Annotated in this window: 99 protein-coding genes and 4 pseudogenes; 19 read left to right on the forward strand and 84 right to left on the reverse strand. The window is 40.4% G+C overall.

Going from position 1 to position 110923, the window contains the following annotated elements:
* Nucleotides 1–131: 131 nt before the first annotated feature.
* Nucleotides 132–533, reverse strand: a complete 402-nt coding sequence (locus tag ACL9RM_RS22375) for an O-methyltransferase (protein ID WP_250266633.1) — start codon at nt 531–533, stop codon at nt 132–134.
* 261 nt (nt 534–794) lie between these two features.
* The gene (locus ACL9RM_RS22380; RefSeq protein WP_250266634.1) at nt 795–2582 is read right to left on the reverse strand and encodes a M3 family oligoendopeptidase; all 1788 of its coding nucleotides are present in this window, start codon (nt 2580–2582) and stop codon (nt 795–797) included.
* Nucleotides 2583–2679: 97 nt separating this feature from the next.
* Between ACL9RM_RS22380 and ACL9RM_RS22385 the strand changes: the two genes are divergently transcribed.
* Together ACL9RM_RS22385 and ACL9RM_RS22390 are read left to right on the forward strand one after the other, a co-directional pair.
* A complete protein-coding gene (locus ACL9RM_RS22385) occupies nt 2680–2850 on the forward strand; it encodes a YycC family protein (RefSeq protein WP_013311864.1) in 171 nt (56 codons plus the stop codon).
* A complete protein-coding gene (locus ACL9RM_RS22390) occupies nt 2847–3083 on the forward strand; it encodes a hypothetical protein (protein WP_023990206.1) in 237 nt (78 codons plus the stop codon). Before ACL9RM_RS22385 ends, ACL9RM_RS22390 begins: the two co-directional genes overlap by 4 nt.
* Before the next feature lie 92 nt (nt 3084–3175).
* On the opposite strand, the gene ACL9RM_RS22395 is transcribed toward ACL9RM_RS22390, so the two are convergent.
* Both ACL9RM_RS22395 and ACL9RM_RS22400 read right to left on the reverse strand, forming a co-directional pair.
* Nucleotides 3176–3886, reverse strand: a complete 711-nt coding sequence (locus tag ACL9RM_RS22395) for a DUF2225 domain-containing protein (RefSeq protein ID WP_172828271.1) — start codon at nt 3884–3886, stop codon at nt 3176–3178.
* A 42-nt stretch (nt 3887–3928) separates the two neighbouring features.
* Nucleotides 3929–4306 carry a globin gene (locus tag ACL9RM_RS22400; protein WP_023990208.1) on the reverse strand — a complete coding sequence of 126 codons (378 nt, stop codon included), beginning with the start codon at nt 4304–4306 and terminating at the stop codon, nt 3929–3931.
* A 412-nt stretch (nt 4307–4718) separates the two neighbouring features.
* On the opposite strand from ACL9RM_RS22400, the gene ylbJ reads away from it, so the two are divergent.
* Nucleotides 4719–6017 (forward strand): sporulation integral membrane protein YlbJ, encoded by a 1299-nt coding sequence (gene ylbJ / locus ACL9RM_RS22405; RefSeq protein ID WP_069290343.1) that lies wholly within the window; start codon nt 4719–4721, stop codon nt 6015–6017.
* A 66-nt stretch (nt 6018–6083) separates the two neighbouring features.
* The gene (locus tag ACL9RM_RS22410) at nt 6084–6887 is read left to right on the forward strand and encodes an NAD kinase (RefSeq protein ID WP_013372943.1); all 804 of its coding nucleotides are present in this window, start codon (nt 6084–6086) and stop codon (nt 6885–6887) included.
* 58 nt (nt 6888–6945) lie between these two features.
* Here the strand turns inward: ACL9RM_RS22410 and ACL9RM_RS22415 are convergent, their stop codons facing one another.
* Both ACL9RM_RS22415 and lipA read right to left on the reverse strand, forming a co-directional pair.
* The gene (locus ACL9RM_RS22415; protein WP_250266635.1) at nt 6946–7797 is read right to left on the reverse strand and encodes a YutD-like domain-containing protein; all 852 of its coding nucleotides are present in this window, start codon (nt 7795–7797) and stop codon (nt 6946–6948) included.
* Between the two features lie 24 nt (nt 7798–7821).
* Nucleotides 7822–8724, reverse strand: coding sequence for a lipoyl synthase (gene lipA, locus ACL9RM_RS22420; protein WP_069290345.1), 903 nt, complete (start codon nt 8722–8724; stop codon nt 7822–7824).
* Between the two features lie 248 nt (nt 8725–8972).
* Between lipA and ACL9RM_RS22425 the strand changes: the two genes are divergently transcribed.
* Complete coding sequence (locus tag ACL9RM_RS22425) at nt 8973–10079, forward strand: M23 family metallopeptidase (protein ID WP_250268961.1); 1107 nt, start codon at nt 8973–8975, stop codon at nt 10077–10079.
* A 46-nt stretch (nt 10080–10125) separates the two neighbouring features.
* Here the strand turns inward: ACL9RM_RS22425 and yunB are convergent, their stop codons facing one another.
* From yunB to ACL9RM_RS22530, 21 genes and pseudogenes are all read right to left on the reverse strand, one after another.
* Nucleotides 10126–10932, reverse strand: coding sequence for a sporulation protein YunB (gene yunB / locus ACL9RM_RS22430; RefSeq protein WP_414126568.1), 807 nt, complete (start codon nt 10930–10932; stop codon nt 10126–10128).
* A gap of 129 nt (nt 10933–11061) precedes the next feature.
* Nucleotides 11062–11994, reverse strand: coding sequence for an aldo/keto reductase (locus ACL9RM_RS22435; RefSeq protein ID WP_250266637.1), 933 nt, complete (start codon nt 11992–11994; stop codon nt 11062–11064).
* Between the two features lie 83 nt (nt 11995–12077).
* Nucleotides 12078–12914, reverse strand: coding sequence for a carbohydrate ABC transporter permease (locus ACL9RM_RS22440; RefSeq protein WP_061829870.1), 837 nt, complete (start codon nt 12912–12914; stop codon nt 12078–12080).
* A gap of 2 nt (nt 12915–12916) precedes the next feature.
* A complete protein-coding gene (locus ACL9RM_RS22445; protein WP_069290350.1) occupies nt 12917–13819 on the reverse strand; it encodes a carbohydrate ABC transporter permease in 903 nt (300 codons plus the stop codon).
* A 32-nt stretch (nt 13820–13851) separates the two neighbouring features.
* Entirely contained in the window at nt 13852–15216 is a 1365-nt protein-coding gene (locus ACL9RM_RS22450; protein ID WP_250266638.1) for an ABC transporter substrate-binding protein, read from the reverse strand.
* 99 nt (nt 15217–15315) lie between these two features.
* Nucleotides 15316–17172, reverse strand: coding sequence for a histidine kinase (locus ACL9RM_RS22455; protein WP_250266639.1), 1857 nt, complete (start codon nt 17170–17172; stop codon nt 15316–15318).
* A gap of 23 nt (nt 17173–17195) precedes the next feature.
* The gene (locus ACL9RM_RS22460) at nt 17196–18791 is read right to left on the reverse strand and encodes a response regulator transcription factor (protein WP_250266640.1); all 1596 of its coding nucleotides are present in this window, start codon (nt 18789–18791) and stop codon (nt 17196–17198) included.
* Between the two features lie 69 nt (nt 18792–18860).
* Nucleotides 18861–19550: a DNA alkylation repair protein gene (locus ACL9RM_RS22465; protein ID WP_250268962.1), complete on the reverse strand. Its 690-nt coding sequence runs from the start codon at nt 19548–19550 to the stop codon at nt 18861–18863.
* Nucleotides 19551–19569: 19 nt separating this feature from the next.
* Nucleotides 19570–20187 (reverse strand): DNA-3-methyladenine glycosylase family protein, encoded by a 618-nt coding sequence (locus ACL9RM_RS22470; RefSeq protein ID WP_250266641.1) that lies wholly within the window; start codon nt 20185–20187, stop codon nt 19570–19572.
* Nucleotides 20188–20250: 63 nt separating this feature from the next.
* Nucleotides 20251–21066, reverse strand: a complete 816-nt coding sequence (locus ACL9RM_RS22475; protein WP_250260453.1) for an SPL family radical SAM protein — start codon at nt 21064–21066, stop codon at nt 20251–20253.
* Nucleotides 21056–21598 carry a methylated-DNA--[protein]-cysteine S-methyltransferase gene (locus tag ACL9RM_RS22480; RefSeq protein ID WP_250266642.1) on the reverse strand — a complete coding sequence of 181 codons (543 nt, stop codon included), beginning with the start codon at nt 21596–21598 and terminating at the stop codon, nt 21056–21058. The genes ACL9RM_RS22475 and ACL9RM_RS22480 overlap by 11 nt, the downstream gene beginning before the upstream one ends.
* Nucleotides 21579–22184 (reverse strand): bifunctional transcriptional activator/DNA repair enzyme AdaA, encoded by a 606-nt coding sequence (locus ACL9RM_RS22485; protein ID WP_414126561.1) that lies wholly within the window; start codon nt 22182–22184, stop codon nt 21579–21581. The genes ACL9RM_RS22480 and ACL9RM_RS22485 overlap by 20 nt, the downstream gene beginning before the upstream one ends.
* A 186-nt stretch (nt 22185–22370) precedes the next feature.
* Nucleotides 22371–23861: an alanine/glycine:cation symporter family protein gene (locus ACL9RM_RS22490; protein WP_250260450.1), complete on the reverse strand. Its 1491-nt coding sequence runs from the start codon at nt 23859–23861 to the stop codon at nt 22371–22373.
* A 220-nt stretch (nt 23862–24081) separates the two neighbouring features.
* Nucleotides 24082–25971 carry a beta-glucoside-specific PTS transporter subunit IIABC gene (locus tag ACL9RM_RS22495; protein ID WP_250266644.1) on the reverse strand — a complete coding sequence of 630 codons (1890 nt, stop codon included), beginning with the start codon at nt 25969–25971 and terminating at the stop codon, nt 24082–24084.
* A gap of 250 nt (nt 25972–26221) precedes the next feature.
* Nucleotides 26222–27052: a BglG family transcription antiterminator LicT gene (licT, locus tag ACL9RM_RS22500; RefSeq protein WP_235308397.1), complete on the reverse strand. Its 831-nt coding sequence runs from the start codon at nt 27050–27052 to the stop codon at nt 26222–26224.
* A 276-nt stretch (nt 27053–27328) separates the two neighbouring features.
* On the reverse strand, nt 27329–28768 hold the full coding sequence (locus ACL9RM_RS22505; RefSeq protein ID WP_061829882.1) for a 6-phospho-beta-glucosidase: 1440 nt from the start codon (nt 28766–28768) through the stop codon (nt 27329–27331).
* 1017 nt (nt 28769–29785) lie between these two features.
* The gene (locus ACL9RM_RS22510; protein WP_250266645.1) at nt 29786–29980 is read right to left on the reverse strand and encodes a hypothetical protein; all 195 of its coding nucleotides are present in this window, start codon (nt 29978–29980) and stop codon (nt 29786–29788) included.
* A 143-nt stretch (nt 29981–30123) separates the two neighbouring features.
* Nucleotides 30124–30402 carry a rhodanese-like domain-containing protein gene (locus tag ACL9RM_RS22515; protein ID WP_414126569.1) on the reverse strand — a complete coding sequence of 93 codons (279 nt, stop codon included), beginning with the start codon at nt 30400–30402 and terminating at the stop codon, nt 30124–30126.
* A gap of 229 nt (nt 30403–30631) precedes the next feature.
* Nucleotides 30632–30760 carry a hypothetical protein gene (locus ACL9RM_RS22520; RefSeq protein ID WP_323873124.1) on the reverse strand — a complete coding sequence of 43 codons (129 nt, stop codon included), beginning with the start codon at nt 30758–30760 and terminating at the stop codon, nt 30632–30634.
* A 254-nt stretch (nt 30761–31014) separates the two neighbouring features.
* Nucleotides 31015–31370: pseudogene (locus ACL9RM_RS22525) on the reverse strand (cytochrome c biogenesis CcdA family protein).
* Between the two features lie 86 nt (nt 31371–31456).
* A complete protein-coding gene (locus tag ACL9RM_RS22530; RefSeq protein ID WP_323873125.1) occupies nt 31457–31591 on the reverse strand; it encodes a cytochrome c biogenesis protein CcdA in 135 nt (44 codons plus the stop codon).
* A 277-nt stretch (nt 31592–31868) separates the two neighbouring features.
* Here ACL9RM_RS22530 and ACL9RM_RS22535 point away from each other — a divergent pair, with 277 nt between their 5' ends.
* On the forward strand, nt 31869–32537 hold the full coding sequence (locus tag ACL9RM_RS22535) for an ArsR/SmtB family transcription factor (protein ID WP_250266647.1): 669 nt from the start codon (nt 31869–31871) through the stop codon (nt 32535–32537).
* Nucleotides 32538–32671: 134 nt separating this feature from the next.
* On the opposite strand, the gene ACL9RM_RS22540 is transcribed toward ACL9RM_RS22535, so the two are convergent.
* The 4 genes from ACL9RM_RS22540 to ACL9RM_RS22555 all read right to left on the reverse strand — a co-directional run bounded on the left by ACL9RM_RS22540 (nt 32672) and on the right by ACL9RM_RS22555 (nt 36664).
* Nucleotides 32672–33157: an OsmC family protein gene (locus tag ACL9RM_RS22540; protein WP_250266648.1), complete on the reverse strand. Its 486-nt coding sequence runs from the start codon at nt 33155–33157 to the stop codon at nt 32672–32674.
* 702 nt (nt 33158–33859) lie between these two features.
* Nucleotides 33860–34372 (reverse strand): GNAT family N-acetyltransferase, encoded by a 513-nt coding sequence (locus ACL9RM_RS22545; protein WP_250266649.1) that lies wholly within the window; start codon nt 34370–34372, stop codon nt 33860–33862.
* 156 nt (nt 34373–34528) lie between these two features.
* Nucleotides 34529–35713: an MFS transporter gene (locus tag ACL9RM_RS22550; protein ID WP_058830615.1), complete on the reverse strand. Its 1185-nt coding sequence runs from the start codon at nt 35711–35713 to the stop codon at nt 34529–34531.
* Between the two features lie 186 nt (nt 35714–35899).
* Nucleotides 35900–36664, reverse strand: coding sequence for an MBL fold metallo-hydrolase (locus tag ACL9RM_RS22555; RefSeq protein ID WP_061829888.1), 765 nt, complete (start codon nt 36662–36664; stop codon nt 35900–35902).
* A gap of 142 nt (nt 36665–36806) precedes the next feature.
* Between ACL9RM_RS22555 and ACL9RM_RS22560 the strand changes: the two genes are divergently transcribed.
* The 3 genes from ACL9RM_RS22560 to ACL9RM_RS22570 all read left to right on the forward strand — a co-directional run bounded on the left by ACL9RM_RS22560 (nt 36807) and on the right by ACL9RM_RS22570 (nt 38067).
* Nucleotides 36807–37220, forward strand: a complete 414-nt coding sequence (locus ACL9RM_RS22560; RefSeq protein WP_323873126.1) for an Lrp/AsnC family transcriptional regulator — start codon at nt 36807–36809, stop codon at nt 37218–37220.
* A 272-nt stretch (nt 37221–37492) separates the two neighbouring features.
* Nucleotides 37493–37870 carry a DUF4158 domain-containing protein gene (locus ACL9RM_RS22565; protein WP_250266650.1) on the forward strand — a complete coding sequence of 126 codons (378 nt, stop codon included), beginning with the start codon at nt 37493–37495 and terminating at the stop codon, nt 37868–37870.
* Between the two features lie 26 nt (nt 37871–37896).
* Nucleotides 37897–38067, forward strand: a complete 171-nt coding sequence (locus tag ACL9RM_RS22570; protein ID WP_196765450.1) for a hypothetical protein — start codon at nt 37897–37899, stop codon at nt 38065–38067.
* 163 nt (nt 38068–38230) lie between these two features.
* Here the strand turns inward: ACL9RM_RS22570 and ACL9RM_RS22575 are convergent, their stop codons facing one another.
* The 10 genes from ACL9RM_RS22575 to ACL9RM_RS22620 all read right to left on the reverse strand — a co-directional run bounded on the left by ACL9RM_RS22575 (nt 38231) and on the right by ACL9RM_RS22620 (nt 50803).
* Nucleotides 38231–38557, reverse strand: coding sequence for a thioredoxin family protein (locus ACL9RM_RS22575; RefSeq protein ID WP_250266651.1), 327 nt, complete (start codon nt 38555–38557; stop codon nt 38231–38233).
* A gap of 1176 nt (nt 38558–39733) precedes the next feature.
* On the reverse strand, nt 39734–40051 hold the full coding sequence (trxA, locus tag ACL9RM_RS22580; protein WP_250266652.1) for a thioredoxin: 318 nt from the start codon (nt 40049–40051) through the stop codon (nt 39734–39736).
* A gap of 83 nt (nt 40052–40134) precedes the next feature.
* Nucleotides 40135–40410, reverse strand: coding sequence for a glycosyltransferase (locus ACL9RM_RS22585; protein ID WP_250266653.1), 276 nt, complete (start codon nt 40408–40410; stop codon nt 40135–40137).
* A 150-nt stretch (nt 40411–40560) separates the two neighbouring features.
* On the reverse strand, nt 40561–40707 hold the full coding sequence (locus ACL9RM_RS22590) for a hypothetical protein (RefSeq protein ID WP_250266654.1): 147 nt from the start codon (nt 40705–40707) through the stop codon (nt 40561–40563).
* Nucleotides 40708–41608: 901 nt separating this feature from the next.
* Nucleotides 41609–42538, reverse strand: a complete 930-nt coding sequence (locus tag ACL9RM_RS22595) for a hypothetical protein (RefSeq protein WP_414126562.1) — start codon at nt 42536–42538, stop codon at nt 41609–41611.
* A 468-nt stretch (nt 42539–43006) separates the two neighbouring features.
* Nucleotides 43007–45106, reverse strand: a complete 2100-nt coding sequence (locus ACL9RM_RS22600) for a TniQ family protein (protein WP_209940397.1) — start codon at nt 45104–45106, stop codon at nt 43007–43009.
* Nucleotides 45107–45130: 24 nt separating this feature from the next.
* Nucleotides 45131–46969: a TniQ family protein gene (locus ACL9RM_RS22605; protein ID WP_209940398.1), complete on the reverse strand. Its 1839-nt coding sequence runs from the start codon at nt 46967–46969 to the stop codon at nt 45131–45133.
* Between the two features lie 56 nt (nt 46970–47025).
* Complete coding sequence (locus ACL9RM_RS22610; protein WP_209940399.1) at nt 47026–47967, reverse strand: TniB family NTP-binding protein; 942 nt, start codon at nt 47965–47967, stop codon at nt 47026–47028.
* Complete coding sequence (locus ACL9RM_RS22615) at nt 47964–50042, reverse strand: Mu transposase C-terminal domain-containing protein (protein WP_209940400.1); 2079 nt, start codon at nt 50040–50042, stop codon at nt 47964–47966. Before ACL9RM_RS22615 ends, ACL9RM_RS22610 begins: the two co-directional genes overlap by 4 nt.
* The gene (locus tag ACL9RM_RS22620; RefSeq protein WP_209940401.1) at nt 50039–50803 is read right to left on the reverse strand and encodes a hypothetical protein; all 765 of its coding nucleotides are present in this window, start codon (nt 50801–50803) and stop codon (nt 50039–50041) included. The genes ACL9RM_RS22615 and ACL9RM_RS22620 overlap by 4 nt, the downstream gene beginning before the upstream one ends.
* A 1548-nt stretch (nt 50804–52351) precedes the next feature.
* Between ACL9RM_RS22620 and ACL9RM_RS22625 the strand changes: the two genes are divergently transcribed.
* Nucleotides 52352–52684 (forward strand): hypothetical protein, encoded by a 333-nt coding sequence (locus tag ACL9RM_RS22625; protein WP_209940402.1) that lies wholly within the window; start codon nt 52352–52354, stop codon nt 52682–52684.
* 413 nt (nt 52685–53097) lie between these two features.
* Entirely contained in the window at nt 53098–53631 is a 534-nt protein-coding gene (locus ACL9RM_RS22630; protein WP_336077826.1) for a DUF4238 domain-containing protein, read from the forward strand.
* Nucleotides 53632–54489: 858 nt separating this feature from the next.
* Here ACL9RM_RS22630 and ACL9RM_RS22635 read toward each other — a convergent pair.
* From ACL9RM_RS22635 to ACL9RM_RS22715, 17 genes and pseudogenes are all read right to left on the reverse strand, one after another.
* The gene (locus ACL9RM_RS22635; protein ID WP_280922045.1) at nt 54490–54678 is read right to left on the reverse strand and encodes a stalk domain-containing protein; all 189 of its coding nucleotides are present in this window, start codon (nt 54676–54678) and stop codon (nt 54490–54492) included.
* 57 nt (nt 54679–54735) lie between these two features.
* Nucleotides 54736–54915 (reverse strand): stalk domain-containing protein, encoded by a 180-nt coding sequence (locus tag ACL9RM_RS22640; RefSeq protein WP_336077687.1) that lies wholly within the window; start codon nt 54913–54915, stop codon nt 54736–54738.
* A 467-nt stretch (nt 54916–55382) separates the two neighbouring features.
* Nucleotides 55383–56645, reverse strand: coding sequence for a DNA cytosine methyltransferase (locus tag ACL9RM_RS22645; RefSeq protein WP_414126563.1), 1263 nt, complete (start codon nt 56643–56645; stop codon nt 55383–55385).
* Nucleotides 56646–56731: 86 nt separating this feature from the next.
* A complete protein-coding gene (locus tag ACL9RM_RS22650) occupies nt 56732–57445 on the reverse strand; it encodes a phospholipase D-like domain-containing protein (RefSeq protein ID WP_209940405.1) in 714 nt (237 codons plus the stop codon).
* On the reverse strand, nt 57424–59220 hold the full coding sequence (drmB, locus tag ACL9RM_RS22655; RefSeq protein ID WP_209940406.1) for a DrmB family protein: 1797 nt from the start codon (nt 59218–59220) through the stop codon (nt 57424–57426). Before drmB ends, ACL9RM_RS22650 begins: the two co-directional genes overlap by 22 nt.
* A gap of 2 nt (nt 59221–59222) precedes the next feature.
* Nucleotides 59223–62501 carry a DISARM system helicase DrmA gene (gene drmA / locus ACL9RM_RS22660; protein WP_209940407.1) on the reverse strand — a complete coding sequence of 1093 codons (3279 nt, stop codon included), beginning with the start codon at nt 62499–62501 and terminating at the stop codon, nt 59223–59225.
* 224 nt (nt 62502–62725) lie between these two features.
* The gene (locus tag ACL9RM_RS22665) at nt 62726–63274 is read right to left on the reverse strand and encodes a DUF1643 domain-containing protein (protein WP_209940408.1); all 549 of its coding nucleotides are present in this window, start codon (nt 63272–63274) and stop codon (nt 62726–62728) included.
* A gap of 595 nt (nt 63275–63869) precedes the next feature.
* Nucleotides 63870–64391 (reverse strand): hypothetical protein, encoded by a 522-nt coding sequence (locus ACL9RM_RS22670; protein ID WP_209940409.1) that lies wholly within the window; start codon nt 64389–64391, stop codon nt 63870–63872.
* A gap of 20 nt (nt 64392–64411) precedes the next feature.
* Nucleotides 64412–67381: a contractile injection system protein, VgrG/Pvc8 family gene (locus tag ACL9RM_RS22675; protein ID WP_336077682.1), complete on the reverse strand. Its 2970-nt coding sequence runs from the start codon at nt 67379–67381 to the stop codon at nt 64412–64414.
* 76 nt (nt 67382–67457) lie between these two features.
* Nucleotides 67458–67873 (reverse strand): annotated as a pseudogene (locus tag ACL9RM_RS22680) (DUF4280 domain-containing protein).
* Between the two features lie 15 nt (nt 67874–67888).
* The gene (locus tag ACL9RM_RS22685) at nt 67889–68395 is read right to left on the reverse strand and encodes a hypothetical protein (protein WP_209943530.1); all 507 of its coding nucleotides are present in this window, start codon (nt 68393–68395) and stop codon (nt 67889–67891) included.
* 14 nt (nt 68396–68409) lie between these two features.
* Nucleotides 68410–69702 (reverse strand): pentapeptide repeat-containing protein, encoded by a 1293-nt coding sequence (locus ACL9RM_RS22690; RefSeq protein WP_209940410.1) that lies wholly within the window; start codon nt 69700–69702, stop codon nt 68410–68412.
* 62 nt (nt 69703–69764) lie between these two features.
* Nucleotides 69765–71110, reverse strand: a pseudogene (locus ACL9RM_RS22695) (phage baseplate assembly protein V).
* Nucleotides 71107–71781: a hypothetical protein gene (locus ACL9RM_RS22700; protein WP_209949696.1), complete on the reverse strand. Its 675-nt coding sequence runs from the start codon at nt 71779–71781 to the stop codon at nt 71107–71109. The pseudogene ACL9RM_RS22695 and the gene ACL9RM_RS22700 overlap by 4 nt, the downstream one beginning before the upstream one ends.
* 2001 nt (nt 71782–73782) lie before the next feature.
* On the reverse strand, nt 73783–75036 hold the full coding sequence (locus tag ACL9RM_RS22705) for an ATP-grasp domain-containing protein (RefSeq protein ID WP_209940412.1): 1254 nt from the start codon (nt 75034–75036) through the stop codon (nt 73783–73785).
* Nucleotides 75037–75058: 22 nt separating this feature from the next.
* A complete protein-coding gene (locus tag ACL9RM_RS22710; protein ID WP_209940413.1) occupies nt 75059–76270 on the reverse strand; it encodes an ATP-grasp domain-containing protein in 1212 nt (403 codons plus the stop codon).
* The gene (locus tag ACL9RM_RS22715) at nt 76263–77501 is read right to left on the reverse strand and encodes an MDR family MFS transporter (RefSeq protein WP_414126564.1); all 1239 of its coding nucleotides are present in this window, start codon (nt 77499–77501) and stop codon (nt 76263–76265) included. The genes ACL9RM_RS22710 and ACL9RM_RS22715 overlap by 8 nt, the downstream gene beginning before the upstream one ends.
* Before the next feature lie 210 nt (nt 77502–77711).
* On the opposite strand from ACL9RM_RS22715, the gene ACL9RM_RS22720 reads away from it, so the two are divergent.
* A complete protein-coding gene (locus tag ACL9RM_RS22720) occupies nt 77712–77978 on the forward strand; it encodes a hypothetical protein (protein ID WP_209940415.1) in 267 nt (88 codons plus the stop codon).
* Between the two features lie 101 nt (nt 77979–78079).
* Here the strand turns inward: ACL9RM_RS22720 and ACL9RM_RS22725 are convergent, their stop codons facing one another.
* From ACL9RM_RS22725 to ACL9RM_RS22740, 4 genes are read right to left on the reverse strand one after another with little or no spacing between them, the layout of a single operon-like run.
* The gene (locus ACL9RM_RS22725) at nt 78080–79210 is read right to left on the reverse strand and encodes a threonine aldolase family protein (RefSeq protein WP_422759395.1); all 1131 of its coding nucleotides are present in this window, start codon (nt 79208–79210) and stop codon (nt 78080–78082) included.
* A 16-nt stretch (nt 79211–79226) separates the two neighbouring features.
* Nucleotides 79227–79502, reverse strand: a complete 276-nt coding sequence (locus tag ACL9RM_RS22730; protein ID WP_209940417.1) for a MoaD/ThiS family protein — start codon at nt 79500–79502, stop codon at nt 79227–79229.
* A 25-nt stretch (nt 79503–79527) separates the two neighbouring features.
* On the reverse strand, nt 79528–80082 hold the full coding sequence (locus ACL9RM_RS22735) for a hypothetical protein (protein ID WP_414126565.1): 555 nt from the start codon (nt 80080–80082) through the stop codon (nt 79528–79530).
* A gap of 37 nt (nt 80083–80119) precedes the next feature.
* Nucleotides 80120–81277: an aminotransferase class V-fold PLP-dependent enzyme gene (locus tag ACL9RM_RS22740; protein ID WP_209940419.1), complete on the reverse strand. Its 1158-nt coding sequence runs from the start codon at nt 81275–81277 to the stop codon at nt 80120–80122.
* A 199-nt stretch (nt 81278–81476) separates the two neighbouring features.
* On the opposite strand from ACL9RM_RS22740, the gene ACL9RM_RS22745 reads away from it, so the two are divergent.
* Genes ACL9RM_RS22745 through ACL9RM_RS22765 form a run of 5 tightly spaced genes read left to right on the forward strand, consistent with a single transcriptional unit; the run spans nt 81477 to nt 86154 of the window.
* Nucleotides 81477–82496 (forward strand): ThiF family adenylyltransferase, encoded by a 1020-nt coding sequence (locus tag ACL9RM_RS22745; protein ID WP_209940420.1) that lies wholly within the window; start codon nt 81477–81479, stop codon nt 82494–82496.
* Between the two features lie 52 nt (nt 82497–82548).
* The gene (locus ACL9RM_RS22750; RefSeq protein ID WP_209940421.1) at nt 82549–83448 is read left to right on the forward strand and encodes an acetaldehyde dehydrogenase (acetylating); all 900 of its coding nucleotides are present in this window, start codon (nt 82549–82551) and stop codon (nt 83446–83448) included.
* Nucleotides 83445–84473, forward strand: a complete 1029-nt coding sequence (dmpG, locus tag ACL9RM_RS22755) for a 4-hydroxy-2-oxovalerate aldolase (RefSeq protein ID WP_209940422.1) — start codon at nt 83445–83447, stop codon at nt 84471–84473. The genes ACL9RM_RS22750 and dmpG overlap by 4 nt, the downstream gene beginning before the upstream one ends.
* Nucleotides 84473–85660 (forward strand): aminotransferase class I/II-fold pyridoxal phosphate-dependent enzyme, encoded by a 1188-nt coding sequence (locus tag ACL9RM_RS22760; RefSeq protein ID WP_209943531.1) that lies wholly within the window; start codon nt 84473–84475, stop codon nt 85658–85660. Before dmpG ends, ACL9RM_RS22760 begins: the two co-directional genes overlap by 1 nt.
* A 44-nt stretch (nt 85661–85704) precedes the next feature.
* Entirely contained in the window at nt 85705–86154 is a 450-nt protein-coding gene (locus ACL9RM_RS22765) for a GNAT family N-acetyltransferase (RefSeq protein WP_336077679.1), read from the forward strand.
* A gap of 753 nt (nt 86155–86907) precedes the next feature.
* Here the strand turns inward: ACL9RM_RS22765 and ACL9RM_RS22770 are convergent.
* The 10 genes and pseudogenes from ACL9RM_RS22770 to ACL9RM_RS22815 all read right to left on the reverse strand — a co-directional run.
* Nucleotides 86908–87561 (reverse strand): hypothetical protein, encoded by a 654-nt coding sequence (locus ACL9RM_RS22770; protein WP_209940424.1) that lies wholly within the window; start codon nt 87559–87561, stop codon nt 86908–86910.
* An 11-nt stretch (nt 87562–87572) separates the two neighbouring features.
* Nucleotides 87573–87710 (reverse strand): hypothetical protein, encoded by a 138-nt coding sequence (locus ACL9RM_RS22775; protein WP_209940425.1) that lies wholly within the window; start codon nt 87708–87710, stop codon nt 87573–87575.
* A 186-nt stretch (nt 87711–87896) separates the two neighbouring features.
* A complete protein-coding gene (locus tag ACL9RM_RS22780) occupies nt 87897–89315 on the reverse strand; it encodes a restriction endonuclease (protein WP_209940426.1) in 1419 nt (472 codons plus the stop codon).
* 366 nt (nt 89316–89681) lie between these two features.
* Nucleotides 89682–92480: a TrlF family AAA-like ATPase gene (locus ACL9RM_RS22785; RefSeq protein WP_209940427.1), complete on the reverse strand. Its 2799-nt coding sequence runs from the start codon at nt 92478–92480 to the stop codon at nt 89682–89684.
* Nucleotides 92481–93449: 969 nt separating this feature from the next.
* A complete protein-coding gene (locus ACL9RM_RS22790; RefSeq protein WP_414126566.1) occupies nt 93450–94301 on the reverse strand; it encodes an SEC-C domain-containing protein in 852 nt (283 codons plus the stop codon).
* Nucleotides 94298–94633, reverse strand: a complete 336-nt coding sequence (locus tag ACL9RM_RS22795; protein WP_209940429.1) for a hypothetical protein — start codon at nt 94631–94633, stop codon at nt 94298–94300. The genes ACL9RM_RS22790 and ACL9RM_RS22795 overlap by 4 nt, the downstream gene beginning before the upstream one ends.
* Before the next feature lie 405 nt (nt 94634–95038).
* The gene (locus ACL9RM_RS22800; protein ID WP_422759396.1) at nt 95039–95317 is read right to left on the reverse strand and encodes a hypothetical protein; all 279 of its coding nucleotides are present in this window, start codon (nt 95315–95317) and stop codon (nt 95039–95041) included.
* Between the two features lie 333 nt (nt 95318–95650).
* The gene (locus ACL9RM_RS22805) at nt 95651–95944 is read right to left on the reverse strand and encodes a hypothetical protein (protein WP_209940431.1); all 294 of its coding nucleotides are present in this window, start codon (nt 95942–95944) and stop codon (nt 95651–95653) included.
* 631 nt (nt 95945–96575) lie between these two features.
* A complete protein-coding gene (locus tag ACL9RM_RS22810) occupies nt 96576–97364 on the reverse strand; it encodes a TrmH family RNA methyltransferase (RefSeq protein ID WP_250260448.1) in 789 nt (262 codons plus the stop codon).
* A 76-nt stretch (nt 97365–97440) separates the two neighbouring features.
* Nucleotides 97441–98106 (reverse strand): annotated as a pseudogene (locus ACL9RM_RS22815) (potassium channel family protein); the annotation flags it as partial.
* A 160-nt stretch (nt 98107–98266) separates the two neighbouring features.
* Between ACL9RM_RS22815 and ACL9RM_RS22820 the strand changes: the two are divergent.
* On the forward strand, nt 98267–98500 hold the full coding sequence (locus ACL9RM_RS22820) for a small acid-soluble spore protein SspI (RefSeq protein WP_016819939.1): 234 nt from the start codon (nt 98267–98269) through the stop codon (nt 98498–98500).
* A 151-nt stretch (nt 98501–98651) separates the two neighbouring features.
* On the opposite strand, the gene ACL9RM_RS22825 is transcribed toward ACL9RM_RS22820, so the two are convergent.
* The 3 genes from ACL9RM_RS22825 to ACL9RM_RS22835 form a co-directional block, all read right to left on the reverse strand.
* A complete protein-coding gene (locus tag ACL9RM_RS22825; protein WP_013311888.1) occupies nt 98652–100232 on the reverse strand; it encodes a peptide chain release factor 3 in 1581 nt (526 codons plus the stop codon).
* Nucleotides 100233–100540: 308 nt separating this feature from the next.
* On the reverse strand, nt 100541–102097 hold the full coding sequence (gene zwf, locus ACL9RM_RS22830) for a glucose-6-phosphate dehydrogenase (RefSeq protein ID WP_235308389.1): 1557 nt from the start codon (nt 102095–102097) through the stop codon (nt 100541–100543).
* 187 nt (nt 102098–102284) lie between these two features.
* Entirely contained in the window at nt 102285–103049 is a 765-nt protein-coding gene (locus ACL9RM_RS22835; protein ID WP_250260447.1) for a YwmB family TATA-box binding protein, read from the reverse strand.
* Between the two features lie 246 nt (nt 103050–103295).
* Here ACL9RM_RS22835 and ACL9RM_RS22840 point away from each other — a divergent pair, with 246 nt between their 5' ends.
* Complete coding sequence (locus ACL9RM_RS22840; protein ID WP_250260446.1) at nt 103296–103760, forward strand: hypothetical protein; 465 nt, start codon at nt 103296–103298, stop codon at nt 103758–103760.
* Nucleotides 103761–103835: 75 nt separating this feature from the next.
* On the opposite strand, the gene ACL9RM_RS22845 is transcribed toward ACL9RM_RS22840, so the two are convergent.
* The 9 genes from ACL9RM_RS22845 to ACL9RM_RS22885 form a co-directional block, all read right to left on the reverse strand.
* Nucleotides 103836–104486, reverse strand: a complete 651-nt coding sequence (locus ACL9RM_RS22845) for a response regulator (RefSeq protein ID WP_013372995.1) — start codon at nt 104484–104486, stop codon at nt 103836–103838.
* Nucleotides 104464–105543: a sensor histidine kinase gene (locus ACL9RM_RS22850; RefSeq protein WP_250266655.1), complete on the reverse strand. Its 1080-nt coding sequence runs from the start codon at nt 105541–105543 to the stop codon at nt 104464–104466. Before ACL9RM_RS22850 ends, ACL9RM_RS22845 begins: the two co-directional genes overlap by 23 nt.
* Nucleotides 105544–105559: 16 nt before the next feature.
* Nucleotides 105560–106207 carry a cell wall-active antibiotics response protein LiaF gene (liaF, locus tag ACL9RM_RS22855; protein WP_061829897.1) on the reverse strand — a complete coding sequence of 216 codons (648 nt, stop codon included), beginning with the start codon at nt 106205–106207 and terminating at the stop codon, nt 105560–105562.
* 149 nt (nt 106208–106356) lie between these two features.
* A complete protein-coding gene (locus ACL9RM_RS22860; protein WP_250266656.1) occupies nt 106357–107061 on the reverse strand; it encodes a PspA/IM30 family protein in 705 nt (234 codons plus the stop codon).
* A complete protein-coding gene (locus tag ACL9RM_RS22865) occupies nt 107061–107549 on the reverse strand; it encodes a PspC domain-containing protein (RefSeq protein WP_013311896.1) in 489 nt (162 codons plus the stop codon). The genes ACL9RM_RS22860 and ACL9RM_RS22865 overlap by 1 nt, the downstream gene beginning before the upstream one ends.
* Nucleotides 107550–107556: 7 nt before the next feature.
* Nucleotides 107557–108228, reverse strand: coding sequence for a PspA/IM30 family protein (locus ACL9RM_RS22870; RefSeq protein ID WP_013311897.1), 672 nt, complete (start codon nt 108226–108228; stop codon nt 107557–107559).
* Nucleotides 108229–108312: 84 nt separating this feature from the next.
* A complete protein-coding gene (locus ACL9RM_RS22875) occupies nt 108313–108624 on the reverse strand; it encodes a LiaF transmembrane domain-containing protein (RefSeq protein ID WP_013311898.1) in 312 nt (103 codons plus the stop codon).
* Nucleotides 108625–108751: 127 nt separating this feature from the next.
* On the reverse strand, nt 108752–110017 hold the full coding sequence (locus tag ACL9RM_RS22880; protein WP_323873127.1) for an MFS transporter: 1266 nt from the start codon (nt 110015–110017) through the stop codon (nt 108752–108754).
* 113 nt (nt 110018–110130) lie between these two features.
* Complete coding sequence (locus ACL9RM_RS22885; RefSeq protein ID WP_039272741.1) at nt 110131–110682, reverse strand: TetR/AcrR family transcriptional regulator; 552 nt, start codon at nt 110680–110682, stop codon at nt 110131–110133.
* Nucleotides 110683–110923: the final 241 nt, after the last annotated feature.

Consider the following 110923-nt stretch of genomic DNA (forward strand, 5'->3'; position numbering starts at 1 on the left):
TTCTCCAGAGACCAGAGCCTTATGATGTAAAGAAAAAGAAACCCACGTCTCAAAAGACGGGGTTTCTCGACACTCTGCAAAGGCGGTCTTCCTTAGGAAGGCCGCCTTTTCTTTACTTTTTTTTAATTGAATTATTCGGAATTAGCCGCTCGGTATGTAGGCTTGTTGTAGCGGATCATGAGATTCGCCATGTTGTAGTTGGACTCCAGTGTTGCATCTACCAAAATCGTTCCTTGTCTAATGGCAAAATCGAAAGCAATCTCACCATGAGTCCAGCTACGCTTATGATTTAGCGTTTCTAGAGCCATACGCCGAAAATCCTCCCGATGCTTTGCTGATAACCCCGGTTCTACTGCTGCAAATGTGCCCCCTTTACCTGCAAGCGGGTTATGGCGAATCCCAAATTTCCCAACTACATTGTTACGTATTTGTACAAATACGATACCTGAGGACAAACCCGCCAGTTCATTATCCAGTTCTTTTAAAACGATATCCATCTGCCTTGCTAACGACAATTGACCTGCTTCATCCATTACAAAAACCCTCCTATATACCTTATCAAGAAATAATTAATAGGTCTTACGGCTCAATTATATGCGAAGATTTTTAACCTTACAATCAAAACCAACATAATTGGGTATTTATAACTATTTTCTAAGTATATCCATCATTTTAAATTTCGCCAACAGGTAATGTTAATTACACTTCGACATTTTGCGACTTTGTTCATCATCTTCTGCAAAAATCACAAAAAAGGCCTCCCTTATGGGAGACCTTTCAAAAGTGTAAATCTGTTATTTTGTCATTTGTAAAAATTGCTCAATATCCTGAACAGTAACTTGCGCAGCATTACGCCAGAAGTCAGCCTGTGTTAAATCGGTACCTAAGTGCTTGGAAGCCAATTCTTCGACTGTCATGCGACCCGTATCACGCAGCAAGGCATCATATTGGTCGGCGAAGCCGTCAGGATTTTCCTTCGCAATAGCGTAAATTCCTGCACTGAACATATACCCGAATGTGTACGGGAAGTTGTAGAAAGGAGTGTTCGTAATATAGAAATGTAGCTTGGATGCCCAAAAATGAGGATGAGCCTCATCCAGGATACCACTAAACGCTTCACGCTGCGCTTGTTCCATCAACTCGCTTAATTGTTGCGCTCCTACAACTCCTTTTTTCCGCAGCTCGTAAAAACGGGTTTCAAACAGGAAACGAGCATGAATGTTCATAAAGAAGGCTACACCACGCTGAATTTTATCCTCCAGCAAAGCGACTTTCTCCTGACCCTCGGCAGCTTCCAGCAAAGCATCTGATACAATTAGTTCTGCCAGCGTTGATGCCGTCTCAGCTACGTTCATGGCATAGTTTTGATTCAATGGGTGCAATTCATTCATCACATGCTGATGATAACCGTGTCCGAGCTCATGGGCCAGTGTCGAAACGTTGGATGGTGATCCGGCATAGGTCATAAAAATACGGGTCTCTTTGCTCAGACGCAGAGATGTACAGAAACCGCCCGGACGTTTGCCTGGACGATCCTCTGCTTCGATCCAGCTTTTCTCAAAAGCCATTTGGGCAAAGTCAGCCATTCTCGAGCTAAATTTACCAAATTGCTCAACAATCGTTACAGCAGCATCGTCGTAAGGGATTTTAGTAGTTGATGTCCCCAGCGGAGCTTCAACGTCATGCCAGGAAAGCTTCTCTAAGCCCAGCAGTTTTGCTTTCCGCTCCAAGTATTTGACTACAATAGGCTTTGTTTCATTAATAACCTGCCACATCGTATCCAGCGTTTGTGCAGACATACGGCTGATTTCCAACGGTTCCTTAAGCACATCTGTCCAGCCTCGTTTTTCATATAGCTTCAGACGAAAGCCTGCCAAATGATTCAATGTATCCGCGCAATAGTCCTCTACCTGAGTCCATGCCTCTTCCCAACGTGCAAACACGTCTTTACGTACGCTGCGATCTGCTTCATCCAGCTTATTAGCAGCCTGACCTACAGACAAGTTTACGATCTCGCCATTTTCCGGCACGGGGATCGTCATATTTTTGACAATAGTATCATAAAAGTCGCCCCAGCCATGGTAGCCATCCACTGCGAGATCCAATGCAAGACTTTCCAGCTCAGGAGCCATTTTTTCACGTGCTTCGTTCCGATATTCGGTCAGGACAAAAGAAATCGGCTGGATAGCTTCGCGCTCCATCCATTTCTGCCAAATGTCTTCACTGGTTTGTGCCAGCAAGTTCTGGAAAGATACTAAAGCACTTTTCCCTTGGGCATACAGCGTGTTGACACGCGCCCCCAGTTGAACAGCCAGCTTGTCGTGCTGGTTTTGAGCAGTTAGACAAGAGACAAAGGAACCCGCCTGCGACGCACCATTAAACAGCTCCTGTAAGCTATTCAGTACACTATCCAGACGCTCGGTATCCAATACCGTTTGTGGTACTTTGGCTGCTTTAAGCTGGGATTGCAGCTGTTGGACCTTGCTCTCCATTTCTTCCAAAAATGCATGAAATGAGGCAGAGGAAGATCCTCCGCTAAAAATAGATTCCAGATCCCATGTTTGCTTTAACGGTGTTTTCATAATAGTTCCACCTTTCTTTTTTGGCGAATTCATGTGGTTTCATATACAATAAAGTTACATCGTGATAGTAAATCACTACAATTGGGAGGAAAACAGGATGAGACCCTTACAAATTTCGCCGGAAACGGCTGTGAAATTATCCGAAAAGCTCGGCATTCCGCTGGAACACCTTATGCATACACCCCAGCACATTTTGATGCAAAAGCTGGCCGAACTGGCTAAAGAAGAAACCGCTGACCCGAACGGCGGAGAATCGAACAAATCATGATCCCTTTTCATAAAACCTGGCCTTATGACATCGTCATGGGAGACGTTTATGTACAGTCTTGTCCGTTTTGCGACCATGATAATGTTTTGCTGCCCCTGAAGCCAAAAGAACTTAAGCTCATACACGAAGGTATGAAAAAGTTACTTGTGTTTCCATGCTGCCATAACAAGGTTACTTTGGTGGATTGTGATGACGATTATTTGCTGTCAGATACCACATTGCGTCATCATTAATTCATGAGGCAGTTGTAAGATAAGATAACCCGTTTTACAAACAAGGTGTGAACCATGAGCCTAAATCGGCCATAGTGCACACCTTTATTTCTTCAAGAGGAGCTTGCGTCCTGCATTTCCTCCGGCAGTTGGAAATTTTTAGCCAACATTTGTTCTCGCAGTACAGACCACTGTTCACGGGAAGCCCGGATCATGGCTGCATCCATAATCTTTTTGTCATTAATGACACGCGAAAACCAGCGTACCGCTTCGTGAAAGTTGCCTGTACGTCGATGCAGTTCACCAATCAGATAAAGCAGTTTGGCATTATTCGCCCCGACACCCTCCAGCTCATAGACCCGAACATACGAATCCAGACTAAATTTGAGAAAGCGAAGCTCCTGCTCCTCATTTCCCTGGTATCTGTACATCCATGCGATATGCTGTAATAGACTGGCTACTACGCGTTCCTTTTCTCCGATGACCTGGGCACAGAGTAAACCCAGTTTATACGTTTCTAATGCCTCTTCCCAGCTACGATGCCCGCCATATTCGCGAGACTGCCAGCGGTTACCGATTTTATCCTTAAATATCTTGGTTTGCTGATCGCTTAACTGAACGGTAGAGTGCTCTGTCGAGGTAAATCCACAATGAGGACAGACCCTTACGACATAAAAATCCGGATTTTCATTCTTATAATAAGCACAAAAATCTGAATCCGTACGAATGGCCTTCTTTAGGCTTGGTCTGACACGGGATGTCTGAAATTCTTCTTCGCAATGTGGGCAAGCGATTTTGATCTGATATAACGGTTCAAGTTCCAATGTTTTTACAACCCTCTCCAAAATTCGGCAATCCCCGAAAGCTTACGGGGTATTTACAAAATGATGCGCAGGACCAGACAAACGGTTAAGTATGATTGAACGAAGCGGCTCCTCAATGCCCGTATCCGTTAACGCACCTGCCATACAAGACAACCATGCCTCTGCTCGCTCCTCCGTTACGGGAAACTTCATATGTCTGGCACGTAACATCGGATGACCATATGCATCAGAAAAAAGAGACGGTCCTCCAAAAAACTGGCTCAGGAACATATACTGCTTTTCCTTAACCGGTTCCATGTCTTTAGGAAACAGGGGACTTAACAACGGATCTTTATAAACTCTCGGGTAGAAGGCCTCAATAATAGCACGAACACCTTCCGCACCCCCAAGGTTGTCATAAATGCTTAGGCTAGGATTCACTTTTCTCCAACTTTCTGTGCTATGGTAATAAATATACACCCGTATTATAACAAAAAACAAAAAATGACGCTAAAAATAAGCGTCATTTTATCAATTTAACATATGAAGAGGGTGTGCTTCGTTGCACACAGCTTCGTCATTCTATAAACACAACTAATAACTCCGCCAATCCTCTTCACCGGGATGGACGAGAGAGACACGAATAACATACACAAAAGCACATACGAACAGACCGGCAACGATACTCATCCTGATCACTCCATCCTTAAGGTTATGGGATCGTTGTTTTCCTATTTTAACATACTATTTACAAAAATACAGCATTAGATGTAATCGTTTTCTTTGATTTTTTTGTACTCTTTGTCCATCCCCGACATAGGTATATTAGTACAACTCCAAAGGAGGGGCCTCTATGTCGCTATACCGTCGTTACTCGCTTCCTCTGCTCATCCTTACACTGCTATTCCTATTTATGCTTATGGCTGTATACCCGCAATCTTCTCTGAATGCCGGACTTCGGGGGCTTGCCATCTGGTGGGACGTGCTGTTTCCGTCTTTATTCCCGTTTTTCGTTATTTCCGAGCTTCTCCTCGGTTTCGGAATTGTTCATTTCATAGGTGCGCTGTTGGATCCGCTGATGCAGCCTCTATTCCGTGTACCTGGCTGTGGGGGTTTTGTCGCTGCGGTCAGCTGCGCATCCGGTTACCCGATTGGAGCTAAACTAACAGCCAAGCTGTGGGAGCAAAAATGGATCACACGCATTGAAGGAGAGCGTTTGGTCGCGTTTACCACTTCCTCTGATCCGATATTTTTGATCGGTGCGGTTTCCGTTGGCTTCTTCCATCAACCAGAAATTGCACTCGTACTGGGCGCGGCCCATTATGGTGGCGTGCTCATCATCGGGCTGCTTATGCGCTTCCACGGTTCCCGTTCAGGGGAAACAGATACTCGCAGCGACCGGCCTCAACCTACTCAAAAAGCCTGGTCGAAGTCCACGAATACAAAAGCAGCAGGTCGCAATAGGCAGCCTGGCCCCCTACGCCAAGCATTATATGCCATGCATACAGCTCGTTTGGAAGATGGTCGCCCATTGGGTGAGTTACTTCGTCAGGCGATTACTTCCTCCCTACGCCTTATTATTGTCGTAGGAGGGCTAGTTGTATTCTTCTGCGTCATTTTAGAAGCTTTGACGAACTCCGGTTTAATGAGCGGGCTTCATCTGCTTACGGCAAGCCTATTGACTGCATGTGGTCTTCCTCCTACGTTAACGGAGTCCATCGTGGGTGGTATTTTCGAAGTCACTTTAGGAGCGCAAGCCGCTGGTGAAGCCACGGCAGCAGCGTTACCATTCAAGGTAGCCGCAGCCGCTTTTGTTCTCTCCTGGGGCGGGCTGTCGGTTCATGCGCAGGTTGCAAGTATTTTAAATATGACAAATCTCCGCTATATGCCATTTTTGTTGGCCCGGGCTGCACATGGCATCATCTCAGCACTGCTAGCTCTCGTGTTATGGCGGCCTCTGATGGGACAGGGAAGCTCTCCCGTCTTTTCTCCAATATACGACATCGCGTGGTCTCCTGGCTTCTCGTCCGCCATGCTGTTGCAAAGTCTGCTAGTTCTTGCCTTTATACTGGCTGGAATGCTTAGTCTCTCATGGTTGAGTGTGGGTACAAGTCGCTTATACGTACGTTTGAGAAGAACACACAGGCAATGAACGATTGTGTTCTTGCTCATAATTGATTATGATCGATATATACCCATGACAAAGGAGCTTTTCATCTTGAGATATTATGTTCTGGATCGCGGGGATCAGCACTCCATGGACTTGAGTCAGCAATTTCACCGTCTTGCCCAAGAAAAGAATTTCAAGCTGGATGCCGAATCGCCGGAAATCGTCGTGTCTATTGGAGGCGATGGTACGATGCTTCATGCGTTTCATACCTTCATCGACCGCATTCCGGATATTGCCTTTGTTGGTGTACATACCGGTCATCTGGGCTTTTATGCTGATTGGCGTGCGGACGAGCTGGAGGAGCTAATCCACCTGATGAGCCAAAGCGGATCTGAGGGACCGCTTAACCCGAGAATCGTTAAGTATCCACTGATTGAGTTGGAAATTCACAAGAAGTCAGGCAATGCTTCTTTTATTGCCTTGAATGAGTTTACGTTAAAAGGGGTGGATGGCACTGTCGTTGCCCAAGTAGATATTAACGATATCACCTTTGAAATGTTTCGCGGTGACGGTATATGTGTTTCTACCCCCTCAGGAACGACCGCCTATAATAAAGCACTTGGCGGAGCTATGGTTCACCCCACCATTGAAGCATTGCAATTGACTGAGATCGCTTCCATTAATAACCGCGTGTATCGGACACTGGGATCGCCATTGCTACTGCCCAAACACCATCATTGTGATATTTTTTCACGGAAAGATCAGCGTCTTTTATTGACAGTAGATCACCTGAACTTTCCTGTCGATGACTTAATCTCTGTTCGATGTCAGGTCGCAAGTCAGAAGATCAGCTTCGCTCGTTACCGTCCTTTCCCATTTTGGGATCGAGTACGCAACGCTTTTCTTAATTAGAACCTATAAAAGAGCCGACTCTGGCTCTTTTTTTACAAACAAAACGGTTCCTGAAAATTCAGGAACCGTTTTGTTGTGGAGCTGTAAATGGTTTATTCTTTTTACTACCCTCAGCTCTTTCGGCTTTAGCAGCTGGCTGGGTCTGACGCTGGCCCTCAGGTTCACGAGAGACACGAACTTGCCGTCCCTCCCGATTTTCCTTTGATTGGCGCTCATAGCGTGATCCACGGGATTCTTTTTTATCGAAACTTCCCTGCTGATTGCGCTGTCTACGTGGTTCACGGGTTTGCTGCCCTTCACCCGGATTCCGTCCATCCTTTGCTTCACGTCTTTCTCTGGATGGACGACTTTCGCGAGCTTCACGCGGCTGTCGTTCACGTACTTCTTGGGCATCCTTCGGTTCCCGACGTTGCAACTCACGTGGTTCTCGGGATTCTCGAGGCTGCTCCACTCGCGATTCCTCTGTAGCTGTGGAATCCTGCTGTGGTTGCGGCCACTCCTGTTCTCCAGCTGTATGTTGCAATACTTCTTGCTGCTCTTCGGGTTCTAACGTTCCCGCTTGTTCCCTTTGAGCATCTACCAACTGCTGAATATCTGGAGCAATGATTTCATCATTGACGCCGTTTTTATTAACCACTTCACGGCTTTTTTGCAACACAAAATAGGCACAGCCAAAATTGCAGTATTCATTAATGTAATCGTCCAGTACCACTATAGATGTATCCTTATTTGCTTTGGGATGACCGTCTCGATAAAAGCCCTTCAAACGTAGCTGATTGTAACCCCAATCACCAATAATGTAATCATAGCGATCCAGCACTTCACTATACCGATCACGAAACGCTTCGGGATTCCACCCGTTCTTGTGATCCTGCAACAATTCATAGTTTTTACCACCGATTTGAAACAAGCTATTCTGACCGCCTTTCCCGGATCAAGCCTGCGAAAGGGCGCCTTCTTCCTTATGCTGAGCGGCTGACTTCACCTGCTCATGCGCTTGGTAGGAGCTGCGGACCAACGGTCCAGATTCAACGTGGCTGAATCCCCGCTGTAATCCCTCTTCCTTTAACTTCGCAAAATCTTCCGGTGGATAATATTTTTGCACATATAAATGTTTCTCGGACGGCTGCAAATATTGACCAATTGTCAGAATGTCACAATCGACTTTACGCAGATCATCCATGGCTTGTAAGATCTCGTCCCACTCTTCTCCGACACCTAGCATGATGCTTGATTTCGTTGGAATAGCCGGATTTAATTGCTTCGCATGTTGAAGCAGCTCCAGAGAGCGACGGTATTTCGCTTTAGCCCGAACCTTGTCGGACATACGCTCCACCGTTTCAATATTATGATTCAGAATATCTGGTTTGGCATCCATGACGATTCGCAGCGATTCAATATCGCCCATAAAATCGGGAATCAATACTTCTACACTGCAAAGAGGTAATCGGCGGCGAATCGCACGAACCGTTTCTGCAAATATAGTAGCGCCCCCATCTTTCAAATCGTCGCGAGCCACACTGGTAACGACACAGTGCTTCAAATTCATGTTTTCAGCCGCTTCCGCGACGCGTTCAGGCTCCTGCAAGTCCAGTTCCGTAGGCATTCCCGTATTTACTGCGCAAAAACGACACGCACGCGTACAAATATCACCCAAAATCATAAATGTAGCTGTCCTATTGGCCCAGCATTCATATATATTAGGGCATCGTGCCTCCTCACATACGGTATGTAATGTCTTGGAACGCATCATGCTCTTGATTTCCTGATAGTTATCGCCTGTCGTAAGTTTAATACGAATCCAGTCGGGCTTAGCTTCCTTTACTTTTCTAGACAATGGCATAGACCTTCTTTCTGATAAGCTTAAGCTGTCATTGCCATACATTATAACATGAAAGCCATGGAAAAACCTCCATTCATTGTTCCCTTTTTGATATGACATTGATGCCGGAAAAAAGTAAACTCTTTACATGGATAAAAGCGGCGGATATGGCTCAATCTAAACAAAAGCGCCCTATTCACGCTATTGTATACGGGCCTAGAATTTATCGGGCGATCAAGCCCTTCTATAGGAGGTCGGTTCACGTGCCTTACCCTACGCGGACAGCCCGAGCTGTTCGTTTGTTATCGCTGCTGTTATGTGCTACTACACTGACAACGGCCTGTCCGCTTCCTGCCCATGCCTTTGCCAATCACTTACAGTCCTCGTCCGCCGAAAGCAGCCTGACCGCAAATGTAGATGCTTCACATGCTCAGTCTTCGTTGTATACGTCCAGGCTGGCTTTATATCATTCCATCGAAGCCCTGACTGGAGTTCCTTGGTACAGGCTGGCCGCCATCGACCAGTATGAACGCACACTTACAGTGGCCCATCCCAGGGATCGGAAGCATGCGGAACGAATCATAGGTATTTTCATCACGGGACCAGTCTGGTCCGGCATGTTGAACCCTGATTCGGAGGATCAAAATCCGCGTTCCATTGAACTATTTTCCGGGCTGGGACAAGACGGTTCGGGTGATGGAATCGCTGACCGTAATAATGACAAGGATCTGCTGTTCAGCATCGCATCTTATCTCGGAAAGTATGGAAACAACGAGGATGAATTTGGTATTGCCGTTTGGGAATATTACCATAACAGCCGCGCAGTTCAAAGAGTTCAGCAGTTTGCTAAGCTGTATCGAACGTATGGCAAGCTGGATCTGGTCAGTCAAGCTTTCCCCCTTCCTTTAGGCAGCATTTATAGCTACCGCAGCACATGGGGAAGCCGTCGCAGCTGGGGCGGCTACCGGATACATGAAGGAACTGATCTGTTTGCTGGCTATGGAGTTCCAGTTCGCAGTACCTGCTACGGTGTAGTTGAAATGAAGGGCTGGAATCCCTTCGGCGGATGGCGAATCGGAATCCGAGATCTCAACAACCGCTATCACTACTATGCGCATCTTTCCGGCTTTGACAAAACCGTCCACAACGGAGACATCGTTACACCCGGCCAGACGGTTGGCTGGGTCGGAAGCTCGGGCTATGGAAAACCCGGTACGCAAGGCAAGTTTCCACCGCATCTACACTATGGTATATATCGGGACAATGGTTGGGCAGATTGGTCCTTTGACCCGTATCCGTTATTAAGACAGTGGGAGCAGTCCGAACGCAAAGCGCTCAAAACAGGAAAAACAAAAGGGACCTCCTCATAGGGGCCCTTTTGTTTTTTCTAGGCAGCTCACGTCAGTCCCCTCCGCTCTATGGCGTTGGGGATTGGCTAGAGGTGTTTTGGTTTTCCTGTGCCTCTGGAACACTTTCTATGGTGGGATCTATAGCGCCGCTACTCTCTATGGAATGGGGAGGCAACGCCAACTGTGGAGCGGCTGCACCATTTTTGCCTACTGGTTTACCCTGATTGTCATAGTAGTACATCGGAACGTTGCCTACCACTAATAAATAAGAAACCGGAATTTCCGTCTCCACAATCTGGGGTTGCATCTCAAACGGTATAACCACGGACACTTCCGTCGTAATCCGAATGTACACTTCCACCAAGATCATGTTTATGCCCGCATCCTGTTGACGGGTATTTAAATCCACTTTGATTGCTCCATGCGGCTCCACCTTTAGGGGGACCGTTGGTCCATAAGCTGCCAACAGTGGACTGCCCAATGCCTGACCAATCGGAACACTCTCATCAAAATGGCTCATGCTGTCCATCGTTGCTTTGACTGCTTTGAGCGTGTCTGACGTAATTCTCATATGCTCCGCATAATTCAGGACAAAACCGGAGGTTCTTCCTTGTGCATCCGTTCTCCATTCGATCAGATTATCAGCCGTCTTCCCCTGCTCTACCTGTGCTGTAATTGCTGAATTAATAGCCTCCGTCGCCATTTGTTTAACCCGCACTTTTGCCAGGTGCATCATGGGCGGCTTCAAATGCTGCTCCACATAAGCAGCCATCTGTATGATCCCTACCAGCAGCGCCAGTGCCACAATAAAAAAAAACCTACGTCTGCCGCGTCGCCTTCTGTTGGGTGCGCTGTGCCATTGCGGTCTTCTCATCATCCGATCCCCCCGCAGCGTTGAACTTACCCTACAAGGATATGCGAGTTGTACACGAAAAAGAAGCCGCCCGTCCGGCAGCTTCTCTAGATGGAACAAATATATAATTGCAAATATAAGGTGCACTCATTATTTGAAAATATGGTCAATTTTTTCGATATCAGCCTGACTCAATTGGACATTTAGCGTTTTCAGATTCGCCAGTACCTGCTCCGGCCCCTTCGCCCCTGGAATGAGAGCATCAATCGAATCACGGGTCAAATACCATGCGAGCACAACATGAGCAACCTCTGCATTCAACGCATTGGCAATCTCCCGTACCTGCTCCACTTTGTCCAAATTACGAGCAAATGCATCACCCTGAAACAATGGATTTTTCGCTCTGATGTCCGAGAAGGTCATGTCTTTCGTATACTTACCCCCCAGCAATCCCGAAGCTAGCGGGAAATAAGGCACAAACGAAATACCATTTTCCTTGGTATAAGGCAGCAGATCCTTCTCAGCTTCCCGTTGAAACAAATTATATTGGGATTGAAGCACATCTACATAACCGTCACTATTCGCATCCTTAAGTTGTTCAATGGAAAAGTTAGATACACCAATGGCCTTGATTTTGCCTTCGTCCTTGAGCTTCTTCAGTTCTCCGACTGCTTCTGCCTTCGGTGTAGCTTCGTCCGGGAAATGGATATAAAACAGATCGATATAATCGGTCTGCAATCTTTTCAGACTGGATTCGACGGATTCACGCAAAAAAGCAGGCGAGTTGTCAAAAACGACCTCTCCGTTTACGAATTTGTGTGCACCCTTCGTGGCAATAACAGCTTTATCACGCTGACCACGCTCTTTCAATACCTCACCAATCAACCGTTCCGAGTGCTCAGGTCCATAAATAAAAGCCGTATCCAGAAAATTGATGCCGTTATCCAAAGCTGTGCGAACGACTTCTTTGCCCGTTTCATCATTCAAATCGGAAAAGAGATTATGTCCTCCCACTTTATTTGCACCCAAACCGATTGGTTTTACATATAAATCTGTTTTACCAAGACGCACTTGCTCTGCCAATTCACGTCATCTCCTTTTCGAAAGTTACTTCCATTTTATTATTAGATTCCAAAAAAAGCAAAGTGCATACCTGGCAGTTGTCCTCATCCTTTAATCCCCGTCAAGGCAATCCCTTCCATAAAATACTTCTGTCCTATGGCAAACAGAATAATAGCAGGCAAGACTACAATTAAAGATGCGGCCATCAAAACGCCCCATTGAGCCGAATATATTCCCTGAAACTGCTGTAGCCCAATCGCCAACGTAAATTTGCTCTCATCATTAAGGTAAACCAGCGGTCCCATAAAATCATTCCATGTGTTCAAAAATGTAAACAATCCAATGACCAAAATCGCTGACCTCGACAAAGGCAAAATAATACGGGTAAAAATCGTAAAATGATTGCCTCCATCCACAAATACAGCTTCATCCAGTTCTCGCGGTAGAGTCATGTAAAATTGTCTTAGCAAAAAAATATTAAAAACGCCGCCACCAAAAAACGAAGGTAATACCAATGGAACGTACGAATTAACCATGCCTAATGCCTGCCAACCAATAAATGACGGAATCAGTGTGACTGCAAACGGCAGCATCATGCTGCTTAATAATAGAGCAAATACCTTATCTCTTCCCTTCCATCTCATTCGCGCAAAGCTATAGGCAGAAATGGTACTCGACAGAAGTACACCCGCCAAAGTACCCGCAACGACGATAAATGTATTCACAAAATAGCGTCCAAACGATAACTCTTCAAACGGCTGTAAAAAATTCTCGAGTACAAAAGGCTCTGGAATCCATTTCGGCGGGATCAAAAAAATCTGACTTAAATCCATCATGGAGCTTCGCACCAGCCAGTAAAAAGGAAACATACAAAACAGGGAGCCCACTATGAGAACTGTGTAGAGTAACACCCTGCTCCCACTCCAACCGCGTTTTTTCATCTTCATGCCCCCCCGCCTTCGTAATACACCCATTTTCGGGCTGTCTTGAACAGAAAGGCAGTGAATACCAAAACGACAATAAAGAGCACCCAAGCAATAGCACAGGCATAACCCATATTCGAAAAGGTAAATGCCTCGCGGAACAAATAAAAGGTATAAAACAAGCTGGAGTTATTGGGTCCGCCCTGAGTCATGACGTAAGGCTGAACAAACACTTGAAACCCACCGATGAAGCCCATAATCGTATTAAAAAAAATAGTGGGCGATGTCAATGGAATTGTAATATACATAAGCTTATGAAGAGCATTTCCACCGTCAATTTCAATGGCTTCATAATAATGTCTAGGTATATCTTGCAAGCCTGCCAGAAAAATAATCATGGTTCCTCCAACGGTCCACAAACTCATTAAAACCAGCGTAGGAACTACCGACCCTTCGCTATAGATCCACTGACTTTCGGGCAAATGCAGCGCACGCAGCACCACATTTAGCAAACCAAGATCCGGATCAAACAGCCACATCCAGATCATAGACGATGCTATGAGTGGCACAATGGTAGGGAGATAGAAAACAGTCCTGAAAAAAGCCAGACCTTTTACCTTTTGATTAAGTAATATCGCTAAAAAGAAAGCTACAATAATTTGCAGGGGCACACTTAGAAACACATAATAAAACGTAACCCCGAGTGATTTATAAAAAAATTGATCCGTACCGTCAAATAAGTGGACGTAATTATCCAGACCGATAAAATGGGCTTGTGAAGCAACCTTGTAATCGGTAAGACTGAACCAGAGACTAGCGATCATCGGTCCCAGAACAAAAATGACAAAGCCGAGAATAGCAGGGGCGGCAAAAAGCCACCCCAACCCATTTTCCTTCTTACGAATAGAAGATAATGATTGCATTCTATCCCTCTCTTTCTGTCAAAACACTCACCCTATTCTTTTGGATACGTCCCCTTAAATTCCGCGTTGGCCTTTGCGGAAACCTCCCTAAATGCTTGCCCCACCGTTTTCTTTCCTAGCCATACCTGATCCAGCGCCGGGTTAATGATGGCATTGATTTTTTCCGAGTTTTTCAGATAATAGTCGTAAGAATTAACACCGTTATACAACGTTTGGTTCATGACTGCATCACGGTAACCATCGGCATGACCTGGTTTGACATCGGCCCATTTGCTAATCAAGTCTGGTTCGGTGTACCACTTTTTCATGACAGGCATCCACAATCCGCTGGAATGCATGTCAAGTCCGCTTTCAGCATCCAGCAAGAATTTATAAAACATCCATGCTTCTTTAGGATGTTTGGTTTTGGCAGAAATCACTTCCGGTTCGCCAAACAGGATCGTTTTGCTGCTCTTCAGTTTAGGTAACACGCCTACACCAAAATTCACTTTCGATTCTCCAAGATCCAATTGAACCCACTGTCCATCCAGATCCATCGCTACACGTTTACTTTGCAGTGCTACGGCCGGGGAAGGTATATTTTTGGACTGCGTCGGCGACGGTGCCACATGATAAACGTTGATCAGATCAGCCATTTTCTGAACAGCTTCAATCACATCAGGGCTCTCAAGATTAAGCGAGTCCCCTTTGTCTGAAATGACACTTGCGTTATTGGAAGGCACAAGCAAATGCCACATCCATGTATCAAACCGAACTCCATACTGTTTAATGTTACTTGCATCGAAATTGGGACTGAGCGCATTATTTCCCGATTTATCAATGGTGAGCTTTTGTGCTGTCTCTAAAAACTGCTCCCATGTCCAAGCCTCTTCAGCCTTTACTGGTGGCAAAGCAACACCAGCCTCATCAAACAAATCTTTATTGTAATAGAGGGCGAAAGCTTCCTCAGTTACCTTGACCCCTGCCACTTTGTCCTTATCCCAATAGATGACTGAATTAGGAATAAGACTTTCCTTCGTTAGCTCCTTATCCTCCTTCAAAAATTCATTTAAATTATATAGTTTGCCTTGTTCAGCCCATTGCAGAGCCTGTGCTTTATAAATGGGAAATACATCGGGTGCCTGATTGGCAGCAAACATCGTCGTTAATTTGGTTACGTAATCTCCGGGGATATGCATATAGTTGATTTTGATCCACGGATATTTCTCTGTAAATTTTTTAGCGATTTCCTGCTGAACCTTCTTTTCATTGGTGCTACCCCAACTGGCATAGGTCAGTGTCACTTGCTCGTGACCCTGCAAATCAACTGGTTTGCTGCTGCTCTCATTTGAACTACAGGCTGACATAAGCCCAACGATCAAGCACATGCAGACGATCCATAATTTTCGTTTTAACATGAGTAACGCCCCCAAACCGGTTATTTTTTTATCTTTTCGTTTGTTGCTTCGTCACTAAACTTATTTTAGCAAACGCTTACATTTTTAAAAGTAGTACTCTCATTGGATTGGTGTCATTTGATTAGATCTATGAATTTCTCCGATGCGAATCTGGACGAATGTCCCTTTACCTGCTGGAGAGTGGAGCGTAACTCCATATTCCATTCCATATAATAGCCGTACTCTTCTGTCTACATTTTTAATGCCCGTTGATCTGATTTCTCCAGCTTGAATTCGGCGTATATGATCTTCTTGAATTCCTAATCCGTTATCCTCCACTTTAAAACACACCAATTGCTTCTCAATCCAGGCTGTGATTCTAATCAGACCTCCTGATTCCATTTCTGCGAAGCCGTGAATAATTGAATTTTCCACAAAAGGCTGCAAGAAAAGTTTGGGAACTTCCATTTGAAGCAAAATGGGATCAATATCATATTCCACCTTGAACTTGTCCTCAAAGCGATTCTGCATAATATAAATGTATTTTTCCAGCCAATTCAGATCGGTTTCCAAGCTCCATGTATCGTTTTTGTTTCGAGTAGTAATTTGCAGCATTTCCGCCAGACTAATGATCAATTGGCCCAGCTCCTGCTGTTGATGTTCTAACGCGATCCAATACATGGTCGTTAAGGTGTTATACAAAAAATGGGGGTTGAGCTGTAAATTAAGTGCCATTAACTCCGACTCTTTGGCTCGTAGACGTGACTTGTAATTTTCCTCGATTAAATCTTTAATTTTTTCATTCATTTGATTAAATCGAATCACCAGATCTCCCAATTCATCATAGCCACGTACAGGAATTCGAATATCAAAATGTCCCTTCTCCATTACTTTCATCGCCTGTTTCATATCCGTGATAGGCTTACTGATATAAACAGACAGTAAATAAGCAAGAATAACAGCAACGAGCATCATAAAGCCTAAAAAAAACACCGTGTAGGTGCGAATCGTTGACAGATGTCCCAATACATCTTCCATAGGTATGGCTATATAAGATACCCAGCCCGTCGTCTTCATGGCTTCGTAAACCAGTAATATGCTTTGACCTTTAACGTTTACCATTTTCATCCCTTGTTCCGAAGTAATGGCATCCTTAAGCCAATCCGCCACGGGTTCCCCTACTTGTTGCTGTCTATCTGAACTCATGACCATCCCGTTTTTATCATGAATCATGCCATAGGATAAATGTGCAAATCCGCTACGGGCTGCGTAATCTTCAAAACCCCCTTTTAACAAGTCAGGACGAAAATTCAATATAAGTATAGGTTTTTCCTTTCCCTCCGGAAGCGTATGGAAGGTTCCTGCATCATCTAATGCAGTCAAATGGAGCTGCTTTACTACAGCAAATAAAGAACTAAACTCATAAGAGCCTCGTTTTAAATCCTGCTGATGGAATGTTTCGGCATACGAATAAGCGGGAATCCATTGGGTAGCCCCCTCTGCTTCCACCGCCGTTGTTGCCAACGGAGAAGAATAGAACGGCTGAACAGGAATATACATCCGATCAGTGCTTCCATATGCATAATTTTGCGTCATAATTTGGGAAGCGTATACTTCCTCCATATTGCCAAAATATCTGTACAAAATTTTTGTAATGCTGCGATCAGCTCGTAACAGTGATGAAGAATCCGAAGTATCCACGTTCGTAATAGTTTGAAGAAGGTCATGATCGATTGGAATCATATCTACGGTTTTTTGAATAGCTGTCAGCTTGTTATCCAGCAACTGGTTATTACTACGCAGAACGCTTGTAACGCTATCTGTTACATTTGTAGTGATATTCCGTGCGCTCGTTTCAAAGTAAACGAAACCTAGGAGCAAAACGATAAAACCAGACAACAAAAAATAGGACAGCATCAATTTCGTACGAAAGCTACTGTCCAAAAATTTTTGATACATATATTTAACTTGGCGCATCGTATCTTCCTTTCACCTAACAATCAGTTGAATTTCCTACGGAATTCTTCCGGTGTGTGCAATACGTTTTTTTTGAACACTTTAAAAAAGTACTTGATATCTTTATAACCAACCTGTCTACTAATTTCTGCGACCTTGTCGTCTGTATGCAGCAGTAAGTGCTGAGCCTTTTGCATTCTGAGCTTCACCATATATTCCGTGAACGAGAGCCCAAAATAATTTTTGAACAGAATGCTAAAATAGGACGCATTATAGTGGAAGCGCCGGGCCACGATCTCCAGACTAAGGTCTTCATGTAGATGTGCATCTAGAAATTCCTTGCACTTTTTCATAATGGGATCGCCTTTGGAGCCGCTATGAAGCTCAAGAATCAGCTCTTTTAACCATGTTGCAACACCATCCTCAAGATTCCGAAGACAGGTGGCCTCTTCGACAGCTTTGTTCAAACGTTCCGAGAAACGTGAGTAGACTTCCTCACTCCACCCTATATTTAACCGTTGTAAACTAACCAACAGAAGGTATACCAATTTTGCTTTAAGCGCTTCAGGTGCAGGATACCCTTGCGTCATTTGTCCAATGAAATTCTGCACCCGATCCAATAGCTGATCTGACTCTCCATTAGAGATAGCGCTTTCAATAAATTTAAAAAAGGCCATTTGTTCGTATGCGCTCATTTCTTGTACTGGCTGCTCATCATCTGAAACGACAAGGTTCAGACATCTGATGTGAGGTGTATAAAAACGCATGGAGATCAGACCGACAGCCTTTTCGTGAGATTGGCTTATTTGCATTTCATTAAAATTAAAAGGCTGACCCCAAGCAAACCAGATTGAAATCGCTTGTTGTTGCTCCAACTTTTTCAGCCCAGCTTGAAGTGCGCCTTTGGCCTCCTTGCCGTCTGCCCTATCCTTCCAATTCACCACTGCAACCACATGGTCTTTATGGGTTTCAAGTGGAAACACGACAGAAGACGCCCAAGGCCGCAATATTTCAACAACCGAATTACGGAGCTGAGAATACAACATATGTATATCCTCCGGGTGCGCTGCCGATGCTCCCAACGCGAGAACTTCTCCTACCCCATGCCATCCAAAGTGACTCTTTAATAGGCTTTTCTCGTTAGGCTGTAATTTGTCTGTCACACATCTGCTAAACAAATGCTCCACAAATGCAGGCATACTCTGCTCAAACTGATTCAACGCTGTTTGATTCCCACTCAGTGTTTCCTGTTCCTCTACAATGATCTTCTCCATATGTTGAATCACTTCAATAAGTTGCTGTGATTGCACCGGTTTCACCAAATAATCATTCGCCCCATACCTTACCGCCTGCTGTGCATAGCTAAATTCCTGGTAGACTGTCACTAAAATAACTTTGGTCTCATGCTGACCGAATGTTCTCAATTGTTGAAGATATTCAAGTCCATTCATGATCGGCATTTGAATATCTGTAAAAACGATTTGGATCGGTTTGGATAACGAAATGGTCAGAGCATCTTTCCCGTTCTTGGCTTCCCATACCTCGTATTCGGGACGTAGATCCCTGACCATGGCAGCCAGACCTCGACGCTGTCTAGTTTCATCATCCACAACAAGTACTCCCAGCGGGATCGAATTCACTGACTCCCCTCCTGTCGTTTTCATACACGCATTTTTTTTCAGTATAACACTTACAGGTGGGAGCCGATCCTATTTTCTTTTTCGCTTCATACTGCGGATGGTGGTTTTTGTGGCCTGATCCACCCGATATGATTCCGTGATTTTTTGCAGTGCTTTGTTGAAGGTAAAATCATCTAATGTATTATGACTTAAATACGCCATGGTTACCTCAGGTAGCTTGATATAACAGATCGATATCGCCCATGCTACCGCCATTTGTACATAATAATCCTCGCGATGGGTCTGATCCAGTAAAGTAAACACCCGCTTCATATACTGTTCCTCAATATAAAAATTAAGAAGCATAACTACACCAAACCGAATTTCATATTCTTTCTTGGAGAATAGATAGGGCTGAATAAACTCCCACACCCGTTCTTGATGATGTTTCGTGATTTTTAATCCGGCACAGAAACTGTCACATACGGACCAATTATCAATTTTAGGAACAAACTTGGCGGTATAACTCAAAACTTCCTCTACATCCGTTTTTACAGAACCAATCACCATACCTTGCAGCATTACTTCTTCGAAGTGTTCACTTTCGGCGGTCTCTAGGTAGAGGCGCCAATCCCCTTTGGCAATATCTTGAGCAAGCTTACGCAGCACTGGCAGACGTACACCCAGCACATTATTAATCGTCGGAAGCAATGCAGCCGTAAATTTCTGAAAATCTGCATCCACATATGACAGTATCTGTTCTCTAATTGTTTTCTCCATCATTTCCACTCCCTGATTCTTAACGAAATGAAATACTCCATAAATAAATGGAGGCCACCGAACCATAAGGCGAATAGACTCGGCGGTACTCCTCAAATTGCTGCTTGGTCAAGGTATCTAAATGGTACAACTTCATCATTCCCCGTCGAATAGCCATATCACCCCAACTGACGACATCTGGACGCTCCATACAATTAATCAGCATCATTTCAGCCGTCCAAGGTCCTATTCCTTGCAGCGAGGACAATTTCTGAATCACCTGTGCATCGGAAAGCTCATATAATTCCTGTAAATCCAACAGGCCCTGCCCGATCGTTTGGGCTATATTAAGAATACATGTGGCCTTTTTCATGGTGATGCCACAGCTTTGAATATCTAAAGCCGACTGAACAGCTATATTTTGTGGAGTGATCACGCCTAACTTCTCCTGCATCCTTGCCCATATGGTCTGAACCGCCTTGGCCGATATAAGCTGTCCCACAATCGCATGAACGAGCGCCGCAAACAGGTCGGGAATGATCACACGTTCTACCTTGCCCATTTGCGTCATCGCTGCACCAAGTACGGTGTCTACGTTTTTTAGATAATTGATTTCCTTTTCCCCATAGTCAAAGTTTTTGGTCATTACGGTTTGCATTCGTTCTCCCGCTGCCCCCTTATATGGTTCACTCTTGATTCAATGGCATGGACTGCTTTTACATCAAGGTTCGAAACCTTCTTTGCTCACGTAGAGCTGTTCCTTCGGAAAAACATGAAGAAAACGCTCATAAACCGCCTTATAGGCAGCAGGATGATACCATTCTTCCAGCCCCAATGACTCGTACAGCACACCCATTTTCAAGCTACGCGTTCGTCTCCCCCCACTGCCATCTCCCATAAAATAATCATCAATACAGACACGGTTGACCAGAGGCAAAAGCTTGTCTGCAAAATGTTCACTGCTTGGAAGCATCGGAGCAATCGTAGCTTGCGTAGGTACACCTGCCTCCTTTAAGAGATGTAGCGTTTGGAGACGAGCCTGGATGGGAGGAGCCTCCGGGGTAAAATGTTTGCGTATATCTTCTCGGTCTGTTTCTACAGTCATACTCACACGAACACGATCCCCCAATCGGAGCAGTAAATCAGTATCCCGCCGTACCAGTGGACTGCGCGTCTGTAAAAAGAGAAAATCCGGGGGATCCTCCACCATCACCTCCAGCAAAGAACGGGTCACCTCTTCCTTGTACTCGGCAGGCTGATAAGGATCTGTGCTTGACGACATGAAAATCGTGACTTTACCTTTGGATTTGGCTCTACGAAGCTCCTTGCGAAGAATATCTGCCGCCTGATTTTTAATATCAACCCATGTCCCCCACGCTTCCTTCCGAAATGTGGAGACTGGCAATTGGCGTACATAGCAATACGAGCAACCAAAGGTACAACCTGTATACGGGTTCAACGAATGTGTATATCCTGACAAGAAGCCGGTCCCTTTATTCAAAAGAGTCTTGGGGGATTTGTAATACTCATTTTTCATACTGAACCGATGCCACACTTTCCTTTTCGAGCTGCAAAAGCTTCACCTTCATGTCCAAACCACCACGATATCCGGTCATAGCTCCATTTTTACCGATGACCCGATGACAAGGGACTGTGACCAAAATCGGATTAGCACCGATGGCAGTCCCCACCGCACGAACAGAGGCTGGCTTTTGAATAGCGTTGGCAATGTCTGAATAGGATAGTGTTTCCCCATACGGAATATCACACAATGCATTCCAAACCGCCATCTGGAACGCAGTCCCATGAAAATCAAAGGGCAATGTAAATTGGGCGCGCTTCCCTTGGAGATATTCAATCAACTCCTTGGCATAGGGCTGTAAAGCAGAATCCTCTTCAACTAAAGGACTGCCGGGAAATCGTCTTCCCGCCCATGAAAACAATTCCTCTACAGGTTGATTGGGCGAACCTACATAACATAGTCCTTCCGATGTAGCTGCAATATATAAATTCCAATCCTCATGTGTCAACAATGACCAATAGATCGTTTTATTTATTTGCTGTGCCATGCTGTGCACCTCCATTTTGTGTTGCTTTCAATTTGAGTTGGCGATATTGCAATGGGGTGTAGCCTGTATTCTTTTTAAATAACGTAATAAAGTAAGGTGCATTGCACAGACCTACGTTCTCCCCCACTTCCGCAACAGATATATCTGAGCAAATGAGCAGCTTCTTCGCTTGTTCCAACCTGGTCTGCTGTATATATTCCATTGGAGTTATATGCATGATCCGCTTGAAGGTACGATGTAAATGATACGGACTTCCATGGCTTATTTCAGCTAGGATGTGCAATGTTAAATCCTTCATATAGTTAGAATTCACGTATTCTGTAACCAGTGCGATCCATTCATGATCAGGCAATCGTTGTCCTGTCGGTTTACATCTTTTGCATGGACGGAAATGCTCGACCAATGCCTGCTCTACTGTTTTAAATATACGGATGTTCTCTCTTTTGGGAGGTCGGGATTTGCAGGAGGGGCGACAAAATATTCCCGTTGTCTTCACAGCGTACAAAAATACCCCATCATATGACTTGTCGTTTTCTACAATAGCGCTCCACTCGTCGTCAGTTATGGATAAATCGGATGTACTCATTCAAATCACCTCTCTAATGCAAATGTGGCCTCCCCACATATCCATGGCAGAATTTATTCAAAATCTTCTGTCTAAATTATAGCCTAAATAGTGAACATATGTACCCTTCTTGGAATGTAAAGGCAAGATAACGAAAAAAAGATGACTCCCCGCGGAGCCACCTTTGATCTTACTTATCTATCTTATTTAGGCTTGAAGCTTGCTCGGTTTGGCGGTGATTGTCAACTCATCTGAAGGAGGCTGATATTCCTTTGACCAATACTCGGCATTTGAAATACCTGCCTTCTTCGGGTCAAACACCGGGTCCAGCCCTTGCCTCCGCTGCTGTTCGTAATCCTTAAGCACAAGAAGAGCAGGCTTGGCCAACAGAATCATAGCAATCAGATTCACCCAAAGCATAATGCCGACACCCATATCCCCCAGTGTCCACGCCAGAGCCGATTCCTTGACGACCGTTCCATAGAACGTCGAACCCAGAATAACCAGCTTTAGGACGAACATAGGCCATTTGGCTTTACGGTCGGCAACCAGGTAGGCCATATTCGTTTCTGCGATGTAATAATACGCGATAATGGTCGTAAATGCGAAAAAGAACAAGGTAATGGACAGCAGACTCGATCCAAAACCGGGAAATACCGATTCAATAGCAGCCTGTGTATATTGGGTTCCCTCTTCAACACCCGGGAGATGTTGCACAATAAAATCGCCACCAGGTCCCTTCACATTATACATACCAGTAAACAGGACCATAAAAGCCGTAGACGTACAGACCAAAAAGGTATCCACATACACGGAAAACGCCTGAACTAGCCCCTGTTTTGCTGGATGGGACACTTCTGCGGCGGCTGCCGGGTGCGCACCAGAGCCTTGTCCGGCTTCGTTGGAATAAATCCCCCGCTTTACACCCCAAGCAATCGCCGTCCCTGCTATACCGCCGAACACAGAATCCACGCCAAAGGCACTACGAAAGATTAGCGAAAATACATCGGGAAGTGCAGTAATGTTCGTCATCATAATGTAGAAAGAGACGAGGATGTAACCGAGTGCCATAAACGGAATGACAACCTGAGCCACATTGGCAATCCTTTTTACACCACCAAAAATGATAAGCGCCAGCAACACGACTACTAAAATCCCCGAAACCCTCATATCCATGCCAAACGAACTGTGAAAAGCTACAGCAATGGAGTTCGATTGAGTTCCCGGCATCAGTAAACACATCGCGACCAACGCAGCAACCGCAAAAATGACGGCAAACCATTTTAAGCCTGTCCCTTTTTCAATATAGAAGGCTGGACCGCCCCGGTACTGACCATCGCGCTTTACCTTATACACCTGAGCCAGTGTGGATTCTACAAAAGCTGTAGCCGACCCGATAAAAGCCATGACCCACATCCAAAATATCGCCCCAGGTCCACCCATACCAACCGCCAAAGCAATCCCAGCAATATTCCCCGTCCCTACACGCCCCGATAGTGCCATCGTAAAGGCCTGAAAGGAGGATACACCTGCCTCGGAACTTTTCCCTTTAAATACTAGGCGGATCATCTCTTTGAAATGCCTGATTTGCAGGAATCGAGTCATGATCGAAAATAATAGTCCCACACCCAAACAGACATATACCACAGGATTGCTCCAAATGACGCCGTTTACTGCCTCTGCCCACTGCTCTAACATTCCTTGTATTTCCCCCTGATCAATCAATTGATTTTCTAGTCTATGTTTTCAGAAAATTTGCATAATTACAAAAAATTATAGATTAGTTTTTACCCCCATACAAGTTAATTTAATTGACATATTGTCAATTACAAGTGGGCTTACCAGCTACATAAAATAACGACAAAAAAGCTCTGATGATCCGAGAATATGGATCATCAGAGCCTTGTCCTTAAGACATTTAGGCAATGCTTTCTTTCTCATTCAGAGCACTAGACAGTTTCAACAGTGGAGCCTGCTCCGTTACCTCTCCTTGAGCAATTGGAAGGACTTCAGTATATTCGGAAGAATTCGTAATGATAACTGGCGTAATCGTAGGATAACCCTCTGCCCTGATTTGCTCAACATCAAACTCAAGCAGTAGGTCCCCAGCTTTCACCTGATCGCCTTCTTTGATATGGGACGTAAAATGTTTACCGTCCAGCTTGACCGTATCTACTCCGACGTGAATCAGAACTTCTGCGCCATGATGCGAAACAACTGCAAGCGCATGTTTTTTCTTGAACGCCACGGTGATGGTTCCATCGAACGGGGCCACGACTCTGCCCGTTGTCGGTTGGATGGCGATCCCTTTGCCCATAGCTTCCGAAGCAAATGCAGGATCGGGAACCTCCGACAAAGCGACCACAGTTCCTTCAATTGGGCTGAGTACCTCTTCATTAGAAACAACAACTGTAGAGATCGATTCTTTAGCCGAATTGTTAGTAGTTTCCTCTTCTTCAACTGGATCTTCAAAACCTAAAATATAAGTCAAGATGGCTGACACCAGGAATGAAACGGTAATCCCTAAAATCAATCCCGGGAATCCTTGTCCACCAGGGCCGTAAAAGATCGGCAAGGTCAGCAATCCAGGTGCGCCGGAGGCAAATGCTTGCGTTCCCGCTTGACCGATAATGGCACCACCAACGGCGCCGCCGATAATACCTGCAATAAACGGACGTTTCAGTGGCAGCGTAACCCCATAGACGGCTGGCTCCGTGATGCCGAATAAAGCGGTAAGTGTAGCGGAACCCGCCAGCGTTTTCAGCTTCTTATTTTTGGTTTTCAGCATAACACCGAACGCAGCGCCGGTTTGAGCAAAGATGGAGGCCGCAGCGGAAGGCTTGATTCCGTCTCTGCCATTAACAGCAATATTATTAATGAATACAGGTACAAGACCCCAGTGAACACCGAAAATAACGAGCAACTGCCAGCAAGCACCAAGGATTGCTCCAGCTAGCAATGGACTAAAGCTAAATGCAGCAACGAGTGCAGTAGCGATCGCGTTGCCCACATACACCCCGACTGGACCAAACACGATCAGGGTTAGAGGAAGCATAATTACAAGTAGAATCAAAGGTGTAATAAAGTTTTTGACGCTCTCGTGGATCACTCGATTGCACCATTTTTCCAGCTTACTCATGACGATGACGGCTAAAATGATCGGAATAACGGTAGAGGAATAACTCATCATAACAATAGGAATACCGAAAAAGTCCGTAGGTGTACCTTCCGTTTTTAGCGTGACAATGGTCGGGTAAAGCAACCCTCCGGCAATGGTCAGGGCAACGAAGATATTACCTCCAAATTTCCGTGCCGTTGTAACCGCTAACAAGAGAGGGAGGAAATAAAACAAGCTGTCGGCCGCAGCATACAAAATCATATAGGTAGTGTCTTTCGGTAGCAACCAGCCAAGGTTACTCGCAATCAGCAGCAGACCTTTCAAAATACCGGACCCCGCCATAACTCCGAGCAAAGGTGCAAAAATGCTGGAAATTACGTCGATTACGGCACCAAATCCTTTGTTGCCTTTTGCTGAATGATCTTCTTTTCCAGTTTCATTCAAGATATTGGATACATGGCCGATTGCATTATATACCTCTGGTACTTTGTTGCCGACTACAACCTGGAACTGACCACCGCTCTGCTTCACAGTGATAATTCCGTCGGTTTTTTCCAACTTTCCTTTGTCTGCTTTTGCCTCATCTTTTAGCACAAAACGCAGGCGTGTGGCGCAGTGAACGAGCGATACTACATTTTTTTCGCCACCTACCAGGTGTACAATTTCCTTAGCCAGTTTTTCATAACTCATGATGGACACCTCCATGTTCTAAGGGGCTTTTTACATATTTAGGCACACAAAAAACCTAAGCCTTGAAAAATGGTGGGCACTTTAGTCCCGCGATTTTTCATGACTTAGGTTTTGCCTGCATAACCAGTAACAATCCCAGTTAAAACTTATTAAATTCCTGTTACTCTCATAATATAATCATTCTACCATATTTGTCAACAAAAACTTTTAATGGTCTATTCTTGGTCCTTTTTCGTTAAAAACGTTCGACTTATCTGTTCACCACCCGTTCAATATGCACGGTCAGATACAATTTTTCTTCGTTCGTTAATTCGTGGTTGTATTCTTTTTGCACAAAAGTTCCGATTTTCTCTGTACAAGCAGCCGCTTCCTTATGCTTTTCCTTAATCATGTCATACAAATGATCATAGTTATTTTCGTAGTGATTTCCCTTAAATACGCGCTGGGCGAAAAATTTCAGATGCGTAATAAAACGGAAATAGCTCAGAGAGTCCTCGTCGAACTCCACCTTAAAATGATATTTTGCGATATTGATAATTTGCTGGATAAACTTCGTGATACTCATGGTCGTAATGACTTCCTCGTTCATTTCAGCATTCACGATGTGAATCGCAATATAAGCCGCTTCGTCCACAGGCAGTTCAATACCGAGCCTTTGTTTGATTTGTTCCAACGTTTTCAGACCCATCGCGAATTCTTCTTTGTACAGTTGCTTGACTTCCCACAATAACGCGTTTTTGATTTCCAATCCTTCCCGGTATCTTTCAACAGCGAAATTGATATGATCAGTCAGCGAAACATAAATATTTTCGTTCAGCTTTCTATTCAGATTATGCTTGGCGTCATTAATGACTTCCTCCACAATCACAATCAAATCAAGCGGTACCTCACGCAACAGCATTTTAAAGTTATCGGACGTCTGCTTGTTTTTCAGAGCAAATACCTTCTGAATTCTGGTTTCGTCTACTTTGTCTCCAGGCTTTTTCTTAAAAGCAATCCCCCGACCCATCACCACGAGTTCGGTGCCGTCCGTCTGGTAGACGCTGATTACATTGTTGTTAATGACCTTTGCTATGTTCATCTCGATCCCCCGTTCCATATGCCAGCAAGAGCCACACATGCTCCATCCTCTTTATTGTAAACAGAAAAAAACCGAAGCACGCCAAATAAACAAGACTGTAACATCCGCTTATTCGTGGCTTAGGTTTTGCCTGCTACGCAGTAACAATCCTAAAAATGATGGAATTGCGTCAAGTATAGCCCGAAGAGGAACGATTGTCAACGCTTTCAATGTAGAAACGGAGATCGGAAATCCCCGTGGGCCCGGGACGTCCGATCCTATTTACTGGTGGTACGATTATTCGCCCAGATTTTCGCCGTCGGAATGAATTACATTTTTGTACCAGTGGAAGCTTTTCTTTTTAATACGTTTCAACGAACCGTTGCCTTCGTTGTCACGGTCCACATAAATATAACCATAGCGCTTTTTCATCTCTCCTGAGGAAGCGCTGACAATGTCAATAGGTCCCCAACTTGTGTAACCGATAATTTCGACTCCGTCTTGAAGAGCCTCACCCATTTCGGCAATATGCCGCTTGAGATAGTCGATCCGGTAATCGTCGTTAACTTCTCCTTCAGGCGAAACCACATCATTGGCACCAAAACCGTTTTCCACTACGAACAGTGGCTTTTGGTAACGGTCATGCAATTGGTTGGCTGTGATGCGGAATCCTTTGGGATCGATCGTCCAGCCCCATTCGGACTTGTCCAGATATGGATTGGCTACGGAGCCAAATACATTACCACTGGTCATGTTCTTGACGATTTCCGGGTCTGTGCTGGTCGTCCGGCTCGAATAATAGCTGAATCCGATATAGTCAACGGTATGATCTTTCAGGATGGCTGCGTCGCCTGATTCCATCTCAATGTTTAATCCATGATCCTTGAAGAAGCGCTTCGCATAACCAGGATATTCGCCGCGTGACTGTACATCAATAAAGAAGTAGGACTCGCGGTCTTTTTCCATGCCCTGATATACATCTTCGGGATTACATGTATACGGATAGAAGCTGCCGGCAGCAAGCATACAGCCAATCTGGGCATCCGGGATAATCTCGTGACACGCTTTAACAGCCAGCGCACTTGCGACAAGCTGATGATGTGCAGCCTGATACTGAATTTGTTTAACGTTCTCACCTTCTTGAAAAACAAGCCCGGCACCGAGAAACGGCAAATGGAGAAGCATGTTAATCTCGTTGAATGTCATCCAGTATTTCACTTTATCCTTATAGCGGGTGAATACTGTTTTGGCATAGGTTTCAAACAGGCCTACCAGCTTCCGGCTCCGCCAGCTTCCATATTTCTCGACCAGATCTACCGGCACGTCAAAATGAGCGAGGGTAACGACTGGCTGAATGCCATGTTTATGCAACTCGTCGAACAAATCATCGTAGAATTGCAAACCTGCTTCATTGGGAGTAGCGTCTTCTCCCGTTGGAAAAATACGAGCCCAGGCAATGGAAACACGCAGCGCCTTGAAGCCCATTTCTGCAAATAGCGCAATATCCTCGCGATAGTGATGATAGAAATCAATGGCTTCGTGGGAAGGATAGAATTCGCTTTCAAGTGGAGTCAGCGAGGGAACATTTCCTTTCATTATGCTTCTTCTCTTCTCTCCGGTAGGCAGCAGATCCACCAGACTCAATCCTTTACCGTCTTCCAAATAAGCACCCTCAGCCTGATTGGCAGCAAGAGCACCTCCCCATAAAAAGTCTTTAGGAAAAATATAACTGGACATAAACATTCTCCTTCCAAATGTGTGATAAAAGGGGTAGCGAAGGGTGATAGACAATAAAAAAACCCAAACCAGCCTGTATACACTTACAGTGTAAACAAGCCAATTCAGGTTATGCCCTATCGGTAACATCCCATGAAAAGGTTATACGTATTTGATTGAAACTCTAACAAAGATTTGGGAACCTGTCAAATTCATTTGATATAATAACACGCAATTAACAAACCAACAACATTATTTCAATCGCCTATTGGGTAATGAAAAGAACCATGAAAGAGACCTCAGATAAACGACTTTACGAAAGATACCTGGCTGTTCGCCTTCGTCTGGAAGGGCACATGTTTTCGGAGATCGGTGATCTACTCAGTCGCTAATTTAAAATATTTTGTTGCAAGAAATTTAGAAAATCCCTTTGCATAGAGCCAAGAGGTATAATTTTTTTGATTATCTTGAACCTCCAATGCTGTCCTTTACTGTTAAATGACCATATTGCAGAAGACAGATATATGGAATGATATTTTTGTTCTTGTAAATCAGCTACTTCAAATTCAACTTTTTGTACTACTTTAGTGGAAAATAGATTCAGGAAAAGGATAATAATTTTATCATTATTTAGGAGTAATATAGCTCGACTTGTCCAAGCCGAAAGGCTTTGAGGAGTTGAATAGCAGATAAGCATGTTAGGTTCTCTATGCGATTCAGTTAGCTTATTAATAGTTTTTTTATTAATGAATATCATAATCAAATACCTTTCTATTTGGATGTTCAAATAAAATAGCATTTTAAAGAATATCTTTCAAAATTCCAATTGTTTATGATAAGAGCAAATATATTATATACTCCCATAAGTAAACTATTTATATTATATAATACCACAAGTAAACTATTACAAGAAAGGCTACATACCCTATTAAGATGGTTACTATATAAACCGCAATTTAAGATCATAACCTAAACCAGTAGACGACCAATTTCTCCCAGTAGTTGTTTATGGGATGCAAGAGCAGGTATTAAATTTTTTTATATGCTTTTAGCCTCAGCTACGAATTCATGAGTAATGAAACCGACTAGAAAGGTTAACAACGCATAAAAGACCGCTATTCTTGAGTATCGTTGTCCTTTCCCTTTGCCTACGATTTGCAGAACGTATGGGATCGGCACGTTGATCGCCGAAGTCCGCAAACTGACAGGCACCTGGCATTTTCGCCACCTCACATAATGGACGCCTCATTGCCGTCCGTAAGTCGGATCGGCATGGAGCGTGCGTGCTCCGGTCAGCCGCCTTGACAATCCTCACCCTATATAAGTTTCTCCAACTACCAGTTTCGTTCTTTCGTTAACTTGACTCCCATCACCCTTTATTTACAATAACCTTCTTTATGGTGATAATTCCAGCTCACCCTACTAGTCATTGAAAGATAATCCCCTTTAACGGCATACGGTGACGAAACCCGCCACACGCTAAAATTTGAGCAGCTTTTCCTTTGAACCAAGCTGCTGGAAAATATGATCACTTTATCATTCGGTGCAAGATTCTTGCTCCATACTAACGGGAGTCTACCAAAGGAAATATTTAATGAACTCGGAATATGTCCAGTCGAATATTTACTGACATCCCTGACATCTAGAATCTTCACATTTGCAAGCGGTGATGAGAAGGTCCCAATCTTCAAAACTCACATTAGTAAGGGATCGTAGAGGCCACGATTGTATTATTAACCATAAACTAAACAGTCCAATTGAAATGACGAATCACTGTCATCATACTATACTTCCTCCATCCTAAGCTCAGCAGATATTAAGATATATGCGCAAGCTCATTTATTGGAATTATTCGAGATCCTATTATTTCGAGACGTACTACATTCAATTTAGCTTACCCATAGATTGCTTCATCTGATCGTAAGTTATCGCCCCCATAAATTTTTCCTGATCTATCCCGTTTGAACCAATCATATACGTCGTCGGATACGCTTGAACAGCAAATTGATCCATCACTAGAGCCTTCAGTACGAAAACGGAGAACACCAGGTTGCCCAGAAGTTTAACAAAACCCTATTTCCCTTCAAATCCGTTAAGCATTTTTTTCACCATACACAGCCTCCTGCTTGTTAAAAACTTAGAAAATGAATATTAGGCGAGCATTACACTCAGTTTTTTGAAAGTTTCTAGTGTATAGCAATACACCTAAAATGACCATAATAACTCCATTCGCCATGCTCAGGACGGGAAAAAACCTATTGACTTGTTTAACCATCGATAGAGAGAAAGTAACAAGCAGCGAAATGAGCAAGAATGGAAATTCCAAGACCCAACGTATATACCGCTAACTGCCCTATCCCTTGGTACAATGATTCGGACGACCCTGCCAAAACAAGTATCGAGGAAAGTGCGAGCCCCACACATGGCGTCCAGCCCGCCCCAATTTCAATCCAAGGATAAATGAACCAAGCCAGCCACCGTATTTTTTTCCGTTTCCCAACTGCTTAGAACTCATTAAAAACTTGAGTTTGAGTATCCCCATCATTTGTAGGCCCAACACCACAATCAATAGTCCGCCAACCTTCTCAATCAGATCCCTGCGTAAGGAGACAAAATTACCTATAGCGGAGCCAGTAGCCCCATGATCACAAAGATAACACTAAATCACAAGGATGAAGCCCAATGAACGTACGACCAGAATTTTACGATTCACGACAAAGCGACCCCTGTAATCATCGTATCGGATATATGTGAAACATACGCCGGCCGGAGAGGGAATACGTAAGGCGACAAAAACGAGAGTACGCCTGCTGCAAATACTACTAATAACGTTATCTCCTCCAACTTCTCCCCTCCTCATTAAATCAGAGTATCGCTCGCAAACAGTATTGCAATTTTATCTTATTATTTTTATCAGAATAATGGACTAAACTTGACTTCGTCTCTACACATGTTAAAATTCTATTCATCAATTGATATAGTACTTATTATGAAGAGATTGTTGGTTTCATAGTTTTTTTTCAGTGTATGGAGAAGATATTTTTGATTTGCCATATTGGTCAAAACATATAGTGTAGGATCCTTAACATATATCACCAAGTTGAAGTGAGGTTATAAATGAATGGAAGAGATGCTAAAGTGTGCAAAGCTTTTCAAGGAAGATCTATATAAGCAACTGGCTAGAATAGGTAAATGTCTATCAAGTGATAAACGTCTTGAAATCTTGAATGTACTATCACAAAGTCCCAGAACAGTGGAGAAATTAGCCGCATGTACAGAAATGAATATAGCTAATGTTTCTCGTCATCTACAGGTCTTACTGGACGCTAAGCTTGTTAAGTTCACAAAGAAAGGAACTTACGCCATATACTCACTAGCAGATCCTGAGATCACTGACTTTCTCTCTTCACTATGGAAGATTAGTGAGAAGCAAATTCCTGATATCAAGAGAATGAAAGATGACTTTTTAAACAACTTGAATGACATCCATACCCTATCCATGGATGAAGTAAAGAAAAAACTAGATGAAAACTCCATTATCTTAGTTGACTTACGCCCCAAAGAAGAGTTTGAAACAGGACATATTCAAGGAGCAATTTCAATGCCGATGGAAGATCTAGACGTATTAATGGGAGAGTTACCGGAGGAAGCTGAAGTGGTCGCTTATTGTAGAGGGCCATTATGCGTTTATTCGGCACTTGCTACGCAAAAATTGCAAGTTGAGGGATTCAAGGCGTATCGTATGGAAGACGGAGTGAATGAGTGGCAGGAACATTTTCATATACATTAACCAATCTAAGCCTCATCTAAAAAAGACTTCGAAGCCCACATATTTGTGACTTTGAAGTCTTTTTGTGAATAATGCAAACCTGGACATTATACGACTTGATTAGAGCGAATAATACTCATTGACATTTAGCTTTACTATTCCAATCCGTGTGCTGCAATATAGCTACTTGTAAGATCCTCTCCAGAATCGATAGTTACTTTTCCTTGAGTTCCTACGGGAATGCCGGCCTTTATCAGTAATTGACCAATATGGCAATTTTCTTCTGCTTTTTGCATCAAAGCTTCTGTCATGCTTATGTCTTCATTGGTCGCTCCTGGATTCAGAACAACATGCGGGCGATGGGTAATACTTAATTGATCACCATGAGTTATATTACCTTCTGTATCCATAAAGAATCCTGTCACAGGAAGTTTATTTTTATCTAACATATATGCTAAGGTCATCGTGTAACAAGCTACTGCAGAAGAGATAAGAAGTTGTTGTGGGTCAGCCCCTTTACCACTTCCCCCTTTGGGGACTGGAATTGCAATTTGAGTTTGTAGATTGTCACTTTTAATGCGTCCATCACCCTTTGCATCTTTGTACCAAACCGTATTCATGTTAATTGTTTTTTCTGCCATATTAACATCCCCTTTTAGGTATTGTAAGTCCAAAACTTCGTTAAGGTTAAGATTCATTACTCTATGAGATTTGACAAATTTCTCACTAAGGAACAGCTCTTTTATAAGTTGTATAAAACCTTTACAGCCGCCATGCGTTCTGGTGCATTAATTTTCAATGTAATTTGAAGCTATGCTTTTGCCATAGAAATCAAACCTCCAATTAAATTATGTATCGCTCGTTTAATACATCAATTAATCAATTGATCAGTTGAATTTTATTATATAATTTTACTAACGTCAAGTATACAACTAACGTACAAAGTGAAAAATTATAAATATTCATGTATTTGTAATTGAACTCCCACCAATAGTTACCGCTTTCATACCTTATTTCATATTGAAGCCCTCATTGATATAACACTGTAATTTATGTAATGCTTCACATGTCAAACGGGGTAGTACCAGCGTCGCTGTCACTATGGGCAAAGACAGAGCTAGGCTGCCGATATTGATCGGCAGCCTAGTCTTAGTTGGAGATTGAACTATCGTTTCCCGTTAGTTTAATGATCTGACTTATTTCTTCATCATTACATCAAGAAAATGTAAAGTGTGCATATTAGCTTTTACCCCAATATGCACACGCCAACGCCATCAACATATTTACAGTTAGATACCGTTCTTTTGATAATTTTCTTGCTACCCGTCCGTGTTATTCTCAGTCTATCTTAGCTTTTTAAAATAATCGAATAACGCATGAATTTCTTTATAGGATACATCCCCATTTATTGACATCGTTTCGAAAGTTACGCCTTCATAATTTGAAAACAAGTAATCCTGAGACTCAAAACCTAAGAGTTGATAAAAACTTTTCCTTTTAATTCTTTGATTATTATTAAGAAATTTAGGGTTAACTTCTTCAATATTCAGGCAAATCCGATAGTTAGAGTATTTATTTATTATCTCATTAACAACTGCTTTCCCGTACCCTTTATTTTGATATGCTTTACTAATTACCAAATACAATATGTAAAGCATATCGTTTTTTACGATTAGATAATTCATTCCTACCAGCGTGTAATCATCATATATTCCATAAAACAAATGGTCGGTATCATTGCTTATCTCTACCAATTTATTATATGGGATCATCTCTTCTTTAGGAAACGAATCATCATAGATTTTTTTTATCTCATCAATATTCTCGTTATTAACTCTTTTTAATACTACAGTCATAAATTTCTCCTCGCTCTATTTTTTAAGAAGATTTCGTACTTATGCCAATCGCTTTTATATGAAAAAAATTATATATATATATATATATATATATATATATATCTATCTCTTACAGGTCACAGTTCAAATTCTCAGGATCCTCTCTTTAAGTGCTCTTTAGTTTACCACTTGATTTTGAATTTTACCTTCTTTCTTTCCATACAACATGTAATATAGAAAAAGTGTAGCTAATACAATTAATCCGAGTATTACATACAAACCACTATATCCTGTAGCTGGAATTATCAAACCGATAATCGATGGGCCAAATCCGTTCCCTAGATCATAGAATATAAAGAACGTCGCAGTTGCTAAGCCAACTCGGTGAGGTTCGGCTAAATTGATGGCTATGGCTTGAGTTATGGAAGAAATATTACCAAATCCCAGAGCAACTAATGCTCCTACCAATAACAATGTAAAGCTACTGTTAACTGAGCTTAAAAGAAGCATCCCTACTCCATATATAATAAGAGCCGGATATATGATAATGTTAGCACCTTTTTTGTCCATTATTCGTCCTGTAAAAGGTCGTGATATTAAGACAAAAACAGTATATACCATAAAGAAGAAACTTGCTGTGTCTATTAACCCTAACTCCAAAGCATAAATATTTAAATATGAAACTATGCCGGAAAAACAAAAAGTCATGAAAAAAATAATAATTGCTATCGGCATTACTTTTGGCTCAACAAAGTCAGAGATTTTTATTCCCTTTTTATTGTTCTTCTCAGTCTTGTACGTTGCGGGAAACTTCAGAAAAAATGCGATTACTAAGCTAAAAATTCCAAGCAATAGACTTAAAGAAAAAATCATTTCAAAGTTTGAGTTTTGACTCAAAACTAAACCAATAAATGGACCGATTCCTGTGGCCAAGGCCGTACTAATTGCAAAATAACTTATCCCTTCACCTTTTCGTGGTGCAGGAAGGCTAAATACAACAACCGTACTCACAATTGTAGATATAATACCCACTGTGATACCGTTTAAAAGCCGATTTAATATGAGAAAGTTAACATTAAGATGAACGAAATAAAGTAATGTTGTTAAAATTAATAAAAACAAGCTGGTCATCAAGATTTTTTTGGAATGTATAAGACGTCCTGTAAACAAACGCCCTAATAATGAACCGATAATAAAAATACCTGCGACGATACCAGCTTGGCCGGTTGATGCATCAAATTCATTAATTGCATAAAGAGTGATTGTCGCGTTTAATAAAAAGAAAATTAATGTCATAATGAAATTGACAGACGAAAGAATAATAAAGTTTTTCGTCCACAATTTAGGATTCGTTTGGTTCACAGCATATTCTCCTGTCTGTAGATTTTGGTAAATACTTGATATGCAAGTGAGCTAATATTCTGCATTAAAGGAATAAATAACTTGTTATAAAAATTCATAATAAAATGAGACCCATATGAAGGTCTCATATTATTTGAACAACACAATCTCCAATGCGACTCATATTCCAACCTTTCGCAGTGCACATTAAAAAGTGTACGATTCGCCGTCTTCGGGAACTAATAAATTAGAGGTGAATCCCTTTTCTTCTCCAAAGCTTTTTAGTTCTTTTCTAGATAATGTCCAATGATTAACTGCTTCCATATGGACTGAGATAATTTTGGCGTTAGGAGCCGCCTTATGCACCTCGTAAACATCTTCTTTGCCCATTATAAGTGAGCCCAAATCATGCCAACTATTATTTCCAGCGTTCAACACGATAATCTCAGGAGTGTGGGAAATGATTTCTTTTTCGACACCTTCATACCATACTGTATCTCCGGCTAGGTATAACGTCTTCTCGTTGGCATGTTTGAAGACAACACCACATACCTGACCCATCATTTTTAATAAATCTTTCCCTCTGCCGTGCTCGCCTTTTGTTTTAATTAACTGAATACCTTCAAAAAGCGTATCTTCAGCAAGTACTTCTACTTGTTGAAAACCGTCACTTTCAACTTGTTTAGCATCTTCTTCGTTTTGTACAAAAACTTTAGTGCCTTTTGGAAGCACTGCTTTTGCTATATCATCGTAGTGATCTAGATGCAAATGAGTCAGAATAACAGCATCGACATCCTTAATGATGTCGTTAACGGACATTGGCAAATCAATTATAGGATTTCTCAAATCCTCTCTGATCCCCGCCGGGAATGGACCATACAGACCTTTGTACGCAAGTAATGGATCGACTAGGAACTTTTTACCTGCATAGTGAACAATGATTGTTGCATTTCGAACTTGTTGAATGTGCATATTTATATATAATTCTCCTTCTGTTTTTTTAATTTTGTTTGTTGACAATGATAAGTTTATACTAGATGTAACCTTCAAATACACAGATTAAATAAAGTGTATTGGTCTTTTTACTTTATTTTTTAAAGGAGATGCGTTTGATTTGGATCAAACAGATAAACGAATTATTGAAGAGCTGAGTCAAAATAGTCGAATTACCATGAAAGAATTAGGGGAAAGAGTGCACCTAACTGGACCTGCAGCAGCAGCCCGGCTAGAAAAACTTGAGGATACTGGAGTTATAGAGGGATACAGCATTAAAGTTAATCACGCAAAATTAGGATGTTTTACGTATGCATTTCTAAATATCTATATTAAAGATACACACCATCAACCATTTCTTTCATTCATTCATTCTAAAAGGGATCACATCCTAAATAATTACAAAATAAGCGGTGATGGATGCTATCTGCTTGAATGTAGGTTTCCAAGTAATGAAGCGTTAAACCAATTTTTATTAGAGTTAAACAATTACGCTAACTACAAATTATCAATTGTAATCGAGAAAACCTTGTAAAAAAGAACGTACAAAAAAACTTTTATTTCTGAGAAACGAACCCATCAGAAAAAGATCCACCCTTAAAAAGAGTATATTAAGAAGGTTTTTAAACTAACCTGCCCGTTAGCCTAGTCCCCATGAATAAATAAAAGTTCCGAATTTATTTTTGTATATGGAACTTCGAGTTATTTGAGACACATATTGTCTAACATATACAGCTTGGATATACTTATTTCAAGTGCTAAGTTCCGTTACTCACAGTAATAGGAACTTTATTCGGAAGGGATTACATGAAGCGAAATTGGGAACTGGACGAGCTGATTGAGCATTTTACCTTTCTCCCGAACGAAATGCAGCAAATGGGGAATAAGAGCAGTGAGACGAGGATCGGTTTCGCGGTCATGTTTAAGTTCTTCCAATACGAGGCACGATTTCCGTTCCATAAATTTGAAGTACCTAAGACCGTCATTTCATACATCGCCAAGCAAATCGAAGTGCCCGTAGAACTGTATGCACAATACGATTGGAACGGTCGGATGATCAAATATCACCCCGCTCAAATCCGAGAATTTTTTGGCTTTCGAGAAAATACCGTTCAAGATTCACAAGAGATGCGGAATGGGTATGCCAGCATGTCCTGCATCGTAGCCAGGAGTGGGAACATATAAAGGAATCGGTTTACGGACGGGGCATTATGGGGTTTAATAATTCCGCACTCGCTCCTTTGCTGGATCTGACAACGATTAACTATCCTGTTGACTTTCAGGCCGACAATGCCTTTATTATTATTCATAATAAGCTTAACCAGACGAAAAACGCACTAAATTCACTAGAGTTTACTTTGGTGGAACGAAAATCAACATAAAAGAACATATAACGCATGTTTTGTTGTTAGAAAAACCACCTTTTACTTGGTAAAGGTGGTTTTTCTAACAACAGAATTGGCCATTACTTGAAATACACCTTCAATAAAACGCCTAAGAAAGGACATAATACTGAAGGTGTGCCTTTTGTTTTTAATCGAAGATTTAAACTACATCTGACAATAACTGTAATTGTTTTTTCAATTGTTCAAATTGAACAAAACGACCTTCGCGTAGATATTCTCTCCCATCAAGAAAAACCAAGATCGTCGGCACAGAAAAAATTAAAAACCTTCCTGTGATCTCCTCCACTTGACTAGCATCAACATGAGCAAGTGCCAATTTAGGGTATAGATTAAGCATTGTTTTGAGCTTAGGGTAAATGGCATGGCATACATTACAATCATCTTGAGATACGTATAACATACTCAATGGATTACTTCCGATGAAGGATTCTATTTCTTGTATTGAGGTTAAGTCCACTAAACGCACGCTCAAATTTCTCCTCTCTTAAAATGACTCATTGTTTAAATCCTTTTTCCATACGAAAAATATTTACAAAAGTAGAAGTTTTTTTCCTCATTATTGTGTGTATCGTTCTAGAAATCTGGCTACGATTTGATCAGCTGATTGAGAATCGCCCCTTCCAAAATGTCCTCCCTGTTGATCAGCCGTCTCAGTGCCCGTAAAAAATATGCCCTCTCCCCAATTATCTACGTAAACGGGTCCATAATTTGGTTAGTCACGAAGTGGTTCGGCAGCAGGCCCATAAAGTCTAGTCAATTGTTCCAACACAAGTTACATGAGTTTATCTTCTCCCAGAGTCTGCCGCTCCTTTACTGGTAAACCAAAAATCCAAAAAGGGCACCTGTCCCTGGTGAAGCATCGTGAATTTCTTGTAGAGATCCCACCCAACTTGATGTAAAACCGGAGAGTCCAACTTCACGTCAAAATGGTCGTCGTAAATGGCAATAACTTTAGCTTGACCGGCCATCCATGTTAGTTTTCCAACTAAATATGACTGCAGATCATAAGGAAGATTTGGCTCAAATTTAATATTCTTTCAGCTAGCCGTGGTTGAATAGCAATAGTAACTACAGTTGTCTAAAATTGTTTTCCATTGGCTTCTAAGCAGATTGTACCGTCTTCTTCTTGATGAATCAAAGTTACACGTGTGTTAAGCTGGATTGCTCCTTATGGCAAAGTAGCACTTATCGCCTCAATCATAGACTGTACTCGACTAACAAATCTTAGTGAGGGCTCCATTGCCTCATGTGGTAAAAGATGTTGTTGTGGTGTTTCATGTTGGGAACGTTCTAAGAGCATTCGTCCTTTGTTATTTGTTAAATTGATTAAATGTCTCCAAACCCAGTTCTTTTGTGAGTTGAGTATTAATTTTCTCATAGTGTGGCAGAACCATGTAGGTCCAAGATCGAATTTTCCGAGTTCCAACGATTATCACCGGAGCATTTTTTTTCAACTTGTTTTCTCATTGTTTCTCTCCTTCATCCATGTTTCATCAGGGAGTCACATATGTTAAAAGATTATCTTCTCTATATGATGATATTGAGTCACTCTCAAACTGCATCCGCTACGTTGAAGGGAGCGCTCTCAGAACAAAAAAAGAATCGACAACATTATTTCATTATAATGTTGTCGATTTTCACATCAATTAACCAATTTAAGAATTTTGTCTTTAAGGACATTTTTTTGATTTACACCAACCATAGTATCAACGAGCTTACCATCTTTAAAAAGCAACAAAGTTGGAATACTTCGAATACCAAATTGTGAAGCTAATTGGGTTTCCTCGTCGACATTAACTTTTGCCAACGTTGCCTGTCCTTTCAGCTCATCAGCTAATTCTTCCACAATAGGAAGCTGAATTTTACAAGGTCCACACCATGGAGCCCAAAAGTCTACCAAGGTCACACCAGACTGGATTTGATTTGAAAACGTATTTTTTGTCAATGCAGTTGCTCCCACTGGAGATCCCCCCACTAAATATAATTTATCATTAACAATTATTCAATTGATTAGTTGAATTATAAATCTATACTCTCCTTCTGTCAAGAGTGAATCACATTTCTCTGAAGGTTCTCTCCTGGTGAAGCACCTCTGTTAGTTTCAAGCACACGGTTATATATCCCTTCATTGTGACTTGTGATTTGATCTGAACTAAAATTTAAATGAGCTTTGTTTACATAAGCGTTTCTCATTTCTAGGTATTTCTGTTCGTTACTTAACAGACTAATTGTTTTTCTGGCCATCTCATTTTTATTACCTACAGCAGCCAGGTAGCTAGTTTTCCCGTTGATAATAGGCTCAGATATATCATCCAACATACGAACCTATCGTTTTCGCAAAATAAAGGACCTCAAAGCCAATACAGGCTTAAGGTCCATAACGTTTAAATCGTCAAAGTTGGGAATGAGTTATCATTTAGTCATACTCAATACGGCACGGAATCGTGTCTTAGCTGACATCATTTTCTCCTATGATTCACTAGCTTGTTCCAACGGGAAAACTTCGATCATAGGTCCTACATCGGTCAGTACACTAAATCGAACCGCCGCTTCAACTTCCATCGATTGTCCTGTAATCGATCCCCAAACAGTATGGGGTCCCTTCAAAAAGTCCATGGCAGACAGTTCATTGGAGAGTGTTTATCTTACAACAACTTATAGAAATTCCACTACTTTTTTTACTATAAAAACAACAAATCTTAGATCAGTAAACAACAAGTACTTGGTTTGTTATTAGAAAACTTCCCCGTCTTTACTGGCTTTACGGGCACTTATATTGTCTCACTTTGATGTTATAAGTTGTCCAATTGATAATATAAACCACACATGCACTGTGGGTTATATCATCAATTGAGACTATAACATGCTTACAATCGTTGTTTCTATAACATTAGTCAAAGATATTTATAACATCTAGTAGGATAAACGTACCTTTTCTATAAAATAAACTGAGATAAGTATTTTCCATTAATTGTTACCAATACGTAAATGTTAAGTAATATTGATTTTGGAAAATGAATAGATCTATCAGTGAAATTAATTCACTTGACTACGATCAAGCATACTCATTTTAGATGATGCATACAGAACAAAGTACTACTCCCTCACATAAATATTTTTTCCGTGTCCATTCTTCCTAAAGTCAAATTTTCATACATGCCCCTATGAAATCTATTCCTACTTTGCTTTGAGTCATTTTATGCATCACTATTACAAACAATAGTTGCTTTTCTTAATTTATAGTCGTAATAACCGACTAGATACCCGTCTGTTTCTAATTTTCATAGATAGATGCCTGCGATAATATTTGATATATCCACTCACCTTCAAACTTAATTTCAAACTCACCTTTTGGAATTATATATTTTTTAAAAATTTGAGCAATGACAAATTGGTTTTGAACTTATGTCCCTGTCCATAGGTCTGGACAAGAACTATAACGCTAAATCAAAAAAAAACGCGATTATCACGCCTTCTTATGAGTACAAGTTTTTCCACTCTGAGAGCAGTCCTTTATTTATGCACCTTTTGTAATGTGATCTTCATATTTATCTAGATCCGATATAATATTAAATAAAGCTTTTTGAATTACCTGAGAGTAGTGATCCTGAAGTTGTTTTTTGCTTCGTAAATGTTTATGTCCATATTTCTTTGCTTCTTCAATATCACTTTGCATTTTATTTATAGAAGAAATAATTTGCAAGTGGTCGTATAAATGAAGCGCAATATCATCACTTATTTCATTTAAAACTACATTTTTAACGTTGCATAAATATGATTTATGAGCAACTACAGTAAGCCATGCTAAATCGTCATCATACAAACTAACTGGATCATCAATTTCTTCCCAAATTTCCTGTAAATTATCTATTAGATCCTTAATTATGAACATCTTCTCGGAGTAATTATGCCCTTGGTCTATTATTCCATTAACCTCTATATTCGAATCTGCTAAGTACGCAAATTTTTCATCCGTCGTTAGTGAAATACCTAAGAACTCTCTTCTAACGCCATAATTCAGACGATTATTCAAAATATTAACTAACCTTTCCAAGTGGTAGATTTTTATTTCATATGATGTACTGGTCATTAAATCTTCTCTTTGAGAAACTGTTATCTCTTGATTTGTTATAAAGGCTAACCCAAAAGCCCCATTCTTACTAATACCTCTAATATCTTCAATGCATTTTTCTTTGATAACTTTATATGTTTTTTGCCCTCTTGGAAAGTATACTGCTCCTATCCACTTCTCATTATTTTTAAAACATATAAAGTCTTTTGTCCCGTCCCTTCCACCTAATGGATGAGATGGATCAATGGATTCAAAGCCTTCTGAGTTCAAAATATGGCTTGCTAGTCGCTCAGCAGCTTTTTGCCCTTTAGTCCATTCTTTCAGTCTAAACCAAGTTTCATCTCCTTCTAAACGTCTCGGATTTTCGTCTTGCATATTGGTCACTCCCCATCTTTTGATCATAGATATCATTTGCTATTGAGCTTCAGACATTCTAACTTTGTATTCCTAGCTTATAAATATAGTCTTATGCTATAAGCGCTCATCAAGACATTGCACCAGGCTAATTGGTACATATGGACTAAAACTATAGTTAGTTATTTAATCAACTTATAAAAATTTATTGTTAGGCACTTTTTCTCCAAGCTTGAAGTATTTTCAATCTGCTAGTGATTAGTTTTGTGGAACCCTCTCCTCAATCTTGTAGCAAATTTTTTTTCATCCGTCCGCAGACGTAGGAGATTTACGACGTTGCTATCAATCACCACGGTATGGGTGACTCGATTTAGTATTTCCTGATAAGCTTTTGATCCTAGTAACACTTATAAACAGAGGAACGCTCCGGTATCCATCTCTTCATGAAACCATGCTGCTCGCGTTCCTCTGGCAAGCTCACTTTAATGGTTAATTATTTTCATAAATTTGTTCTATAAAGTCTTCTGAAAATTCAGACTCAACCTCTTTCAAAGGCATTGTCTCCCAGACTAATTCTTCAATAGTTTTATCGCAAAATAGTCCCAGTTCTGTTTGCCCCCACAACTTACCTACATTAATATTAGAATACTTACCAAGATTAGATTTAGACAAATTGATGTCATGTTTGAATAAGTAGTGAATGGTTTCTTTGAGCTTTTTCTTTTCTTCATTCAATTTCTTTGTAGCTTGTTGCTCCTTTGAAACAACAACTTGTTCTTGTATCCACTCTCCTAATTCTGGGCAATTTTTCGTTAGCCACTTTCGATTCCTTCTAATATAACTGTATACATTTTGGCAATTGAAAGCCCGTTCCTCCCTAAGTAATTTCTCTGTGTAATCCCTAGCCAAAAACCAACAAGTTTGAATTTGATATGACAAAATCGACTTGTTTTGGAGTTGGCGAGCAGAAGTAGCCTCATCATGTAAATTATGATACTTTAGGACACCTCTCGATACCCCATAGATTTGTTCGAAATCCTTTTTTGAGAATGATTTTCCCTGTTGTCGACACAATTCTCGATATTCCACAATTTGCTTTGATAAATTCTTATGATACCTCGGTATCCTTTCCACCTTTTTCTTATTATGAATCCAATACATCTGAATCTCAAAAGTATAGTAATACTGATGAAATTCTAATACGTTCCAATTAAATATTTTTTTTGCTGCAGGAATCATTTTAAATCTAAATAAACCACCAACATGCTCACTTAATGTTTTGAACTTATTTATAAGATCTGATTCAGATTTTGGTCTTGTTACAAACTTATAACCTTCGGGAATTAAATTCTGGTTGTACATATAACCGATAACATCATTAACCTTTTGAGATGAAATATTGAGTATATGTTGTATCCTTTTTCTGGATACTCCAGATTTTAAGAGTAGTAAAAAATGATTGGAAACCAAATTAATTGTATTACCAATTTCACACCAATTTCCAGAATTCCGGTCATACCCATATGGTATGAAGCAAGAAGTACAAATTGATGGTTCCCTATGAGTGTGACTAGCTTTAAAATAATGGTTTGTCATATGAACATTCGTATTTTTATATTTACACCAAGGCGTTAAACAAGGGCCATGCTCCTTAGTTGGCTTATCCTCAAGAATAGATTGAATATACTCCTGACTCACTTCGACTCTTTCTAAGTCCTCAACAGAATTGTTACTATTTAAAAAAAAACGAATTAACATACCCACAATTGAATAATGCTTATCCCTTTTCCCTCTTATTAACCGCATTAAAATTTTTATATTACCTCGAGTTAAATACTTTACTCGATTCGATCTATATCTACTTTCCTTTGATTGAGAAAGAAATATCAACTTTAAGGCCAGCGTTTGTTTTAAATTGAATTGTCTGATACTTTGTTGTGGTGACAAACAATTATTTCCTAATAGTTGTTTCCAAATTTTATACTTTTTCAATTGGTGTGTGTACTCCGTTTCTTGTTCTTCTGCTATTTTTCCGTCGATACTTCCATAACTAAGTGAATAAGAACAGAGCACACAGCAGGATTCCTTCATTTGGTCCCTTGTATACGGCTGTAGTTTTCCGCAATTTATACAACTGGATTCCAAATTTGTTTTATGAATCTCGCATATTTGTAAACCTTTAATTTGCCATATTAAACTAAACCCTTTTTTATTTTCTAAGCATTTTCTGCAAAACAATCGTTTTTTCGTTTCCACTAACAAGCTCAGTTGATGTAAAGTGATGTCTAGCTCTTCACCAGAAATTTTTGAAATTTTTTCTACTGCTGAATAATAGGTATGAGAAAGGATTTCATCCTCACTCATACCTAATAAGTTTCCTAATAGATATATATCCGCTTGGCATTGGGGCAGCAAATCCAAATAACGATACTCTCTAGATGTAATTTTCTCTTTTTTCTGATTGTGAATGACTTGAAGTATCTGGTGAAATGTTGTCCGATTGGCTTCTGCTATTCGAAATAAGTAACTGGTTAACGCCTCTCCTTCTTCGATTCTCGGTCTGATTGGGAAAATATTTTTGTCCTTCATCTCTCTCCCTCATCATTAGATATTTTAATAATCTGGAATGTTTATTGAGAAAACCAAATCCCCTGACCTTTGTATCTCGCTGTTACGCTCCTCCCGCCATTCTTCAATTTGCTCAACTAGCTCTGGTATAACTTTTTTTAGGTAACCGTGCCTTATACCAAGAAAAGCGTATAGTTTTTGCGAATAAACATGTTCTGAACATTCACCGATATATGAAATTGCTTTTTTTGATATATTCAAGAACAAATGTTCTCTTCTTCGTTTCAATTGAATCTCTTTATGATTATGCACTACCCTTGCTCCACCTCTTTTATAGAGGGTGGATGTGGAGATTCCTAACTCTTTAGATACATTAGGTAGAGTAATAGAAATATCCAAGACAATTAGTTGTTCACATATAAATTGAACTTCATGTTCAAAGGTATGATCACTGAATATCATTTTCTCTTTATTATATCTTCTATTAAATAATTCTCTCATCACTGCTGGATGGTATCGGTGCAAAAGATATTGGCCATACCCATTCCATTTCGGCCAAAATCGGATTTGGGCTATATCTTGTCCTTGTTTCAACGCTGATATGAACATTTCTAACAATAATTCGTTGACTTCATATTGAGCTTTAGCCGTTTTCTCCAATAAGATTTGCCTTACATTAAAATATGCCACTCCTCGCCTAATACGCTCTTTATTCATAAAGAAACATTTCTTTTTATCCAACCAACTCATATTGCTTATATCACGCTTGGTCAAAACATCATACACAGCAATAAAACTGGTTCGTTCAATTAATTTCTTCTCCTGATTAAAAGCATACTCACAGAAGCATTCTTTACAAATTAAATAATGGGACAAACCTTTGCCTGACTTATGGGTATGTTTAGTGTTTGTAGATACAAGGCTACCTGGTTGATCTTTTTGTTTACACCATGGGGCTATGCACATATGCCCTCGAGTCCACTGAGTAGATGTATCCTTTAATAATGACTCTAAGAATTCTGGAGGTATTTTCATTTTGTACAGGTCGTTTATACATACCTTATTCTTGTATAGAACGTTGAATACAAAATTTAGTTTTAAAATCTTTTTGGCTTTAATAGTATTTCGTGCGTATTGGAGAAGGTGGGCTAAAGTGTATCCATCCAATGACTTTTTAACTATTTCAGGATGATACATAGACTGAGAATCATTTAACAAAAATAACAATTTCTGCGCAAGACTCTGAACTTCAAAATGCAACTTATCCCCGTAGATAAGTTGATTCATATTGGTTCGTACGGATTTCTGACGTGCTATACTATTTCCCTCATGTGTAGGCTCTGCTGGTATGTCTGTTAAAAGTTGATCGCAGTGGGGACAGCGTCTCAAGCTCGTAATCTCGTTATAATTTATCCGATGATTACAGTAACTGCACTTATTTACGAGCCTTTGATTGTGTTTTTGACAAGAATCAATTCCTTCTACCTTCCATAACAAATCGTAACCTCGATTTTCTTTCAAGCATTGAGGGCAGAAATGAAGAGTTGCACGTATCATATCGTTTGTAAAACGAGCTTGCTCTCCATTTGTAGAATATCCAAAGGTATTTACAACATTCGTGAAGCTACCTTTGTTCACATCAGATTGACTGATGCCTGTAAGTTTAGATAACTTTTCAATATTAAATACACTTTCAGGATAGTAATCAATCCTACGAATATCTCCTGCGTGAAGTAAGTACTTCTCATTTTTTCTAATCATATTCATCAATAAAATCAATGTAACTCCATTGTTTTCGGCAGTTCGTAGGAGATAACTAAACAGAGACTCTCCTTCAATATAAAAAGTTCTAGAGGGAAGTGCACAGTTACCTTTAGTTTTCAAGAAAAATCACCTTCCGGAAAATAATGATACTATCATTATTTCCCAGAAAGCATATATTAATAGCCTTTAGCCAACATCGTTTTAAACTCTTCTATTGGTAAATCACCATTTATATTCTGATAAGCTCTCCTGAGTACTTCTATCGTTTCTGATGTGAACGTTACATCCGCATATTCTCCGTCGAATACACCAAGGAGGCTGTACATTTCTTGAAGTACGGGCGTGAGGATCCCCATCAATCCAGAACTCATGGTGTGTAAAATCTGTGGCAGTTTTGTCGCAGGGTCCCCCAAACCTATAGGTTTTTCAGGTGCCAGACTTTCCTCTATTCTTGACAGTAATCGGCACCACTCTTCATCACACCTTTCAAACCGGTTAATGTACAATTTAGGGTACCGTCGATAGTTCTGAAAGTTTATTTTTAGTAGAGTCTCCACTTCAGGAGTTCCTGCCAGTACAAGAGTGATGTTTGCTTTATTGGCTATTTTCTTGAGTGCATTCATGGCTGCTTTATGAGGGACATTGGAGGTAAGAATATAGTCCATCTCATCTAAAATAAGTACTTCTACTTTTTGTTCCATAAGCAAATGAAATGCCTGACGTTGTGCATCACCAATAGATATGCGTCGTGGCATTTCTGGAAAACCCAAAGCATAGGAGATCTGCTGATATAGCTCTTTAATGGTGAAGGGATCTGGCAACTCCATATATACAACTGGCTTAATATCAACTTCTTTAGAGTTATCTGGACTCACCTCGGTGTATCCCATGTTGAGCTCTTCATATTTTAATAATGCTTGCGACTTTCCAACTCCAGAGGGACCGATAACAGATATATGCCGCTTACCATACTGTGTTGTACCTTGTTTAAACTTGTTTTGAGTTCGGATGGAGTCGAGTACATACCATACTTGTTCAATTTTCGGAAAACGAACATGTAGATTCGCAACTCTATAGGCTAAAGATTGAGTTTCCTTTTGTTCTACTATATTTTTCATTTTATATCCTCCATCTCGGCAAAAATGGCTTTAGCCCCCAATAGTAATTCATCCAAATCGTTGTTTCCTTCTAAGATTAAATTATTCGTTAAAGAGATCGCTATTTTCCCCCCCATTCGTTCATTCATTTTTCGCGCAGTAAGTTTTGGTTTGTAAGAATTAGCAATTAAATCCTGTAATTCTTCTTTGGCTTTTTGAACTGTCTCATTATCCAATCGATTTTTCCGTTTTAGATAACCTGTTTTCCGAAGGTTGTCTTTGATTTTATTCCAGGTATAGCGGTTTATATCTTGAAGCACCTCTGGAGGAGGAGAGGAAGCAACCACTTCAACATATTCTTTCGAGTCAGGTAATTGAATAAATATATGTGATATATCATCATCATCGTATTTAATTTTATATTTGACCTCCCTCTTATTCACAAGGTGTGCCAAATGATCGGCCCTATAATGGATATGATCCATTGTGATTCCATCTTTGCGGGTATAGGGTTTAAGCTCGGTTGGTAACAATTCGATGTGGTAAAATTCTCTTAGTTGAGGTTCTACAATAGGTGGATTACCATAAATGTCCACACCATCTTCATACTTGAGGATAGGAACGTTGCAGTCATCCGGCAAGCCCCTATGTTTTTCAAAATGGTAGATGTCAACGATATACTTGGCTACGATCTTCTCCAATTCAGCTAGTGTAAGTTTCGCTTCTTTAACTGGATCCCGATCACCTTTGTCCATGACATTAGAACCTGTGGAACCTGGGAGGTTGTGAATAATCTGTGTGTTGATTGAGCCCATCAGTCGTTCAATTACTCCACCATAATGGGGAGTTTTTCTAGGACGATAGCGGACTTCCGATTCAAGCGTTTCGTTTATCATTCTTTTAACGTTCACACTTGTAAAGTCTGAACCGTTATCTAAGAAAATGACTGAAGGGATACCAAATATAGACCATTCATTGGTCGTGCCATAGCGTTCTTTGGCCCCCTTAGGGAATATACCATGTTCAATCGCTTTTCGAACTTTATTGGCTGACGGCTCATCAAATGACAAATGCATGCACCAGATCATCCTTGTAAAAACATCAATGCCCAGCGTGATAACAGGTCTACCAATAGCCAAACCTGTCTTTTCATCAACCACAATAATATCCAATCTCGTATGGTCGATCTGTACCATATGTAGAGGATACTGGGCTGCGGTTTCCGAATACCCACGTTGCGTTGTGCTGTAAGACTCAATTCCCTTCTTTCCGTCTCTAAAAATTGCAACCGTCTTTGGACTTAACTGTTTTAAAAGAGAACGAACTGTAATTTCGGGAATCGGTTTCAAACCACTTTTTGTACATTTAGCCTCCATAATGCGAAATATCGCACTAGCTTTAAGACGTCTAGTGTTTAAATAATCTTTCTCAATCGTTTCTTTAATAATGGAGTGGTATTCATCTGCATACTTGGTATAGACAACATCGACCACAACTTCAGGGTGTCGTGGGCTACAGATCTCAATAGCTATTGTGTCTTTTCTCTGTATGTAATTAATATCTGTAGCTTTAACAAAACACTCCAATGCCATGGGTACACCCTGTTTCATTCCATCGCGGTAAGCCTTCACATACCTCATGAGCGTTGAACGTGCCAGTTTTTTCCCTTCGTTCTTGCTGTTCACTAATATTCTTGTAGCCAGCTCCTCTTGAGACAACTTTGTAATGTTCTCGTTTTTGTTCACGTATGTTTTTAGGTATTTATCTGAAAACTCAAGCAGTGCTTTCATATCATTTTGCTTGATTCTGGAAAGAAGTAATATGGGACGGATTAATTCGTACTTCCACGATACTTCTTCGCGCTTATGCTCAGGTAACTTTTCAAGTATGGATTCATACTTTCTCTGTTCGACACGAGCGATCGTTTTCCCACCCCGAAAGGTCGAATCGGAAACAAGTTTTTCAAGACTATATTTAAAGGTTTCATTATCTCCATCCGAACGCTGCAGTACAACATGACTCCCCTTAATAGCAATTAATCTATGCTTCCTTCCCATGAAGTGGATTTCTTCATTCACATTCAAAGTAATCTTCATATTCGATTACCAAAAGCTATTTGATATAACTCATTTAAGGGATGGGCGGTCGTAGCTACATTTAGCTCGATTACGGTATGTTGAGAAATGACTATATTCATATTTGTTTCCACCTCTCCTGTTGCAATCAGGTGGTACAAAAATGGTTTTATATCAGCTGAAGAATACGAAGGAAAGCTACAAGATAATTCTTCAATTGACACGGGACCATTCATCATCATCTTGAACATGACATCCTTTCTAATTGATGGATATAGTCTGCGCTCCCGAAGATGGCCTTGAAGCATTTGTATATTGTTTAGCACTGTTTGCGGCAAAGTTTTAGGATAAATCACATCATAGTTCCAGCCCTTATGGGCAGCAAACTTCTCACAAAACTCATTGCATTGCTGAAACGTTTTACTAGGGTCGTCTGGTGCCTCTTTTATCTGATATAACAAAGGAGGACAACCATTTCGAAATACCAGAACATCAGGCACATGTAACCAAAATTCCCCCTCTAATTTTTTTGTTTTACATGGAATGGGGACTTCAATGGGTTGAACATAGTAATATAATGTTGAAACATCCACCTCTAGAAAATAATAAAATAAACACTCATTCAATGAGTGGTACTCGACAGTACGCTTCATCTTTCTACTGTGAAAACTTCCGATGATGTGAGGCCTTTGCCAGCTGATTTTATTATCTACTCTCCGTTTTGGTGAGAATTCTTGGTCTTCTTGTAGCCAGTTTTTATTATTCCACATCAAAGATTCCATGAAGAAAACCTACCTTCCTGGTAATCAATATTACCAACCTCCAAAGCGTAAATCACTCGGCTATAATAATCGATATAAAAACCAATGCTAAGTTTGACTTCTGGCCCACAGTCCGTTATCAGATATGGTTGCTCGACAAGAAACACCGTGCTGAAAATGCGGTTTTCCTCTTTGGAAATATATCTCCTTCTCCTTTCGGGAAACGAATTAATTAGCTGATCTATTTTTATCTTCTCATAAATAAAATTAAGAATAGAGATTTTCACATGTAACCTCTAAAAAAACGACACTACATATTTTCTGCAGTGTCGTCTTGTTAGTGTTATTTTTAATTGTTGTTTCAAAGCGTCTTATGGCGGTTATTAACCACATATAGCTTGAATTAAACACGTTTATCTTTATTTCCTCAGAATATCTAAAGTAATTTAACGATACGGACTCAATTCAGACAATATTCTTACTTATCTTTTAAAAATTCATGCCTTTTATTTTCTTATAGAGCACAGTGTAATTGTATCCGGTAGATATATTTTTAGCTTCGCGGTATTGATCAATTTCAGTTTTATTAAAGTATCTTTTTGCTGCAAACTACATTACCTTTTCATAATTAACAGAGCCCGAACGGCTTAAACCAGAAACATTCAATTGCTCCATAATGATGATAGCTTTAATCAGTGGATGTAGTCCAACAACTTAGAAGCTCCTTGATGATACATTGATTTCTGGATCTCGTGAATACTCCTTTCGTAAACAAATCCACTATCCAAATGTTCGATCACACTTCCTTTTACGGACGATCTTAATATTCCTGATAGATGTGCACTTTAGTAGACATTCCAACAACCATTGCTTTCCTATGTTTGCTCTCTAATCCAGTCCTCCCCTGATATTCAGGATGCAAGGCACCTTTTTTAGCTTTTGAATTCTCCCTTCAGAATAAATAATTGAAGCTAAACTAGATAAACTAGATACACCTTTCATCCTCCTAAAGTACAATGTCTCCGTAGAAATCAAATCATAACCAAAAAAAAGAATCCGTTATTTATTCCATCATCTGTTTGCCAACTTCATAAGGTGAACTTTGCAAATAAATCTCTTGGTCTAAACCCTGAAGACCCCTGCAATCTTCTCCCTCCACACACTCTGTCAAGTATAAATAGATTTCATATCCTTTTGGGTTCTACCTAATACAAACGTTTCATGCCCCATTATGTTGGGCAATCTCAAACCAACCTTCTCGTATCGCTTTAGAACAAGTATAATTTAACATGCTGAAACTGGATGTCACCGAAGCATAATCATACATTTTTTAAAGAATCCGATTTTAGGGGCATCATTGTTCTCCCTTTAGCTTACGTCTCTATTTATTGACAATAGGATTTTTTATATTCATTAAATATTAGAATCTCCGAATGGCAATAATATTGGATGATTCACCACAAGAATGTATTTAACACTTTAATTGCATAAAATCAGCTATCATATTGAATTTTGTCTTTTATTGAGATTTTCGTGCGATAAACAACATTCTAAAAGGAGGAACTATTATTGTACTATTCAATAGTTGAAAACAATAGGTACTGTGTGGTGTTAAGAGATGGGGTCGTTGAAAAATTAATTATAGAGCTTCCAACCGAAGCACTTGCGGATGAAGTCGCTGTGCAACTTCAAATGGCTTGGTTAGATGGAGAGTCTTGGGGAAAGAATGAGATGAAAAAACAACTTGATCCAGATGGCTACCGTTCTGAAATCAGTAAAGCCATAGAAAGCTTTAAAAACAGGAATCACAACGAGCAAAAAAGACATCATCACGAAGTGACAGAACAATATGAATCACAACGAAATAAAGTCAGACAACAAGTATTACGTTTAAAAAAATGATTTCCCTTTTAAAACTCGGACGATAAACATTCAATATTCTGAAACGAGATGCACCCATATTCCCATAACGTGAACTCACTGTCAAAGGAATTGTCGTTCTCTTCATATAGGAGTTGTATTACATTTCAGATACTATGTTCTTCTCATATTACTTTATATAGAATGAAGAACCCTAGACATAGTAAAATAAAGAAACTTCGAGGTAGAGAGACAAAGTCAATAGATTTTGTGTAAATTTACTACCAATACAGCCTTTTAAAGAACTTGGTATGAAAACATAATGTAACGAGGTGTTATGTATGGCAAACAAACCGCGCGTAAACATCATTTCTTGCCGCAGTTTTATCTGGCCGGTTTCACCAATTTAGGAGCAAAGGATAGTCTTTTCTGGGTGTTTGATCAGACTACGGTAAATCAATGGGGAGCTAAACCTCGAAACGTGGCATAATCAGAACAATTTTTACCGTGTTGAAGTTCCAGACGGTGAATCCGATGATTTTGAGAAGGCTCTTGCTCAATTTGAGACTATGGGAGGACCCATAATCAAAAATCTGATTCAGAACCAAACAATGCCTGAAGGGGATGACTATGTCATTCTTATCAACTTCATAGCTTTGTTGGCATGCAGAGTTCCTTCAAGGCGTGAAGTTTTTGATGAAGCAATGAGTGATGCGATGCAGGTGTGGATGCAGATGATTTTCCAGAGTCCTGAACATTACGAGTCCTACCGTACAAAGATGATTGAATCCGGTAATGAAGTAGATAACTCAACAATATATGAGGAAATGAAAGAACTCGTAAACACCAACTCCCAATACACAATTTCGTTCCATAACCATATCCATTTAAACAATATGATGACTTCTCTAAATACCATCATTCCTTTGCTTCTGGAACGAAAATGGTCTGTTCTTCTGGCGGATGAACAGACCGGATATTTCATTTGATCTGATTCTCCCGTGAATTTGCACTGTACAATACCTCAAGAAACGATTTGGGGGCCGGGCTTTGGATTAAGAAAAACTGATGTCACCGCTAAGCAAGAATGTCTTGTTGCTTGGAAGATTCGAAGAAGAATTGCCAACTCAGTACCTTTCGCCTGAAGCTAGGCTATTGCAATCATGAACAGCTATACCGCTAGCGACTCTCAAAGATATGTATATTCGAGTGACAGGGATTTTATTTGGTATACAAGAAACAATTGTATTGGAGCAACAGATGATTTAACCAAAACAATACTTGAGAACAGGGACAACTAAGACGATGAAGAAGCCCTAGCCGCACTGTTAGGCGGGAAGCGCTGACTTGTCTTCGACTGAGAAAGACAAAAGAAGACAAACAGACTGACCCGAAGGAAATCTGGCGACGGGGCTACTGCATTCAGAGGTACTACCATGTACCTCATTAGAAATCTGTCCCATTCGACGTCAGATAAGACAAAACCCTAGAGCCTGAGGTGGTAGTACGAACGAGAAAAAAGTACACCAAATGGTGTCCGTCTGGTACTGAATATGGAGTAAGGGGAGTCGAACCCCTGTCCCTCATTTTTTAACTTGAATTAAATAAAGTCATCATTCTCCTTCAAGTCTTACGGGGTAAGGCATTGAGGGAAATCAGTTCGTTATTCGACATTAATGAACTTTATAATATTTTAGAAAGTATTGAGGCTCCGGTCTATTATTCGTCTACAGAAACGGACGGGACATTTAATAAAATTGCCTTCCTATTAATTGAGATTACCCTGTTAACTTATCATTTGTTTATCCATTTTTATACCTGACGTTTCAAATACAGGAGCAATATAATTAATTAGGCTTAGTAATGTTTATACACAAAGTCTCATCCTTTTTGGTACTGTCGACAGTAGCGCCCATAACCTCTGAAACAAATCTGAGAAGCACCATAACACGGTTAGGCAATACTGGCATAACAGGTGAACTAGGCATCAACTTTTCTTTATCGTTTACATACGCCACTTTACTTCTAATAGTCAGACTTACGTATTACCTTTTCGGAACGGATTGTAACCTCCTGTTTTCCTCTATTCCAACTTACTTCCCTCCAAAATTCTCTGATACAAATCTAATTGGAACATACGTTGTATTTGTTGTTCGTTCGATATAAGGATTTGCATCAGATGTGACTTCAACATTGTTTACTTTAAGAATAAGATTAAACAAGTACTTAGGAAGAGCAGCATTAGTCTGATCTGCTGTTACAAAGAAAATCACTGCAAAGAGTATCGCATTAACTGCTTTTTTTTAACATACAACATTATTCCTTTTCTAGTTGAATAATACTCATTATTTGTAGAAAGTGTACTTATCTATACGGCTAGAATTTTTAACATAATCAATTTCTCCACCATGATTCCAAACATCATCACCTAAATTTATAAAATAATTTATTTTGCTCGTTCGGTATCTATACCAGCAATATTACTAAGTTCTGATTCGAATGTATCCATTAAATTTAGCAAAGTAGGGAAATTACTTAATTGTCAATATATAATTCTACTGTTCGCCTCTTTCATTAAAGCTTGTGATAATAAACTCATTATTTCTCCATCAACTATACTCATAATAATTTTCTCCTTTCATTCAAAACAAATAAAACAGGGTATCTTGAGAATTCTCAAGATACCCTTCTTAATGGCCCTCGAACCACAATGTATATCCGAAACTTACCAATTAACGTTTCATATAATTAACTCAATTTGTCTGGGAAGTTTGCCTTGCAATAATAAATTTATTTTTTTGGCAAGACTTTCTGCCATAAGAGGTGGAACTGCATTCCCGATTTGCGTAAACACCGCTGTTCTCGGCCCTTCAAAAAAGAAGTTATCAGGGAAGGATTGAATTCTAGCTGCTTCTCTTACGGACAAAGAACGTAATTGATTAATGTCTGGGTGAATATAGTAATGCCCGTCTTTTGCTATATGTGCAACCATAGTATGTGAATAGCCAATATCACCGGCTACCACTTTAAAACGGTCTAAGAAAGAAGTAACGTTTTTATGAGTTCTTTTAGCCTCGGGTACATCAGTATACTTCAACCGTTTTTTTTCTTTGTTCCATTTCTCAATCGCTGATTTATATATATCCCTATCCCGACTGTTGTGATTTCTACTAATATGCTGCACTAAAATATCAGTATCATCACGAATACCGAAATCTATAAGATATCTACTGGGAGAAGATTTATAGTGATAATCTCTAGTTTCGCCCGGATTAAGTGCTGGCAAATCAGACAACAAATCGTTTACTGAAAAATTATGGGTTGCTTTATTGAATTTAGGATAAAAGAGATCACTGCCCTTTTTCCATCCAACTAAGATAACACGTCTTCTTTTTTGTAACACACCGAAAAAACTTGCGTCAAGAACTTTTGCTTCAATATTATATCCAGCCTCATTCATAATCCTCTGTACATCTTCAAATAAATGTCCTTTTCCAGCAGTTAAAATACCAGGGACATTCTCAAATAAAAATAACTTTGGCTCATATTTTCTAAGAAATTTAACATACTGTTGATAAAGATAGTTTCGTGGATCATTTTCTTTTTTGTATGGGTCACGAGCCCTACCAACCAACGAATATGCTTGACAAGGTGGTCCTCCTATAAGAACATCAATTGAATTTATCCCATTACTTACAAGATTATCGTCAATGATTTTGAAGATTTCATCAATAGTTGAATCTGAGATTTCCATATTCATCACAGAATTTAAAATCCTAGCATCTACTTCACTATAGAGTTTATCTTGATCTATCTCGCCTCTTAGATAAGCGTAATAAAAATCAAGTTGCTTATTTTGTTTCAAATAATGAAAGGCTGCACGCGTCTTTAACGTCTGTGCAGCATATTTATCCATCTCTATGTGTGCTATGGGCTCAAATCCCTGACGTATGAATCCTTCAGAAAGCCCACCCGCCCCGGCAAACAAGTCTATAAAATTCATACTTTACTCCTAAGTTTTTTTCAATATTATAACCTATTACTATACAAAAATTAACTACCAAACGTAAAGATGTACAAAAAAAGAGCTTATTTATTTCTTTTTTTAACGAAATATCCTTTTTCAAGCATTGTGTTAAATATAGATCTTATTTCTTTAGCACGTTCTTTTGATTGCAATAATACCCCTAGCTCTAAGTTTCCGTCCATTCCATTAAAAGAAAGATTAGCTGAGGTTACCACTGACTTTTCACCATCAACTGTAATTACTTTTGCATGAAGTGCCTGAGTGTGATTTGTCGCTCCTACATAATCATAAATCGACAGTTTATTATTTCTAGCATTCATGAGTGGAGATAAAAGTTTTGTTTTTCCTTCATAATCATCAACAAAAACTTCAACATAAACTCCCTGATCAGCCTTTTTCTTTAACAGTTGTATTAATTTATTCGCATATTCACTCAATGAATATATGGAAATAAGAATACTGTACCTAGCTTCTTGAATTAGTTCTTCAAACAAAACTTGAGTATTTCTTCCTCGTATCCCGGCAACCTCTGGTCCTGACCAAACCATATGAGTCTTATCCATGTTATTTAATTTATTAGACTTTATAAGTAAATACACAAGATTTTTCTTGTCCTCTAAAGAAATACTTGGAAAGTTGGAATCTATCAACCTAGTAATCTCACTATTCGATTTCAAGAAATCAAGAATATTATCACTTGATATTAAGGTCTCTAAAAGTCCTCTTTGAGACTCTATTTCATCTGAAAGGTAATCTAATCTATAGTTATTCCGCATATTGTCACTATTAAATCCTCAAAGTATCCTTTAATAGAATTAGAACTGGTAGGCACAACCAGTCTCCTATCGAGAAGTCTATTTCCGTTTTCACAAGCTGTTTCTGGGATCATTGAACAAGCATGGCAAGCCGCTCCGTTTAACTCACCATTACCTGGATTACTTGTTACACAACTTGGATCACCTGAGCATGTTAAAGCAGCTTTAAGTCCTTCCAACAGTATATTCTTAAAGTTTTCGATTTTCCCCATCTCCTCCAATCCCCCTAAAGTTCCTTCCGAATCACCGCTTCCCGTATATATAAGTAAACCGCACATATTATCGCTATAATAAATTCGTTCTTTTAATTCTGTTGTTGAATAACCGCAATGTAAAGCTAATTCTCTTATTAGAATATGGGAAAGTGTGTGTAGTAGAACATATACAACATCTTTTTTATTTTTATATTCCCACCCTTTTTTCTCAGTAAACGATTTAAATTCATCATTATAAACATCGGAAATAGCACTTGAGTTAAAACGCTTTAGCCAGTTTTGAACTTCAACTTGGTTAAGCTCAAGAAATATACCTTCTCCGTTTGTTCTTATTGCTGGCAGCCAACCAATGTCTCTACCAGAAAGATTAACCTCACTAGCAGAACTGTCACTTTCAGGATCAGGATAAGTACCACGAGCAAAACCTTTCAAAGCGGTTACTTCCCTAACTTTTTCAATGCGAATAATTCTTGAAAAATATTGTAGGAAATATGACGGTATTTCTACGTCTGTAGCAAGAAAGCTCGATAAGTAGTTCTTACTTATTGTTTCATGATTCAAGATTGATCTATATTCGCTTTCTTTAATTTCACTGTATTGAGAAACTCCCTCTGCCACCTTTTCGAAAATTTCTCTATATTCATCAAAAGTAAAGTTCTCATCTCCAATAGTTTTATATGTTACTCTTAAAGCTCTATTTAGAGTTTTTTCATAGTCAAATGTTTCCTCATCTATTTCGCACATGTTTTGCTGATCTTCAATAATTTGTTTTATGTGTACAGCTTTCTCTTCCACAATTTGAAACCGTGGATCAGACCACGGCGGAATTTCCAGAGCACTCCTCACGATAGAGAAATAAACATTGGTTGCTCCTCTTAAGCTAGGTATTATCTCTGCTTCACAACTTTCATTCTTTGATTTAGGTTTCTGGACATGTCTGCCTGAGCATTGCATAAAACTAAAACTATCTTTGTTTAATGCGTCCCCCATTTTTTTGGTAACCTGACATTGTTCGCATTTTAATTGTAATGAGTTCAAAGAAGATGTATAGCTCCCAGTTTTTAGCGTCAACTTCCCTGAACAGTTCGTTTTACCACCGTGCAAATACTCACGATAAGGAAATTCATCCATGTGCCCCTTCTCACACATTACAATAAACCGGGATGGATGAGCCTTACCTTTCTTACAACTAGGGCACACAAGTCCCTTATAATCATATATTTCTTTTAATGAACTCCCTATTTTGGATACTTCGAACAGGTAATCACATTTCGAACAAACATGCCAGTCAGGAAAAATGATAACTGGTATTGAGGACTTCCCCTGCTTGGGTTCCATAAAATACTTAACATTCAGGTAAGATGCAAGCTTATTAAAATATATTTTCTTACCATTTTTTTCTCCAATGTTATACCAATAACTTATGTCGAGTGGTACAACAGAGTCTAACTTTGCATCTATTATTGAACCAGGACCGAATGTTGTAATAATTTGACTTTGACTGAGTTCTCCGATATCCACCTTTATTCCTCCCATAAATAAAGCCCTACTTCTTTTTGTACGTTCCTCATGCTATTCAATGTTGATTTTTCATGGTTAACACCGTTTTCTCCAAACACTTTTAATAAACGGTGGACGGTTTTCATTTTATATCCTCTATTAAACGAAGACACATGATAATATAAATTTTTGTGTTTTCTAGCCAAGTTAATCCACTCGTCATAGAAATATCTAATATCTTCTAATGTTTTTTCCCAGTTATTATGATCAACTATTGTAACTCTATCTTTAACTATACGGAGAACTTCATTTATATCTTCTTGACTTAATCGTTCAATAGCTCTAGCGCCAATTTTATTGTCCCTTAATTCATCAAACCTCCCTCTTAAAATTGCTATTAACGCTGCATGCAAACTTCTTTCCCTAGATCTTGCAGAGAAAGGCGTGGCTGAATTACCTTCAACATACCTATACAAATGAGAATGATAGGTTGTGAAGTTTTCATAATGCGATAAATCTCTCGATCTATATGCATTATAAATAGTTACCACTAGGCCAGGTGTCTTCCTTCCTATTCTAGAAGTAGCCTGTATATATTCTGCTGTTGTTTTCGGCTGTCCTGTTACCGCCATTAACCCTAACCTTTCAACATCCATACCTACTTGTATCATGTTAGTCGCCACTACGACGTCATAGGGATACCCATCTCCGTTGAAAGAAGTTTCTAATCTTTCCAAAACTTTAGGAATCTCCCTTGAGTTCTTTCGTGAGGTTATTTCATCGTAGACTAAACTATTTCTAGCCCACTTATCACCATTTCTCTGTTTTAATATAAGAGCTCTAGCCGGAATGTCATCTTGTATTAATCTCACAGCTCCTCCTAGTTCTCTCTTACTGTTGTAATAACCGACCAACGTCCAAAAAGGATCAATGAAATCCTTATAAGTAGGATCGTTTTTGTATCTTTCCGCTGTTTGTAGTAAAACAGCATATACCCGTGAAATGGTTGTTTTCATAGATGTATATGGCGAGCTGATTCCTATGTATTCTCTAAATGGATGCTCGCTTATACTTTTTTCAAGCGAGAAATAAGAGTCGTCAGAATCGTGGCCATTAGAAGGAAATTGATTAAACATTGATCTAGCATATAAAGAAGTGATTTGCTTATCAGCATTTTTTATTGTTGCTGTTGAAGCGATGTACTTAGGAAGAATCACTTTTTTGTTTTCATATACTTTCGACAACTCGTCGATAGCCATTTCATAACTACCGTAAATAGTTCCTAGCGGTCCTGTAATTAGATGAAGTTCATCTTGTAATATAAGTTCTGGTGGATAAAATGGTTGGGCTTGTTTTTGTTTGTCTCCTATTTTATGGCCTTTGTCAGTACAACTTTTAATAGATTCTGCATCCAACATACTTCCGCAATCTGGACACTCCATTTTTCTTTTTCCAAACAACAGATTTGTCTTCTCTTCAAAAGTAATTCTAGCAAATTTATCAACAGTGCCAATTATTACAGTAGGCGTTTTTTTGTAAATGTCTTCATCTATCAAATAGACAGGAATATGGGTATTATTGAAATAACAATCGTTGTTTGAGCAAAAAACTTCAAATTTCTTATTAATTATGTCAAGTTTATAAGATGCATTATCAAGTTTTGAACCACAGCATGGACATTTAAGTATCTGTCCTTTCAAGTTTTTTATTTTGTTTTCAATTTTATAGGACTGATTGAATTTACTTTCAACTAAATCTGCATACTTGTTTACCGTAACAGTGCTCCCTACCCAGAATCCTATTGAAAATTCTTTATCTCCGAAAGACATAGTATTTTCATTTCTTAACATCTCACATGCAGAGATTAGTCTTAACATCCGATCTCTTTGTTGAGTTGTTAGAAGTCTAAGTGTATACCTAACAATTACTGTAACACCACCATCCTTCTCAAACTCAGCAGAATTTTCTTTAGTAATTCTTCTATGAAAGAGTAGGAAAGCAATAACACCCAAATAGGCTTCAGTCTTACCACCGCCAGTAGGAAAATATAGCAAATCTAAAATATTACGGTCAGGTGTTTCTGGATAAACAATCCCTTGAATATTAAGAAGAACAAAACCAATTTGAAAAGGTCTCCAAAAAGAATGATTATATTTGTAATAATTAAAATTTTTATTTTCCTCTGTACTTTTCGAATACTCTCCCATGCTTCTAGATAAATGTAATGACTTATTCATATAAATAAATGCATAAAATGCCTTATCATTAGTTTGGAGTATATTAACCCCCTCTGACATTCTAGATAAGTTCTCTTCGCAGATTTTTATTTTATTATCTCCAATGTCCTTGTATGCTGGGTCCTTCATATACTCGTGTGATTTTAGTCTCTCAATCCAAATCTTGTAGTCTCCTAGGAGATCAAGCAACTCCCTTATAATTTCTTCCTTATTATCGCTCTCTGAGTATTTTAACATTGAAAAATAACCACTGAATTTAGAAATCTCAGCATCTACTCCATTGATCTCCTTGGATGGAACAAAACTTGTTAATATTCTTTTTGCCGTATGACCAATTACATCTTCCCATACAGCAGCACATCCATATCCTCTAGAGAAAATAGGCTTTTTATTATAAAAATAATCCTCTTCCTCGGTCTTAGAATATGCAGAAGATTCAGATAAAAACACCTCTGTATTATCGGTAGATTCTAATATTAGTTCAATTTGATAAACATGCTTAGTAGGATCATTAATTTCTTCTTGTCTTCTTCTATTTTCAACGTAAATCGAGATCATTTTATTATTATTATGCAACCTATGAGTTATCCAACTTATATATACATCTTTCTCTAACAATTCACCTTCAATATTTCCATTTGTAATGTTTATTATTCTTACGAATTCTTTAGGTACTCTTTTATATTTACGAGAGTTTGATTCTTCCCCATTCGTTTCTTGCACTATATAATCAGCCCATCTTATTTTCGCCAATATTACATCTGTTTCCTTTGGTAAAAATACTTTCAATCCTGCAGAACTCTGTTTATTTTTACTTGGATATAGCTCCTCTGAAAGTTCTATAGATTCAAACTCATTATCGTCATCTTCTTCTTGATTTTCTTCAAAGAAACTATCATCTACTTCATCAATTATCACATTTTCTGTAATAGGACTTAGCCTTCCCATGATGTAACTTGATGTAGGACTCTCATAAAGCACTTCATTTTCTTCATAAGGACCAATCAAGTCTTTCCTTAAATTTTCCACAAACTCTTCTCTTAGCTTTCGATATCCATCTCTCATAGTTCTATTCCACCTTAATAAAAATTCACCCAGAATGGTACGATTTGTATGTTATATGATTGAGTATAACACTGAATAGTATAAATTAGTTCTAAAAAACCATACTTTATACCCTATTTTTTTCAAACCTATCAAACCAAAGTCTTTTTCCATATCAAAAAAACCAATCATAATAAGCGCTTTCAACCAAATCGATACATTTTTATGTAGTCTTTAACATTAAATCACTTCAACTTAAACGGTTGGGGTATCAACATACTATCTGGCAAGCGTCCTGGATGGACTGGGTGACCGAATTTTGTTTCTCCAAAGCACATAATTTCTTTTTCTTTTTGTTGTTCTAGAAGACGTAAAACCTTATGATTCATATGAAATTTCTCCCCATCTTTACCCCACGCTAAAATTGCATAATCTGATTTAGCTATAGATTTTTCAATTATCTCCATGTTATTCTTATTCCCACCACTAATCTGTTTGTAATTGAGCTTAAATAACTCAGTTGGTTTAGGGGTTATCCAGGGATATAAATTCACAATAATTACAGCTTTGCAATTTAAGTGTCTATGGATAGCATTAATACATTTATCAATTGTCGGATCAACAACATCTTCGTCGGTTTTACTAGGATTGAGCATTATTAAAGTAGTTATTTTATTTAAGGAAGACTCGCTCCAAGCATATTCAAAATAATATCTGTATTTGCGTTTAGACTTTAGTTTAGTGTCAAAAACTACATTAACATTTTCCTTTTCTTCTTCAGACCAAAACCTCACACTGAATTCTCCTTAATTCATATTTATGATTGTATCTTACCATCTTTGGTCTATAAGATGTCTACAGTCTTAATACTAACAATGAAAAAAATCCGCCCTATGAGAGGGCTTTTAGTATGGAGACGAAGGGAGTCGAACCCTGTTAAGGTTTCCCCAAAACCTTATTCTACAAGCCCTTATTTTTTCTGTCCAACTTAGTGTAGCCGATCCATACGTCATAGCAACGTATCATATTCATGCAGAATACAACACAAGATGACCCTTTTTTTTGTTTAAGGACAAATAACCATCCCCTTTTTAATCTCAAAAAGCGACGATACCGACGAAAGCGTCAAACTAAGCCAAAGTCAGTATCGTCGCTTTCTTTCTGTAGAAATGGAGAGAGTCCCGTCATTCTTACTCTTAATGGAAAAAGGAGGCAGAACACGCATCTATCTAGCTTCTCTTTTGCTATTTATCACATGTGTCCATTAGAAACACTAACAAGCTTCGACCTGAATTGGTCAAAACTGGGCCTACTTAAATAACGTACGTTACATAAAAAAGATACCATCATGCGGCTAACTCATATTGATGCAAAACAATTCCACCGTCTTTAATGATTAAATTCAATACAAGTTTCTTTTGGGTAAGCCCCCACTCTTGGCAGGACTCTCTCCACAAAGTTTTCTTCCCAAAAATGCTTCTGTTCTATACCACCTATATTAATCCCGAGAAATGAGGGATCAATAAATAAATCCTGCCCGTTAATCAATTTAATATGCAAAACATCACATATTAACGCATCATGCTCCATCTCCAAATTGAAAAATATCATACAACTCACTTCATTAGTTGCTAATGGGTTCGTGAATATAAAATCACCGATCTTAGCTTTACTAGGAGTCATATCTTCAATATCATTTTCATATTTGAAGGAATCAACTATTGTGATACGAAGTCTACCATAACCATCTATTGCTTCAAGTTCAATAAACTGATCACCAAACTCAAAGTATACAAAATTCGTATTAGCAACAAATTCAGAAACCCCATCCTCTTCCACATGTACAACACCAGTTAAATGGATATCATCTATTGAATTATACCCTATCAGTTCTTTCATTTTTTCTAACATAATATAATACCCTCCAATTTTTATGGGACAAAAACTATATTCAGGTCCATTGCCTTACCTTGTTCAAGAAGCGTGACCCATTCACCATTAGGCTTTGTTACCACTGTCAGCCCCTCTCCCCTATATATGTTAAGTACTCCAGAATCTCTATTTATTGTCCCCTTACCAACAAATTCAAATGTCCCATTATCAATATTTTTTTGAATATCCTGCAAAAATCTAGGCCCATCTGCTTCGAGTTTAGGATATTTTGTACCTAGCTTCTTTTCTAAAAGTGTTTTGTGTTTGAGAAAATGCTTTTTGAAATTATTACCTGCAGTAACTACATTTTTTCCAACTTCACCAGTAGTTTTAGTTTCAGGAAGCTTTTCGTTTGGTTTACTTGGTTTCTCCGAGGAAGGTGTGCCTTCACTCTTGCCTGACTTCGCACTAGAGGGTTTAGACGGCGCTGAGCTACTTGGCCCCTCGCTTTTAAACATTCGATAAAGATCCTTAGTACTTTCCACACTATTGGATGCTCCGGTATACGTTACCGCTGCCCCATGTGCTCCCAAAAGGGCAGATTGTGCCATAGCAAGGACGCCTACAGGTGCCCCTACTCCCGTGGTCGTTACCAAACCACCTAAGAATCCTTCCCCCACAGCACCAGCCATTTCTACGACTCCGGCTACAGTTGTCAAGGCATGTCCGATCACTTCACCTGTTTTACGCGCCTTCGGATGATCTGAAGCATATTCCTTATTCATTATTCCAAACGAGTAATTTGTTACAACCGCTGCTCCTGCTCCTAATACCACTTCTCCACTCACATCTGCCGTATACTCCAACTCGTTCGCCATCTGCTTCGCCATAATGGCTTCATTTTCGGCATTCTGGAGCTGGCCTGCCGTCATAAGATCCCACCATGATTGCTCTTTTTCTTCTTCCTTTGGCTTCGACTGTTGGGCCATGTAATTTTCGGAATTCACCTTCCAGCGTTGTCTCAAATCCGCAGGAATCTGTTGGTATGCCTCCCCCACTTCATTTGCAAGCCGCCGTATATAGGGTACTATATCCTCCATTGATGTGGGTAACCCTAATTCACGTGCACTCGTAAACACCTTCCCCAGTATCCACTTGCTATAATAGGCATCCCTGGCTTTCTCGTGCTCGTACTGACTGATGAGTCCTTCCAGTGCTAAACCAGCCAAATATTTCAGCGGGTGCAACCCACCTTTAGCACCTCCGCCTCCAGCACGACTCGTTCCTGTGCTACGAACAGGAATAGCTGCGGTTGCGAGCAGAATCGAACCCGCTGCTATTCCCATAGGTCCGATTAGCGCTGCTGCTCCCATCGCAACTCCCGCCACTACTCCCATCACCGGAATGGAGCCTAACAGCTTGGACACCGTACCCAGCATCGCATCGGCTTGTTTTTGAGCTGCCGGGCTCGTGATTTTCGCGGTCGGGGGCTTTGCTGTGCTGTTGGATGAAACCTTCGCTGCTTCGGATTGTGCTGCTTCATATGCCTTAATACTCATCAGCGGCGGTTCCGGCACGGGAGGAAGATCCATGACGAACACTGGAGCCTTCACCGTACCCTCTTGATCAATCACTGGGGCTTTAACATCCGTTTCACCATCCAGCACCATACTGCTGGCTCCGCCCTTTAGATACAATGCACTTCCCGCCTCAAGTGACAGCTCCTGACCTGCATCCAGCTTCACATGACCGCCTTGAATCTGCACATTTCCCGGACTGCTGACGGTTATACCACTCCCTTCATGGAGTGTAATGGAAAATGCCCCCGAGGTGGACAGAGTTAGCTCTTGCTCCGACATGTCCACGCCACTTCCTTGCGCATGTCTCCATACTTTGACGTCTGGCTGCCCCGTTGCGTGTCGCTGCTGCCGTAGCGAATCCGTCACATACGCTTCATGTTCCCGGCTCGTCGGCAAGTAAAGCTCCACACGCTCCCCGATCTCCGGCATATCATACCAGCCGCTGTGTTCTTCCGCTACATAACGAGTGACCACCGGAAACCAGCATGCTTTAGCTGGGTCTTGTTTGGGATCGATATCTAGCTGGAGCTGTACAAAGTCTTGCTGTACCTTTAACACACTACCCGTAAGTGTAATGCCCGTAACCTTATCGTTTTCATAACGGGCATAGCGGATATCCTGTTCGGCCTGGAGATCGTAACGAGTGAGCAACAAGCCATCCTCTAACCGTGTCACCGCCCGAACGACAACCAGTTCTTTTCCTGATCCAATCGGTAACGTAATGAGATCTCCTAGCGCATAGTATTGCAGGCTTTCGATCACGTAAGTCACATACGAGCCTGCACGTTTTCCCGGCTTTCCCTCGTCCAACTCATGAAACGTTTTCCGTACCCGGTAAAATACATCCCGTTCCACCCTGTACGGTTTGCCTTCCGGCATCCCGAAAAAAACCTTGGGCGAAGCTGCGGTGATCTCCGGCACCAGCACCGACCCAAAGCGAGAGGCAAGGCGCTTTAAAAACGCCCAATCTGTCTCCTCATATTGTAAAACAAAAGTGTCTAGTTTGGCATAGTTCGTGACGGTATCAATGGCATCTCCATACTGGTATTTTCGAACCATTGTTGTGACCAGATCATCATAGGTACGATGAATATCCTGATAGGATCGCTTTTTCAGCTTGATATCCATCTGATACGAATGTGAAGCTGCCTCCAGTTCAAAGGTATACACCCCTCGCCTGCAATGCACCGACATACGTCTAACAATCCCATGGAACAATCGTCTTATCGACTGTCCCTGCTCATCCAATTGGCGGATGACAATCGGCTCCTCCTCCATGTTCTGCCCAATACACGCGGCTCCCTGTTCTTCCGACAGCATGCCACTTACCATCAAATATGCATGATCGTTGATGGCTCTTGTAATTTGAAGCTTCTCTATATGTTGAGGCTGAAAGGAACCGTAAAAACGCAGGCTTTCATACCCGATTCCGTTTTGTAATACACTCAAGTGAGTTCATGTCTCCTTTCAGGCGGCTTAAAGCCGCGAGGCCGCTTCCGAAACCCAACGGCTTTGAAACAGGCCCTTAATCCAGCTCCTGCCCGTCATTTTCAATTCGGATATGACCACAATACAGACATTGATGGGTACAGTTCTGTGTCAAGGCGGGCTGCCCTCGATCTTCACGTCACTTTTCCCGTTCAGCCACGGCATGGTCAGGACCGGAACACACGGAGCCTTCTTCACGCCATAGATGTCCACCATCTCACTAGCCTGTACGGCTGGATTTAGAAGACTGGAGCAATTCCCAAAAGACTGAATGTTCACTCTAGGCACGTAATCTCCAATGTTCATTTGCGCTTTGTTTTTCACGTAGACCCCAGGGCTAAAAGGTCGTTTCAAACGGGTAGGCTGCGTGCCATAACTACAGCTTAAAATTGCTCCTGCCACGACATAGCTCTTTTTTGCACCCGTTCCTGGTTTCACTTGGGCTTCTCCCACCTTACTCCTTCCTCCTTAGTGCTCCATCTCGATTCTTTGTACTCGAATGCCTGTAAAAGATCGACGCAGCAGACTTTCTGCCACAGCCAAATGGATATAGATATGAGGTTCGATCAATCCCACAATCCGAAAAACGGACGATGGGATATCTCCCGGTTTGAGCACTAAATGCTTCAACGTATCATTGGGGTACCATTCCGTTTGTGCGGACAAACAGTCCACCATCGGCGGACGAAGCACCCAGTACACCTCCTGTCTGACCTGCTGGAAATTAGTAAGGACGGCCGCTTTCCATTTCAGTCCCGGCATATATTTTTCCAATAATGCTTTCAGCCGATCCGACACCAGCGGCAGAGGAAATTCCAACAAGTCCGGGTACACTGTTCGTGAATCGGTATGTACAGCCAGAAAAAGAGGATCATCCTGCTGTTTCTGTCCCTGGGTCTCTGTCAAGATGTCTTCTACTTGCAGAGGAGTCAGCGCAGCAGGCTCCACCCGATGTTTTACCCGCTCGTCTACCATCAGTCGAAAATATCTCAATGCAGCCACTCCCTTTTTCTAACGGCATCCCTCGCCTGTGCAGACGCAGACGGCTCTTTGTATGAAAGGGAAGCCTCAAGAGTTGCCCATTCCAATCCAATGGCTCCTCTACGCTGTGCATCGGTAAATATGACTCCTTGTACATTGGCGTCCGTAAAATCAGTTCCGATCAAACAAGCCCCTTTAAAGGAAGCACCTGACACATCCGCTCCAGCAAAGCAGGCATCCGTAAGATCCGCCCCGTTCAAGAACGCCCTTTGTAGTAACGAATTTTGAAATACGGCTCCTCGCAACTGTGCATCTTGAAAACGGGCCCCCTGCAAACTCGCCCCTGTGAAATCTACGCCAGCAAAACCCAATGGCTCCCAATCTAAAGAAGCATCCGAGCCATATCCGGCGTTACCCATAACGACATCCAGTATCGCCCCTTTCATCGAGCATCCGCTAAAATCGGCTCCATGAAGCAAGCTGTACGTTAAGTCGATTCCATCGAGTTGACTTTCCTGCCACATCGTTCCAACCAAGACACAGCCATGCAAGCGACTATGTTCCATCTCGATTTGGCGAAAAGCCGTATAGCGGAAATCCAACTGACTATAATCTCCGTCCGAAAGCTGGATTTTCTCCAACGCCTGATAGCTATAGGCATGCTCTTCTTGTTCCTCCAGCCACGACCGGATTTCGCTCGCCTCCAACGCTCTGCGATCTTCTTTATACACCGATACAGTGTGGTCCATATATTCCCCCACACGAATCTCAAATGTTTCTTCCCGATCCAGCTCCTGAAATTCAGGTAAGTGCACCGCATATTTCATCGCCAGCCGCATTATATTTACAACAAGTACATGAATATGTACCGCTGCCTCCAGCATGACCTGCTCCCATTCAAGCTCCGGTAGAGAAACATGCTGCTTCTCTACCTCCCTTCGCAATTTTTGTTGCAAATCGGTCCAATAGGAATATGTCCAGCTTGTATCCCATTCGAATCGGATCGGTTCAGGATCAAGTACCCATAAAGCGTTCGCTGCCTCCACCAGATAGGTAGGCCGCTCCTCCAACCATGTGGTACGTAGCATGGAGTACGTGATATAACCGATCTTTTCTTTTCTTCCTTGAAGCTGCTCTTGCCGAATGTCCCGGCAATATCCCCGAAACTCCTCGACACAGGCTTGAATCCGCTGATCTTGCTTCGCTTTGAACTTCAGCGCCCAGTCTCTGCGGATCAGGAACCACGCCTGATTTAAGATGACTTGCTGCTGCGGGTTTAGCTCATCTATAGGCTTCTCCATTTGCATTCCTCCACTAGTTGAAGCTCTTCATATGTCATATCATCATACTGCCGCACTACAGCCTAATTCGACTTCACTTCACTGCCCTTCATATCCACTGATCCGCTCAATTGAATATGACTGCCGTTGCAATCCATACGCAGCTCACTGCCTGCGGACAGACTCATCGTTTTCCCAGCAGATAGACTCAAATTTCCACCCGCTGAGATACTTACTTGCTTGCTGCTTACGATATGAATGCCTTCCTTGTCGTCCAGCTTGATAAAATGGGGTGTTCGCCATATTTTCATCTGCGGATTGGAAAACTTGTTGTGTCCGTCCCCTCTGCCTGCACGTCGAACCGCCCTCCCCGCTATCCCATCTTCTTCACGACTGCCCGGAAAATAGAGTGAAACCGGATCACCTTTTTCCGGCATCACATACCAGCCAGTATGGCCCCCAGCACTATACACCGTCGAATAGTTGAACCAGTGTGCCTTATCTACATCCTGCTTCTCATCGCAATCCAGATGGATGCGCACCTGATCCTGGCGGACGTCCACAACCATACCGCTTAAAGAGGCTCCCGCCAGCTTTTCCTGATAGTAGCTTTTTTGCCGTAAGCCTTTGTACGAGGCAAGCACATATTGATGCCGCAGCAGCCCTTTTCGGTATAGGCTTCCACTACATACAAGCTGTGTCCCTGAAAGGCCATCTGAGCTCCCAAATCCAGTACCTCGTCCGTTTCTACCTCATATAAAATAAAGTCATTTTCTGTCACCATCGCCTGCTCATTTTCCTGAAAATAACGGAAAGGCAGCATCTGCTTGCGCACGGTATAACGGGTATGATCCAGCACGACCTGTGCAGGGCTATCCTCAATGCCAAAATAAAATTTAGGACTGTCAAAACGAGCCACAGGCATCAGGCTCGTATGATACCGGGAGGCTATACGTCTCAAGAACGCCCAGTCCGTCTCCTGATACTGGATGGCAAGCCTTCCGATTTGCTCTCCACCTGTCGCTCCATCAATCACATCCAGCCCTTCGTAGTCCTTGCCAATCTGCTCCAGCATCTGAGGAATGGTCATTTTGGTATATTGAAGAGCGAGTACGCTTTAGGATATCCATCCTGTAGGTATGGGAGATTGCCTCCACTTCCAGATAGTACACGTCCCGCACGACCTTAACTTCGACTGATAGAGCCATTCCGCTGAAGAGCGGCTTGCTTTCGCCCGATTCATCCCGTTGGCTCACCTGAATGGCGGTGTTCTTTTCCGTTGTTTCCACATAGCTGTCCTGCATATCCTCGGGGATAATTCCTGTAAAATAGAGCCGGGTATGCTCATTGATTTTTTTGTGAGGGTAAGCTGCTCCAGCTCAACCAACTCGAAGGGATAGATTTGAATTTGATCGTAACCGAGGCTCATAGGAAAGCCACTCCTTTCTCAAATGTGGAATCCGAAGGTGACGGAACAATATGGAGCGATTGCACTGTATTTTCTGCCACAGGCAACCACGCTTCCATGTCCGATTCCATACAGTTAAACGTACCCATCGTCACCTGTCCCTCATGGACAAACAACAGCATTTCGTTGTACAGATTAACGTCCACACCTGCTGCCACAAAACGAATCAGCCCGATGGCCAGCCCGGAAGGATTCACAATCATTTCCGTACCGATCCAGTTACGAATCGGTTGTACAGACCGCAATACATCTGCCATTTGTTCTACAAACTCGAGAAGCTCGTCCACCTCCAAAGCCGATTCTGTCGGATTAAAGGTGATGTTCACCGTACCGTCCAAAGAGGTATAAATGATCTGCGGACGTTGTTCCGAGGGATATTTAAATCGGGCTTGCTCCAGTGGCATCAGGCTAAAAAATTTGGGGATGCTAACCGCCATTTGTCCATCCAAAATCGTTTTCCATTCCAACGGGATCAGCTCATCACCCATCCGTAGCACCCTGTTTTGTTCAGCAACGGAGTTGTCCTGATCGGGTACATCAGCTTGAGATAGGTTCGTATTTACGTTATTAGATGCTGCATCATGATTAAGCTTATTTTTGAGACTTAGGATATGCTCGTCCATATAGTTCATAGAGGTAGTCCCTTCTTCTTAAAAGGATGAGAGTTTACTTCAAAATACGAAAGTAAGAGGGGATATTTAACAATAGCCCATCTTATGTATGTATCGGCCAGAATAGAGATTATGTTTACAGAAAGAACCATACGAAGCGTTATTTTCAATGTATATTTCTGAAATTAATATAGAAATGAGGATGAATAGGAACGGACTACCGATCAAACTAAATCCGTCTTAGCCAAAAAAAAAGAAATTATCATGAGAGCACACACCAGATGTTCCTTTTCTTTTTTAAGGGCAAATAATCATCCCCATTGAACCTAAAAAAATTGACGGTACCGACGAAAGCGTCATTCTACGCCAACATCGGTACCGTCGCTATTTTTCTTTAAGAAATGGAACAAATTCCCTTTCAAACTGCTTGCCAAGCATTCTTTCTACCTGCTCTTTTCCCTTTCAAATTAAACTTATGTAAATGAAAAATCAATACTATTCAGTTATATGCAGTGCATAAAATTTATAATCCAAGTTTGTAGACATGATGTCTACAAGTTCTAGTACAATTTGTCCCTTAATAATTTCATGTGTTTAGTTACATTAAAGTTGGTAACTGAGAAATCCCATACTTACAAGTAATTTCGGGTAATTCATCAATATTTTGAATTACATTAATGTTGGTAACTAATAATACACCCTTATTTCTCAGTTACATTAATGACAGTAACCACAATCTATACTCTAAAGAGCCTTTACGATCTAGATTGAAATATGAATAGCTACCCGTTACAATATCCCAAAAAAAATCATGTGACTAGCTTTTGATGTCTGCACAAATGAAACAGAGAGGACTATAAATTTCACAGGACAACCATGATAGCTCACTATATGAAGATCAAACTGGCTCTCCCTTTAGTATCCCTATATCAATTTCCTTCCTGCGCTAAGTGCAACTCGAGGCAATCCGGTAACAATTTGAATCTCCTACTGATAGTTTTGCAAAAAAGTGCCTTCTAAAGTAGCTCTGTAATATAGTTATTGTTTTAGAGGATTATCAAAGTGTAAATAATATATTCTTAAAATATTTCACTATCGAATCGGATTCGAGAATATTAACACGGTTTTTTCCTTGATAAGACTTATTGAATCAAGGTCTCCATGAAAGGAAACGGCTTCATATATCTATTCCAATTAATTGAAAAACTCTTAACTCATCTTCCAGATAAGTTAAGAGTTTCTCTTCAACCTCGGTAATAACTTTTAATAACTGGCCCATGCTAGTTTTAAATTTCCCAAACAATTAATTATAAATCAACTTGTTATGTGCAACGTGGTTCCTGATAAGTATTGAATTTTCCACCGGTCCTCAAAGTGGCAAAAGTCACAAGGGAACCAATTAAAAAATAATATTCCCAAAAATCCTTGTCGAATTCTAATTGGTCGATTAAGAGTGCACATAGCTTAGTCTGAAAACGGATTATACCTTTTTGCATAAATAAATTATTCATGATATCGAAACTGCTTTAATAGTTCCTTTTGTTGTTTATCATTAAAAATCTTATCACTACTAAGCACTCTTTCTGTGCCTTCATAAACCACTCAGAGAGACTTTGTTCGCTTGGAACCGCAATTACGGGCAATTTCCTCGGTCTAACCTAGCTATTCGTAATTCTTCGTGGTGAATAAAATTTAATCTGGTGATTTCACCTATTATGTGTTTAAGAATCCAATGATGTTAAAGAGATTCTGAGACAATTCACGTCTAAAAGTCGATTGTAAATAAGAGATACAATTATGCATGTTTCCCATTACGCATGTATCTTCGAGTTTCATCAAATGATTTATACGTTCAGCATTTTGAAGATTTGGGAAGCTTTCTCTTCTTCCGAGAAATAGCGTGCAATGTAAATAAGAACTTTTCTGTACTTTGTACAATAGACTCGCTCCTATATTGCCCGTACCTATAATCGCAACATTCAAGCACTTTTCCCTTGAATACGCCCATCAACCCTTTCATATTTACCCGTCTGTAAGTCTAAAATGAATATTTTGCGCCATCTCACACACATTTTTTAAGGCCAATTCAACCGTCTCGCCTTTAGCAATAACATGGGCATGCGCTAAGGTTCGCCTTTCTGAAATAATTCGATCGCCTTTTGTTCTATAAATATGTAGCTCTACGAGATTAGGGTTTTGATGAATACGTTCAATACCCACAACATCAACCTCATCCACAATCCCATCTGCATCAATGAAATGTTGATAAAAAGCAATTGGGTCTGGTTGGATTTTTTTGATTTTAGGATTTATCCCTAGAGCGATATCCATAATTTTGTGTATCATATTAATCTTTGTAGAGTTCAGGACGGATAAAAAGATAGGTCCGCCCCCTATTCTCGCCCCTGTTTCTATGATGTACAGTTCATTATCATCGGTAATTCTATATTCCGTATGCGTTGCACCACAATGAATTCCAAGCGCTTTATTGGCTATTTGAGTCGTCTGAATGACTTTTTCTTCAATATTTTGAGGGAAGGAGGTTGGTGTTGAAAACATCACCTCTGGAAAAAAATTGGACTCTTCTGGCATTTGCTTATCGTGTATCGCCAATACCTCAGTCACATCCTCATAAGTTAATGACTCGACACTAATTTCTATCCCTTTTATGTATTCCTCGATAAGTATCTTTCCACCATAAACTGCCCACGCTTTAGGATACACCGCATCCTCCTTAAAAGTCGCCCATACTGAAAGCCTCATACTTTCAAAATGCGCTCTCAATTCCTTTTCATTATTTATTTTAAGAACAGCTAGGCTGCCGCCCCCTATTATTGGCTTAACCACAACAGGATACCCAGATTGCTTAGTAAATGCTCTTGCTTCATCAACGCTATCTACAAGAGCATATTCGGGACACTTTATACCAAACGCTTCATACTGCTGACGCATTTCATATTTATTTCTCGACTTATAGGCAGCTTCTTGAGAAATAAAAGGCAGACCTAGCGCTTCAGCAACTGCCGCTGCAGTAGGCACTGCATGTTCTACAAATGTGACAACCCCATCTATGGCAACTTTTTGCGATAAAGCCTTAGCGCTTTGTACCGCCTCTTCTATTTTTCTAACGTTGGCACATACGACGTGGTCCACATATTCAAGTTCCCATGTTGGGTTTTCCATCATCAAATATAATGTTGCACCATAGACCTTTGCCTGCTGAAAATGCATTTTTCGACTTGGGTTAGGTAGATGAATAATTAAAATATTTTTCATAATAACTCTCCTCTCTTCCCCTTTAAACCGTTTCAATTCTTAAAACGTTAAATACATCATTAAAAATCGATTCAAGAGCCTCCCTAGATGGGGCTTTGGCAACCACACACCCTAATCGATCACGATTCCAACATAATTCATTTACAACATTTCCTACTTGGCAATATAAATCGATAGAATGTACTCCGTCCATCCGTTTAATCGCTTCAACACCTTCTATTTCAACAATCTTTCCTGGCTTTGCAGAAATAAATCTCGCCCCAGAAATCTCTCTCTCTCCCACTGGTACAACTTCAACTACTTCTCCCATAAGCTCTGAAAAAATAGGCGTAATGAGATCATACTTATTCCCTAACTCTGTAATTGTGCTAATTTGATCTCCACCGTAACGTGTGTGTATTTCACCACAATAAAAACCTTTTGGTGTAACAAATCCTTCTATAAACATGGCACCAAAAAAAACACTTGCAGCTTTTACAATGTTTTCAGCGATATTTTGGAAGTCTTCAGCATCTAACACTTCTGATTCATAGGCTGTGGTATGCCCCCTCTCAACGAATGTCCCTGGGAATAATAACTTTTCAGTCACGCCTAAAACGTAAACTTTACCATTACACACGACGACCTCTAATGAAATCTCTTGCCCTTCAATAAACTCTTCTGCTAAGACAACTCCGTCATTGCCTTCTGTTTTGCAACGCTCAAAAAAAAGATGAATTTCTTCTTCTTTGGTAATTTTAAATACCCCTAAGCTTCCTTGCATTTTTAAAGGCTTAATTATGATAGGTGCAGCTATACTTTTAAAAAAGTCCTCTACTTCTTCTAAAGTGCTGCACAATTGATACTTCGCAGATAAAACACCCTGCTTTTCAAAATTAGCCTTTGTTTTAAATTTATCGTTGCAGGCTTCTACAACGTCAAACGGCAAGCCATACAATCCCAACTTTTCAATCACTTTAGCCGTCGGTTCAGAAGAAAATTCTCTAAACGTGTACATCCCATCAATTTTTTTCTCATGATGAAGTTGTTCTGCCACAGAATACAGAGCATTAAAATCATTAATATTAACTTCAATAACTTGATCTGCCGCCTCTACCAGAGCCCTATTCTTCTGCATTTCTGTAGGCGTCTCACCAACTATAACCTCATAATTCATTTGCTTTGCTCTCAAAACAGCTCTTTTTGTTAAATCTGGTGCAATTCCCACTAGAAACAATCGTTTTTTACTATGCATTTTTCCTCAGAGCCTCCATTATCTTCATATTGTTTTCTCTTAAATACAAATTCCTTGATACTAATAGAGCCAAAACTCCAAATAATGTAATTACTGCAAGAATAGAAAATAGAAGGGTTGATTTCCCAAATCCTAAAACACTGATACCAACGCCTCCGAGCATCGGTCCTAGGGCATTACCTAACCTCATAAAACTTATAGCACCAAAATAGGTGCCTTTTAGCGACTCTACAGCGAGCTCATCAATCAGAAAATCTATCATTGCCCCCAACAAAAGCTCACCTACAGTAAATACCACCATGGTCGCAATCAAATAAACAAAATGATGGGATAGTGAAAACATCACTAAACTTAAACTGATTAGTACGTTACCTAATGCAATAGATATGAAGGGTGTAAAGCGCTTCATGAGGTTAACGACAGGATATTGAATTAAAATCACCACAAATCCATTTACAGAGAGCAAAATTGAAAATGTCTCTACACCTTTCGTAAAAATGCTGGGTTCGCTAAAGTATTGAGGGAGTGTTGACGTCAAATGCGAGTAACCAGTAAATGTAAAAATAGTCCCCACTAAAGTCCACATGAACACCTTATCTGTAAAGATAACCTTGAGGGCAGGTACTAGCTTGACTTCACTCTTTTGAGTGCCCTTCTCTACTGTGCCATTTTCCTTCAATGTCAACAAAATCGAAAAGCCATATAGCAGATACATAGTGCCTAATAACACAAATGGCAGGATACTCGAATTTTTGCCAAGAGCAATACCGAGTATTGGACCTATAATGGCGCCCAAGTTCAATGCCGTCAATCGGAAATTAAAAACCATTAGCTTATTTCCTTCACTGGCATAGTCAGATAAAACCTTCCGCGTTGCTGGCTCAAATATGGAATAACAAATACCATTTAAAACATTTATTATAAAAAATTGTAATGCGCTGCTTGCTACCGTAAATGAAAAAAAGACTAAAGCCCAGACCACTGCTGTACTAATTAATATCTTTCTGGCACCATATTGATCGGTCAATACACCGCCCCAAAAGCTTGTGATGACTCCCACCAAAGCACTAGACGCTAAAATTATCCCTGCTACACTTGCTGGAATTCCCTTTATTGACGTGAGATAAATAGCAAGAAATGGCATACACATAAAATATGCAATGCGGCTAAATAGAGTTCCTATCAAGATATTCCAAGTTATTGGTCGTATCGTTAGAAATTTATTAATCACCTTACGCCCCCTTACTCACACTCTCAGTAACTATAATTTTCTGAAGTGCATTTTTCACTAAATTTGCAACACTTACAATATCTTCTCCGTTTACATTAACACTTATAATCTACCTCACAACATATTCTCCATAGGGATATAACCATAAATTTATTTTTTTAAGGACTATACCAACTACATGGCCGTCATTCCTAAGTTTTTGTATGAATCATGACAATTTTTATCTCTGTATCACTAATCTCTAATTTTGAAAATTTAGATTTATTCGCTTTGAAAATAGCTTTGTATTATCATGGTCATCTTTTAGGCGCTCCACATGACAGAATAGGTTCTTCAAATATGAAGATAGCAACATTATTTTTTGTTCCAGGACTTATAGGAATAGACTTATCAGCAGAAAAACTTACTATTACACCTCCAAGTGAACTTGAGCCTAAAATTAGCCCTGTCATTGGAGGTGATATTCCTTTAATTTGAGTATGATCAATTTAAATAAACAGCATACTCATAAAGAACGCGATCCTACTAATTAGTATGCCAAAAACAATATTCCAAGCAAGTGTGCCGAATATAGGATTTTAAAGTTCAACACCTTGTAATCTTCTTTCTGTTTGGCTATGTTGCATTGCTTGCGAACATAAATTAGCAATTACATTAGATGCCAGTCTGATCTTTTCCGTATTAATATCGAGGTGGGTTACAGCCCGAATAGTGTATGGGGCCCACGGGTAGACCAAAACACCCATTTCTTTACATTTTTCTGCAAAGTTAACTGCTTTAATTCCTAATTTTCTCGTATCCAGCATAATCATGTTCGTCTCTGGAGGCTCTATATCTAACTCACATTCACAATTGGACTGGATCAAAGTTGCCAATAATTTTGCATGATCATGATCTTCTTTCAATCTAGAAATATTATTGGTAATAGCATACAAAGCAGCTCCAGCCATGAATCCCGATTGATGGAGACTACCTCCATACCATCTGCGGTATTTTTTTGCCTTTTCAATAAACTCTGATTTCCCCATAATGATCGATCCAAACGGTGCACCCAATCCCTTCGAAAATGAACAAGAAATACTATCAGAGAATGAGGCATATTCATTTACAGGAATGTTAGTAGCCACACAAGCGTTTAAGAATCGTTCTCCGTCTATATGCACTGGTATCCCTTTGGCCTGGGCATAGCTGTAAACATCCTTTAAAGCCTCTATAGGAAAGATACGTCCACCATGTCCGTTAATTGTATTTTCTAAGGAAATCAAAGCTGGCCTACTAAATAAATTGCCTCGGATTCTTTGCGTGATAGCATTATCAATCTGTTCAACTCCGAGTACTCCATCTTCTGTTTCGCACGTATGTAATAGTATTTTCCCCAGATCAGTTGATGGACCTGCTTGGAAGTAATTAATATGATAGCTCCGGTCAAGTATGACTTCATCTCCTGATTCTGTCCAACATCGAATAGATACCTGATCACTCATTGTACCTGAAGGCATAAAGAGCGCAGCTTCTTTACCAAACAATCTGGCACAATATTGTTCCAGCTCAATGGTCGTTTCATCCTCACCGTATCCGTGGTCCCCAACTCTAGCCATATAGATCTCTTGACGCATTTCTTGAGTTGGAGAAGTAACGGTATCGCTTCTCAGATCAACATACTCGATTTTATGGTTGTTCAACTTTCTCACTCCCTCTAATTTTTTCATTATGCTGGTTCACAAATTAACCACCTGCAATAGGCGACATAATAGTAATCACATCTCCGTCGTTCAAAAACGTTCCCCGCAAATCATTGACAATATTGTTATTCAAAAAAAACAATATTTTTCCATTGCTGTTTAACATATTATCGACATAACCCTTGAATGCTCCATAACTACTACATATTTGATCAAGAAACAAATTTTCCAAATTACAATTTACTGGAGCTTTAAATTTTTCCGAAGAAATTCCTGTTATTTTTTTCACTGCAGTTAAATACTTAACGGTAATTTCCATCGAGTTTTTCTCCCCCATTTTCAAATTACTTAAGGAAAATCTTAATTTCTTCTCCAAGCTTACCTTCATAAAATGCCCGCACCTTTGCTTCTCCAGTATCAGATATATAGACAATAAACATTACCATTTCAGAATCACGAGCCAAGTATTCATCTAACTTCGACGGAAGTTCTTTTGATTGAATTCCATTCCACGAATTTTCATGATGCATGTGATACGAGCCGATTAAAGATAAGTCGTACTTATCAAATAATGCCAACGCCTTCTGCACTTCTTTCGGAGATGCAGTCCATGCACGTTCTTCGACAGCAAGTTCAGCAGGAATTGAATAGTTTATTATCGCCTCATTCATATCATCTCGCATTGATTGGTCATAGCGAAAATTTTCACATAATGGTATAACCATTTGTACCGAAAGCACATTATTGTCTATCCTTCCTCCAACCAATCCAAAAGCTTGCTGTTCCAAGGTTTCTTCAGGCATATAATGACAGTTGAGCTTTCGAATGCAGTGTGAGTATATTTCATTTTCCACCATTTTATCCATAAAAATAACATTAGCAACCTTCATCATGTCCAACTTTCTCACCTCCTTTCCAAACTTCTTTTAAGCTACTTCATACAATATTGAAGCTTTCAATAATATCTTTTAAGGCAGTCACAAGTGCATATACGTCTTCTTTCGTATTATAAAAACCAAAGCTAGCCCGAAGCGAACCTGTTGAGAACGAACCAGCTGTTTGATGGGCTAATGGGGTACAATGGAAGCCTGTTCTAAGAGCAATTCCAAAATGCTCATCAAGCAATTGCCCTAGCAAAATAGGCTCAATTCCATTCACATTAAAGGAAATAACTCCCGTACGCATTCGTAAATCGTCTGGACCGTATACTTTTATTTGTTTTATGTTTTTCAATTCTCCAATTAGAAGTTTGGCTAATTCCATCTCCTTCTCATATATGTACTCTACCGTATGTTCCATTACAAAATTCACACCCGCTAAAAGTCCACTGATACCTAAAGTATTTTGTGTACCGCTCTCATACCGGAAAGGCAACAATTGTGGCTGATCTGAATCTTCGGAATGATTACCTGTTCCCCCTTGCATTAATGGTTCCAACTTCAATTTCGGATTAAGGTATAACCCCCCAGTTCCCTGTGGGCCATACAAACCTTTGTGTCCAGGAAAGGCAAGCATATCAATATGCATTTTTTGTACATCTATCTTAATAACCCCTGCAGACTGCGAAGCATCCACTAAAAAAGGAATATTAAATTCTTTAGATAGAGAACCAATTTTCTCTATCGGTGTAATGGACCCAGTCAAATTAGAAACATGGGAAACGATAATAAGTGCGGTATCCTTTCTAATTTCAGCTTTAAATTTATCTAAATCCCATGTCCAATCTTTCTCAGGAGAAATATAAGTAATCTCAATCAGTCCGCTTTTTCGCAATTTTTCCAGAGGACGTCTAACAGAATTGTGCTCAAGAGTAGTCGTAATAATATGGGAACCAGCCTTGAGATAACCATGGATTGCCTGATTTAAAGCGTGAGTGGCATTTAAGGTGAATATAATGGAATTATAATTGTTTATATTAAACAATTTTGCTAATTTAATTCTCGTTTCAGACAATAAATCCCCAGTTTTTACCGACATTTTGTAGTTTCCTCTTCCAGGATTAACGCCGTATAAGAGATGTCCATGAACTGCATCAATTACACTCTGGGGTTTAGGCCAAGTCGTAGCTGCATTATCTAAATAAATAATTTCCATATAAATAACCATCCTCTTAAAATATTACACTTATAAATTTTTTAATAATTTAAAATTTTTAACATTTATAGTAGATTGACGTATTTTTTTAGTTAGCTTATCATAGAGAGGGGATTTTTACCATACTAAATTTCCAGAAATTTTTCATTTCTTCTTGTAGAACCATCTTGTCATTTAAAAGATACTAGGAGGTAGCTTTATGGACAGGTATTCAAGACAAACACTATTTTCACCTATTGGGAAATCAGGACAGAGCAAGCTTTTGAGTAGCCGAGTAGCGATTGTAGGCTTGGGGGCGTTAGGCTCGGTGTTAGCCAACCATATGGTTCGATCGGGGGTAGGGTACATTCGAATTATTGACAGGGATTTCGTTGAAACCAGTAATCTGCAACGGCAGATGCTCTATGATGAAACCGATGTTGAGCAGTTTTTGCCAAAGGCAGTTGCAGCATTTAACAAACTAAACTTAATTAACTCCTCTGTCAAAATAGATCCTGTTGTCGCTGACATCAATTCCGGTAATGCCGAATTACTTTTGGATGGATTTGATCTCGTATTGGACGGAACTGATAATTTCTTAACACGGTTTCTCATTAATGATGTATGCGTAAAAAGTAATACGCCATGGATTTATGGCGGTGCAGTTAGCTCAAACGGAATGTTTTCTGTGATCCGCCCTCATATTACACCTTGCTTTTGCTGTCTTTATGAATATTCTTCTGATCTTAACCACGGTGAAACTTGTGATACTTCAGGGGTTTTGGGACCTTTAGTAAACATTGTAGCTTCATATCAAGCCACTGAGGCTCTGAAGATTCTGACAGCTAATGAGCATATGCTTAGCTCTTTTATTCAACATCTTGATATTTGGCATAATGAAGTTGAACATTTCGAGATTGGACCAATAAACCCAGAGTGTCCATGTTGCGGAAAGCATCAATTTAATTTTCTAGACCCAGCGAAAACATATGATAACTTCACCTCTCTTTGCGGTAGAAATACCATTCAAATCACTCCATCAAATCCTAAAAAGGTAAACTTAGAAGCACTATCAAATAAAATTGGACATCTGGGGACTGTTGATTACAATAAGTTTCTTGTAAAGCTTCATGTAGATTCATATCAGTTGATATATTTTGAAGATGGTCGTGTACTAGTTCAGGGTACAAGCGATCTTTCTCAAGCAAAATCGCTTTATTCCAAGTACGTCGGTATGTAATGCTAGACCCGCAGAAACCATTTACAGTTTATTGAAAGGACGTGAGAAACTTATGCTAACTACATTTCCAAAATTAAAATGTGCAATAATTGGTAGTGGGAAAATAGGTACAGATCTACTTAGGAAAATTATAAAGTCGCCATATCTTGAATGCAGTGTCTTTATAGGCAGAAACCCAGAATCCGATGGTCTCAGAACCGCTCAAGAGATTGGTATAAAAACCTCCCATAGGGGGATTCAGGAGATTATTGAGAATCCTTCTTCTTGTAACCTGGTGTTTGATGCAAGCTCGGCAGAAAACCATTTCAAGCATGCCCCGATTTTAAAAGCCCTTAATAAAAAAATAATTGATATTACTCCGTCAAATCTCGGGTTTCCTTGTATTCCTGCCCTAAACACTGCTGAAAGTCTTCTACATAATAATGTGGGACTGATTACGTGTGGGGGACAAGTGTCGATTCCCTTGGCTTATGCAATCAGCGAAACCCACAAAAATACTCAATATATAGAAGTAGTTACAACTATTTCTTCTTTAAGTGCAGGTAATGCTACTCGTTCAAATTTAGATGAATATATCGAAACGACAGAACAGGCGTTAAAATATTTTACGGGCTGCACTAAAGTCAAAGCTATTCTAATTCTTAATCCGGCTTCTCCTGCGATTAATATGCAAACTACAGTTTTTGCTAAAGTTAAAGATTACCATTTGGACAAACTTAATCAGGAAGTCCAAACTATGGTAGCCAAAATCCAAGAGTACGCAAGTGGATACCGTATCATATCTCCTCCTGTAATTGATAATGAGCGAATAGTATTGATGGCCTCGGTTCAAGGTTCGGGAGATTTTCTCCCTTCCTATTCCGGCAATCTAGATATTATTAATTGTGCGGCAATCAAAATAGCTGAAGAATATGTACTCAATTCTTATAGAAGCGAGGTGGTTGGTCAATGAATGTTACTGTCTATGATCCCACATTACGCGACGGCTCACATGCTAACAGTCATCGGTTTAACCCATTTCAAATTGAAGAATACTGCAAAGCTGCAAATTCTATTGGTATTCCTGTAGTTGAAGTAGGGCATGGCTGTGGTATTGGGGCCTCTTCTTTACAATTAGGAGAATCATTAACTTCTGATTATGAAATGCTGACAGCAGCACGCGCTATGCTAACTACTTCTAAACTAGCAGTGCATGTCATACCTGGATTTGCAACTATTCATAAAGATTTGGAACCAGCATTCGAAGCAGGCGTTGATATTTTTCGAATCGCTTCACATTGTACCGAAGCAAATGTTACTCAGAAACATATTGAATTTGTAAGAAAGAGAAATTCCGAAGTTTACGGAGTGCTGATGATGAGCCATATGGCTCAACCGGAAAGACTACTTCAGGAAGCGCATAAGATGGAGTCTTACGGAGCGTATGGGATTGTTCTAATGGATTCAGCGGGTGCTCTGTTACCGGATGAAGTGAAGCAAAGAATTTCACTGCTTTCCTCCCAGCTAAACATTCCTGTTGGCTTTCATGCCCATAACAATCTTGGTTTGGCCATCGCTAACTCTCTTGCAGCAATTGAATCAGGAGCTTCAATCATAGATGGAACACTTCTAGGATATGGTGCTGGTGCAGGCAACACCCAAATAGAGTTATTAGTTATGCTACTGGATAAAATGAAATACACTACAGGTATTAACAGCAATCTGTTGATTGAACGCATTCCCGAATTGCGTAAAATCCTAGAAATTGAGCACCCGCTGATTGCCCCAAATGCTATAATGTGTGGAATTTCCGGTGTCGTATCCACATTCTTAAAACCAATTGAAAGAGCTGCCGAAGAGTATCACGTTAATCCGCTAGAGCTTTTCCTGGAACTTGGCAAAAGGAAAGTCGTCGCTGGTCAGGAAGATACAATTATTGAGGTTGCTCTTCAATTGCAGAGTGCGCCGCTAATTATCAAGGATAAGGTATTACAGTGATGAGGACCAAAAGTGAATTCAAAATAGTACCTTCCAATGCATTCGAAAGACTACCCGTCCATTTTTTTCAGCAGATTATACGAAATGCCACGACTATGAAAGAAAGTGGCGCGGATATAATTAATCTGAGTACGGGAAATCATGACCTCCCAACGCCTACACATATTGTGAGAAAACTCCAGGAAGAAGCTGAATTGAGTGAAAATCATCGGTATCCGCCCTTTGAAGGCTATTTCTTTTTGAAACAAGCTGTTGCAAAACGATATTGGGAAGATTACAAAGTTCATTTAGATCCAGAAAATGAAATAGCAGTGATCCCCGGAGGGAAAACCGGGATCATAGAACTCTGTCAGTGCCTGCTAAATCAAGGAGATGCATGCATAGTTCCAGATCCAGGATATACTGACTATTGGTCAGGAATTGATCTAACAGGTGGAGAAATGATTTCATTGCCACTAGATAAAAATTCAAATTATTTGCCGAATTTAGATCTTATTTCATACGAGCAAGCAAGGCGAAGTAAACTAATGTTTGTGAATTATCCGAATAATCCGACAGGAGCTGTAGCAACTTCAGAATTCTACGACAGGTTGATAGAATTTGCACTCTATCATAATATCGTGATTGCCAGTGATTTTGCCTATGGTCCCATTGTCTTCGACGGACTGAAGCCTGAGAGTTTTCTTAAGCATCCCCGTGCCAAGAAAGTAGGAGTTGAAATATATACACTCTCTAAAATATACAATATGGCTGGCTGGAGAATAGGATTTATAATAGGAAACTCCAAAATTATAAACATGATAAATAAATTTCAGAACCACCAATATTGTGGAATTTTTGGACCTATTCAAAAAGCAGCTTGTGAGGCACTGCTCGGCTCACAAGATTGTGTAAAAGATTTAGTATCCCTTTATCAAACAAGAAGAGATGTATTTTATAATGCTCTTCATAGCATCAATTGTGAAGCAATCCCTTCAAAAGGGTCTTTTTTTTGCTGGATCCCTACACCTAAAGGATTCTCTTCTATGCATTTTAGTGAGATATTGCTAAACCAAGCTCATGTGGTAACTGTTCCGGGTTCTGGTTTTGGCAATTCGGGTGAGGGTTTTGTTCGATTCAGTCTTGTGAGCTCGGACAAACTTCTTGAAGAAGCCGTTCACCGTATTGATAAGCTACACTTATATTAATTGCCTTTTTTTCTTAAGTTAAAATGCTACAAGGAGGTATAGTGATGCTAAAAGTTATTGAAATCAAAATCATACACTGTTTAGTCGCTTCAGAAATTCTACCTTTGGTAAAATCAAGTGAATTAGAGGGTTTTTCCTATTTAAGACGGTTAACTGAAGAATACAAACATAACATTAACCGTTTTGATAAAAAAGGCGAACTACTAATCGGTGCATATCATTCAGAAAAGTTGATTGGCATATGTGGGTTGAATCAAGATCCTTTCCTAAATGATAAGTATGTATCGCGTTTACGCAGAGTTTATGTATCACCTGTTTACAGACGCCATGGAGTTGGCCGTAAGTTAGTGGAGTATATTATCACCCACGCCAGACAATATTTTAAAATACTGGTCTTAAGAACATTAACAAATGAAGGAAGAGCTTTTTATCATTCATTAGGCTTTATCTTTGATCCGCAAACAGAACATTACACGCATAAATTACCTCTATAAAAAATATGAATACTTGGTATATACACACCAAAGCAAGCAAAGTGGGAAACAGGTAACCTTCCCCTGTTGTTCTCTTTTCTTTATATACAAGTGCAGCCTGTCAATATCTATCGTTCTGATGAAGGTATGAGTATATAACCATACAAAGATATGTCTGTTCCAAGTCTGGAGTATATTATTGACAAATTACTTTAAATATTTCGATGTGTCATGCCATATTTCTGGTTTCAATACAATTTCAACTGCCCCCCGTCTAGTAGACAGTATAAATAATAAGAGATATTTAAGCGACCTTGGTCCTGAATTCCACGGACTGAGGCCGTTTGGTTTGGCCTGTAATCGTTCGTTATTGTAAAAATGGATGTACTCCGTTGGAGTTCTTCAAAGGTTCGGTAACTATGCAGGTAGTACTTCTCACATTTCAATATCCCCCAGAAGGACTCCATCGGCCCGTTATCAATACAACAGCTCACTCGGGACATGCCTTGTTCCAGCCTCGATTCGTCTAACCTCTCCTTAAATTTCAAAGAAGTATACTGATATCCACGGTCGCCGTGAGCAGTGGACGCCCCTTCGGTTCGGATTGCATGGCAAGCTCCAATGTCTCAAAAACCCAGCGAATTATTATTGGAATGGCATAGAACATAGGAAACAACCGAAATTACCAATTGCGTGTGCTGGACTCACTGATAATGATCCGCCAGAACTCATTACAACATGCTCCAATATAATTGGGTAATAAATATGCTGTTTTTACGATATTCGTATCTTCATTAACTTCGCTAAAAAAACTTCGAAGTTCGAATCAAACGCCCCCAAGTTAAACAGTTTTAGTTTCTTCTTGAGAATATCAAAAGTAGCGATATCAATAAGTTGATCATGTGAAGGATTAATCTCATAAGGAATGGCGCGTTCTTGATTCGTTACATACAGTACAGGTACACCAATAGAGTTATACCGACCATGTGAAGGCTTGCCTAGCAGAGCTATCCACAACTCCTCAACTGTGTAAGCCTTACTGGAGTCCACTGCTCTTGTTCTACCTCTAAATAGCTTTACTTCTGAAGCTTTTAATATGTCGTACTCTCCAGCATCGTAATGTTTTTTTAGAACATTGTATATGGCTGCTCCTGTCTTATTCTTAAACGCCAGCATTGGTTGCTTTCTGAGGACATCCCGAAATTTCAACAAATCTTTTTCAGAGATACTTTCTTCATATTTCTCCGCAAATTCCGAGAAAGCTTCTATCTCAAAACCAAGCATGCTTTCAACCTCTTGATTAGTGTACACATCATCCTGCTCATCAAAAATACTGGCATCCGGATTATTTCCATCCCTCGCATGTCTTCCATACCCACACTTACACTTAATCAGTTTAACGAAAACTAGAACTAAAACATCAGGCACGCCAGAATCCCTTAAATATGTCGATCTGCGATCCCAAACTTCTCCATGAGTCTACGATACGTCCAACCTTCTTCGATATGGAGTCGTATAGCCTCTACCTTGGTTTCAAACGTATACTCATTAAACTTTGTTCCTTTTTTCGCTGGCATAAAAAATGCACCCCCTAGATTTCATCGGATAAACTAGGGGTTTATTCCAATGTCTATTCTAAGGGGTGCACTTCACTCAGTGAGCGGGTTTTTTAAATGGAGGCGAGGGGAGTCGAACCCCTGTCCGAAGATAACGAAACATAAGCTTCTACGGGTGTAGTCGCAGTTTTGATGTCACCCGAGTAACTAATGAATATCAGATTGTTCATTCTGAAACTTTTCAATTGCATCGCTAAGTTCATCGAAGTATTCCATAAGTTTTATCCTTGTAGCGAATTTGTTTTTCATATAACTAGGGTGGATCATAATAACAAAATCATATACTGCATCTGGATCTTCATTTTCATCCATATCAGGTAGATAAACAAATCTTTTTGATATTTTAAAATGCATCATTATAGATATTGGTAATCCGCGCATCAAACGATCAAGCTTCTTTTCATTGTCTATTACACAAATTATTTCTGCTGAAAAAAGATGCTCGAATGAAATATCGCGTTCAAAAGATATTTCAGTCCAATCATTAACTTGATTGAACAATTCGATTGCCTCAACACTACTATTAATCGATCTAATTACGCTAACAAAATCTAATTTCGACAAGGTGTTCACCAACCTTTCGAAAGATTCACTCACTGATTTCTCTTGTTTTTCCCCTTCCAGTTCCCACCCTTCCAGCTCGTATAAACTGTGATAGTTTATCTGCTCCTTCCGCTCAAATCCCCAAGAAAAACTACCTAAGAAGGGTTGATAATAATCATAGTGATCAGCATCGAAATGATCACTATTTTCTGAATACGAGTATAGATGCACATCGAAAGAGTAACTTTGCCCATCCTCCAGAACATACCCATGACGAAGTATCTCCTTAATAGATCCGTGTAAAAAATATGGAATTTCACCAGAGGGATAGAGATAATCAATATACCAAGTATAGTTCCCATTTTTATCATCGAAATGTACTGCTCTAGGTCGAATCATATGTTTATTAGGTAAAGGAAGGTGTTCAATTTCGTTTATACGTGCAGTGATACTTTCTAGGTGGGGTTCAGCAGATGAACCTATTCGATTCGACAAGTGAATATAATATCCTTTATAGTTAACCACCCATCGATTCGGGTTTTCGGTCGCATATATCTTCCACCCATCATTAGCAGATATAGGGAAAAACCTCTGAGCTATTTTCCATGAACTTGGAGTAGACAGCATTCTTTCAATTGCAACACTATCTAAATATATTGCTGATAAGTTGTTATTTTTGTTTTGAGTAATAGCTTCAAGTCTATTAACCACAGTAGAAGAAGGATACGTAGAACACACTAGTAAATATCCTGTTGCATCATGTTGATAACATGAGTCAATTATATCATCGAGATCATTCTTTTGTACTGCTCGATCCCCGTGTGCAAAATGCTTACATTGAACAAGCCAACGCTTTTCAATAGATAATAACTGACTTTTTGGAGTTTCAATACATATTAAGTCTTTACCTCCATCAGGTCCTTTTCCACTCCAATATACTTTCATGCCCATACTAAATAGAAGTTCTCTGACTAGAAGTTCAAAATCGTTTCCATTTACACCAAGCTCTTTAAAATCCAGCATCTCTTTTCCCCATCCTCTAAGTGTTCTAAACCCAACACCACAACATAACGACTTCCATTTGAATATCATCTAAATAAAAAGTGGACTCTTCTCCTCAGATCAATTAAAAAGTCTGTATTTGTAGCCGTCTTAGATCAGACCATTAATTAACCAAAACTTTTCATCAATTTAAAATCCTTTTACAACCAAAAATTCCAGTAACATTCAATGTATCTCACTGCACTTCAAATAAACTAAAAGAGAGCACTTAACAAGGTCTCTCTCAAACTCCGGGAGAGTCATTTCGTGCTGTTTCCTAAAAAAATAGTAAAAATCACCAATCAAGGATATGAGCACTTTCTGACCTTGACTGGCTCTGTATAACATCTATATATTTCTTGAAAATCCATATTTACTCTCACGTTGTTTGAACGCTTCTTCCCCACCCTCAAGCAAACTAGCAACTTCTTTTCGAATAGTTGCATTTTCAATTGATCCCGCTCGATATCGAATCTTATTGTCTAGAAAATCAGCAATTATTATTTGTTCTGCATCAGAATTAACAACTAAATTAGCATTATGAGTCGCAATAATAATTTGCCGTTTTTCTTTTGCTTTTCGGAAAGTAGACAGTAGTTCTTCTGATATAAATCTATTGTCTAAATTATCCTCAGGTTGGTCCAATATTATCGGGTAATCACCATCAGCTAAATATAACTTCAATATAACTGCACCCTTCTGACCCACACTAAGTTTGAATAGTTCCACACCATTGAAGTATACCTTTGTATCTAATTGACAGTAATCACTAGTGAGCCATTTCAAGTAATCGAAAAGAGATTTGTTTTTTCTCAAAAAATTCAATACTGAGTTATCTGTCCTTAATGCAAATGTTATATTTTTTTCTAAAAAATCAATTACAGTAGTACTGCACTGGTCTATGAAATCATCTGCGAGTTTCCTTTTGTCAAATAAATCATCTGCAAGTTCCTGAAATCGCAGTTTATCAAAACGAACCTCTGCTTTAAAGTCGATATTTTGAAGTATATCTTTTTCCAAAGATTTATATATTTCTATAATACGATCATATGAGTTTTTCTGACTTTTGTAGTGTAACAACAAGCCCTCGTATTTATCATTTAAGTCCTTTACCTTTATCCCGAATTCAAGTTGTTTTTTTTCCATCTCAGAGATTCTCTCAGTAATTTCTTGCATATTCTTTTCTATGCTGTCTTTTTCTCTTAGTAAACTCGCTTGTTCATTTTGTTTACCAGTAAATTTCTTAATATCATCAGAGTATTTTTCACGCTGTTCTTCTGAATCTTGTTTCCTTATTGTTGCATACGCTTTGTTTTTATTAATTACCGTAATGATATCGTTGAAATCCACATGAGGTACTGTCTCCATAACTAGCTGAGTATTATTTTGATTAAGACTATCAACTTTAGCATTTGTTGTAATTTGAAACTCATCAAGTTCTTTAATTAAATTTTCACAGCCACTAATAAATTCCTTTGATTTTTCATACTGCATTTCCAATTCTCTCACCTTTTCAGTGGCTTTGAGAGCGGCTTCTTCTTCTTCTTGAGTTAATGTTCCATTGAAAGCAAGCAATCTTAACTCTCTGTCTTTTTGCTCACCTTTTTTGATTTCAAGTTGTCGAATCAGTCCTTCTAAAACTTCGGGTGATGTTTCTGTTATTAAAGTATCAATTTCACCTATAAGGGTTGATATCTCTCGATTAGTTTGAATTATTTTTTCATCTCTTTCCAAATAAGAACGGTATTCACTATCCTCTCTCTTTGAAAGATGGCTGAAAATTAATTGCTGGATATCTTTATGCAGAGCTTTAGTATTACCTGCAACCTCTTCAATTTTCCCTTGTGGTAGATAACGAATTTGCCCATTTGCAAAAAAATTTTCTTCGGAGATTTTCTTTGAGAAAAAACTTTGATTATCTAGATATTCAAGTGATACTTCTAAACCTGGACATTCCTTTTCAATTCTTTGCACAAACGAATTTTGGTCTTCATTACTACTAATAGTAGGTTTCCCCTTCAAATCGTAATGACGACTTCTATCGTACTCTTTATAACAGTTTGCAATCAGATCAAGTACCGCAGTCTTACCCGAACCCTTCCCACCAATAACTGCCACTAAATTTTTATTGAATTCGAGCTCGACACTCTGGAAGGATAACTCTTGATTAATATCTGTAGAGTTCAATTTTATTTTTTTCAATGAGTAAATATTTTTTTTACTATCTGGTTCATCTTTTTGTATTTTCACTCTAGTATCTGGCTCAAATAGTAACTGCCGTAAACCAGCAAAGGTTGGTTCACCTTTTATCCAACAAAACCTATCTAAATCTGGCTTAAATAATTTATTAAAATCATGAGCATCTGAACCATGTAAGCAAGCCTTTACCCCCCCATATTTCCTAATAACTTCTTCCTTGGAATCAACTCCACGGCCAAGAAAGTACTTTTGGTCATTGTCATTTCCTGAAAAAATAAAATCAACACTTCGATACAATTCTTGCCTAGTAGAGGCTATAGCATTATCTTTAAGTCCTGAGATACCATCAGAGGAGCTATTGCTTGCAACGATGAAAACTTTGTCCTTATACCGTTGGTCTGTCTCTATCAAGTTTCTCAAATCGGTCATATTGACTTTAAATTGTTTAACCCCCTCTTTATAGCTTTCTACATCACTCTGAAGTTCAGGTTTGTATTTTATTCCCAATTCAATTAAATCATTTTTATTGCACTTATATTTACTTCCACCATATTCATATTTCAATTCTTCCAAGAATCGTTTAATGTCCTGTACCACAAGTTCATTAGAAAAAATGCAGTGGACATTTATTGCTTTGTTCTTATCTGTAATAGGAACAATGCGAAATTCAACATTAGCTAGTATCAGATCAATATTTCTTAAACGACCTTCGCTTTTATAAGCCAGCATCCTTTCATAACCGTCAACCGAGCAATAGTCAGTAATACCTATAACAGAGATTGTGGCATCTGCTGACTCTAGTTTGTCTATGTACTTCTCCCAAATTTGCTCTTTATAATGTGCAGACTCTTCCTTGTTATCAAAACTATATTGCATATTAAGAACTGATTCAGGAGTATGGACATGTAAGTCCCATCTCCTCCATGTTGATCCGACTGATTGATTCATGCTATGCATCCCTTTCGTATCTCGAATCACAATTGACGTATTCTTAAGAATTCTAACAACTGCACTTTTTAAACACTTTTCAACAAAATATTTCCACATAACTAGACAAAATACCTTCTTTTCTCACAATGAATTAGAACTGAAAAACTATTGACTTTTCATAAAAAAGTTTAAACACACGCTAAATTGAATCTTTTTGGACTTTATAATTGTACGCACAAGAAAAACACCGAGGAGTCGCATACCTACTTCTTTATAACTTTTTCTAATTCATCTTCTTCATCAGACACTGAAGGGAATGCGTGGAAATCTTCCTATTGAAATATGTGGTGACGCATATGGAAGACCAACTACGCGACCATTACTAATAGGAAGTTAATCAGTTGTGTAAAACAGGAGTGATCTGGACAATGAAGGTTATCGAGGATCATAGATCTAATGCCTCGATCTGACAAATTGTTCTATAGCGAAGAGAAGGAATATGTTCTTTTCACTGTTATTATTTTACTAGACTTAGCAAGATGATTGAATATTCGAACAATAACCAGTCCAGCAAGATTTTACAAACGTTATATCTCCCCGAAAAAGCAAAAAACCACCTTACAAGGTGGTCCCGCTGATGCTATAAATAGAGGCTTGCCTTGGTTAATGCAATACCACATTTCATCGGGTGTGGTTAGAAGTAAAGGTACCTTTACTTCACGGCAGTCAAAAATTCGACTACTATGGTCTCCCCCTGAAAATAGACGACACATAGATTTCTACATAAAGCTAACCGTTTGATGTTGTCGGCCGAACATTGAGCGTCATATAGAGCCGGATCGAGTTGCTAGTCTTCCTCAGTTAGCCACCAGGCTGAAACTAGACAACATCACACTAAATTCAATCTTATCTCAGGGTGTACCTAAATTTCATATACGACTACAGAGTCGTCCTGTGATAGATATTACGCAAGTAATGTAAAGGAAATTAATCTTTGTACTCAATTAACTTCAACTCTCCCGGAAAATCTTTATGGAAAGTCACAATACAATGTGGCCTGAGTACTCCTACTTCACTAAGACAGCAATCTTCATACTTCTGTCCTGATTCACAAGGGCAATCACTGCTCTTATTAACATGTGCATACCTAGAGTGAGAGTGTCTTGCTTTAGTCCAATTTACATCCCAACCATGAAAAGGTGAAATAAGTCTACTAATCACATATTTAACCAGATGGTAGTCGTACTGATCTTTTGTTCTCCCGTTTTCCTGATCTGTAGTAAACACCACAGAATATTTTTGCAAAGGGTTGGTTACTAAAGAAATTCCTAACATTTCAGACTTCGTAATAATACGGTTGCATAGTTCACCATTATAGACTTCACCCACCCGATGTCCGCAAGAGTTTCTAATTGATATCGGCCTTTTACATATACTACATATCTTTATTTGTGTAACATACTCAGGACTAAAAAAAATTTTGTAAGGAAACAAGACCTGAAATTTTTCAGTATACATTTTAATATGGCTAAGTTTATACAGATTGAATTCCTTAGAAAAATGACGCTCTAACGATAAAACTATTAACTCTACTTGTTCTAGAGTCCTCCAACCTGCGTAATACTCCTGACGTTTCATCTCCCAGAAGGCAGAAATAAATGCTTCTTGTGCTTTTAAGGTAGCTTCGTAACACCATATTTCTTTAGCTAATAGTTGATCACCATTTGCTACAGCAACTCGCTTTATGTCCAATAATTCATTAAGTATCTGATTACTATCGCGAATATTATAATTACTTTCAGCATCAATCAGTTTTTTCTTGATTTGATGTAGATTCATCTTCTTGCACCTCCACATCTCCTCGAACTAGAGTCTGAACAGTTGGCATGATTTTCTCTTCGAACTCTACTGCTGGCCCTTGATATTGCAAACGAGTTGCTTTCATTTTCACTCTCAGGAAAGGCTCCCCCTATCTCCTGAGCAATTTTTAATGCAGACTGTTCCGTCTTAATGTTCTCATAATCGTATTCTTCCGGATTCAAATAATGATTTAAATAATCCATTACATACTTCAAAACAGCAGACATGTTTTCAGCATGACTTTTAAAATCAAACTCATCAAGCTTATCCTTTTTCTTCATTTTTGTTATGTATTGATCAACCGTAAGCATTATGATTCCCTCACCTTCAATTTAGTTGAAATTGTATTAAAAGACTCCCGAATCCAAAGATTCAAAGGAGTCTTGTTCTTGGATGAGGTACATGGATTCAATCGAAAAATATTGTTTACCATCTTCATATGTTGATTTCCATACAACATTATTCACTACAGATGGTTCTAAACTGAATCCCGATGATCTCCAGAATATATCCATATGCAGAAGACAAGATGCTCATACTCCCCACATATTGATTTCATTTTGAAAAAGTTAGGTTAAGTAAAGTTTAAACTTTTTCATCCTAGGACAAATAAACTTCCGAGTGTAGATTCCTTTGACCTGAACCAGTTCGTGTCTTCATATCAATTTCGATCTTATATTAAAATCAATTGTCTTTAGCTGTGACGGATGGCTCTACTACGAAACACTTTCATCCACGTCGAGCTGTTGTTCCATTTTCGCTTGGCTGATTGCTGAACGAGAATGTAAATACTTTATCTGATATTTCTGTACCTTGCTGGTAATACTGTTCACTCCGTTCTTAGCTTCAATGTCGAGGCTATATACGGTATTAAATTTGCTGGTAAGGTCCAGCTTGATGTTCGGCGGACATAATGTAATCCCTTGAACTTTGAGCAACTCAAGTGCAACGAAGAGTGGTTCAATCAATTCCGGCCCCGACATTTCCCCAAACATGTTATCCGTAATTAATAACCCAGGTGAATCATCCTCATTCTGCTCTTTTAGAAGTATACAGTCTTAGGCAGAAATTTCGCATACTGGTATTGGTAACTTTTATTGTAAATTTTTATAATAGTCCTCATATTCGAACATTATGAAGCTGTAAATTCATTATTTAGTTAGGGTTTATTCGTGAAACAAAAGAAAAATCACACAATCGATCCCAAACTGGGAACTCATCTGTGATCTTGCTTTCTTGAATATTTTCCTTTGGCTTGTCTGTTTATTTCATATAGAATCACATTTCAATTACGATGAAATGATACCACTCACTGGACTTACCATCTTTCAATCTGTTATTTTTTCAATATCCTTATGTTTTTTTGAATAATAAATCTCTGAGCACCACTTAATTTGAGGCTCTCTATTCTTCTCATAAATTTTTATTAGTTGGTTTAAAACAAAAATCTTTTGTACAATATTTTCACTGAAAAAGTTGAGCTGTCGATTATAAAAATTAATATCCTTTTGATAAGGGTGGCGATCCTTTTGGTTCCTCTCATATACATCAAGAAGCTGAATATGTAAATTATATATATCTTTATAATTAATCTTAATCTCCTCCCTTTTTATTTTCATCATCAGTATACCCGTATATCAAACGAAATAGACAATTTACATCAATATAATATTTCTCAGAAATTAATAAACAAAATGAAATAACAGATGGGTACTTTTTCATCCTAGCTTAACAAATACAATCTAAAAACAGGTTTGCTAATTATCTAAATATCCTCAAAAGCTAAAGACAAACTTTGTCTGAGTATCGACGGATGTATCTTCCAAAAAGCAGAAAGAGATTTGAATGAGGGTAACACTTTCCCAAAAATGGGTTATCATTTCACCTGCCATCCATAACGTAAAAACAGCCCCGAAATAAAGAGCTTTCATCGAGACTGTTTACTTTAGATATTAAATTGTCCTGTAGGTAAGAATGTATATAAATTTTATTATAGCCGAGCAAAGGTAATTTTCCCTTAGATAATGTTTGTCTCACTTCTTGTTATAAAAAATGGCTGTCCTTTTTCACCATAAAATAAGATAATTTAGATCAATCTTAACAGATAATTTTGATTTTACTTAGTCTTTATTCCCGTTTTCACTGGGTTTTCGGGGATATTGACTGTCTCATTTAGATGATATAAACAGTCTCATTTAGTATTATAAATTGTCTCAATTGATGTTATAACCCACATGCACCCGTGTTCTTCTCTTAGTTTCGTTGTCTCATCGCCTCAAATAATAGCACTGTAGAAGCCATCGCTGCGTTTAGTGATTCCGCTTGCCCCTGCATCGGAATGAATACCGACTCATCCACCATGCGCGCGGTAGCAGCAGAAATCCCTTGGCCTTCGTTTCCGATCACAAGCCAAGTGGAAGCGCGCAAATCTATGGTATAGCATGACAAGCTCGCATCCAGCGAGGTGCTGAGCAAGCGGGCACCTTTACTTTTGGCCTGCGGTAAAAGCTCCTCCAGGCTGCCTTCAATCACCGGCAGGTGAAACAACGATCCCATTGTGGAGCGGATCGTTTTGGGATTGTACAGGTCGGCGCAGCCATGCCCCAATATTACGCCTGCGGCTCCAGCAGCATCCGCGCTGCGGATGATGGTGCCTACATTGCCGGGGTCCTGCACCCCGTCCAGCACCATCACCAGTGCATCCGGCTGCTCCAGCAATGCCGGGAATGCACTGCGCTCCTCTTTATGCACGATGGCAAAGACCGACTGCGGCGTCTTCGTATCGGTGCATTTTGCAATGACTGCCGCTGACACGGGAACCCATTCCACCGGCTGGGCGGCTGGATCCAGGCCATTCAGCTCGGCGGGAATGCCCTTGTCCAAATCATAGGCGACGATTTCGACAGCCGCGTCCGAACGCAGCGCTTCCTGCACCAGATGAATACCTTCGACAATATATTTATGCTGCCGTGTACGATGCTTTTTCTCCAGCAGTTGCGCCCACTCTTTTACACGCGCATTATTCGGTGAAATGATTTCCATTCGTTTAACCTTCCGTTTCTTTGTCCGTTTCTAAAAATAAATGATGCATCACTTGTAATTGAACATCAAGCCTTCATTAGGCTGCAAATGCCAGCTCTAGCTTGGTCAAATCATCCTTGTGGCCCACAATGACCAGTACATCACCCGGCTCCAGACGATCTTCGGCATAAGGTGAAATGTTCATTTCCTGATTTCTGCGAATCGCCATCACATTGCAGCCAAAGCGTGCACGTATGTCTAGCTCCTTCAGGTTTTTGCCAATCATGGAATCGGCGGCTCTCATCTCCAAAATACTGTAGTCCTTGGACAGCTCGATATAATCCAAAATGTTGGGAGATGTCAAATGATGGGCTACCCGTAACCCCATATCCCGTTCAGGATAAACGACTTTATCCGCACCTATTTTTTGCAGCACTTTCCCATGCAGTTCATTTTGTGCCTTGACCACAAGAGCGGGTACGCCCATGTCCTTGAGAATCAATGTCGTCAGAATACTGGCCTGTATATCTTCACCAATCGCAACTACGATTACGTCAAAATTACGGATACCCAGCGCTCGCAGCGCTTCCTCATCCGTCGAGTCGGCAGACACCGCATGCGTCACAATATTCGACATTTCCTGTGTACGCTGCTCGTCCGAGTCAATAGCCAGCACATCAAAACCCATCTCACTCAGCGCACTGGCAACACTGGAACCAAAACGGCCCATACCAATGACCGCATACTGTTTTTTTGCCATTCCTTCTTTACCTCCCGATCACCATACTGTCCGTCATAGTATAGCATATCATGCTACAAACATAAATTTTGACATACTTATGCCAAATGCTTCTCCATGTATACTGGACAACAGCCCAAGCCATAATACATTCGACCACTACTACAACATACGGGAGGTACACATGCCCATTACAATGGATTTACGACAAGCAATTGTTCACAAAGTACACGGCAAATCAGAAGCTGATCTTACGGACATGATTATTGGGTCAGTGGACGGACCGGAGGCCGCTTTGCCTGGGTTGGGTGTCATTCTTGAAATTGCTTGGAAGCATATGAGTCCAAACCAGCAGCACGATTTCGTCCATTTGGCACATGAACAAATCGATAAAATCAAACCCGTACCCTTAACCTAGCTCTAGCTATTTAACATTTGGTTCCGATTTAATTGTGCTCATTATTTTACCCGTATTCGAAAATGAGAATAGTCCACTCGCATTAACATCGAGTGGACTATTCGTTGTATACACTAAATGACTGAGATCAAACTGTTCTGCTTATTCAATCTTATGGAGCCATTTCTAAGAACTTAGCTGTCGGATTTTTCTCCATAGCCGTACGCATCGCATACTCGTTTTCGAACAAGGCGACATAATTGCCCTTCTTATCCTTTACCAGTGTAGAGTTAATACGGAACTTGCTCGGATCAATCTGATCATCCACAATCCAACGTGCAAATTGGAATGGCATACGCTGAAGCTGTACATCAACTCCATATTCACCCTTCATGCGGTACTCAAATACTTCAAATTGCAGTTGGCCGACAACACCCAATAACGTATCGTCAAAGCTTACCGTACGGAACACCTGAATCATACCTTCCTCGGTCAACTGATCAATACCCTTCAGATACTGTTTGTGCTTTAAGGCATTTTTCACCGTTACCTTGGCAAAAATCTCAGGCGAGAAGGTCGGCAATTCATCAAACACAACCTCGCTACCTTGGCTGAGTGAATCACCAATACGGAAAATACCCGGGTCAAATAATCCTATAATATCGCCAGGAAAAGCCTCCTCGACAATATCACGGTCCTGTGCCAGGAACTGCTGTGGCTGGGACAGCTTAATTTCCTTGCCCATCCGTACATGCTTAACACTCATCCCGCGTTGAAACTTACCGGAGACAATACGCAAAAATGCAATACGGTCACGGTGAGCCGGGTTCATGTTTGCTTGAATTTTAAATACATAGCCGGTAAACTTTTCGTTTGTTGGCTCAATTTCCCCAGCTGTACTACGGCGCGGCTCCGGTTTAGGAGCAAGCTGAAGGAAGTTTTCCAAAAATGTTTGTACACCAAAATTATTAATCGCACTGCCGAAGAATACAGGTGTTAATTCTCCGCGCTGTACTTTCTCCATGTCAAAAGGGTCACCCGCGACGTCAAGCAACTCCAAGTCTTGGCATAATTGGTCATGCAAATATTCGCCCGCCATCTCACGAATGATCGGATCATTGTAATCTTCCACTTTCTGTACTTTGATCGTGGAATGATCATCTCCCTGAAACAGCTCGACCTGATTTTTGACACGGTCATAGACACCGCACAGCTCGCGTCCTGTACCAATCGGCCAATTCATAGGCACCGAACGGATGCCAAGCACCTGCTCCAGCTCTTCCATCAAATCAAAAGGACTGCGTCCCTCACGATCCAGTTTGTTAATGAAGGTGAAAATCGGAATTCCACGCTTCGCACAAACTTGAAACAGCTTAATCGTTTGCGCTTCCACACCTTTCGCTACGTCAATCAGCATGACTGCACTATCTGCTGCTGTTAATGTACGATACGTGTCTTCACTGAAATCCTGGTGACCTGGGGTGTCCAGAATGTTGATGCGGTGACCATTATAATCAAATTGCATTACTGAGGATGTTACAGAGATCCCCCGCTGTTTTTCAATCTCCATCCAGTCACTCGTAGCGTGTTTGCTTGCTTTACGCGCTTTAACTGAACCCGCAAGACGAATCGCGCCCCCGAACAGCAGCAGCTTTTCCGTCAGTGTCGTTTTACCCGCATCCGGGTGAGAAATAATCGCAAACGTACGCCGTTTGTCGACTTCCTGTTGAAGTATATCTGTTGTTTTACTCATTTCACATATCCCTTCATGATCAAATCCATTGCATTACTGCTCAAGCTATCCATAAAAAGGCCATGATGCACGCCTGTTTTCATAAGTTCATCGGCTCTATCGGCTATATTGCCGTTAGCTCCAGTATTCGGCGTACTCCGTTACCATATTCATTATAAATACGATCTATTTACATGTTTTAGCCTGCCTTTAACTTATAATCAGTTGCAAACTGAAAACCTGAGACTAAGCTATTATAGCACACTCCGAACGCAAAGCATCCCCTTACGTCCTGAACAGGACATAGGGGGATGCAGGACAAATCGGGATTACTGAACGCCGCCTACTCGCCAGATGACATTATCTTCATCCTGACCGCTAACCGGCCACCACTTGAAGCCATCCTGCTCCAATAGCTTGTGAGCACCTTCCGGTCCCCATGAACCTGCAGCATAGGTTTCCAGCGTATCCGGGGTCTGCTGCCATGCTTTGGCGATTCGATCGACGAATCCCCATGCCGTGGCAACCTCATCCCAACGCGTGAAGTACGTCGAATCACCCTCAATTGCATCCATCAGCAACCGTTCATAAGCCTCCGGTGAGTTGATACCCACCATACAGCTTTGGCAAAAATCCATAGCCAGTGGCTCAATATCTGATTCCGAACCGGGTTTCTTGGCATTGATTTTAATGTAAATGCCCTCCATTGGATTGACCCTAATCACGAGCAAGTTCGGTTCCAGCTTATGCTTTTGACCGAGGTACACGTTCGTTGGCATGCTCTTAAATTCCACAACAATCTCCGTTGTTTTTACAGGGAGACGTTTGCCTGTACGAATATAGAACGGTACGCCAGCCCAACGGAAATTATCAACAAACACGCGTGAAGCAAAATAAGTCTCTGTGTTCGACTGTGGATCAACCTTGTCTTCTTGGCGATACCCCGGCAACTGCTGACCGCGATAACTGCCATCGGTGTATTGACCACGCACCACATTGGTTTTCACATCCTCAGACGTTTCAAAAGGGCGCAGCGAACGCAGCACTTTTACCTTTTCATCACGGATATCCTCAGGCAACAAACGACTAGGTGGCTCCATCGCAATCATCGTTAGCATTTGCAGCATATGGTTCTGTCCCATATCCCGCAAGGCGCCGGAATGATCGTAGTAACCTCCGCGTTCCTCCACCCCTACCGTTTCACTAAGCGTAATTTGCACATTGGCAATATGCTTATTATTCCACAGTGGTTCAAAGAAGGCATTCGCGAAGCGGATCACCTCAATATTTTGTACCATTTCCTTGCCAAGATAGTGATCAATCCGATAAATTTCTTCTTCGGCAAATACTTCTCGTATTTCAACGTTCAATTCTTGTGCAGATTCGAGGTTATAACCGAATGGCTTCTCAATCACCAAGCGATTCCAGCCCTTGCCATCCATCATGCCGCCATCTTTCAAACTCTTCGACACGCTTCCAAATAACTCAGGAGCCAAGGCCAAATAAAACAACCGATTTCCCGGTATGTTAAACTTGCTTTCTATAGACTCCGTCTGCTGTCTCAGCTCATGGAACCCTTCGACATTGTTGATATCCAGCGATTTATATTCAAAATGCTCGGCAAATGCCTGCCATTCTTGATCATTTTCTGCTTTGTAGCGACTAAACTCCTGTATGGAGGCATACAGGTCATTACGGAATTCTTCCTCTGTGCGAGGACGCCTTGCTACACCAATAACGGCAAAATCGTCAGCAAGCTTGCCTTCGCGGTACAAGCTGTAAATAGCAGGAAAAAGCTTGCGACGAGCCAAATCGCCCGTAGCGCCAAAAATAAACAGAACTGCGCCTTGCGTCACAACAGATTCTTTAACAGGTATGTCAGCCATGAAGTACCTCATTCTTCCCATGTCAAGATTCCGCAATCCACAATCCCCGAAATCTGCATGTAGTATTGTGTATATTTATACAAGATCATACTTGATTTTCGAAAAACATGGAACTAAAGATTTGTTGATATTTTATCATATCCTACATGGATAAGCTATCCGATGAATCATAAATTTACCTTATAAGTCAGTATTCAATCGTGATAAGCGGGAAACCGAGTGTTATACGTGTATCCTGCTGCTCCCTATCTTCATGTACAGCCATCTGCATCTGGACCTGATGCTCACCGCTTTGAACCATTAACGGCAGCTCTGGAGCTTCATAGGATATAGCCACAGTAGTCGCATCCGTATATCTTTCTTTGGCCTGCATGGAGATGTTCCCTGCTAAGCTCGCCTCTGTCAGTTTCAACAGTTGATCTTTGGATTCCTTTGTATGCAGCAAACGCTGAAGGGCCGTGTTCCACTGTGCTTGAATTCCCATAGACTTTAATTGCTCAGCACAAAGCTTATGAAGCTGAATCAACCGCTCACGTCCTGCATCATTGCTCTCCAGTTGAACAACTACATACCATTGTCCAGTTTGACGTTCCATCACATTTAAGCGGATTCTTAGATCCTCACTATCACGAACAGAACGATAAACCGTGTGTCCATTTTCTACGAGTTTGTTTACTGTGGGTATATTCAGCTGATCAGCTATCTGTGCCGCCACATCTGCTGGCTCTTCATGGTTAGAAATCCAATCTCCTTGCCACTTCACAACCAGCTTATCCAACGTACCCGGGGTCTGATCCGAGATGATTAACAATGAGCGTAAAGCCGTTTCTGCCTCGCGGGAGTCATTTCGGTTTGTCTGAAGGGTTCCGTAACGCCAGCCAGCTAGTACCAGCACCGTTCCTAATACCAAAATTGCAATAATCCCCTTTTTAATCAGCTCTGCTTTTAACATTATCGTTCCCCCCGCTCCACAACCATCCGATTCCCACACCTACGCTCTAGATACTTTCTTTTCGGCTGGATTGAAATCTATGAATCTATCAATAGCATTCCCATTGTCAGAGGTTTTATACACACAGCACTACGGCAAAGCCCTTCTAAAATATTCAACTGACTACTGGGTGTTCGACCATACATCGTAGGCACCGTAAGAATAGACTATGATCACAATGCATCTTACACCAAAAGAGGTGAAATCATGTTTCCGATTTATCCTGTAAATGAAGCCAATGTGGCACCTCATGGTGGACGTCTGGTCTGTGCCGTTATGCGTGATGGTACACGACACATCGGCATCTTAAGTGGGTGTAGCAAAGGCAAGCTGATGTTGAACGGATATCCACCTTCTTTTCCTGGCAGTCTCTATGCCGGGAGCTACAGTAACAAAGGAAAACAAACCCCAAAAAAGATTTCCTCTACAAAGAAAAAAAAGAATCCTAAAAACAAAGCTCGTACCTCGGCCAAACTAAATGCCTTAATTAAGCCGCCCAACGCACCACTGAGCCCCTCCGTTCCTTATGACGCAGGCGGATTTGCTGGAAATGGCTATAGTAATTATGGAAATGGCAGAACAGGCTATCGTAGTGGGTACGGCGGATATGGATATGGGGCAGGGCTTGCATTAGATCTGGCTTTAATCGCCTTTTTATTCCTTCTGATCTAAACACCTTGTTATGGAACACAAAAAAACCGGAGGACTATTGTCGTCTCCGGTTCTTTGTATTCGTTTATTCTACTTCTACTCTGCTAATCCGTTCTTATAGGCATAGATCGCCGCCTGTGTACGGTCTTCCACTCCTAATTTAGCGAGAAGGTTCGTGACATGGAATTTTACCGTCTTAATCCCGATAATCAGCTCATCTGCGATATCCTGGTTAGACTTCCCTTGTGCCAACAGGCGAAGCACCTCCATCTCACGATCAGTCAGCTCCGTATGCGCGGGTGCCTCAGCCTGTGGCTGGCGGAATCGATTCATCATCTTGGAGGCCACCTGTGACTCTAGTACGGACTGTCCGCGTGCAGCTGCACGGATCGCATCCGCTATCTCGGAAGCACGAGACGTTTTGAGCAAGTAGCTGAATGCCCCTGCCTCAATGACCGGATACATTTTCTCATCGTCCAAATAACTCGTCAGCACAATCACCTTGGTCTCTGGAAGCAGGCGAGTTACTTGGCGTGTCGTTTCTATGCCATCCATGCCATCCATGACCAGATCCATCAAAATCACATTTGGCTTGTATTCGGAAGCCAACCGTATGCCTTCTTCTCCGCTTCCGGCCTCGCCGACCACTTCAATACCTTCTTCCGTCCCCAGCACCGCCGCAAGACCAATCCGTACCATTTCATGGTCGTCTACCAGCAGTACGCTAATCGGTAATTCCGTTTCCATGATCATCGTTCCTTCCACTTTCATCATTAATAACTGGCACGGACACCTCGATCCGTGTTCCTTTTCCCGGAGCCGTTATATACTGAATAGCTCCCCCAATCTCACTGACCCGCTCCTGCATTGTGGATAATCCATATGAAGTCTGCTTTTTCTCATCCAGTTCAAAACCAATACCGTTATCCCGAATCGTCAGCCTGATGGAATCCGGGCGTTGCACGATACGAATTTCCATGCGGGTTGCTTTGGCATGGCGCAATGTATTAGACATCGCTTCCTGAACAATGCGAAACAAGTGGTTCTCAATGCCTTTAACCAACTGTACTCCGCTTTCCATCTCAAAATCAATCTCCATCGGTACCTTTGCCTGCAACTCTTGTACCAAATCACGCAAACCCTGCTCAAGCCGTTTCCCTTCCAGATAGACAGGCCGCAGATGAAGTAGTAACGCCCGCATTTCGGATTGTGCCACGGAAGACATTTCTTCAATTAGCGCAACTTGCCGCTGCGCTTTATCAAAATCCTTATCCAGCGTCCTCCCCACAGCCGTCGCCGTCATTGAAATAGCAAATAATTGCTGTGATACGGCGTCATGCAACTCTCTGGCCAGCCGCTGTCGCTCCTCCACAATCGCAGTCATCCGTGCCTGTTCTGCCAGCTGAGCATTATCCGTGGATAAGCGTTGTAAAGACGTAACTTGTTCCTGCCATTTACGCCCAATCCGTTCCAGCTGCTCTCCCAGCCTGCCAAGCTCATCATGCCCTAGGGGCGGCAACTCACGTGCAGGGGTTCCCTTTTCCCACATCAGCAACGTCTCTCTCAACATTTCCAGTCTGCTTTTAAAGCGGTAGCTTTCATAAAATCCGTACATTGCCCCTGTACCAATCAACACCAGTATAACGGCTCCTGCAACTTTCAATATCATTCCCCAGGTTGGGAACGACTTCACATATCCATATGTATACAGCATATAAAAGACAACTACGCCCACAACAACACACAGGAGGATACCTTCACCCATACTGCGGGTTACCATGTTGGACGTTTTTTTATGATTCATCCCGGCTCCTCCTGATTCAATAAAATCGGACGCGGACATCGCCCGCCAAGTACGAAACGACAAACTTCACTTTATACTCACTCTGCTCAAAATGGGGAGACTTCCAAACCAGTCGATTGAGCATCCCCGCCTCATGATCCCGGTCAAACTGAATCTGTCCGAACAATATGAACATCTCCACCTCTACACCGTAATTATCCGGTAGGGTGATGTCAATGTCACCGAAGATCCCCTGCAAAAATATGACGGGCTCACGTTCCTCTGGGAGAGCCAACGTCAGGTCGGCATCCACGTCCCCAACCACATGCCATATGCTTGTGCTGCGCAGGCTCCAAGGCACTTCATCCCATTTATGATTGGATATAAAATTGTGCTTGAATATGGAGCTTTGACCTTTATGCAGCTTCCTTGAACGTGAATAGAATACAGCTAATGATGCTAGTGTAACTACAACAAACAGGAACAAATGATCCAGCACTAACAATCCAGCACCAATCGCGAGCATCGTGTAGCCCTTTTTGATTTTGGAATTGCGGATCTTATATATTCCGGCCAACATTAGGATCAGTGCAACCACGGAGAGGAACCCAATCCACTGACCGAATAAAATGATAATCCCGATGCCAATCCCTGCCAGTGCCAAGGCTGATTTTCTTCTCTCCATGCTGCACCCCCTTTTTGTTTATACAGGACGGAAAAGCCATAGTGGCGCAACATTCCGCCATATGGCTTTCCTGAACCATACAGATTAGGCACGATCATCGACCAATGTCCATTCCATACAGCATATCATAATGTCTTGTTTCCGAGTAGTCAGTCCTTCTTCATATCGACTGGTTTAGCACCTGTCTGAATTTTGGACTTAAGCTGTTGAAGCTGCTCATCCACTTTAAACTGTTTTTCAGCCTCAGCCGGATTAACATATGCTTCTCCTGGAGCTTGACGGTAAGGAGCACGCAGTACGTCAGCTTCAGCTTCCATTTGCATGATTTTTTCTTCCATACGGTGGAAGCCCAATGAAGCAGACCCACTTTCAATCGTGTGCAAACTATTGATTTGAGACATTTGCTTTTTGGCTTTCGCCATTTGAGCACGGGATACCAACTCATTGCGCTTGTTGCGCATTTTATAGAATTCATCTTTCATGTCGTGAAGCTGCTGTACCAATTCTTTTGCTTGAAGCTCAGCTTGTGTATGCAAGTCGCGGTATTCGTTCTGCTTCTGCACAAAATAAATCTTCTCTCCCAACAACTTGCGCGCTACTTCTTCCTGACCATTTCGCAATGCGGATTCAGCTTGTTTCTCACGCTCATTGGATACACGTACCGCTTCCTCCAAACGCTGTTTCATACGTCGTTCATTCGCCATTTGCTTGGCAACCGTTACCTCAGCCTCGTGAATTTCCGCCTCCATATCGCGCAGATATTGATTCAACATAATAATCGGATCTTCCACTTTATCCAACACTTCATTCACCGATGCTCTTGTCATATCCTTCATTCTTTTAAAGATCCCCATTATTTACGATCTCCCTTCTCAAATTGCTCTACTTTTTTGCGTAACTCTGCCAATTCTTTTTTCATTGCCTTTTTCTCGATATCTTCCATCATGGAATCCAGGTCACTGTTCTGACCTGTGTTAAATTTAGATGAGTTGCGGGCATCTTGACCAAAAAACGGGTTCGAATTGCCATATGCACCGCCCTGGTTGTAACCAGTTCCCTGCCCATACTGCGATCTTGTATTGTTACTGCCATAATAGCGTGGATCCTGTTGATTGTAGGGACCGCTGTCAGGGCCAAATCCTCCATCGAAAGGAGATCTCGGCTCCTTGGAGATAACCAGGGCCGCAATTACATAAATCATAAATGTGGTTCCTGCTGTAATAAAGAAACTGATCACAACCAGAATACGAATCCATGTTGAGTCCATTCCTGTTGCGTCAGAAAGACCGCCACATACACCTGTTATTACTCTATCCCGGCTTGATCTGTAAATTCGGGTCATTATCAAATTACTCCTTCCCGCTGTTGTTCAGCTTGCTTTTCAGTCTCGCCCACTCTTGTTCGAGCAGCGATCCACCGCCTTGGGCATCCTGTGCATGGTCGCCCTCACCCCGACGTAAATCACGCAGACTCATCGTCTCTGCTTCCATATCGGCTACCCGGTCTTCCAAGCGGTTGAACATTCGGGGAACATTCCGTCCACCGTATGTACCAGCCCGTTCGTTCATTTGCTGTTGGAGTCTCAACGTCTGTACACGTGCCGCATAATACTGACGCTTGCTGTGTACCGTTTGATATTCTGTCTTTAATGTATCTAGCTGTTGTTCCAACTCACGTAGTGATTCACGGCTCTGCTCCCACAGTTCTCTATACTGCTCTTCTTTTTCTGCATATAGCATTTTCTCCTGAAGGGCCAGCTTCGCGATATGTTCTTCATCAGCCTTCAAAGCCAGTAGCGCCTGTTCCTCCCGTTTGGTCTGCATGGACAATGCATGATCCAACTGCTGCTTCATCTGTCTTGTATGCATCGCATACTGTTGATGGAGTTTTTCCGCTTCGGCAATTTCCTGGCGGGTATTATACAAGAACTGGTCAATCAGTTGCACTGGGTCTTGACTTTGTTCCAAATGCTCATTGAAGGTCGCTACCGTGATATCGCGCATTCTTCGAAAAACACTCATTTGCATCTGCTCCTTTCACAATTCGTATCCCATAATTCAACACTTCGTTACTGCAATCTTTCTTCATTCGCCAAACTGCTAAAATCAGTAACGTCTTCTGCGGTCACTCAGCAGGGAAACACCAAATATGATTAACCCGATTGCCAGTAGCGGTCCCAGAAGCCAGGACAGTTTGCCAAGCAAAATCAGTACCCCAAGTACAAGTACGATCCAGCCGAAGAGCGCATTTCCTTTTTTCACACCGTAGTAGCCTAGCATGACCATAGCTATCGGAATTAAGTAACCTATCAGATGTCCTAAAAAGTGACCGAAAAACGGAGTAAACTTACCGAGCAGCATAATCGAACCCAACACGATCAGTACAATGGCTAACCCATTCCCTTTGTTAACTCTCATCATCTCTCACCGCCTTTCACTGTGTCTTGCTTATGTCCTTATTGTACGCTGAACAAGCGTTTGACAAAACGGACCCCAGACGGTTTTTGAACCTAGACCTAAGTCGGGGATGAGTATAGACCTGCGGCTATCCTCCTCTATGCTGTTCTGCTGCACGGGCTATCGAGTGTTGCTCACCCGCTTGCTTGGAACGTAGTGAAAGGACGAGACAAGCCAGCAACGCTATAGCTGCAACCATATAAGGCAGATTAATATGAACATCGAACAGCAATCCCGCAACAAGCGGTCCAATCACATTACCCAAGCTGGTATAGGACGAGTTCATGCCTGCCACAAAGCCTTGCTCATCTCCAGCCTGCCGCGATAGAGAAGTGCTTACTGCCGGACGAAGAATATCCATAGCCAGAAAAATGATGAAGGTCGTCAGCATAATCATCACGTACTGTTCAGCAAATAGGGTTAGAAAAATGAACAGGCCTCCAATAGCCAAACAGAGGTGAATTATTTTTTTCTCTCCAAAACGATTAATGATCCATCCAAATATAGTCGCTTGGACAACTGCTCCCAAAATGGAGCCTGTCGTTATGATGATGGCAATATCCATCGGTGTAAAACCATATTTACGGTCAACAAACAGTCCAAATACTGTTTCAAAGTTCGCTAACCCAAAAGCAACGACAAATACAATGAGTAAACCCATGAAATATGGAGATTGATATGACTTGGCAAATTGCTGCAAAAGATTTTCTTTTTGACGTGGAAGCTCTCTATTATATTGTTGCTTTTCCTTGCTTAAAGACTCAGGCAGTACTAACAGAGACAAGATAGCTGCTATTCCCGCAGCTCCTGCTGCCGCAAAAAAGGGAATGCGTATTCCATATGTGGCAAGCAATCCGCCAATCCCTGGCCCGATTATGAAGCCTGTGTTGATCGCTGCATTGATCATTCCCATTCCCTTGCCTCTTTCCTCAAACGAGGTCACGTCAGCAACATAGGCCATAATAGAAGGAGTAAGTAACGCAGCCCCTGCTCCACCCATGATTCGTGCTATGAACAGGGTAGGAATGGAATTCGCCAGTCCAAAAACAAGCTCTGATAACATGAAGATGAACATCCCAGAAACAATTAACTTTTTACGTCCATAACGATCAGACAACTTTCCTGACAATGGTGATAACAAAAGCTGTGTCAACGCAAAAGCTGCAACCATCAGTCCCATCGAGGAACCAGTCATCCCTAGCTCACTTATAAACTTAGGTAACACAGGGACAACCAATCCAATCCCCATGAATGCCAAAAAAATGTTAAGCATCAATAACAGCATTGCTCCTCGATTTCTTGTGAGTATAGACATATTTCCACCCTTCCTTTTCCGTATCTCTTTATTCAACATTAGGTAAACTTCATTATTCTTTTTCAAAAACAATTGAAACTAAAATTGTTTTCTTAGTTTTCATATAAAAAAATGGCCTCTTCAAATATGCAGCATATTGATGAGGCTATTTTTTATTTTTCGACCAATCCGAACAACAAAATATCTACAATAGAATAAGTTGCTTCCTCTACCGTCACACTGTTATCCAGAAAGAAACGCTGATCAAGCGTTAAATTTACAGATTCAATAATAAGCTTCATGATCAGAGCCTCATTTTTGTTCACAATAATTCCTTCTCGGATGCCTTCCTGAATTAATGTTCTAATCGGAGACCAGTCATTTAAATCGGCATGTACCCTTTTCCATTGCTCAGGATAATACTTTTTCATCTGGTCCAATATTCTTAAATCGTAAAACTTATAATACAGAGGCATGACCCTAATCGACTGCTTAATCTTGTCTAACAAAGATAACTCATTATTTTCGATAATTTGCTCAGTTTTTCGAATCATATCATCATTTGTACGCTCAATAAGTGTTTCTAAAATAAGCGTCTTAGACGAAAAATTTTCATACAATGTACGCTTACTAATAGCGAGTCTTTTCGCAAGATCATCCATAGTAAATTTCAATCCATTTTCATGAACTTCATCTACAAAAGCCTCCAAAATTCTTTCCTGCATATTCGTCCTCATTTCTCTTGTACTTAATAAACTGAAAATGTTTTTTCAGTACCACCATCTTACTATAAGACCAAAGACCTGGTCAAATCCATGTTAACCTTGTTGCCAAAATCATGAATACATAATAAAAAGGATGATAAAATGCTTTTAAGCATTTTATCATCCTCAGGCTGTCGAGAAAGTCTCGACAGCTTTTTTTATGTTCATTTTATTTAAGACGACACCGCGTTAATGTTGTATA

This window comes from Paenibacillus sp. S29, from assembly GCF_049319765.1.
Taxonomy (GTDB): domain Bacteria; phylum Bacillota; class Bacilli; order Paenibacillales; family Paenibacillaceae; genus Paenibacillus; species Paenibacillus polymyxa_B.

Coding starts and splice junctions, on each gene's coding strand:
- ACL9RM_RS22795 (WP_209940429.1), bottom strand. CDS start 94,633: ATGCTTACGGTTGATCAATACATAACAAAAATGAAGAAAAAGGATAAG.
- ACL9RM_RS22720 (WP_209940415.1), top strand. CDS start 77,712: ATGACAATTTTTATCTCTGTATCACTAATCTCTAATTTTGAAAATTTA.
- ACL9RM_RS22485 (WP_414126561.1), bottom strand. CDS start 22,184: ATGAGTACATCCGATTTATCCATAACTGACGACGAGTGGAGCGCTATT.
- ACL9RM_RS22385 (WP_013311864.1), top strand. CDS start 2,680: ATGAGACCCTTACAAATTTCGCCGGAAACGGCTGTGAAATTATCCGAA.
- ACL9RM_RS22450 (WP_250266638.1), bottom strand. CDS start 15,216: ATGTTAAAACGAAAATTATGGATCGTCTGCATGTGCTTGATCGTTGGG.
- ACL9RM_RS22885 (WP_039272741.1), bottom strand. CDS start 110,682: ATGCAGGAAAGAATTTTGGAGGCTTTTGTAGATGAAGTTCATGAAAAT.
- ACL9RM_RS22535 (WP_250266647.1), top strand. CDS start 31,869: ATGGAAGAGATGCTAAAGTGTGCAAAGCTTTTCAAGGAAGATCTATAT.
- ACL9RM_RS22875 (WP_013311898.1), bottom strand. CDS start 108,624: ATGAGAGTTAACAAAGGGAATGGGTTAGCCATTGTACTGATCGTGTTG.
- ACL9RM_RS22810 (WP_250260448.1), bottom strand. CDS start 97,364: ATGGAAATCATTTCACCGAATAATGCGCGTGTAAAAGAGTGGGCGCAA.
- ACL9RM_RS22480 (WP_250266642.1), bottom strand. CDS start 21,598: ATGGCACAGCAAATAAATAAAACGATCTATTGGTCATTGTTGACACAT.
- ACL9RM_RS22390 (WP_023990206.1), top strand. CDS start 2,847: ATGATCCCTTTTCATAAAACCTGGCCTTATGACATCGTCATGGGAGAC.
- ACL9RM_RS22455 (WP_250266639.1), bottom strand. CDS start 17,172: ATGCGCCAAGTTAAATATATGTATCAAAAATTTTTGGACAGTAGCTTT.
- ACL9RM_RS22600 (WP_209940397.1), bottom strand. CDS start 45,106: ATGAAGGACAAAAATATTTTCCCAATCAGACCGAGAATCGAAGAAGGA.
- ACL9RM_RS22375 (WP_250266633.1), bottom strand. CDS start 533: ATGGATGAAGCAGGTCAATTGTCGTTAGCAAGGCAGATGGATATCGTT.
- ACL9RM_RS22690 (WP_209940410.1), bottom strand. CDS start 69,702: ATGGAGAAGCCTATAGATGAGCTAAACCCGCAGCAGCAAGTCATCTTA.
- ACL9RM_RS22835 (WP_250260447.1), bottom strand. CDS start 103,049: ATGTTAAAAGCAGAGCTGATTAAAAAGGGGATTATTGCAATTTTGGTA.
- ylbJ (WP_069290343.1), top strand. CDS start 4,719: ATGTCGCTATACCGTCGTTACTCGCTTCCTCTGCTCATCCTTACACTG.
- ACL9RM_RS22780 (WP_209940426.1), bottom strand. CDS start 89,315: ATGCTGGATTTTAAAGAGCTTGGTGTAAATGGAAACGATTTTGAACTT.
- ACL9RM_RS22820 (WP_016819939.1), top strand. CDS start 98,267: ATGCCCATTACAATGGATTTACGACAAGCAATTGTTCACAAAGTACAC.
- ACL9RM_RS22705 (WP_209940412.1), bottom strand. CDS start 75,036: ATGAAAAATATTTTAATTATTCATCTACCTAACCCAAGTCGAAAAATG.
- ACL9RM_RS22685 (WP_209943530.1), bottom strand. CDS start 68,395: ATGGTAGACGAGCGGGTAAAACATCGGGTGGAGCCTGCTGCGCTGACT.
- ACL9RM_RS22725 (WP_422759395.1), bottom strand. CDS start 79,210: ATGAAAAAATTAGAGGGAGTGAGAAAGTTGAACAACCATAAAATCGAG.
- ACL9RM_RS22790 (WP_414126566.1), bottom strand. CDS start 94,301: ATGAATCTACATCAAATCAAGAAAAAACTGATTGATGCTGAAAGTAAT.
- ACL9RM_RS22805 (WP_209940431.1), bottom strand. CDS start 95,944: ATGATGAAAATAAAAAGGGAGGAGATTAAGATTAATTATAAAGATATA.
- ACL9RM_RS22540 (WP_250266648.1), bottom strand. CDS start 33,157: ATGGCAGAAAAAACAATTAACATGAATACGGTTTGGTACAAAGATGCA.
- ACL9RM_RS22740 (WP_209940419.1), bottom strand. CDS start 81,277: ATGGAAATTATTTATTTAGATAATGCAGCTACGACTTGGCCTAAACCC.
- ACL9RM_RS22380 (WP_250266634.1), bottom strand. CDS start 2,582: ATGAAAACACCGTTAAAGCAAACATGGGATCTGGAATCTATTTTTAGC.
- zwf (WP_235308389.1), bottom strand. CDS start 102,097: ATGGCTGACATACCTGTTAAAGAATCTGTTGTGACGCAAGGCGCAGTT.
- ACL9RM_RS22570 (WP_196765450.1), top strand. CDS start 37,897: ATGGGGTTTAATAATTCCGCACTCGCTCCTTTGCTGGATCTGACAACG.
- ACL9RM_RS22710 (WP_209940413.1), bottom strand. CDS start 76,270: ATGCATAGTAAAAAACGATTGTTTCTAGTGGGAATTGCACCAGATTTA.
- ACL9RM_RS22880 (WP_323873127.1), bottom strand. CDS start 110,017: ATGTTGAATAAAGAGATACGGAAAAGGAAGGGTGGAAATATGTCTATA.
- ACL9RM_RS22865 (WP_013311896.1), bottom strand. CDS start 107,549: ATGACCCGAATTTACAGATCAAGCCGGGATAGAGTAATAACAGGTGTA.
- ACL9RM_RS22545 (WP_250266649.1), bottom strand. CDS start 34,372: ATGACTGTAGTATTAAAAAGAGTTAATAACGAGAATATTGATGAGATA.
- ACL9RM_RS22860 (WP_250266656.1), bottom strand. CDS start 107,061: ATGGGGATCTTTAAAAGAATGAAGGATATGACAAGAGCATCGGTGAAT.
- ACL9RM_RS22745 (WP_209940420.1), top strand. CDS start 81,477: ATGGACAGGTATTCAAGACAAACACTATTTTCACCTATTGGGAAATCA.
- ACL9RM_RS22620 (WP_209940401.1), bottom strand. CDS start 50,803: ATGGAATCTTTGATGTGGAATAATAAAAACTGGCTACAAGAAGACCAA.
- ACL9RM_RS22765 (WP_336077679.1), top strand. CDS start 85,705: ATGCTAAAAGTTATTGAAATCAAAATCATACACTGTTTAGTCGCTTCA.
- ACL9RM_RS22850 (WP_250266655.1), bottom strand. CDS start 105,543: ATGAATCATAAAAAAACGTCCAACATGGTAACCCGCAGTATGGGTGAA.
- ACL9RM_RS22445 (WP_069290350.1), bottom strand. CDS start 13,819: ATGCAATCATTATCTTCTATTCGTAAGAAGGAAAATGGGTTGGGGTGG.
- ACL9RM_RS22645 (WP_414126563.1), bottom strand. CDS start 56,645: ATGAATTTTATAGACTTGTTTGCCGGGGCGGGTGGGCTTTCTGAAGGA.
- ACL9RM_RS22565 (WP_250266650.1), top strand. CDS start 37,493: ATGAAGCGAAATTGGGAACTGGACGAGCTGATTGAGCATTTTACCTTT.
- ACL9RM_RS22610 (WP_209940399.1), bottom strand. CDS start 47,967: ATGAAAAATATAGTAGAACAAAAGGAAACTCAATCTTTAGCCTATAGA.
- ACL9RM_RS22505 (WP_061829882.1), bottom strand. CDS start 28,768: ATGTCCAGTTATATTTTTCCTAAAGACTTTTTATGGGGAGGTGCTCTT.
- ACL9RM_RS22650 (WP_209940405.1), bottom strand. CDS start 57,445: ATGCGGAATAACTATAGATTAGATTACCTTTCAGATGAAATAGAGTCT.
- dmpG (WP_209940422.1), top strand. CDS start 83,445: ATGAATGTTACTGTCTATGATCCCACATTACGCGACGGCTCACATGCT.
- ACL9RM_RS22465 (WP_250268962.1), bottom strand. CDS start 19,550: ATGGAGAAAACAATTAGAGAACAGATACTGTCATATGTGGATGCAGAT.
- ACL9RM_RS22590 (WP_250266654.1), bottom strand. CDS start 40,707: ATGGACTTTTTGAAGGGACCCCATACTGTTTGGGGATCGATTACAGGA.
- ACL9RM_RS22595 (WP_414126562.1), bottom strand. CDS start 42,538: ATGCAAGACGAAAATCCGAGACGTTTAGAAGGAGATGAAACTTGGTTT.
- ACL9RM_RS22750 (WP_209940421.1), top strand. CDS start 82,549: ATGCTAACTACATTTCCAAAATTAAAATGTGCAATAATTGGTAGTGGG.
- ACL9RM_RS22775 (WP_209940425.1), bottom strand. CDS start 87,710: ATGCCAGCGAAAAAAGGAACAAAGTTTAATGAGTATACGTTTGAAACC.
- ACL9RM_RS22615 (WP_209940400.1), bottom strand. CDS start 50,042: ATGAAGATTACTTTGAATGTGAATGAAGAAATCCACTTCATGGGAAGG.
- ACL9RM_RS22825 (WP_013311888.1), bottom strand. CDS start 100,232: ATGAGTAAAACAACAGATATACTTCAACAGGAAGTCGACAAACGGCGT.
- ACL9RM_RS22495 (WP_250266644.1), bottom strand. CDS start 25,971: ATGAGTTATGAAAAACTGGCTAAGGAAATTGTACACCTGGTAGGTGGC.
- ACL9RM_RS22845 (WP_013372995.1), bottom strand. CDS start 104,486: ATGGAAACGGAATTACCGATTAGCGTACTGCTGGTAGACGACCATGAA.
- ACL9RM_RS22700 (WP_209949696.1), bottom strand. CDS start 71,781: ATGAACTATATGGACGAGCATATCCTAAGTCTCAAAAATAAGCTTAAT.
- ACL9RM_RS22470 (WP_250266641.1), bottom strand. CDS start 20,187: ATGCAAACCGTAATGACCAAAAACTTTGACTATGGGGAAAAGGAAATC.
- ACL9RM_RS22800 (WP_422759396.1), bottom strand. CDS start 95,317: ATGTTTGGGGAAATGTCGGGGCCGGAATTGATTGAACCACTCTTCGTT.
- drmA (WP_209940407.1), bottom strand. CDS start 62,501: ATGAGAGATGGATATCGAAAGCTAAGAGAAGAGTTTGTGGAAAATTTA.
- ACL9RM_RS22555 (WP_061829888.1), bottom strand. CDS start 36,664: ATGCACATTCAACAAGTTCGAAATGCAACAATCATTGTTCACTATGCA.
- ACL9RM_RS22730 (WP_209940417.1), bottom strand. CDS start 79,502: ATGGAAATTACCGTTAAGTATTTAACTGCAGTGAAAAAAATAACAGGA.
- ACL9RM_RS22760 (WP_209943531.1), top strand. CDS start 84,473: ATGAGGACCAAAAGTGAATTCAAAATAGTACCTTCCAATGCATTCGAA.
- ACL9RM_RS22440 (WP_061829870.1), bottom strand. CDS start 12,914: ATGAAAAAACGCGGTTGGAGTGGGAGCAGGGTGTTACTCTACACAGTT.
- ACL9RM_RS22520 (WP_323873124.1), bottom strand. CDS start 30,760: ATGGATCAATTTGCTGTTCAAGCGTATCCGACGACGTATATGATTGGT.
- ACL9RM_RS22490 (WP_250260450.1), bottom strand. CDS start 23,861: ATGTTAGAGCAGTGGGCAGAGGCAGTAAACGGCGTCATTTGGAGCAAT.
- ACL9RM_RS22840 (WP_250260446.1), top strand. CDS start 103,296: ATGTTTCCGATTTATCCTGTAAATGAAGCCAATGTGGCACCTCATGGT.
- ACL9RM_RS22670 (WP_209940409.1), bottom strand. CDS start 64,391: ATGTTAGAAAAAATGAAAGAACTGATAGGGTATAATTCAATAGATGAT.
- ACL9RM_RS22585 (WP_250266653.1), bottom strand. CDS start 40,410: ATGTTGGATGATATATCTGAGCCTATTATCAACGGGAAAACTAGCTAC.
- licT (WP_235308397.1), bottom strand. CDS start 27,052: ATGAACATAGCAAAGGTCATTAACAACAATGTAATCAGCGTCTACCAG.
- ACL9RM_RS22475 (WP_250260453.1), bottom strand. CDS start 21,066: ATGAAAAATGAGTATTACAAATCCCCCAAGACTCTTTTGAATAAAGGG.
- ACL9RM_RS22870 (WP_013311897.1), bottom strand. CDS start 108,228: ATGAGTGTTTTTCGAAGAATGCGCGATATCACGGTAGCGACCTTCAAT.
- liaF (WP_061829897.1), bottom strand. CDS start 106,207: ATGGAGAGAAGAAAATCAGCCTTGGCACTGGCAGGGATTGGCATCGGG.
- ACL9RM_RS22785 (WP_209940427.1), bottom strand. CDS start 92,480: ATGAATCAATCAGTCGGATCAACATGGAGGAGATGGGACTTACATGTC.
- yunB (WP_414126568.1), bottom strand. CDS start 10,932: ATGAGAAGACCGCAATGGCACAGCGCACCCAACAGAAGGCGACGCGGC.